Source organism: Marichromatium sp. PS1 (genome assembly GCF_041155115.1).
In the GTDB taxonomy this organism is placed as follows: domain Bacteria; phylum Pseudomonadota; class Gammaproteobacteria; order Chromatiales; family Chromatiaceae; genus Marichromatium; species Marichromatium gracile.
This window is the reverse complement of the sequence record NZ_BAAFHB010000002.1, coordinates 525118-640460: the sequence shown is the minus strand read 5'-3', so window position 1 is coordinate 640460 and position 115343 is coordinate 525118. Positions and strand designations below refer to the sequence as shown.

The window sequence follows — 115343 nt, the reverse complement described above, 5'->3', positions numbered from 1 at the left end:
GCTCGAGTAGAAAGGGACACCCAGTTACCCATGCGCGGATGCTGAAACGACATCACCCCCTTCCCCGGCGAGATCGCACCGCGCACTCGCCCTTGCGTGTCCAACACGCGCCCGAAACAGCGAACAGCACCTCAGGACGACAAGAAATCGTCCACAGTCATTCCCCATCGATCGACATCCGTCATCGGACGTGTTCGACTGGCTCCGGCATTTGCGCCTTTGTGACCGCCCCGATCGACAGGGGTTGGTCGACAGCGGCGTATCGGTCCTCGAGTCCGGACGGCTCGATCTCCTCCCCGACCATCACGGCGGGGAGGATTGTCCCGAACCCCGGTGCGCACGATGACGCGCACGATGGAGAGATCGCAGATGGTTAGGTTTTTCGACGAAGACTTTTACTTGCGCAACAACCCGGATGTCGCGGCGAGCGTACAGGCCGGCACCTTCACCGCTGAGGAACATTTCGAGCAATACGGACGTTTCGAGGGACGCAACCCCAACGCCTTCGTCGATCTCGACTTCTATCTGCAGCAGAACCCGGATGTTGCCGAGGCGGTCGCCAATGGCAGCACCACCGCTTACGACCATTTCGTCACCTACGGCGCGCAGGAACAGCGCCAACCCTCGCCGCTGTTCGATCCAGCCTTCTATCTGGAGCAGAACCCGGATGTCGACAGCGCCGTGACGGCGGGCACGCTGACACCCTTCGCGCACTTCTTCGACCACGGCCAGGGCAACGGCGAGCTTCGCGCCCCCGCCCCCGGCATCGATCTGCAGGCCTATGCCCGGGCCAACCCCGATGTGCTGGCGCAGGCCGAGGCCGGACAGATCGGCATCGCCGAGCACCTGTTCACCTACGGCTTCGCGGAAGGGCGTGATCTCGGCAACGGTCTGAATCTCGCGGACTTCGCCAACGACCCCGAATTCCAGGCCGCGGTGGCCTCCGGCAACGCCGCGGCCGCGCTCGCGCGGGTCAACGAGGTCGCGCCCTTCCTGCCCGCGTTCACCCCGCCCGAGGGCTGGACACCTGCCGCCGACACCCCGATCCCGGTCGACTTCATCCCCACCGAGGGCGTCAGGCTACAGGTCCCCCAGGGCGTCGAGGTCCCGGACGACATCGAGCTGCCCGACACCTTCGAACAACCCAGCTCGCCGGAAACGCCAGACGAGTCGGGCAGCGGTGGCGGCACGCCATCGACCCCGACGTTCAGCGTCACCGAGAGCGGCACCTCGCCCAACATCACCCTGACCTTCGCGGGATCGGCGACCGGTGACATCACCGTCACCGAGAACGCAGGCGCACTGACCTTCACCCGCGATGGTCACGAGGCCAGCACCAAGCCCGACCTCACCGACCTCGCCGCCGCCGGCATCCCGGAGCCGCTGACGATGAGCGCGGCCACCTTCGCCGTGACCGGCCTGGCTGCCAAACTCGCCGCTGGCGCCACCAAGGTCGACGCCAGCGGCGCCACCACGGCGCAGCTCACGGCGCTGTCGGACAATGCTGCCAAGCTCGTCGCCGACGGACTCAGCAACCTGACCCTGACCGACACCCAGAGCGCCACCGAGATCGGCAACCTGCTCGGCAAGGCCACAGACGCGCAGGTCACCGCCACCAACATGGACGGCACCGACCTCGCGGCGGTATCCACCAACATCGCCAAGGTCGCCACCGACGGCATCACCGGCACCCTGGCGCTCTCCACCACCGAGCTCGACGAGACCGACATCGACAACCTGCTCGGCACCCAGACGGCCGACGCCGCCACGGTCAACATTGATGCCACCAGCATGACCGGTGCCGAACTCGATGCGGTCAACACCGGCATCGCCAAGGTCGACGCCATCACCAACCTGACCCTGACCGACACCCAGAGCGCCACCGAGATCGGCAACCTGCTCGGCAAGGCCACGGACGCGCAGGTCACCGCCACCAACATGGACGGCACCGACCTCGCGGCGGTATCCACCAACATCGCCAAGGTCGCCACCGACGGCATCACCGGCACCCTGGCGCTCTCCACCACCGGGCTCGACGAGACTAATATCGACAACCTGCTCGGCACCCAGACGGCCGATGCCGCCACGGTCAACGTCAATGCCACCAGCATGACCGGTGCCGAACTCGGTGCGGTCAACACCGGCATCGCCAAGGTCGACACCATCACCAACCTGACCCTGACCGACACCCAGAGCGCCACCGTGATCGGCAACCTGCTCGGCAAGGCCACGGACGCGCAGGTCACCGCCACCAACATGGACGGCACCGACCTCGCGGCGGTATCCACCAACATCGCCAAGGTCGCCACCAACGGCATCACCGGCACCCTGGCGCTCTCCACCACCGAGCTCGACGAGACCGACATCGGCAACCTGCTCGGCGCCAAGACGGCCGACGCTGCCACGGTCAACGTCAACACCGCCAGCGACAGCGGGATGACATCCGCGGAGCTGACCGCGGTCGCTCAGGGTCTCGCCAAGATCGACGCCCTCACCATCGACACCACACACCAGATGCAGGGGCAGGGGCAGGCGGCCGACATCAGCGGCCGGAGCTTCTCGCTGACCGGCACCGACACCACCACCGACTATCTGCAACTGGCCACGACCTCGGGCGACGACACCATCACGCTGACCAACGTCACCACGACGAACGCGAGCGTGATCGTTGACGCCTCGACCGGCACCGACACCATCGCCTTCGGCACCGGCACCTTCTCCGTGCTGTTCGACCACACCGCCGATGGCGGCAACACCATCACCGGGTTCGATGTCGGTGACGGTGGCGATGTGCTGGCCTTCGATGACAACGCCAATCTCGACCTCAGCGGCACGGACACCGAGACCTTCGCCAAGGGCGACATCAGCAGCGCCGATCAGGTGACGGGCAATGTCATCGTCGCCACCAACACCATCACAGGGATCGCGGATATCGAGACCATGCTGGCCAACCAGAGCGGGGTCACCGGCGGCGCCGTGGTGGTCGCCTACAACACCAGCACCATCCAGACGGAGCTGTACTACGACAGCAATGGCGCCAACGACGGCAGCGGCACCGAGGTCACCCTGCTGGGCGTGGTCGACATCACCCAGGCCGACGTCGCCAACCTGACCACCTACAACTTCCACGTCATCTGACGACAGCCCGCGCCTGCGACGGCGCCCCGAGTTGCGGGGCGTCGCGCACGATCCGGCCACCGAAGACGGCGACCGAGCTACACTCCCGAGATGAACCAGGCGCGAGCGCGCGTGGTCATATCGTCCATTCATCCCCGTAGCGAAGCCCCGCCATGGTCAGCACCGTCACCCGCGCGAACGATTCCACTCATCGAGCCGTCCCCGGCCTCGGCTACGACGGCGTGGTCAAGGTCAGCGCCGGCGGCTATTACGGCACCGGCGTACTGTTATCCGACGGGCAGGCGGTGCTCACCGCCGCGCACCTGTTCGATCCCGGCGTGACCTCGGCCAGCGTCACCTTCGAGACCACCGCCGGCAGCGAGACGCTGACGGCGAGCCGGGTGACGCTCCACCCCGACTACGACCCGGTCAACGGCAACCACGATCTGGCGTTGGTCTGGCTCGACCAGTCGGCCCCGGTCACGGCCGAGCGCTACGGCCTCTATCGCAGCCCCGACGAGATCGGGCAGGTGTTGACCCTGGTCGGCTACGGCACCCCCGGCACCGGCGCGAACGGGACCATCGATTCCTATTCCGGCGAGTCGTTGCGACTGATGGCGTTCAACACCTTCGATGCCGGGATCGAGACCCTGGACGCGCGCTTCGGTCGCATCCTCACTTGGGAGCCGGCCAGCGGCACCCAGCTGATCGCCGACTTCGACGACGGCAGCAGCCGACACGACGCGCTCGGTCAGCTGCTCGATCTCGACCATCTCGGCATCGGCGTGAACGAGGGGCTGATCTCGCCCGGCGACAGCGGCGGACCGGCCTTCGTCGACGGGCGCGTCGCCGGGATCGCCAGCTATACCGCCAGCATCAACACCTGGCTCACCCAGCCCGATGTCGACAACCAGGTCAACAGCAGCTTCGGCGAGATCGCCTCCTGGCAGCGGGTGAGCCACTATCAGCAATGGATCGACCTGAGCCTGCGCGCCAATTACACCGACGCGCCGAGCAACGCGACCGAGGTCTCGCCGCTGGTCCAGGAGGGCGACAGCGGTACCAGTCACGCCTATTTCCTGCTGGAGTTCAACGGCACCCGCAGCGGCCCCGAGGCCTGGCTGAGCGTCGACTACGCCACCCGCGACGGCACCGCGGTCGCCGGCCAGGACTATCTGCCGGTGAGCGAGACCCTGGTGCTCTATCCCGGCGAGGATCAGGCGGTGATCGCCGTCGAGGTGATCGGCGACACCACCCCGGAAGAGGCCGAGACCTTCTTTCTCGATGTCTTCAACCCGGTCGGCGCCGACTTCGGCGCCGGCGTCACCCAGCTGAGCGCCACGCGCATCATCGTCGACGACGACTGGTGGGGCTGAGGCCGCGCCGTCGCGCCGACCTGCAGCGATCGCGCCATCCGCGTTATCATGATCGCCTGACTCGAACGCCCGTGCGCCAGGACCGACGCGCCGGTCGGCGACGCCCGGGATCGGCGCGCCCGATCCCCGCTCCAGCCGCGCCCTCGGCCACGCGCCACCCAGCCCCCATCTTCATCCGAGGTCGAATCCATGCCCAAGATCGCTGCCTTGTCACGCGAGCGCCACGCCGCTCGGCGCTGGAAACGCTATGACTCCTATGCCTTCGCCCGGGGCGCGGCGCTGGTCGATGTGGTGGCCGCCGAGCTGCCCAAGGCGACCATGAGCCTGCCGCTGGCCTTCGTGCGCCAGGGCGAGGGCTTCGCGCTGAGCGCGGTGCTGGGGCTCGCCCCCGGCCGCAACCTGTGCGTGACCCAGGAGGGCCGCTGGGTCGGCGGCGGCTACATCCCGGCGGCGCTGCGCGGCTACCCCTTCCGCCTGGTGCGCACCGAGGGCGACCAGCTGGTGCTGTGCATCGACGAGGACAGCGGCCTGCTCACCGATGACCCCGAGGACGAAGCGCTGTTCGACGACGAGGGCAAGCCCTCGGCGGCGATCACCAAGGTGCTCGAGTTCCTCCAGCAGGTCGAGACCAACCGCCAGACCACCGCACGCGCCTGCGCCGCGCTGGCCGAGGCCGGGGTGATCGCGCCCTGGCCGATCAAGGTCCAGGGCGACGAGGGTGAGCGCGAGATCGAGGGGCTGTTGCGTATCGACGAGGCCGCGCTCAATCAGCTCGACGCCGAGACCCTCGCCGGACTGCGCGCCAGCGGCGCGCTGTCGATGGCCTACTGCCAGCTGCTCTCGATGCAGCACCTGCAACGACTCGGCCTGCTCGCCAAGGCCCACGCCCAACACGACGAGGCCGCGGCCAGGCAGGCGCGGGCGATGCTCGACCAGCCCGAGGAGGAGAGCTTCGAGTTCGACTGGGACGCGCTGACACGCTGATCCCGACACCGCCAACCGCTTGACCCGACAAGAAGATCGCGCGCCGCCCGGCAGGTCCCCGCCGCGGTGGCGCGGACACGGGCGAGGCACGCCCTGTGCTAAAATTGCCCGTTGATCAATCGAGGAATCCCCATGGCCGAACTGCAGCCCGCGAAGACCCTCAAGGAAGCAATGGCGATCTGCCGCAGCTCCTTCTACGGTGCCGGTTTCTTCAGCCTGTTCATTAACTTGCTGATGCTGGTCCCGCCGCTGTACATGCTGCAGATCTACGACCGGGTGCTGGCCTCGTCGAGCGTCTCGACGCTGATGGCGCTGACCGTGCTGGTCGCCTTCCTGATGCTCACCATGGGGCTGCTCGAATGGGTGCGCTCGATGGTGCTGATCCGCGTCGGCGCCCGGCTCGACGGGGTGCTCAGCCAGCGGGTGTTCGACGCCACCATGGATGTCGCCGCGCGCCAGCCCGGCCAGGGCAGCGCCCAGCCGATCAGCGATCTCGGCGGCTTTCGCCAGTTCATGACCGGCAACGGGCTGTTCGGCTTCTTCGATGCGCCCTGGATCCCGGTCTACATGGTGGTCATCTTCATGTTCCACCCGCTGCTCGGGGTGATCGCGCTCGGCGGCGCGCTGATCCTCATCGCGCTGGCCTTCCTCAACGAGTTCCGCACCCGCAAGCCGCTGATGGCCGCCTCCAACCAGGCAATCCGCGAGCAGCACGTGCTCAACGCCAAGCTGCGCAACGTCGAGGTGATCGAGGCGCTGGGCATGCGCCCGCAGATCCAGCAGCGCTGGCACGACCACCACGCCCAGACCATCGGCTGGCAGGCGCGCGCGAGCGAGGAGGCGGCGCTGCTGATGGCCACCAGCAAGTCCTTCCGCATGTTCCTGCAGTCGCTGATCCTCGGCGCCGGCGCCTGGCTGGCGATCCAGCAGTCGATCACCCCCGGCGTGATGATCGCCGCCTCGATCATGATGGGCCGCGCGCTGGCCCCGGTCGATCAGATGATCGGCTCCTGGAAGGGCTTCGTGAACGCCCGCGCCAGCTATGGCCGGCTGCAGAAGCTGCTCACCGAGATCCCGCCGGGCAGCCGTCACATCAGCCTGCCGGCGCCGACCGGCGCGCTCCAGCTCGAGGGCGTGGTGGCCGCGCCCCCCGGCGCGCGCAAGCCGGTGCTGCGCGGTATCTCGCTGGAGATCGCCGCCGGCGACGTGGTCGGCATGATCGGCCCCTCGGCGGCGGGCAAGTCGACCCTGGCGCGGGTGATGCTCGGCATCTGGCCCCTGGCCTCGGGCGCGGTGCGGCTCGACGGCGCCGATCTGGCGCTCTACAACCGTGACGAGCTCGGTCCGCACATCGGCTATCTGCCGCAGGACGTCGAGCTGTTCGACGGCACCGTGGCCGAGAACATCGCCCGCTTCGGCGAGATCGAGGACACCGAGGTGGTGGCCGCGGCGCAACGCGCCGGGGTGCACGAGCTGATCGCGCAACTGCCCAACGGCTACGACACCCGGCTCGGCGGCGGCGGCGTGATGCTCTCCGGCGGTCAGCGCCAGCGCATCGGGCTCGCCCGCGCGCTCTACAAGAACCCCAAGCTGGTGATCCTCGACGAGCCCAACTCCAACCTCGACGACCGCGGCGAGGCGGCGCTGCTCGAGGCGATCGACAACCTGCGCGCCACCCACGCCACCGTGGTACTGATCTCGCATCGCCCGAGCGTGCTCAAGGCGGTCGACAAGGTACTGGTGATCAAGGACGGCCGCATCGAGGCCTATGGTCCGCGCCTGGAGGTGCTCTCGCGCGTGCTCAAGCCACGCTCGGTCCAGCCCGCGTCGCTGGACGCGGCCTCCAGCGCCAGCGCCTGATCCGAGAAACGACCGGCGCGGGCAGCCGCCCGCGCCATGCCCCGCTCTACCCCACCCTCCCACTGACAGGTGACCCGACGTGTCGCAAGCATCCGATTCGACCACCCAGGCCCCGCAGGCCAGCATCCAGGATCAGCGCATACGCTGGTTCGGCATCAGTGTCATTCTCGTGATGTTCGGCGGCTTCGGGAGCTGGTCGGCGATGGCGATGCTCGACAGCGCCGCGGTGGCGCCGGGCGTGGTGACGGTGGAGTCCTACCGTCAGGCGGTGCAGCACCTCGAGGGCGGCATCGTCAGCGAACTGCTGATCACCGAGGGCGATCTGGTCGAGGCCGGCGACCTGCTGGTGCGGCTCGACGACACCCAGTTCTCCTCCCAGCTCGAAGCGGTACGCAGCGAGCTCGGCGCCCTGCTCGCGCTCGAGGCGCGACTGCAGGCCGAGCGCGATCGCAACGAGGCGATCGCCTTCCCCGAAGAGCTGATCGAGCAGGCCGAGCACGACTCCCGGCTGCAGGAGTTCATGGAGACCCAGCATCAGGTCTTCATCGCCCGCCGCGACGACCTCGATGGCCGCGTCGGGGTGATGGAGCAGCGCATCGAGCAGCTGCGTGAGCAGGTCAACGGGTTCTCCGAGCAGGAGCGCAAGTTCGAGAAGCGCATGGCGCTCTACGAGGACGAGCTCAAGGGGCTGCGCGCACTCTACAAGGACGGCATGGGCGACAAGGTGCGGATGCTCGCGCTCGAGCGCGATCAGGCCGAGGTCGAGGGCGATCTCGCCGCGGTGCGCTCGCAGCGCGCCAGCGCCACGCTGCAGATCGACGAGACCCAGCTGCAGATCGACCAGGCGTGGCGCGAGTTCCTGCGCGACGTGGTCACCGAGCTGAGCTCGGCGCAGGAGCGCCTGTTCGACGCCCAGCAGCGCCACCGCGCGCTCGCCGACCGGGTGCGCCGCACCCAGATCCGCGCGCCGGTCTCGGGCAAGGTGGTGGGGCTGCAGGTGCACACCCTCGGCGCGGTGATCTCGCCCGGCGAGCGGGTGATGGACATCGTCCCCGACAATGACCTGCTGGTGATCGACGCCCAGGTCACGCCGCAGGACATCGACAAGGTGTTCCCGGGGCTGGAGGCACAGGTCCGCTTCACCGCCTTCAACTTCCGCACCACCCCGACCCTCACCGGGCAGGTGGTCACGGTCTCGGGCGACCGCCTGATCGACGAGCAGAACGGCCATCCCTACTTCCTCGCCCGCATCGAGATCCCCGAGGACCAGAGCCAGCGTCTCGGCGACCTCAAGCTGCTGCCGGGCATGCCCGCCGAGGCGATGATCGTCACCGGCGAGCGCACCTTCCTCGACTATCTGCTGCGCCCGCTCAAGGATGCCCTGGCGCGTTCGATGCGCGAGGAATAATCATCCGCCACCCCGGGCGCGGTCATCGATCGACGCGCCCGGGGGCCGGCACGACGCCTCCCATCGTTCCGCCAGCCCGCTTGGCAGCACCCCGCATCGCCCCAACCCATGCCATAACCATGGGCATCGCCCATGATGGTCATCCGCACAGATCGCAGGGCACCTAGCCCTCAAGGACAGGCACGATGGAGCATCTCTCACGCATCCTCTATGTCAGCCGCACCAGCCAGGGGGTCGGCGAGGCCGAACTCAAACAGATCCTCGAACAGTCGAATCGGCACAACAAGGAGCAGAGGATCTCCGGCATCCTCTGCGCCGGTGGCGGCCACTTCATCCAGGTGCTGGAAGGACCGCAGGAGGCGGTGTTCCGGCTCTATGGCCGTATCCTCGACGATCGTCGTCACTACGACAGCGTGCTGATCGGCGTCGCCCCGATCAAGCAGCGGATGTTCCAGGGGTGGTCGATGGGCTATCTGTCCAACCCGCCGGAGGTGATGGAGGCCAGGCGCAAGCAGCTGCTGGCGATGTGGGAGAGGCGCGCCGAGGCCGACGAGCTGGTGGTGCTGATGCGCAAGTTCCTCGAACAGCTGCGCGGCTGAGGCCTCAGCCCCCGCCCATGCGTCGGGCACGGGCGGGGAGACGGGGAACGCACACGACCGCGCCCGCTCAGGAGTGCTGGGCGGCGGTCTGGGGAACCACGGCGGGGGCCGACCACAGCCGCTCGAGGCTGTAGAAGTCGCGGACCTTTGGCAGCATGACGTGGAGCACGATGCCGTTGAGGTCGACCAGGGCCCACTCGCCCTCGGCCACGCCCTCGGTGCCGAGCGGCGCCTCGCCGGCGTCCTTGGCGCGGAAGGCAACGGTCTCGGCGATCGCCTTGACGTGACGATCCGATGTGCCGGAGGCGATGATCATGAAGTCGGTGACGGCGGTCTTGCCGCGCACGTCGATGACCTCGATGTCATTGGCCTTCATGTCGTTCAGGGTCTCCACGACCAGTTCCCGAAGTTGCTCGAGCTGCATGCGATCTCCTCTGCTTTGAGAATGTTTGGGGTGCCTGTGCACCGGTCACGACAGGTCGCGATCATCGCGACGCCTGCCCTCCTGGCCCTGGCCGGTCGACGACGTTGCAAGCGTGATCGCCGGCGCCGCGCCATCCCTGGCACGGCCTTGTCGGACGGGGAACGCCCCATCCCGCGGAAAAAGACTGACTCAGGCGGGCAGCTCGCCCATGCCGCAACCGTCATAGACGCCGGTGCGCGCGATATAGGCGCGCACCGGCTCGGGCAGCAGGTAGCGCGGGCTCTGCCCGGTGGCGAGCAACCGCCGGATACGGGTCGCCGAGATATCGATCTGGGTGACCTCCTGGAAGAGGATGCGCCCACCCGGCGCGCGCGCGAGTTCGGCGCGCGTGTCGCTGCCGCGACGCGCGTACAGCGCCTCCAGCTCGGGATCGACCAGCGCCCGGTGACCGGGACGACGCATCACCACCAGGTGCGCCAGCTCCAGGATCTCCTGTGGCCGGTGCCAGCGCAGGAAGGCGGCGAAGGCATCGGCGCCGACCAGCAGACACAACGGCCGCTGCGCGCCGAGCTCGGCGCGCAGCGAGGCCAGGGTGTCGTAGGAGTAGGAGCGTCCGGGACGCTCGAGCTCGCGCGCATCGACCATGAACCTCGGCTCGTCGGCAATGGCCGCCTCCAGCATCGCCAACCGGGCGGCCGGCGAGGCGCAGGGCTGGGGCCGATGCACCGGAACCTTGAGCGGGATGAAGCGCAGCTGCTCCAGATCCAGTCCCTGCAGACACTCCAGTGCGGGTCGAAGATGGCCGAAGTGGACCGGATCGAAGGTACCACCGAAGACGCCGATCATCGCTGCCGCGGTCCTGACGCCAGGGCGACGACGATGACTCGAGGGCGGACGCGACCGACCCCGAGCGGGGCGCGCGCGTGGACCGGGACGGTCACTGACGGACGATGGCGAGCGGCGAAACGGGCCTGTTGCAAGGTCTCCTGTCCAGATCGGTGGGTGATCGATACATGGATCGAACGCTAGCAGAAAGCGCGGCCTTTGTCGCCATCTTCCCCCCGCCAGAGCGCGCACGCCAAGGCACGACTTTTGCCGCCGAGGATCGTTCGGCTACACTCCACCGAGGATCGAGACCACCCGGATGTCGGCAGCCGGCGGCCTGCCGCCTCCCCGACCCGTGTCACCAGGAAGACCATATGTCATGAAAGCCATCCACTCCCTTCTGCTCGCACTCGGCCTGCTGGCGCCGTTGCACGTCGTCGCCGACTCACTCGGCGGCTATCCGGACAACTGCGGCACGGCGAGCGACGAGGCCTACGGCAGCGGCTTCGAGGCCGGCGTCTCGTCCTGCTACTCGGACCCCGGCAGTTGCGGCATCAGCCTCTCCTCCTGCCTGCCCGCACCGAGCTTCGGCGAGACCGAGCCCAACGACAACCTGGTGAGCGCCGACCCGCTCCAGCTCAACGCCAATTTCTGGGGCCAGAGCTACGGCCCGCAGGACCAGGACTGGTACTACACCCAGACCACCAGTCCCAACCAGAACATCATCGTCAACTTCTCCACCCCCGGATCGGCCGATCCCTCGGGCTGGAAGGTGACCATCCGCGATGCCGCCGGCAACATCTTCGCCGAATTCGACACCGGAGTGACCGGCTCCGGCGGCACCGCCGGCGACACCATCGTCTACCGCGCCACCCTCGGGCTGGTCGGCAGCTACTACGTGGTGGTACAGCCCTACGACAGCGCCAAGGTCTACAGCGCCTACCAGCTCGCCGTCTCGCTGCAGGACTCGGGACTCGACACCCCGAACTATGTGGTCGGCTTCCACGACGTCGAGACCGAGCCCAACGACGCCCCGAGCATCTCCGATCCGCTGGCCACCAGCGTCACCATGTACGGCGTGGTCAACCTGACCTTCAACACCGCGCTGCCGCCGGGCGGCGACGACGAGGACGCCAGCTATACCTGGGGCCAGGGCGAGAGCGACTGGTTCGTCTATTACAGTCAGGGCAACGAGCTGATCTCGGTGACCTTCTGCGAGCGCGAGGGCTGCGGCGTCGGCGACTGGCAGATGGAGGTCTACGACATGGCCACCGCCAGCCAGATCGAGGCTGGCGTCCCGCGCACCTCGGTGGTCCCACTGCTGTCGTTCAACACCAAGAACACCAACTCGGACGGCGATACCGTCGACCCCGAGACCTTCCAGCTCGGCTTCGACCAGCCCGGCTATTACTTCATCCTGGTCAGTCACAAGCGGCTGTTCACCGCCCCCTGTCTCGCCTACAACCTGGTTTCCGGCGCCGCCGCCGGTGGCTTTGGCGCAAGCTGTGGTCCCTGTGACCCGAGCAACGGCAACAGCTGCTACGTCCCGGTCGACAGCGCAAGCTGCAGCACTGGCCTGAGTTGTCGCAACGAGACGGTCGACGAGTGTATCCCCGGTATCGAGACCGGCTGCAACGTCTTCGGCACGGCGCCGGACATCGCCTATTACAAGACCACCGCACTCTGCGGCTGCTCGGTCTTCGGCGGCGTGGTCGAGGTCCCCGAAGGGGCCTACACCAGCCCCTACAACTTCACCTGGTTCGCCACCCAGCTGCCGCCGAGCACCATCAACACCGACGCCTATCAGGACTTCATCAACCGGGCCAACCCCTACAACTGAGGCCCTGACGACACGAGGCCGCCCCGGTCCACCGGGGCGGCCTCGTCGTGTCCGCTCAGCCGATCGATCGCCCGGTCGCGCCGTTCAGCCGCGCACCTGGCCGTCGCCGAGCACCACGAACTTGAGCGAGGTCAGGCCCTCCAGCCCGACCGGGCCACGGGCGTGGAACTTGTCGGTGCTGATACCGATCTCGGCGCCGAGCCCGTACTCGAAACCGTCGGCGAAGCGGGTCGAGGCGTTGACCATCACCGAGCTGGAGTCGACCTCGCGAAGGAAGCGACGCGCGCGGGCGTAGTCCTCGGTGACGATCGACTCGGTGTGCGCCGAGCTGTGCCGGGCGATGTGGTCCATCGCCGCGTCGAGACCGTCGACCACCCGGATCGAGAGGATCGGCGCCAGATATTCGGTATCCCAGTCGGCCTCGCTGGCGGGCAGCGCCGCGGGCAGCTGCTCGCGGGTGCGCGCGCAACCGCGCAGCTCCACCCCGTGCTCGGCGAAGGCCGCGCCCAGGCGCGGCAGGATCTGCCCGGCGACGGCGGCGTCGACCAGCAGGGTCTCCATGGTGTTGCAGGTGCCGTAACGCTGGGTCTTGGCGTTGAGCGCGATGGCGAAGGCCTTGTCGAGATCGGCGTGGGCGTCGATGTAGACGTGACAGATGCCGTCGAGGTGCTTGATCACCGGCACCCGCGCCTCGCGGCTGATGCGCTCGATCAGCCCGCGGCCACCGCGCGGGATGATGACGTCGATCGACTCGGGCATGGTGATCATCGCCCCGACCGCGGCGCGGTCGGTGGTGGCGATCACCTGCACCGCGTCGGCCGGCAGCCCGGCCTCCTCCAGCCCGGCGTGGATGCAGCCGGCGATCGCCTGGTTGGAGGCGAAGGCCTCGGAGCCGCCGCGCAACACCGTGGCGTTGCCCGACTTGAGACAGAGCGCGGCGGCGTCGGCGGTGACGTTTGGACGCGACTCGTAGATGATCCCGACCACGCCGAGCGGCACCCGCATGCGCCCGACCTGGATGCCGGAGGGACGATAGTCGAGGTCGCTGATGGCGCCGACCGGGTCGGGCAGCGCGGCGATCTGGCGCAGCCCCTCGATCATCGCGTCGATCCGCGCCGGGGTCAGTTCGAGCCGATCGAGCAGCGCGGCATCGAGCCCCTTGGCGGCACCGGCCTCGAGGTCGCGACGGTTGGCCGCGGCGAGCTGGTCGCGCGCGGCATCGAGCCGCGCAGCGATGGCGAGCAGGGCGCGGTTCTTCTCGGCGGTGGTGGCACGCGCCAGGGCACGGGCGGCGGCGCGGGCGCGCACGCCGAGATCACTCATGTAGGCGTCGATGTCGTGGATGCTGGATTCGCTCATGTCGATGACCTTCGATGGATGGAAAAGGCGTTCAGTGCGCGTCGCCCCGGGCGAGATCGTCGGCGATCGCGGCCAGCCGCTGCCAGGGATCGCCCGGAGCAAGCCCCTTGATCGCCAGATCGGCCTCGGCGCAGCGCCGCAACAGACCGTGGAGCTGACCCGACGAGCGTCCGCGCAACGCGCGCTCGACCACCGGCACCCGCGGCCTGGGCACCCGGTGGGCGGCCAGCACCGTCGCCGGCGACTGGTGCCGGGCGACGGCCTCGGCGGCCTCGGCGAGCATCCGCAGCTCACGCGCCAGTACCCACAGCACCAGGCTCTCGGCGCTGCCCTCGGCGCGCAGCACCGCGATGATCCGCTGCACCCGGGCGCGATCGCCGGCGAGCGCGGCGTCGGTGAGGGCGAAGAGGTCGAAACGGGCGCTGTCGGCAAGGGTGCCGAGCAGGTCGTCGAGCCCGAGCGGGCCCGGCTCGCCGAGCAGGCGCAGCTTCTCGATCTCCTGGGAGGCGGCCAGCAGGTTACCCTCGGCGCGCTCGGCAAGCAGCGCGGCAACGCCGCTCGCGGGTGCGAAACCGGCCGCGCGCAACCGCTGCTCGACCCACTGCTCCAGCTCGCGCCCCTTCAGCGGCCAGACCTGCAGCACCGCACCGCATTCCTCGACCGCACCGACCCAGCGCGCCTTCAGCTCCTTGCGCTCGAGCCCGGGGGCGAGGATCAGCAACAGGTTGTCGGCACAGGGGCGGGCGCAGTACTCACGCACCGCCGCGCCGCCCTCCTTGCCGATGCGCGCGCCACCCAGACGCAGCTCGATGAGCTTGCGGGTGGAGAACAGCGACAGCGCATCGGCCGCCGCGCCGAGCGCGTTCCAGTCGAAGCCGCCGTCCTGGTCGAGCACCTCGCGCTCGGCGAACCCGGCCTTGCGCGCCGCGGCACGGATCAGCCGCGCGGCCTCGTCGAGCTGGAAGGGCTCCTCGCCGCAGAGCAGATAGACCGGCGCGAGTCCGCGCGCGAGCTGGGCCTGGAGTTGATTGAAACGCAGACGCATGATTTACCAGGGGTCCGGGACAAGGGGAGACCGCGCACCGGCTCGGGGCACGGCGCGCGGCGGAGGTCACGCGAGATCAGCGCAGCGCCACCCGCAACCGGGTGAGGATACGATCGGCGGCCTCGATGGCGAAGTCCTCAAAGATCAGGTCCTGCTCGAGCCGCTTGCCGAGGACCTCGACATCGGGGTTGTCGAAGGTGCGCACCAGATCCAGACCCTGCGGCGCGACCAGCTGCACCCCGGCCTCGCCGAGGGCGTCGAACTGCACCATGTAGTGCAGCTCGTAGGCCAGGGTCTTGCCGTTGATATCGACCGCGGCGACCCGCGAGGAGCTGGTCTCGGCAAGGATGCGCAGCACCATCCGCGCCTCGGTGGCGTTGCGGGTCACCTCGACGTCGCTGCCCGCGAGCAGATCGAGCAGGGCGCGCCGCACCGGCGAACCGGCATCGGCCTGGATATAGAGCGGGTTGAGCGTCGGCGGGATCTCGACGCTGCCGCGCAACTGGAAGCCACAGCCGGCGAGCGCCAGCAGCACCGCCGTCAGCAGCACCATCCATGGACCCCGGCCACCGGGCATCGATCGACTCATTCGTTGCTCACTCCGTCTCTCCTCTATCGCGCCGGCCCTCGCCGGAACCCGGCCCCGGCGAGGGCCACGCCTCAGGCGACGATGTTGACCAGCTTCTTCGGTACCACGATCACCTTGCGGATGGTCTTGTCGCCGATGAACTTGCGCGCGTGCTCGTCGGCCAGCGCCGCGGCCTCGATCGTCGCCTTGTCGGCGTCGGCCGCGACCTTGATCTTGGCGCGCACCTTGCCGTTGACCTGCACCACGTACTCGATGCTGTCCTGCACCAGCGCCGACTCGTCGACCTCGGGCCAGGGGGCGGCGAGGATGTCGTCGCCGAAGCCGAGTTCGCGCCACAGATGATGGGTGACGTGCGGCGCGATCGGGCCGAGTAGCCGCAGCACGATGCTCACGCCCTCGCGCAGCACCTGCGCCCGCGCCGCCGACTCCAGCCGGTAGAGGGTGTTGACCATGCTCATGCAGCCCGACACCACGGTGTTGAACTGGTTGCGCTGATAGTCGAACAGGGCCTTCTTGAGTGCGCCGTGGATCTCCAGACGCGCGGCCTTGGCCGCCTCGTCGAGGTCGGCCGGCGCAGCGCCGGCGCGGATCGTCTCGGCCTCGCCGGTGCCCAGGGTCCACAGCCGCTTGATGAAGCGGAAGGCGCCCTCGACGCCCTCGTCGTTCCACTCCAGCGACTGGTCCGGCGGCGAGGTGAACATGGTGTAGAGCCGCACCGTGTCGGCGCCGTAGCGCTCGGTCAGGCTCTGCGGATCGACGCCGTTGTTCTTCGACTTCGACATCTTCTCGATGCCGCCATAGATGACCGGCTCGCCGTCGGCCTCGAGCACCGCCGAGATCACCCGACCCTTGTCGTCGCGCACCGGCACGACCTCGGCGGGATTGAACCACTGCTTGCGCCCGTCGGCGTCCTCGCGATACCAGGTCTCGGCCACCACCATGCCCTGGGTGAGCAGCTTGGTGAAGGGCTCGTCGCAGTCGACCAGGCCCTCGTCGCGCATCAGCTTGTGGAAGAAGCGGGCATAGAGCAGGTGCAGCACCGCGTGCTCGATGCCGCCGATGTACTGATCGACCGGCAGCCAGTACTTGGCGCGCTCGTCGAGCATGGCGGTGTCGCAGTCCGGCGAGCAGTAACGGGCGTAGTACCAGCTCGACTCGAAGAAGGTATCGAAGGTGTCGGTCTCGCGGGTCTCGCCGTTGCCGAGCTCGGAGAACTCGGGCATGCGCTTGAGCGGCGAGCCCGAGCCGTCGACCACCACGTCCTCGGGCAGACGCACCGGCAGCTCGGTCTCGGGACGCGCCTCGCCGTCGGCGCCGTTGACCACCGGCAGCGGACAGCCCCAGTAGCGCTGGCGCGACACGCCCCAGTCGCGCAGACGGAAGTTGACGGTGCGCTCGCCCTTGCCCTGCTCGCTGAGCCAGGTGGCGATGGCGTCGAAGGCCTGCTCGGAGGTCAGTCCGTCGAACGCGCCGGAGTTGAACAGCACGCCCTTGTCGGTGAAGGCCGCGGCGCTGATGTCGCAGCTCTCGGCATCGGCCGGGCGGATCACCGCGCGCTTGGCGATGCCGTAACGCTCGGCGAACTCCCAGTCGCGCTGATCGTGCGCGGGGACGGCCATCACCGCGCCGGTGCCGTAGCCGATGAGCACGAAGTTGGCGGCGTAGATCGGCACCGGCTCGCCGGTGATCGGATGGATGGCGTCGATGCCGAGGGGATATCCCTTCTTCTCCATGGTCTCGATCTCGGCCTCGGAGATCCCGCCCTGGCGACATTCCTCGATGAAGGCGGCGAGCGCCGGATCGGTCTCGGCGGCGCGACGCGCCAGCGGGTGCTCGGCGGCGACGGCGACATAGGTCACGCCCATCACGGTGTCGGGGCGGGTGGTGTAGATGCCCAGCGTCTCGTCGCTGTCGGCCACACCGAAGGTCATGTGCACACCCTCGGAGCGCCCGATCCAGTTGCGCTGCATGGTGCGCACCCGCTCCGGCCAGCCGTCGAGACCGTCGAGCGCGTCGAGCAGCTCCTGGGCGTAGTCGGTGATGCGCACGCACCACTGGGTGATCTCGCGCTTCTCGATCGGCGCGCCGGAGCGCCAGCCGCGCCCGTCGATCACCTGCTCGTTGGCGAGCACGGTCTGGTCGATCGGGTCCCAGTTGACCATCGCCTTGGCGCGATAGGCCAGCCCCTTGTCGATCAGCCGGGTGAACAGCCACTGCTCCCAGCGGTAGTAGTCGGGGTCGCAGGTGGCCAGCTCACGGTCCCAGTCGTAGCCGAAACCGAGCTTCTTGAGCTGGTCCTTCATGTAGGCGATGTTCGAGCGCGTCCACTGCGACGGCGGGATGCCGTGGGTGATCGCGGCGTTCTCCGCCGGCAGGCCGAAGGCGTCCCAGCCCATCGGCTGGAGCACGTTCTTGCCGAGCATGCGCTGGTAGCGCGCGATCACGTCGCCGATGGTGTAGTTGCGCACGTGCCCCATGTGCAGCCGCCCCGAGGGATAGGGGAACATGGACAGGCAGTAGAACTTCTCGCGCGAGCTGTCCTCGACGGCCTTGAAGGACTGGTGCTCTTCCCAATAGCGCTGGGCCGCGGCCTCGACGGCGCACGGATCGTAATCGGTCTGCATGGGTCTTCGGTCTTGTGACAACTGGGGTTGGAATGATGACGAAAGCATAACCCAGCTCGACGATGCACGGCGACCGGGGGGAGGCAGCCGTCGGTGGCCGGCGATCGAGAGATTGAACCGCAAAGACCCAAAGGACGCGAAGAGAGCGACAGCCTTCAGCGAACAGCCTCCAGTATCGGTGTGCGGTCAACCGCGACGCGACGAGACAAGCCAGCCCCCCTCACTGGAGGCTGGCAGCTGGAAGCCTTTCTTCATCTTCGCGCTCTTGGCGCCTTGTATCTTGCCACCCCGTGGTGGTTAGCTCCCACCGCGCGAGATTGAGGCAGCTCGATTGCGACTGAAGGCCTGGACCTTGCCGCAAAGATTCAGCCCTCGATCTCTCTTCTCATGCCAGTCTCGACACTGAACGGTATCCAAGGGGCGAACCCTGCATGGACAAGGCGAGTGGGTATGAGGACTGGCCCAGGATCAAGGAGTGGACGACGATGATGTCTCTCGGAATCGATGTCTCGAAGGCGAAGCTGCACACCGCGCTGGAGCTGAGCGAGCAGGAGCGGGTTAAGCTCAAGACCAAGACGGTGCCCAATACCGCCGCGGGGGTGGAGGCGCTGATCGACTGGCTGGGGCGTCAGGGGGCGAGGCCGGAGGCGGTCCATGTGGTGTTGGAGGCCACCGGCCCTTACCACGAGACGGCCGCCGAGCTGCTCCACGGGCGTGGCCTGACGGTCTCGATCGTCAACCCGGCCCAGGCCCGGGACTTCGCTCGCGGTCTGGCGGTGCGCACCAAGACCGACGCGGTCGATGCCAAGGTGCTGGCGCGCTTCGGCGCGCTCCTCAAGCCCGCGCCCTGGACGCCGCCCTCGCCCGAGGTGCGCTTCCTGCGGGCGCTGCTGGCCCGTCAGCGCGCCCTCATCGAGGACCTGCGCCGCGAGCGCAACCGCCTGGAGAAGGTCGAGGCGACCCACACCCCGGCGCTGGTGCGCGACTCGGTGCGCGAGAGCATCGCCTTCCTCGAGGCTGCCCTCGCCAAGCTCCAGCAACAGATCGACGACCACCTCGACGGCCATCCTCAGCTACGCGAGGACGTCGACCTCCTCACCTCGATCCCCGCCGTCGGCCTCAAGGTCGCTCAGCGCTTCGTGGCGCTGCTGCAAAGCCGTCCCTTCACCTCGGCCCAACAGTTCGCCGCCTACCTCGGGCTCGTGCCCGTCGAGCGACAGTCGGGCACCTCCGTGCAGGGGCGCGCCAGACTCTCCAAGGCCGGGCCTGCGCATGCACGCGCCACCCTCTACATGGCCGCCGTCACCGCCATTCGCTACAACCCTCACGTCAAGGACCTCTACGAACGCCTCCTGGCGCGCGGCAAGCCCAAGATGGTCGCCCTCGGCGCCGCCATGCGGAAACTCGCCCACATCTGCTTCGGCGTGTTCAAGAACCGTCGTCCCTACCAGCCCGATTACGCTTCCGCGGCTTGACGGGAAAGACGGTATCTTTGCGGTTCAAGATCCCGCCCGCCGAGTCCCGCTAGCGCCCTTTTGCTATGCTGGAGTCGACGCGATCCACACCGGGTGTCGCCCGATGCCCGCTGTCTTCGCCCCGGGCCGATGCCGGCCCAAGATGGTCCGGTGGACCACTGGAGAGACAGATCATGAGCGATCAAGACAGGAACCCGAAGGACGACCGGCTGGTGCGCGCCTACGAGCGCATGCTCGAGGACGCCCACGAGGCGATCGAGCAGGCGCAGAACGAGACGGCACCGCGGTTGCGCGAGGTGCTCGACAAGACCCGCGACAACCTGGTCGAACTCGGCGAACTCAGCCGCGAGGAGGCGCAGCGCGTCGCCGACTACATCCGTCGCGACATCGAGGACGCCGCCGGCTTCGTCGCCGAGACCGGCCAGGACATCCGCGACTGGTGGCGCTTCGATCTGGAGCTGATGGAGCGACGGCTGTTCGAGGCCTTCAGCCAGGTCGCCGACCAGACCCGGCTGCAGCTCGCCCAGATCGCCGAGACGGCGCGCCGGATGAGCCTCTACCAGGCCGGCGAGATCACCGGCCCCGGCACCCTGGTGTGCGACAAGTGCGGCGCCGAGACCCACTTCGTCAAGGCCGGTCGCATCCCGCCCTGCGCCGAGTGCGGCGCCACCAGCTTCCGCCGCAACCCGGTCGGACGCGAGGACCAGCAGGGCTGAACCACCAAGGCGCGCGCGGGTGCGAGCCCGCGCGCGGGGCTGGAAATCGACCGGGGGCGCGCTTATAGTGGCCGCTCGTGTCATGTCCCGCGGGAGAGACCGGCAGCTTCGCCGGCGCCGAAGGCGCAACATCGCCCGGAATCGCTCAGGCAAAAGGACTGCGGGAACGAGGACCGACTCTGGAGAGTGGCCGCCACAGGCGCGGCCCACCGACGGGGCAGCGGCGGAACCACCCGGTCACCGTCAGCAAACTCTCAGGTCTAAGACAGAGGGGCGATGCCGTGGGTCGAACTGACCCGCGGCGTCGTTATCATGGCCGCGCGCGCGGCACCCCGAACAGTCTAGCGGAGAGTCGAATGGGATCACGTACCCCCCTGTTTGCAGAGCACGTGCGTCTGGGCGCGCGCATCGTCCCCTTCGGCGGCTGGGACATGCCGCTGCACTACGGCTCCCAGCTCGAGGAGCACCACGCGGTGCGCCGCGCCGCGGGCATGTTCGACGTCTCCCACATGCGTCCGGTCGACATCGAGGGTGTACAGGCGCGCGACTTCCTCCGCCACCTGCTCGCCAATGACGTCGCCCGTCTCACCCAGCCCGGCAAGGCCCTCTACAGCTGCATGCTCAACCCCGAGGGCGGGGTGATCGACGATCTCATCGTCTATCTGCGCGGCCCCGAGCGCTATCGCCTGGTGGTCAACGCCGCCACCGCCGCCAAGGACCTCGACTGGATGGCGCAACAACGCGCCGGCTTCGCGGTCGACATCCGGCCGCGCGAGGACCTGGCGATGATCGCCGTGCAGGGCCCCGAGGCCCGCACCAAGACCCTCCCGCTGCTCGCCGCGCCGCTGGCCGAGCAGGCACAGGCGCTCGCCCCCTTCTTCGCCACCGAACACGAGGACTGGTTCGTCGGGCGCACCGGCTATACCGGCGAGGACGGCTTCGAGATCATGCTCCCGGCCACCGAGGCCGCCACGCTGTGGCAGGCGCTGGAGCAGGCCGGGGTACAGCCCTGCGGCCTGGGCGCGCGCGACACCCTGCGTCTCGAGGCGGGGATGAACCTCTACGGTCAGGACATGGACGAGGAGACCGGCCCGCTCGAGGCCGGGCTCGGCTGGACCGTCGCCTGGGAGCCGACCGAGCGCGATTTCATCGGTCGCGCCGCGCTCAGCGCGCAGCGCGAGCGCGGCGGACTGCGCCGCTTCGTCGGTCTGGTGCTGGAGGGGCGCGGCGTGCTGCGCGGCCACCAGCAGGTGCTGATCGACGGCGAGGTCGCCGGTGAGATCACCTCCGGCGGCTTCGCCCCCACCCTCGGCGGCTCGATCGCGCTGGCGCGCGTCGCCCCGACGATCGGCGAGCGCTGCGCGGTGCTGATCCGCGACAAGGCCGTCCCCGCGCGCGTGGTCAAACCGCCCTTCGCGCGTCACGGCAAGGCATTGATCGACCTCGCCTGAACCCCGACCCCTATCCGAACCTGCCGGGTCTCTCCCGGCAGCCATGACATCGAGCGTCTGCGTGCAGACCGCAACGGAGAACCCCCAATGAGCGACATCCCCGCCGATCTGAAATACACCAAGAGCCACGAGTGGGTGCGCGACAACGGCGACGGCACCGTCACCGTCGGCATCACCGATCACGCCCAGGAGGCGCTCGGCGACATCGTCTTCGTCGAGACCCCCGAGGTCGGACGCCAGGTCGCCGCCGCAGAGGCCTGCGCCGTGGTCGAGTCGGTGAAGGCCGCCTCCGACATCTACGCCCCGCTCGCCGGCGAGGTGGTCGAGGCCAACGAGGCGCTCGGCGACGCCCCCGAGCTGATCAACGCCAGCGCGCACGCCGAGGGCTGGATCTTCCGTCTCGCGCCGAGCGACGCCGCTGCGCTCGACGCCCTGCTCGACGCCGCGGCCTACGCCAAGGTGCTCGAGGAAGAGGACTGAGCCCAGCCACCGGCCCCGATCGGGGCCGGCACCTCGCCCGGCGCGCGCGGCGCGCGCTGGTCCCGTTCAAGGCAGACGCGCCCGCGCCGCGGGCCCCGGAATCCAGATCATGCCCTTCATCCCCCACACCGACGACGACGTCGCCGCGATGCTCCAGGCCATCGGGGCCCCCTCGATCGAGTCGCTGTTCGACGAGATCCCCGCGGCGCTGCGCAGCGGCGAGCGCGCCGAGATCCCGCCCGCGCTCTCGGAGCAGGAGATCACCCGGCTGATGCGCCTGCGCGCCCAGACCGACGAGCAGCCGGCCTGCTTCATCGGCGCCGGCGCCTATGATCACTACATCCCGGCGGCGGTGTGGCAGATCGCCACCCGTGGCGAGTACTACAGCGCCTACACCCCCTACCAGGCCGAGGCCAGCCAGGGCACGCTGCAGGTGCTCTACGAATTCCAGTCGATGATGACCGCGCTCACCGCGCTGGACGCCTCCAACACCTCGCTCTACGACGGCGCCACCGCGCTCGCCGAGGCGCTGCTGATGGCGGTGCGCGCCAACCGTCGCTGCAAGTCCAGGCGCGTGCTGATCCCGCGCGCGCTGCACCCGCTGTACCGGAGCACGGTACGCACCATCGTCGAGCCGCAGGGGCTGGAGCTCGTCGAGGTCGACTTCGACGCCGCCGGCGGCCAGACCCCGGTGGAGCGCTGCACCGCGCTCGCCGGCGACCAGGGCGTGGCGGCGGTGGTGATCAACCAGCCCAACTTCTTCGGCGTGCTCGAGACGGTCGACGCCCTCACCGACTGGGCCCACGAGCAGGGCGCCCTGGCCGTGGCGGTGGTCAACCCGCTGGCCCTGGCGCTGCTCACCCCCCCCGGCGAGTGGGGCGCTGCGGGCGCCGACATCGCCTGCGGCGAGGCCCAGCCGTTCGGCATGCCGCTGTCCTCGGGCGGTCCCTACGCCGGCTTCCTCTGCTGCAAGCAGGCGCTGGTGCGCCAGCTGCCGGGACGGATCGTCGGGCGCACCCTCGATGCCGACGGCAAGCCCGGTTTCACCCTCACCCTGCAGGCGCGCGAGCAACACATCCGCCGCAGCAAGGCGACCTCCAACATCTGCACCAACCAGGGGCTGATGGTGACCGCCGCGACCATCCACCTGGCGCTGCTCGGCGCCGAGGGGCTGGAGCAGGTCGCGCGTGCCTGTCACGCCAACACCCTGGGGCTTGTCGAGCGGCTCTGCGCCCTCCCCGGGGTCGAGCCGGCGTTCACCGGCGCAATCTTCCACGAACAGGCGCTGCGCCTGCCGCGCGCGCCGCGCGAGGTGCTCGGACGGCTCGCCGCCGAGGCCGACCTGCTCGGCGGCTTCGCCCTCGGCGCCGACTATCCCGAACTCGACGACGCGCTGCTGGTGTGCGCCACCGAGCAGCGCAGCGAGGAAGAGATGCGTCGCTACGCCAGCGCCCTCGCCGAGATCCTCGAGGCCGGCTGAACGCCCGGCCACGGCTTCCAACCGCAGCGGAGACATCACCCATGGCACAGACCGCACTGCAAGGCTCGCCCGTCACCCTCACCGGCACCCTGCCCGCCGTCGGGCAGCAGGCCCCCGACTTCACCCTGGTCGACAAGGACCTCAACGATCGCACCCTGGCCGACTTCGCCGGGAAGAAGAAGCTGCTCAACATCGTCCCCAGCCTCGACACCCCGGTGTGCGCGCTCTCCACCCAGCGCTTCAACGCCGCCATGGCCGAGCGTGACGACGCCGTGGCGCTGGTGATCTCGGCCGACCTGCCGTTCGCCATGGGCCGCTTCTGCGGCGCCGAGGGCATCGACAACGTGATCCCGCTGTCGCTGATGCGCTCGCAGGCGTTCGCGCGCGACTACGGGGTGCTGATCGCCGACGGTCCGCTGGCCGGGATCTGTGCCCGCGCAGTGGTGGTGCTCGACGCCGCGGACCGGGTGGTTCATTGCCAGCTGGTCCCCGAGATCACCGAGGAACCCGACTACGCGGCCGCCCTCGCCGCGCTCTGAACCGACCCGTGCCGCGCCGCCGAGACGCGGCGCGGTCCCAGCTCCCGGGCCCGCCCGCGCGGGCCGCACCACCCGACGGACCCTATCGCCATGCTGATCCACGACCAATCCCGCCCCGGACGCCGCGCCAACGTCCTGGCCCCGAGCCACACCCCAGAGCCGAGCGACATCCCGCAGGCGCTGCGCCGCCGCGCGCGTCCGCGGCTGCCCGAGGTCTCCGAGCTGCAGGTGGTGCGTCACTACACCCGGCTGTCGCAGCAGAACTTCTCGATCGACACCCACTTCTACCCGCTCGGCTCCTGCACCATGAAATACAACCCGCGGGTGTGCAACAGCCTGGCCGCGCTGCCCGGCTTCGCCGAGCGTCACCCGCTGGCGCCGGTCGAGCACGGTCAGGGGGTGCTGGCCTGTCTCCACGACCTGCAGGAGATCCTCAAGGCGGTGACCGGGATGAGCGCGGTGTCGCTGGCGCCCGCCGCCGGCGCCCAGGGCGAGCTGACCGGGGTGGCGATGATCCGCGCCTATCACCTCGCGCGCGGCGATCACGCCCGTACCGAGATGCTGATCCCCGATGCCGCCCACGGCACCAACCCGGCCTCGGCGGTGATGTGCGGCTACCAGGCGCGCGAGATCCCCACCGGCCCCGACGGCGACGTCGACGTCGAGGCGCTGCGCGCGGCGGTGGGACCGCAGACGGCGGGCATCATGCTCACCAACCCGAGCACCGTCGGGGTGTTCGATCGCAACATCGAGGAGATCGCCCGCATCGTCCACGACGCCGGCGGCCTGCTCTACTACGACGGCGCCAACCTCAACGCCATCCTCGGTAAGGTGCGTCCGGGCGACATGGGCTTCGACGTCATCCACATGAACCTGCACAAGACCTTCTCCACCCCGCACGGCGGCGGTGGTCCGGGCGCGGGTCCGGTGGGCGTCTCGGCGCGGGTCGCGCCCTATCTGCCGGTGCCGCTGGTCGAGCGCGAGGGCGACGACTACCGCTGGCTGACCGAGGCCGACCGCCCCGAGACCATCGGTCGCATGACCGCCTTCGGCGGCAACATGGGCATCCTGCTGCGCGCCTATGTCTACGCGCGGATGCTCGGGCGCGAGGGCATGGCGCGGGTGGCCGACTTCGCCACCCTCAACGCCAACTATCTGATGGCGCGGCTGCAGCAGGCGGGCTTCGAGCTGGCCTACCCGGAGCGGCGCGCCAGCCACGAGTTCATCGTCACCCTCAAGCGCGAGGCCAAGGAGTACGGCGTCACCGCGATGGACTTCGCCAAACGGCTGCTCGACTACGGCTTCCACGCCCCGACCACCTACTTCCCGCTGCTGGTGCCCGAGTGCCTGCTGATCGAGCCGACCGAGACCGAGACCCAGGAGTCGCTCGACGGCTTCGTCGAGGCGATGATCGCGATCCGCCGCGAGGCCCAGGAGGACCCGGAGAAGCTCAAGGGCGCGCCCTACACCATGCCGCGGCGCCGTCTCGACGACGTGCGCGCGGCGCGCCAACTCGACCTCGCCTGGACCCCGCAGCAGGCCGACGGGGGCGGCGATGGCCAATAACGGCGGCAACCTCGGCTGGCGCCGGGTGGTACGCGCCTTCGGCTACTCGATGAAGGGCTTCCGCGCCTGCTACGAGCTGGAGGAGGCGTTCCGCCAGGAGCTGTTTCTGCTGATCCCGCTGGTCCCGCTCGGGCTGTGGCTCGGCGAGACCCCGGTCGAGCGCGCCCTGCTCGTCGGCAGCCTGCTGGTGGTGCCGATCGTCGAGCTGCTCAACTCGGCGATCGAGGCCAACGTCGACCGCATCGGCACGGAGCGCCACGAACTCTCGGGACGCGCCAAGGACATCGCCTCGGCGGCGGTGTTCTCCAGCATCACCCTGTGCGTGGTGATCTGGGCCCTGCTGCTGGTGCCCAAGCTCTTTTGACCGCAGCGGCCAGAGTGACCTAAGCCGCCAGCGGCCAGATACCAGCCGCCAGCCATCGAGACCGGTGGCTGGGAGCTGACGGCTGGCGGCTGATTCAAGCGACGCTCCCCAGCGGGCGTCCGCGGGTAGCGACCATGAGCGGCAGCGGACCGCCGCGCCTCACTGGCGGCTGGTGGCTGACGACTGGCGGCTGACGGCTGACGGCTGGCGCAAACGACGCTCGATTGCCTGAAGCGGCCACCCAGCCGAAACATCCTTGCTTCGCGCGCTTGGCGTCTTTGCGGTTCGAATCAGCATCCAGCCGCCAGCGCCCAGCCATCAGCCCCGGCGGCTGGCGGCTGGTAGCTGACGGCTGGTAGCTGGCGGCTGGCGGCTGGTAGCTGCCCCCCCCCTTGCCAGCCCCGCAGCGGGCGGCGATGATGGTTCGACGCGTGGCGTGTACACGCCCGTCTCGGATCACTGAGCCCGCAGGGAGTCTTGCCGCATGTCCCAGACGACCGGATCGCCCGAGTTCCTGCCACTGCGCATCGCGCTGATGACCGTCTCCGACAGTCGCGACCTCGCCAGCGACACCTCGGGGGCGCTGCTCGAGGAGGCCGCGCGCACGGCCGGGCACCAGGTGGTGACGCGCTGTGTCGTCGCCGACGACATCTACCGACTGCGCGCCCAGGTCTCGCAGTGGATCGCCGACCCCACCGTCGATGTCGTGATCAGCACCGGCGGCACCGGGGTGACCGGCCGCGACAGCACCCCGGAGGCGCTGCGCCCACTGCTCGACAAGGAGATCGAGGGCTTCGGCGAGCTGTTCCGTCACTACTCGCTCGCCGAGATCGGCCCCTCCACGCTGCAGTCGCGCGCCTTCGCCGGGCTGGCCAACGCCACCTTCCTGTTCTGCCTGCCGGGCTCGACCGGGGCCTGTCGCACCGCCTGGGAGCGCATCCTCGCCCCCCAGCTCGATCGCCGCACCCGCCCCTGCAACTTCGCCCAGCTGCTGCCACGTCTCCACGAACGTTGAGGTCCGCGATGTCCGCCAGTTGTCCCGCCTCTCCCCGCGCCCTGTCACTCGACGCCGCGCTCGCGCGGCTGCTCGAACAGGCGCCGACACCCAGCACCAGCGAGCCGGTGGCGCTCGCCGCCGCGCTCGGTCGGGTGCTCGCCGCACCGCTGCGCAGCCCGCTGGCGGTCCCGCACTGGGACCACAGCGCGATGGACGGCTATGCGCTGCGCCATGCCGACCTCGCCGCCGCCGCAGACGGCTGGCTGCCGATCGGCCAGCGCATCACCGCCGGCACGGTCGGCGCGCCGCTCGCGCCGGGCAGCGCGGCGCGGATCTTCACCGGCGCCCCGGTGCCCGAGGGCGCCGACACCGTGGTGATGCAGGAGCAGTGCGAGCGCGACGGCGAGCGGGTGCGCATCCCGCCCGAGTGCAAGGCGGGCGGCAACATCCGCCGCGCCGGCGAGGATTTCACCGCCGGCACCGAGGTGATCGCCGCCGGCACCCGGCTCGGCCCTCAGCACCTCGGGCTCGCCGCCAGTCTGGGGTTGGCCGAACTCATGGTGCGGCCCCGGCTACGGGTGGCGATCTGCGCCAGCGGCGACGAGCTGGTCGCGCCCGGCGCCCCGCTCGGCCCCGGCCAGATCTACGACTCCAACCGTCTCACCCTGGGGGCGATGCTCACCGCGCTCGGCTGTGAGGTGATCGATCTCGGGCGCATTCCCGATGACCTGGAGGCGACCTGCGCGACGCTCGCCCGCGGCGCCGACGCGGCCGACCTGGTGATCGCCAGCGGCGGGGTCTCGGTCGGCGAGGAGGATCATGTACGCCCGGCCGTCGAGCGCATCGGCACGCTCGCGCTGCACCAGGTGGCGATCCGCCCGGGCAAGCCGGTAGCCTTCGGGCGGATCGGCGACACCCCGTTTTTCGGCAGCCCCGGCAACCCGGTCTCGCTGTTCGTCACCTGTGCGCTGCTGGTGCGCCCGCTGGTGCTGCGGATGCAGGGCGTCGGCGGCGACCTCGCGCCGCGTCGGCGACGCCTGCCCGCCGCCTTCGCCTGGCCGCGCCCGGACAAGCGTCGCGAGTTCCACCGCGCCCGGCTGGTCGAGGACGACAGCGGACAACCCCGGGTCGAGGTCTTCGCCAGCCGCTCCTCGGCCTCGCTGCGCTCGCTGGTGTGGGCCGACGGACTGATCGACCTCGCCCCCGGGGTGGCGATCGCCCCGGGCGACCCGGTCGAGTTCATCCCCTTCACCGAGCTGTTGCACTGAGGGCGCGATGATCCACGTCCGCTACTTCGCCAGCCTGCGCGAGCGCATCGGTCGCGACGAGGAACACATCGAACTCCCCGCCGGGGTCGACACCCTGGGCGCGCTGGTCACGCACCTGAGCGCGCGCGGCAGCCCCTGGCGCGAGGCGCTCGAGGCCACCCCGCGGCTGATGATGGCGCGCAACCACACCCTCGCCCGCGCCGAGACCGAGATCAGCGACGGCGACGAGATCGGGCTCTTCCCGCCGGTAACGGGGGGGTAGCGCGTCGGGGAGATGAACCGCGAAGGGGCCAAGGACGCGAAGGAGAGGAGTGCCTCCAGCCGTCAGCCACCGGAGCTGGCGGCTGGGAGCTGACAACTCAGGTCCGGACGTAGGTTGGGTTGCCATCGGCAACCCAACACCGGACAGCGATAGAGCAATAGACGCACGGGCAACCCAACCGGCAAAACTTTGCGCGCTTGGCGCCTTTGCGGTTCAGTCTTTAGCTGTTCGGTCTTCTGCGCCGACGAGGGTTGGGTTGCCGCCCTGGCAACCCAACCGACGTACCGGCGATTGGCGGGACGATCAGCCGGTGGCGCGGCGGATCCACTCGACGCGCTTGTGCATCACGCCGTAGTAGACCACCGGGATCACCACCAGGGTGAGGACGGTGGAGACGAACAGGCCGAACAGCAGCGACACCCCCAGCCCGGAGAAGATCGGGTCGTCGAGGATGAAGGCCGCGCCGGCCATCGCCGCGACCGCGGTGAGCGCGATCGGTCGGGCACGGACCACCGCCGAGTCGATCACCGCGGTGGCGAACGCCTTGCCCTCGCGCACCTGTTGGTTGATGAAGTCGACCAGCAGGATGGAGTTGCGCACGATGATGCCGGCCAGGGCGATCATGCCGATCATCGAGGTGGCGGTGAACTGGGCGCCGAGCAGGGCGTGCCCGGGCATGATCCCGATGATGGTCAGCGGGATCGGCGCCATGATCACCAGCGGCACCAGATAGCTGCGGAACTGCGCCACCACCAGCAGATAGATCAGGATCAGGCCGACGCCATAGGCCGCGCCCATGTCGCGGAAGGTCTCATAGGTGATCTGCCACTCGCCGTCCCACTTGAGGCTGTACTCGTAGGGGTTGTCCGGCTGCTGCAGGAACCACTGCTCGAGCCCAAGCTCTTCATCGAGGACCGCGGAGATGGCGAACATGCCGTAGAGCGGGCTGTCGGTGGCCCCGGCGACGTCCGAGGTGACATAGACCACGGGCAGCAGATCCTTGTGGTAGATGCTGTGCTCGCGCTCGGTCTCGACCACCTCGACGATCTCCGAGAGCGGCACCAGCGCCCCACTCTCTGCACGCACCCGCAGCGCCAGCACCTGCTCGACGTCGGCCTTGTCGGCCTCGCTGTACTCGACGCGGATCGGCACCGCGTACTTGACCCCGGCGCCGTGCAGATAGCTCATGTCGTCGCCGTCGAGCACGCTCGCCAGCGCCTGGGCGATGCTCGATTGCGCCACCCCGAGCCGCGCGGCCTTGGCGCGATCGACCACCACCACCAGCTTGGTGGCCGGGTACTCGACCGAGTCGTCGACGTCGACGACGCCCGGGGTCGACTCGAACAGCGCCCGCACCGCCCGCGCGGTCTTGATCTGACCGGCATAGTCGAGCCCGTAGACCTCGGCGACCAGCGGCGAGAGCACCGGCGGACCGGGCGGGATCTCGACGATCTTGGCCACTCCGCCGTGACGTTCGGCGATCTCCTGCAGCGGCGGGCGCAACGCCAGCGCGATCTCGTGGCTCTGGCGATCACGATGGTGCACATCGACCAGGTTGACCTGCAGATCACCGAGATGCGCGCCCTCGCGCAGATAGTACTGACGCACCAGACCGTTGAAGTTGATCGGCGCAGCGGTGCCGGCGTAGGACTGGAAGTCGGTGACCTCCTCGACCCCGGAGAGATAGTCGCCCATCTCCGCGAGTACCTGGGCGGTGTGCTCGAGACTGGTACCCTCGGGCATGTCGAGCACCACCTGGAACTCGCTCTTGTTGTCGAAGGGCAGCATCTTGAGGATCACGGTGCGGTTGACCGCGAGGCTCACCGAGGCGGCGATCAGCGCAAAGATGCCGAACAGCAGGAACCAGCGGTTGCGCCAGCCGCGCCGGCCCTCGAGGAAGGGCGTCATGATCCAGGTGAAGAAGCGCGCCAGTCGAGCGCCAGCCGCGCCCTCCTCCTGATGACCGGCCGCGGCCTGCGGGTCGGCGTCGTAATGACGCGCGAGCATGGCGTTGGTCATCCACGGGGTAAAGACGAAGGCCACCACCAGCGAGATCAGCATGCCCATCGAGGCATTGATCGGGATCGGGCTCATGTAGGGGCCCATCAGGCCGCTGACGAAGGCCATCGGCAGCAGCGCCGCGATCACCGTGAAGGTGGCGAGGATGGTCGGTCCGCCGACCTCGTCGACCGCGCCCGGGATCAGCTCGAGCAGGCGTCGGCGCGTGCCGCTGACGTGCAGCGCCATGTGACGGTGGATGTTCTCGACCACCACGATGGCGTCGTCGACGAGGATACCGATCGAGAAGATCAGCGCGAACAGCGACACCCGGTTGAGGGTGAAGCCCCAGGCGAGCGAGGCGAACAGGGTCAGCGCCAGGGTGACGATCACCGCCGCGCCGACGATCACCGCCTCGCGCCAACCGATGGTCAGCCACACCAGCAGGATCACCGAGCTGGTGGCGAAGATCAGCTTGGTGATCAGCTTCTTGGCCTTGTAGTCGGCGGTCTGGCCATAGTCGCGGGTGATGGTGAACTCCACCCCGTCGGGGATGAAGATGCCGCGCAGCTGCTCGAGCCGCTCGGTCACCCGCCCGGCGACGTCGACGGCATTGATGCCGGGGAGCTTGGCCACCGCGATGGTCACCGCCGGCACGCTGCCGGCCAGCTCCAGCCCGGTGTGCGTGGCGCCGAGAGCGGCGCCCATACGCACCGAGGTGGTCGGCTGCTGCGGCCCGAGTTCGACCCGGGCGACATCGCGCAGATAGACCGGACGCCCGGCGTGCAGCCCGACCACCAGATCGGCGATCTCCTGCGGGCTGGTGAGGAAGGTGCCGGCCTGCACCAGCAGCTCGCGGTTGTCGGCGGTCACCGTGAGGTTGTCCCTGGTGGTGTTGCCGGCCTGCAGCGAGCGGCGCAGGTCGTCGAGATCGATGTCGTAGCCGGCCAGCGCCTGCGGGTCGAGCAGCACCCGCACCACCTGATCGGCGGCGCCGACGGTGTAGACGTCGCGGGTGCCGGGGACGCGCTTGATCTCCTGCTCGATGGCATGCGCCACCTGGCCGAGTTCGAAGGCGCCGACGGCGGGGTCGTCCGACCACAGGGTGGCGGTGAGGATGGGCACGTCGTCGATGCCCTTGGGCTTGACGATCGCGCTGCCGACGCCGAGGTTCTGCGGCAGCCAGTCCTGGTTCGACAGCACCTTGCTGAACAACCGCACCACCGCGTCGGTGTTGTCCTCGCCGACCTCGTACTGGACGGTGAGCACCGCCATGCCGGGGCGCGAGACCGAGTAGATGTGCTCGATGCCCTGGATCTCGGCGAGCACCTGCTCGGCCGGACCCGAGACCAGGTGCTCGATCTCGCTGGCCGAGGCACCGGGATAGGGGATGAAGACGTCGGCGAAGGTGACGTCGATCTGCGGTTCTTCCTCGCGCGGGGTCACCAGGATCGCGAACAGCCCGAGCAGCAGCCCGAGCAACGCGAGCAGCGGGGTGATCTCGCTGTTCTGGAAGCGCGCGGCGATGGCGCCCGCGAGCCCCTGTCGCGCCGGCTCAGTCATGGTCGGCCTCCACGGCCGCACGTCGTGCCTCGGCCTGGGCCTTGATCGCAACCCCGGCGGCGATCGGATCGAGGGCGACGCGCTCGCCGGCGTTCAGCCCGGCGAGCACCACCACCACGTCGTCGAGCTCGCGACCGAGCCGGATCTGGCGCAGGATCAGGTGATCGTCGGCGGTCACCACATAGACCCCGGTGACCTCGGAGCGACGCGCCACCGCCGCGCGCGGCACCACCAGCTCGTCCTTCACCCCGACCACGAAACCGGTCTTGACGAACATGCCGGGGAACAGCGACGGCGTGCCCTCGGGCAGCTCGATACGCACCTTGAAGGTATTGGAGCCGAGGTCGGCGAAGGGGAAGACGGTGATGCGATCGGTCTCGACCCGTTCGCCGTCGGGCAGATAGACGCGGGCCTGCGGCTCGCGACGCACCGAGGCGATCGCGCTCTGCGGCACGTCGACGATCACCCGCAGCTGGTCGAGCGAGATGCCGGTCATCACCGGCTGTCCCGGCGACAGGGTCTCGCCGATCTCGACGTGACGGTGGGTGACGATGCCCGAATAGGGGGCGCGGATCTGGGTGTAGTCGAGCTGCTCCTGGGCCTGCTCGAGCCGCGCGGTGGCCGAGTCGAGCTCGGCCTGGGCGGCGGCGAGATCGGCGGTGGCCTTGTCCATCGCCGAGTCGGAGACGTTCTTGCGCGCATAGAGGCCCTGGATGCGCTCGAACTCCTCGCGCGCCTGCAGCAGCCGCGCCGAGGCGGACTTGAGGTCGGCGGCGGCCTGGGCGACCTTGGCGCGATGTTCGGTGTCCTTGATACGGGCGACCACGCTGTTCTGCTCGACATAGTCGTCGACGTCGAAGGTGATCTCCTCGACCCGACCCTGGGTCTGGGCCGAGACCGTGGTGCGGTTGACCGCCTCGACGATGCCGTCGAGACGATACTCGCGCGGCAGCGTGCGGTATTCGGCGACCGCGGTCTCGAGAGAGGGGCTATCGGCGGCCTGGAGCAGGCCGGGGGCGAGTGCGGCGAGCGCCGCAATCAATCGGATGGTACGCATGGGGAGTCGGAATCGTCAAAATATTAGAATTTTATTATATTTGCGGCGCAGTTGACCTTTCAACAACTCCCAACACATGACCTCGCCGCAGCCCGCCCCAAGTATGGCGTAATCAGGCGGCGAGACGAGACGATCAGGGGCGCGGAAAGATTGCAAATCGGTGACGGCCTTTATACCGTAGCCCGGCTCGGGTCGAGCAGCTCCGCCCCAAGGGGCGGCAGCGATGCCGACCGCTCGCACGCACCGATCGGTCCACGGGCTCGAGCGCATCCAGACGGACGGTCGACGCCAGACCGTCCGATCCAGACAGCAACACGGCGGAGAGGGCAGTTTCGTGAGCCGATGGTCCGAGGATTTGATCCCGATCGACCGAGCAAGAACCCTGGACGGGCTCTTCCTGCAACGGGTAGCACGCTCACCACAGCGCGTCGCTTACACCCATTTCGAGCGCGCCAGCGGGTGGAAGGATCTGACCTGGGCCGAGGTCGGTGAGGCGACGGCGCGCTGGCGTCAGGCGCTCGCCGACGAGCAGCTCGAGCCCGGCGACCGGGTCGCGATCCTGCTGCGCAACTGTCCCGAGTGGGTGATGTTCGACCAGGCCGCGCTCGGACTCGGTCTGGTCACGGTCCCGCTCTACACCGACGACCGCGCCGACAACGCCACCTACATCCTCAACGATGCCGCGGTCAAGGTGCTGCTGGTGCAGGATCTCGGTCGCTGGCGTCGTCTGGCCGAGGCCATCGGCGACTCGCCCTGGCCGCTGCGGGTGGTGTTGCTGGAGGCGAGCGAGGCCTCGCGCGCCTGCGCCGCGGCCGACCCCCGCGTGGTGGTCGCCGAGGACTGGCTGCCGGCCACGGCCCCGGCGCCGACCCCGCGCGAGGGGGATCCCGACGCGCTGGCGACCATCGTCTACACCTCGGGCACCACGGGTCGTCCCAAGGGGGTGATGCTCAGCCACCGCAACATCCTCAGCAACGCCCACGGCGCGCTGACCCAGATCGATGTCTACGGCGAGGACGTCTTCCTCTCCTTCCTGCCGCTCTCGCACATGCTCGAACGCACCGGCAGCTACTATCTGCCGATGATGGCCGGCTCACGGGTGGCCTATGCGCGCTCGATCGGCCAGCTCGCCGAGGACCTGCAGACCATCCGCCCGACGGCGATGATCGCCGTGCCGCGGGTGTTCGAGCGCGTCTATCAGCGCATCCTCGATCAGCTCGACAAGCGGCCCAAGCCGGTACGCTGGCTGTTCAATGCCGCGGTGGCCGCCGGTTGGCGCGCCTTCGAGCACGAGCAGGGCCGCGCCGGCTGGCACCCCTGGCTGCTCGTCTGGCCGCTGCTGCGACGCAAGGTCGCGCTCCCGGTCCAGCAGCGACTCGGCGGTCGGCTGCGCGCCACCGTCAGCGGCGGGGCACCGCTGTCGACCGAGGTCGCGCGCACCTTCATCGGTCTCGGCGTGCCGCTGCTGCAGGGCTACGGCCTCACCGAGACCAGCCCGGTGATCAGCTTCAACACCCTGCAGTCGAACATTCCGGCGAGCGTCGGCGTGCCGCTGCGCGGGCTGCAGGTGCGCATCGGCCCGGAGAACGAGCTGCTGGTGCGCGGCGACAACACCATGCTCGGCTACTGGAACAACCACGCCGCCACCGCCAAGATGCTCGCCCAGGACGGCTGGCTGCACACCGGCGACCAGGCGCGCATCGAGGACAACCACATCCATATCACCGGGCGCATCAAGGACATCCTGGTGCTCTCCAACGGCGAGAAGGTGCCGCCCGGCGACATGGAACTGGCCATCGCGCTCGACCCGCTGTTCGATCAGGTGGTGGTACTCGGCGAGGGGCAGTCCTATCTCAGCGCGCTGCTGGTGCTCAACCCCGATCTCTGGCCGGGGCTCGCGCTCGAACTCGGACTCGATCCCGAGGACCCGACGAGCCTCGCCAACGCCAAGCTGCACAAGGAGGCGGTCAAGCGTATCCGCACGGCGCTGCGCGACTTCCCGGGCTACGCCAAGATCCGGCGCGTCACCCTGACCCTGGAGCCCTGGACCATCGAGAACGGGTTGCTCACACCGACCCTCAAGGTCAAGCGCAACAAGGTGATCGAGCGCTACCAGGACGCCATCGAGCACATGTACAAGGACTCGGAGCTTGCCTGAGCGGGGCTGAACGCATACAATCGGGACGAATGCGGGTGTAGTTCAATGGTAGAACCTCAGCTTCCCAAGCTGATGACGTGGGTTCGATTCCCATCACCCGCTCCACTCCCCAGTCCTCTATGCGTCCACTCTATCAAGCAGGCGACCGCATCGAGGCACAGCTCCTCCACGATCTGCTCGATCGCCATCTGATCCGTACCGTCATCCTCGGCGACGCCCTTGCCGGTGCCGCGGGCGAGCTGCCGCTCGACATCCATCCGATCCTCTGGCTCATCGACGACGACGATCGTGAGCGTGCCGAGGCCGTACTCGCGCGTTTCCTGCGCGAGGGACTCGGCGGCCACCCGACCCCGGCCTGGACCTGCCCGCACTGCGGCGAGCAGGTCGAGGCCGGATTCGCCCTGTGTTGGAACTGCGCGACCCCCTACCCCGAATGAGTACACCCGACCTCTTCGCCAGCGAGCCGCCCGCCCCCTGGTCACCCGCCGATTTCGCCGCCGCCGTGCTCGACTGGTTCGACCGGCACGGACGCAAGGACCTGCCCTGGCAGCACGAGCCGACCCGCTACCGGGTGTGGGTCTCGGAGATCATGCTGCAGCAGACCCAGGTGGCGGTGGTGATCCCCTACTTCGCGCGCTTCATGACGCGCTTTCCGGACCTGTCGAGCCTGGCCGCAGCCCCGCTCGACGAGGTGCTGTCGCTGTGGTCCGGGCTCGGCTACTACGCCCGCGCGCGCAACCTGCACCGCGCCGCGCGCACCGTCGTCGAGAGCCACGGCGGGCGCTTCCCCGACACCCTGGCGGCGGTCGAGGCGCTCCCCGGCATCGGTCGCTCCACCGCCGGCGCCATCCTCTCGCTCGCCGACAGCCAGCCCCATCCGATCCTCGACGGCAACGTCAAGCGGGTGCTGGCGCGCTGCTTCGCCGTCGACGGCTGGTCGGGACAGAGCGCGGTGCTCAAGCGGCTGTGGCAACTCAGCGAGCGCTGCACCCCGCACCAGCGCACCGGCGCCTACAACCAGGCGATGATGGACCTCGGCGCCACCCGCTGTACCCGTGCCACCCCGGACTGCGCGCGCTGCCCACTCGCCGCGCGCTGTCAGGCCCTGCACCAGGGGCGCCAGCGCGAGCTGCCGGCCCCGCGCCCGCGGCGCACGCTGCCCGAACGCCGCACCCGGATGCTGGTGGTCCGCGACGACACCGGCGCCGTCCTGCTCGAGCGCCGTCCCGCGAGCGGTATCTGGGGCGGGCTCTGGAGCCTGCCCGAGACCGACCCCGGGCACGACCCGGCAGATTGGTGCCTGGCGCGCTTCAACAGCACCCCCGACACGGTTGAAACCCTGCGTGGACGCCGTCACACCTTTACTCACTTCGTGCTGGAGATCGAGGTCGTGCAGCTCCGGCTGTCGGCCCCGGCCACGACCGTGAACGAGGCCGATCGCCGCTGGGTCGGTCCCGAGGAGCGCGCCACGCTCGGCCTGCCGGCGCCGGTGGCGAGCATCCTCGACCAAGACTGAACGACGCGCCCTCCGGCACCCGCAGCAACAGGAGCCAAGCATGAGCCGTACCGTGCACTGCGTGAGACTCGGCCAGGAGGCCGAGGGACTCGATCGCCAACCCTACCCGGGCCCGCTCGGCGCACGCATCTTCGAACAGGTCTCGAAACAGGCCTGGCAGGAGTGGCTGCGTCACCAGACCATGCTGATCAACGAGAACCGACTGAGCCCGATGGACCCCAAGGCCCGCCGCTTCCTCGAGACCCAGATGGAACACTTCTTCTTCGGCGACGGCGCCGAACTGCCCGAGGGGTACGTGCCGCCAGGCAGTTGAGCGACCAGCGACCAGCGACCAGCGACCAGCGACCAGCGACCAGCGACCAGCGACCAGCGACCAGCGACCAGGAGATTGAACCGCAAAGCCGCGAAGGACGCGAAGTGATTCAAGCTGCCAGCCACCAGCGGCCAGCCGCCAGTGGAGGGACGCCCTCGACGATAGCGCCACGCTCCATTCACTGTCGGCACACTGGGTGGCGTGCCAACACTCGAAGGCAGACAGCCACTGGCAGCTGGAGGCTGATCGCCGGAAGCTCTTTCCTTCTTCGCGTCCTTCGCGGCTTTGCGGTTCAATCCGCTGGCGGCTGGCGGCTGGCGGCTGGCGGCTGAGAGCTTGAAAAAGACTTGACGGACCAAAATTCCGTTGGTTTAATACTGCGCTCAAGCCAAGCAGCATGCTTGCACACGAACTACCTGCCCAGGTAGCTCAGTTGGTAGAGCAGGGGATTGAAAATCCCCGTGTCGGCAGTTCGATTCTGTCCCTGGGCACCATCTTCGAAAGGCCCCGTCGATGTCCGTCGACGGGGCCTTTTTCGTTCTCCCCACCATGAAAAAGGCCCGCACTTGGCGGGCCTCGGTGAGGGCTGCGCGCATCCAGCGCGCCCGGGCTCATCATATCTCCAACTGCAAGCGCAGCTTCTTCATCGCGTTCTTCTCGATCTGGCGGATGCGCTCGGCCGAGACGCCGAACTGTTCGGCCAGCTCGTGCAGGGTCTGCTTGCGCTCGGAGAGCCAGCGCTCGCGCAGGATGGTCTTGCTGCGCTCATCGAGTCCCTGGAGTGCGGCATAGAGACGCTCGCGTTGATTGCGCTCGGAGTCCTCGCGTTCGAGCAACCGGCCCGGCTCCATGCTGTTGTCGGGCAGATAGGTCGAGGGCGCCGAGGGGGCGTCGTCGTCATCGTCGTCGAGACCGTCGAACGACAGGTCCTGGTTGGCCAGACGCGACTCCATCTGCAACACCGTCTCCGGCTTGACCCCGAGATCGGCGGCCACGTCCTCGACCTCCTGACGGGTGAACCAGCCCAGACGCTTCTTGGCACTACGCAGGTTGAAGAACAGCTTGCGCTGAGCCTTGGTGGTGGCGACCTTGACGATGCGCCAGTTGCGCAGGATGTACTCGTGGATCTCGGCGCGGATCCAGTGCACCGCGAAGGAGACCAGACGCACCCCCATGTCGGGCTCGAAGCGACGCACCGCCTTCATCAGGCCCACGGTCCCCTCCTGGATCAGGTCGGGCAACGGCAGACCGTAGCCGAGATAGCCGCGAGCGATGCGGATCACGAAGCGCAGGTGCGAGGTCACCAACCGCTTGGCGGCATGGGCATCCCCATGATCGCGCAGCCGCACGGCCAGGGAGCGCTCTTCCTCTGCGGTCAGGACTGGGATCTGGTACGCGGCGCTGATGTAGGCATCGATGGTGCCAGTAGGCACGAGAGTGAGATCCTTCGCCATAGTCCAATACCTGAGTTGTAAGCTTGGATAATTATCCTAGCAGTACGCTAAGGAATATGCCAGCACTTTTGCCGCGGATTTGGAGACAGGAGCACGACAAAAGTTCAATCAGACTCTAGGCAAGCATCGGCATAGGGACAAGATCCGAGCGGTTAATTAGGGATCGTATCTTTCGATAACAACCATAGGCGAAGCTGATAACTGATTTTTTATTTTTTAAAAACAGTCACTTGAACAAATCAACCAAGGGCAACCCAAGTCGCTCCATCGCGAGATGACAGGGTGCCGAGGAGATTCTCAAAGGTTGGACAAAACCTGAACAGTGGTTCTTCGTCGCTAGGCTGCAAACAGCCTCGGGCGAGCCCTGGGCATTGCGCCGCGAGGACGATACTGAAAAGATAGTCGGTCACATCCAGACCGGAGAAAGGATGCGGATGCCAGACAACGAGAGGCCCCCAACCCATGGCATCGGCGTGGCTGCTTGCTGAAGACATGGACCGATCCGCGCCACCCTGCCCGGTGGTCGCTGGCCACCGCCCGAAGATCGCCGTCCACGCCCACACTCAGCCACCAGACGGCTCGCACCCGGTGGTGATGGCCTGCTCGGCGACGCGTCGACAACGGCCAGCGCCGTCAGGCTCGCCGCAAGCGGATACAGCGACCCGCTCCGGACGCCCAGGCGATCGTCGGTCCGGACGCTGAAGACCTCCTCCGAGCGACCGTCCAGCGGAGACTTGCGATGCGGATTCGACAGCAATGGCTCATCGGCCTGATCCTCGCCACCATCCTCGCCCCGGGGAGCGCCGACACCCTCGACGAGGTCCGCGCACGCGGCGAGCTAAGCTGCGGGGTCAATCAGGATGTACCAGGGCTGTCGTACCGCGACGCCGACGGCCACTGGCACGGACTCGACGTCGACTTCTGTCGCGCGGTGGCCGCCGCCACGCTCGGCGATGCCCGGCGCGTGCGCTTCGTCGCCACCTCGCCGAACGACCGTCTCGCACGCCTGCGCGACGGCGAGTTCGACCTGTTGGCGCGCAACACCACCTGGACCCTGACGCGCGATACCGAGCCCGGCATCACCTTCGTCGGCATCCTTTATCACGACGGTCAGGGCTTCATGGTCCATGACGACAGCCCCGTCCACAGCGCCCTCGAACTCGACGATCAGTCGATCTGCGTGATTGCCGGGGGCACGGGGCCGGGCAATATCAAGGGCTATCTCGCGCGCCACCGGATGCGCGCGCGGCTCGTCATCAGCGCCGATAGCCGCAGCGCCACCCAGGCCTATCAGGATCACCAGTGCGAGGTCTTGAGCACCGACCAGTCGCAGCTGTTCGCGATACGCTCGATGCTGCCACAGGGCAACAGCGGGCATCGCATTCTCCCCGAGGTGATCTCCAAGGAGCCGCTCTCGCCGGCGGTACGCGACGACGATCGACGCTGGTTCGACATCGTGCGCTGGACGCTGTTCGTGCTGATCGATGCCGAGGAGCAAGGCATCGACAGCCACAGCCTCATCACGCCCACGACGGAGCTGCCCCCGACCATGCCGTCACCGGAAGACGATGCCCGGCTCGGCGCCCGACTCGGTCTGACACCGGGCTGGCGCCAGCGCATCATCGTCCAGGTCGGCAACTATGCCGAGCTGTTCGAGCGTAACCTTGGCGCTCACTCGCCGCTCGGGATCAGGCGCGGCCTCAACGCGCTCTGGCGCGACGGCGGCATCCTCTACGCGCCGCCGAGCCGCTGACGAGGCCATCATCCCCCGGACCATCCAACAGCGAGAGCACCCATGCCCCTGATCAAGCCCTTCACCGGCCTGCGTCCGGCACCCGATCGTGCCGAGGCCGTCATCGCCCCGCCCTATGACGTCATCAACGTCGCAGAGGCACGCGAGCTGGTACGCGAGCGCCCCTGGAGCTTCCTGCACATCTCGCGTGCCGAGGTCGACCTGCCGGAGGGCACCGATCCCCATGACCCGAGCGTCTATGCCCAGGCTCGCGCCAACCTCGAGCACATGCTCGCGGCCGGGGTGCTGCGACGCGACCCGAGCCCGAGCTACTACGTCTACCGGCTGACCATGGACGGACACCGCCAGACCGGACTGGTCGCCGCCGCCTCGGTGGCGGCCTATGACGACGGTCGGATCAAGCGCCACGAGTTCACCCGCCCGGCCAAGGAGGACGACCGGGTGCGCCAGATCGAGGCGCTCGACGCCCAGACCGGTCCGGTGTTCCTCGCCTACCGCGCCCAGGCCGCGGTCGACGGCCTGCTCGCCGCGACCACCGAGCAGCCACCCGAGGTCGACGTCACCGCCGCCGACGGCGTGCGCCACGAGCTGTGGCGGCTCGGCGAACCAGCGCAGGTGGCCGCAATCGACGCCGCCTTCGCCGCGATCGACGTGCTCTACGTCGCCGACGGCCATCACCGCTCGGCGGCCGCCTCGCGGGTGGCCGCAGCCCGCCGCGAGGCCGGCACCGCGCCGGGCGGCGCGCACGAGTCCTTCCTCGCGGTGATCTTCCCCCACGATCAGCTGCGCATCCTCGACTACAACCGGGTGGTGCGCGATCTCAACGGCCACAGCCCGGAGACGCTGCTCGCGGCCATCGCCGAGCGCTTCGCCGTCGACCCGGCGGACACCCCGATCGCGCCCGCACGCCCCGGCGAGTTCGGGCTCTATCTCGCCGGACACTGGTATCGGCTGAGACTCGACCCCGGGCTGATCCCTGCCGACGACCCGGTCGCCAGCCTCGATGTCAGCCTGCTCCAGCAACACCTGATCGAGCCACTGCTCGGCATCGACGACCCGCGCCGCGATCCGCGCATCGACTTCGTCGGCGGCATCCGCGGACTCGACGGGCTGCAGCAACGCGTCGACAGCGGCGAGATGGCGCTCGCGCTCGCCCTTCACCCCACTCCCATGGCATCGCTGCTCGCCGTCGCCGACGCCGGCGCGGTGATGCCGCCCAAGTCCACATGGTTCGAACCCAAGCTCGCCGACGGACTGGTGAGCCACGTCCTGGACTGACACTGCAAGACGACGGAAGACGACAACCGAAGACGATGGTCAGACCCACCTACAACCTGCCCGCCGACCGCGGCGACGACGAACACGCGATCCGCCACTGGCTCGAGAGCCTCGAGGGGCGCTATCAGCCCGCCGGCCTCGAGGCCGTCGCCGGCGCCTGCGCGATGCTCACCCGCATCCACGGCGATCAGCGCATCGAGACCGGCGAGACCCGGGTGCGTCACCTGCTCTCCACCGCCGACATCCTGGTCGGCCTGGAGATGGACGACGAGACCCTGGTGGCGGCGCTGCTCAACGGCAGCCTGGAGGCGCAGGCCACCAGCCTCGCCGACATCGAGCAACGCTTCGGCGCCAATGTCGCGCGCATGGTCGACGACCTGTCGCGGATCGGGCAGCTGGCCAATGTCGATGCCATCATCGCCGCCAAGGACCAGTCGCAGCACGAGGAGAACCTGCGCCGCCTGCTGCTCGGCATCGCCGAGGACGTGCGCGTGGTGCTGGTGGTGCTCGCCGAGCGGGTGCATCTGATGCGCGCGATCAAGGACCTCGAGATCCGCCGTCGCACCCGCATTGCGCGCGACACCGAGCGCGTCTATGCACCGCTGGCCAACCGCCTCGGGGTGTGGCAGCTCAAGTGGGAGCTCGAGGACCTCAGCCTGCGCTATCTCCAGCCCGAGGAGTACAAGCGCATCGCCCGGCTGCTGGCCGAGCGGCGCGAGGAGCGCGAGCACTACATCGCCTCGGTGATGGAGGTCCTCAGCGAGAAGTTCGCCAACAGTGGCATCAGCGCCGAGATCACCGGCCGGCCCAAGCACATCTACAGCATCTGGAAGAAGATGCGCCGCAAGGGCGTCGACATCGAGGAGATCTTCGACCTGCGCGCGGTGCGCATCATGGTCGAGACCGTCGCCGACTGCTATGCCGCGCTCGGTATCGTCCACGGGCTCTGGCGCCACATCCCCAAGGAGTTCGACGACTACATCGCCACCCCCAAGGGCAACATGTATCAGTCGTTGCACACCGCGGTGATCGGCCCCGGCGACAAGTCGCTGGAGGTGCAGATCCGCACCTATGAGATGCATCGCCACGCCGAGTTCGGCGTCGCCGCGCACTGGGCCTACAAGGAGGCCAAGGGCCACGACGCGGCCTTCCAGCGTCGCCTGGTATGGATGCGCAACTGGCTCGAACTCAAGGGCGAGCTGGAGGACCCCGGCGAGGTGCTCGAACACTTCCGCCAGGAGTTCGAGCCGGTGCACATCTATGTGCTCACCCCGCACGCCAAGGTCATCGAGCTGCCCAAGGGAGCGACCCCGCTCGACTTCGCCTACGCCATCCACTCCGAGGTCGGCAACCGTTGCCGGGGGGCGCGCGTCAACGGTCGCATCGTGCCGCTGCACCAGCGGCTCGAGAGCGGCGACACCGTCGAGATCCTCACCCAGAAGAACGCCACCCCCAGCCGCGACTGGCTCAGCCCCCACCACGGCTACCTGACCACGGCGCGCGCGCGCAACCGGGTGCGCCAGTGGTTTAAGCAACAGGACCTGGAGCAGCACGCCCACGAGGGCCGGGGCCTGCTCGAGCGCGAGATCGCCCGTCTGGGGATCGTCGAGAAGCCCCAGCTCGAGGCGCTCGCCGAGCGCTTCAACTTCAAGCGCGGCGAGGATCTGCTGGCCGCCATCGGGCGCGGCGACGTGCCGGTCGGCCAGGTCGCGCGCCAGGTCGGCGAGCCACGCGCCGAGCACAGCAAGGAGTCCGAACACAAGCCGCGTCATCACCCCCAGCGCCAGCGCAGCGAGCCGAGCAGCGCGGTGGTGGTCGAGGGCGTCGATGACCTGATGACGCAGATGGCGCAGTGCTGCAAACCGGTCCCGCACGACCCGATCATCGGTTTCGTCACCCGCGGTCGCGGCGTCACCATCCACCGGCGCGACTGCAGCAACGTCCGCCATCTGCCCCCGGACGAGGCCGAACGGCTGATCTCGGTGCGCTGGGCCGATGCCCCGGTCGAGGCCAGCTACCCGGTCGACCTGCTGGTGATCGCCGCCGATCGCAAGGGGCTGTTGCGCGACGTCTCCTCGGTGTTCGTCGACGACGACCTCGACGTGCTCGGTGTCGAGACCCACTCCGAGCGCACCACCGACACCGCCTCGATGCGCTTCACCATCGAGGTCCGCGACCAGGAGCAGCTCGGCCGGGTGCTGGTCAGGCTGCGCCAGCTCCCCGATGTGCTCGAGGTGCGTCGTGCCGACTGAACCGGTGCGGCTGCACGCGCTGCTCGCCGGTTTCGCCCTCGCCGGCGATCCCGACCGCGCCGCGATCACCCCGCTCGGCGGCGGTCTGATCAACGACAGCTTCGCGGTGCGGCTCGATGAGCGGCGTTACGTGCTGCAACGGATCAATGCCCGGGTCTTTCCCGACCCGGCGCGGGTGATCGCCAACCAGGCCGCGCTCGCCGCGGTCTGGGACGCCCCCGGGCTCGACATCCCGGCCCCCCTGCCAACTCGTGACGGCGGCTTCGCCCTCCACGACGACAGCGGCGCGTGCTGGCGACTGACCCGCTTCATCGCCCCCAGCCGCAGTCTTGCCCGACTCGATCATCCCGCCCAGGCCAGGGCGGTGGGCGAGGCGCTCGGGCGCTTCCATCGCACCCTCGCCCGGCACGCCCCACTGCCGCTGCAGACCGCCCTGCCCGGCTTCCACGACACCCCGGCCTACCTCGCCGGGTTACGACGACTCGACACCCCGACGGCGCGACACGATCCGACGCTCGCCGAGTCGCTCGACTTCGTCGCGCAGCGCGCCCCGCTCGCCGCGACGCTCGCCACCGCCCGCGCCGAGGGGCGGATCGGCGAGCACGTCGTCCACGGCGACCCCAAGCTCGACAACCTGCTGTTCTCGACCGATGCGACCCGGGTGGTGGCGCTGATCGACCTCGATACCGTCCAGCCCGGGCTGATCCACCACGACCTCGGCGACTGTCTGCGCTCGTGCTGCAACCGCGCCGGTGAGGGCGGCGCGAGCGCCCGCTTCGACCTCGCCCTCGCCGCCGCCATCCTCGGCGGCTATGCCGCCGCGACCGACGGACTGCTCGATGCCGAGGAGCGCGCACTGATCCCGCAGGCGCTACGGCTGGTCCCCTTCGAGCTGGGGATACGCTTCCTCACCGACCACCTCCAGGGCGACCGCTACTTCCGCGTGCGCCGTCATGGCGACAACCTGCGCAAGGCGCGCGTCCAGTTCGCCCTGGTCGCCGACCTCGAGCGCCAGACCGACGAGATCGAGACGCTGGTCGAACGCTGCTTCGCCGAGGCGACCAGCGTCGCTTGAATCGCCCTCGCGACCGGCTAACCTGAGAGCATCCACCCAAGCCCTCCAGTCATGCGCGAGACGCACCGCCCGCCGTCATCCGGAGGACACGACGAACGCGCGGTGCGCTCCCTCGCCAGGCGATCATCATGCCTCGTCGCCCAGGCCACAGCAGCGAACCAGACAGCACCAACCACGGCCCTGCCGCCACGGACAGCAGCAACAGTCTCGAGGCGCAGTGCATGCAGCCGGCCGGCGCCTGGCTGAGGCTCTCGGTCGACGCCGACGGACGCTGGACGCTCTGCCGGCTCTCGCCACCGGACACCAGCGCCCCGAGCCGGGATGGCGACGCGCGCTGGATCGAGGCGGTCATCACCGAGGATCGCGCCGCCCTGCTGCAGCGGCTCGACGGAGCGGGCGGTGGGCGCCAGCCCTGGCAGCAGGATTGTCGTATCCGCGACAGCGCCGGCGCGCTGCGCTGGATCCGGCTCAACGCCCACCCCGGCGCCAACGGCGAGGACTGGGATCTCATCATCACCGAGATCACCGACCTCAAGACCCGCGAGCAACGCCTCCGGTTGAGCGAGACCCGTTATCGCGCCATCGTCGGATTACAGAGCGACCTGGTCTGTCGCTTCCTCCCGGACAACACCATCACCTTCGCCAACGAGGCCTACTGCACCTTCTTCGGATACAGCCGTGCCGAGTTGATCGGCAGAAGCTTCATGACCCTGGTGCCGCAGGAGGAACACGCCCTCGTCGACTCGATGATGAGCCGCTGCAACGCCGACAATCCGGCGATGATCAGCGAGCACTGGGTGGTGCGCGCCGACGGCGAGCGGCGCTGGGTGCAGTGGGTCGACCAGGCCATCTTCGACGCCGGCGGACAGCTGATCGAGATCCAGTCGGTCGGGCGCGACACCACCGAACAGCGCCGCCTCGAGCAGCGCGAGCGGCTGCGCAACCGGGTGCTCGAGCAACTCGTCGCCGGCGCCCCGCTCAGGGCGGTGCTCGAGGTCATCGTCGAGGGCTTCGAACAGGAGAGTTCCGGGCGCTGCAGCATCCTCGAACTCGACCGTGACAGCAAACGTCTCTATACCGCCGCGGCACCGAGCCTGCCACCCGATTACAACCGGGCGATCGACGGGCTCGCGATCGGCCCAGGCATCGGCTCCTGCGGCAGCGCCGCGGCGACCGGCGAGCGGGTAGTGGTCGAGGACATCGCCACCCACCCCTACTGGCGGCCATTTCGTGCGCTGGCGCGACAGGCGGGGGTCGCCGCCTGCTGGTCGGAGCCGATCCGCGCCTCGGACGGACATATCCTCGGCACCTTCGCCATCTATCACGACCACCCTCAGGGGCCCGACAGAGAGGATCTGGAACGCATCGAGCTGGCCACCAATCTCGCCAGCATCGCCATCGAGCGCACCCGCGCCAGCGAGGCGCTACGCATCAGCGAGGAGCGTCTGTCACTGGTGCTGCGCGGTACCGAGGACGGCTGGTGGGACTGGGATCTGAGCAGCGACCGGGTGTCCTACTCGACGCGTTGGTGGGAGATGCTCGGCTATGACGAGGGGGCGCTGGAGACCAACCGCTATCTGTGGCAGCTGCTGATCCACCCCGAGGACCAGGCACGGGTCCAGCAGGTCTTCGATCAGGCCTTCAACGGCACCACCAACGCCTACTCGGTCGAGTTCCGGCTGCTGCACCGCGACGGTCACTATGTCCCCGTGCTCTCGCGCGGTTTCATCCAGCGCGATGCCGACGAACACCCGATCCGGGTCGCCGGCGCCAATACCGACCTGACCGAGCGCAAGCGTCTCGAGCAACGACTGCGCGAACTCGCCGAGACCGACGACCTCACCGGCCTGCCCAACCGTCGGCGTTTCTTCGCCGAACTGCAGCGCGAACTCGATCGTATCCGCCGTCACGAAACCCCGGCGGCGGTCCTGATGCTCGATCTCGATCACTTCAAGCGGATCAATGACCACCACGGACACGGCGGCGGCGATGCGGTGCTGCGCGCCTTCACCGAGGTGCTGCGCGCCGAGCTGCGCAGCACCGACTGCGCGGGGCGGCTCGGCGGCGAGGAATTCGCCGTGCTGGTGCCGGGCAGTGATCTCACCGCGGCCTGTCATTTCGCCGAGCGGCTCAGACGTCACGTCGCCGCACTGCGGGTGGAGCACAAGGAGGCGCTCATCACCGTGCGGGTGAGCATCGGCTGCACCCAGATCCGCCACGACGACGACGGCCCCGACGGTATCCTCGCGCGCGCCGACGAGGCGCTCTACCGCGCCAAGCGCAACGGGCGCGATCGCGTCGAGCGCGCCTGAGTCAGAGCCGCCGATAGCTGGTGATATAGGGGTTCTCGCGCCCCTGGATGCGCGCGATCCGGCGCGAGCGCTCGCGCTCCCAGGCATCCGGCGGGTCGGCGTTGTTCCAGGCGGTATAGAGCTGCTCGTCCTGACGACTCAGCCGCAACCCGTAGGTATCGCGCATGTAGAACATGGTACGCGCGATATCGCCGCGCACCCGCGTCGGCGGCTCCACCCGGCGGTGCTCGGCGTCGATGCGGATCTCGCAGGCGCCGTAACGCTCCCCGCCACTGACCATCCCCCAGTTGAAGTCCGAACGCTCGCCGTTGATCTGCCCCACCGCCGGGTAGAGGTTGTAGAGATCATTGTGCGCGGCCTCGAACACCGGATCGATGCGCTCGCAGCAGGCCCGCCCGGAGAGCTGGCGGCCACTGCTGGTACGACACTCGGCGAAGCGCTCGGGCTCGCGCCAGCACTGGCGGAAGTTGCCGAACTGCGCCGCCGGGAAGACGTGCTCGGCCTCGACCCGACGTGCCCGGCGACTGCTGGCCAGGGCATCGAGCCCGCAACTGCCGAGCTCGACCTGGGCCTCGGTGTCATAGCGACAGCCGCAGTAGAAGGTCTCGCGATGATCGGCATAGATGTCCTCATAGAGCCAGCGCTTGGCGGTCGAGAAGCTGCCGGCGACCCGCGGCAGGCTGTCGAGCGCCGGCGGCGCGGGCACCGCCGCCGACTCCGGCCACCAGGCCGGCGGCTCTACCGGTAGACGGTCGACGAGAGCGAGCAGCTGATCGGCGGTCGAGCCGGCGACCACCGCCACCAGCCCACCGGCCCAGCTGCCGGCGTCAGCGACCAGGCCGACGGCGAGCTCGCGGATGTCGACGGTGATCGCCACCGCCTCGCGGGCATGTTCGGGCAACCGCTCGACCCAGGACTGGGGCAGCAGCGAGACGGCGAACACCAGAGCCGTGGCGAGCAACAGCGTCCGCGCCCGGCCACTGAGGCGTCTGAACCGGGCGAGGATCGAGGACCAAGGCGTGGATGAGCGGGTACGGGAGCGGGACCTGGATACGCGACGACGGGACATGGTACAGCACGACAAGAATGGGTACGGAACTGTAACAGATCCGTGCAACCCAAGGGCAAGAGCACCCCGGGCGTTGCCATTCGCGCCCGGCGTCGCCATCTGAGGCCAACCAACACAAACGGGGGTCGCCCCCCACTGCGCTCAAGGAGATCAACGATGGAAGGCAGCTCGCTCGCCGCGCTCGAACTGACACTGTTCCTCGGTCTGGTCGGCTGGCTGGTCTATACCCAGTACCGCAGCCGCAACCGCGACGACCGCAACGACGACGACAAACAGGGCTGAGTGTCGCCGCGCGGACCCGCCCCGGGTCGCGCGCACCGCGACTGAGCCTGATCAACCCCGCAACCGGCCCATCGCGTTATCTTCTGGACTCGGATGCCAACCACGGGCCGCACGATGACCGCCTCCATCGGAAACCGCCATTTCGTGCTGCGCCGGCTGCACTCGCTGCTGGGGCTGCTCCCGGTGGGCGCCTTCCTGATCTTCCATCTGTGGGAGAACTCGCAGTCGCGCTTCGGCGCCGAGCACTACAACCGCGAGGTGGTCGAGGCGCTCCAGGGGTTGAACTATCTGGTGCCGATCGAACTCCTGGTGATCGCGCTGCCGCTGCTGCTGCACGCGGTGATCGGGCTGGCGATCACCCGCGAGATGCGCGCCGAGCCCATCCGCTACCGCTATGCGCGCAACTGGGCCTATTGGCTGCAGCGTCTCTCCGGGGTGGTGATCCTCCTCTTCCTCCTCCTCCATGTCGGCATGACCCGCATCCAGGGGCTGTGGACGCCGGCGATCCGCGACGATCTCTATGGCCATATGCAGACCCTGCTCTCCAACCCCGGGTTCTTCGTCCTCTATCTCGTCGGGCTGCTCGCCTCGGTGTTCCACCTCGCCAACGGCCTGTCGACCATGGCCATCGTCTGGGGACTGACCACCTCGGCGGCGGCGCAACGGCGCTTCGCCTGGGCCTGCGCCGGGTTCGGGGTGCTGCTCGCCGCGCTCGGGGTGCACGGCATGCTGGGGTTCCTGTCATGAGCGCACCGGGGGCGATCGTCGTCGGCGGCGGGCTCGGCGGGCTGTGGGCGAGCCTGCGTCTGGCCGAGGCCGGGTTCCCGGTACGGCTGTTCTCGCTGTTCGAGGTCAAGCGCAGCCACTCGGTGTGCGCCCAGGGCGGGATCAACGCGGTGCTCGACACCAAGGGCGAGCGCGACTCGATCGAGCAGCACATCCTCGACACCATCAAGGGCGGCGAGTACCTCGCCAATCAGCCGCCGATCAAGAGTCTGTGCGAGCAGGCCCCGGGGCTGATCGGCACCTTCGCGCGCATGGGCGTGACCTTTTCGCGCACCCCCGAGGGCGGGCTCGACCTGCGTCTGTTCGGCGGCGTCAAGCATCGGCGTACCTGCTTCGCCGGCGCCAGTACCGGCCAGCAACTGCTCTACGGCGTCGACCAGCAGGTGCGCCGGCTCGAGAGTCTGGGACGGGTGGAGAAGTTCGAGTGGTGGGAGTTCCTGTCACTGCTCATCGACGCCGACGGGCGCTGTCGCGGCATCCTCGCGATGGACCTGCGCAGCCTCGAGGTGCGCGCCTTCCCCGCCGAGACCGTGGTGCTCGCCAGCGGCGGCTTCGGCCAGCTCTACGCGCCCAAGACCACCACCTCGACCAACTCCACCGGCGCCGCCGCCAGCCGCGTCTATCAGCAGGGCGCCTGGTTCGCCAACGGCGAGTTCTTCCAGTTCCACCCGACGGCGATGCTCGGGCACGACAAGACCCGGCTGATGAGCGAGGCGGCCCGCGGCGAGGGCGGTCGGGTGTGGGTGCCGCGTACCCCGGGCGACCGCCGTGACCCGACCCGCATCCCCGAGCGCGAACGCTTCTACTTCCTCGAGGAGTTCTTCCCCGCCTACGGCAACACCGTGGCGCGCGACGAGGCCTCACGCGCGATCTGGCGCGTCACCCGCGAACTCGGGCTGGGCATCGGCGGCGGCGACCGGGTCTATCTCGACCTCACCCATCTCGATCGGCGCTTCGTCGCCACCCGCCTCGGCGCCATCCTCGAGATCTATCGCAAGTTCGCCGGCAGCGACCCGCTCGACACCCCGATGGAGATCTTCCCCGCCGCCCACTACGGTATGGGCGGGCTGTGGGTCGACTTCGAGCGCGATGCCGACGGCGGCATGCGCCCGGGCAGCGCACGCAACCATGCCACCAGTATCCCCGGGCTCTATGCCTGCGGCGAGTGCGACTACGCCTATCACGGCGCCAACCGGCTCGGCGCCAACTCGCTGCTCTCGGCGAGCTTCTCCGGGCGGGTCGCGGGCGAGGCGGCGGCCAACTATCTGCGAGGGCTCGACCCGGCGCGACCGGCGCTGGCCGAGACGGTGATCGAAGCCGAGCGGCGCCGCCAGGAGACGATCAACCAGCGCCTGCTGGGCGCCGACGGCGAGGAAAACCCCTACACCCTGCACCAGGCGCTGGGGGCGTTGATGACCGAACGGGTCGGGGTGGTGCGCGACAACGCCGGGCTGGAGCAGGCCCTCGACGAACTCGACCGGCTCGAGGCGCGACTGGCGCGGATCGGTCTCGGCGAGGCCAACCGCTGGGCCAACCAGACCCTGATCTTCACCCGCCAGCTCGCCGACATGATCGTGCTCGCCAAGGCGGTGACGGCCAGCGCCCTGGCCCGCGACGAGTGTCGCGGCGCCCATCACAAACCGGATTTCGAACTCCCCATCCCCGAGGGCAGCTTCCCGGGCGACCCCGAGTTCGAGGACTATCGCGCCCGCTGGCGCGAGAACAACACGCGCTGGCTCAAGACGACCCTGGCCGAGTACGCCGCGCCGCGCCCGCGCATCCACTACCAGGCGGTCGACCTCAGCGTCTGCCCGCCGAGCGAGCCGCGCGACTACCGCTGAGAGTGAGAGTCCCCGTCATGCGCGAAACACCCTCCACCATCGAGCTGCGTATCCGTCGTCAGGACGGCCCCGACACGCCGCCCTATTGGGAGACCTTCGTGCTGCCTCATGCGCCCGATCACAACGTGGTCTCGGTGCTGATGGCACTGCGCGAGCACCCGCTCACCCACGACGGGCGGCGGGTCGATCCGGTGTGCTGGGATCACAACTGCATGGAGGAGGTGTGCGGCTCCTGCGCGATGCTGATCAACGGGGTTCCGCGTCCGGCCTGCTCGGCGCTGATCGACCAGCTCGAACAGCCGATCGTGCTCGAACCGTTGCCCAAGTTCCCGGTGGTACGCGACCTGCTCGTCGATCGCAGCGCCATCGACGCCGGGCTACGCAAGGTCCACGCCTGGATCGAGATCGACGGCGCCTGGGACACCCACGAACCGCCGCCGCGCATCGCCCCGCAACAATGGGCCGCCGACTATCTCTACAGCCGCTGCATGAGTTGCGGCTGCTGCATGGCCGCCTGTCCGCAGTTCGGCGCCGGCGCGGACTTCGTCGGCCCGGCGCCGCTGGCGCAGGTGCGACTGATGAACGCCCATCCCACCGGGCGTCATGACAAGACCGAGCGGCTGCACGCGATCATGGCCGAGGGCGGGCTGAGCGACTGCGGCAACGCCCAGAACTGCGTACGGGTCTGCCCCAAGGCGATCCCGCTGACCACCGCGATCGGCGAACTCGGGCGTCAGACCACGATCCAGGCGCTCAAGGACCTGTTCGGGTCGTCCTGACCCGGTCCGTCATCCGTACCGCGCGCTCACCCCAGCTGGAGATTCCGCGACGGCCTGGGGGCGACCGGGTCGTCACCGCCGCAGAGTTGAAAATAGGCACGGGCGAACTCGCGATCGGCGCCGAGGATGTGCGCCAGCAACCACTCACGCACCGTCTCCTGAATCACCGGGGAGAACACCGTCACCCCCTCGGCACGCCATTCACGCAACAGCGCCGTGTATTCGGCCATCATCAGGGCGTGCTCGCGCTGGTGCTCGGGCAGCTCATCGAAGCCGATCGCCCGCATGAACCGCTCCTCGTGCTGGAAGTGGGCGCGCGCCTGCTCGCCGAGCTCGGCGAGCGCCTCGATCAGGGCATGGGCCTCGCCGCTGCGTGTCGGCGTGGCCTCGGGACAGAACCTCAGGCAGAGGTCGGCGAGGCGCTCGATCAGCGCACGATGCTCCTGATCGATGACGTCGATGTTCAACGACCACTCCTCTCGCCACCTGGGTAGCTTGGACATAAGGGCCTCTCGTCATGATTGCGGACGCACCACCGGCGCCCGAGCGGCACTGTGCGATCGCCATACCCTTGACCCGATGCGCGCCGACGACGGCGCACAGCCCCACGAACTGGACAACGAGACGATTCGAACGGGTCCCTTTGCGAGACTCTTGATTGGCGTGACGGGTCTGGCGTGGCACCCACCTCATGCACCGGGGAAGGGCAGCACGGGACAGCGGGTCGCGTGACCTCTGCCGGTCCCCCCGGCCAGGAGCAGCTTTCCCAGCTCCGCGATCAGACGGTGCTGGGTCTGCGCCATGTCCCTGCAATAATAGATAATTTCATAGCCAACGGGGTCGGTGAGCGAGCATCGGCCGGCCAGCGGCCGCCAGGCGACCCGGATGGGACGACCACCAGTCCCGCCACCCTCGTCGTAGCGGCTCTGGACGTCGACGAAGGCGATCTCGGCACGCTCGATCAGGACGAGATATTGCATGGAGCGGATCGGCAGCAGCACCCGATCCATACCGCTGTGCATGCGGCGCAGCTGCAGGGCGTTGTGCAGCGGCGCGGGCAGGGTCGTCGATTCACGCGCGATCACGGTCCCGGGCCGATAAAAGACGAAACCAGGCCCGGAACTGTCCATGTCTCAATCCTCCTCGAGCTGGTCCGGGTCCCAGCCGGCGGCACGCGCCCGGCTCACCGCGACCTCGTAGATCCGGGCATGACGCTCGCGCAGCTCCGCGGGCAGGTTGGAGACCAGATGCCCATAAGGCGCCCAGGCCGCGCTGACCTTGTCATAGAGGTCATCGATCCCCTGAACCGTCCAGCCCTCGCAGGTCTCCTCCTCGGGGATCAGGCCGAACACCCAGGCGTCGCGGATGATGTTGGCCGTCGGCGTCATCCCGCCCTGGAGTTCATTGTGGATACCGGCATAGCGTTTGACAGACATGGCGTGATCCCTTGCTGGATTGAGAGTCGGTGGTCAGCGACGATTGAACCGCAAAGGGGCGCCAGTCGCCAGCGGCCAGCGGCCAGCGGCCAGCGGCCAGCGGCCAGCGGCCAGGAGATTGAACCGCAAAGACCCGAAGGACGCGAAGAAAGCGACCAGCCTCCAGCAAACAGCCTCCGGTGTCGGCGTACGGTCAACCGCGACGCAACGAGACAACCCTGCCCCCCTCGCTGGAGGCTGGCAGCTGGAAGCCTTTCTTCATCTTCGCGCTCTTGGCGCCTTGCGGCTCAATGAAGATGGAACCGCAAAGAGACAAAGGACGCGAAGAAAGCGACCAACCTCCAGCAAACAGCCTCCGGTGTCGGTGTGCGGTCAACCGCGACGCAACGAGACAACCCTGCCCCCCTCGCTGGAGGCTGGCAGCTGGCGGCTGGCGACTGAAGGCTGGCGACTGAAGGCTGGCGACTGAAGGCTAGGCGCTGGTCGCCAATCCCACGATGGGCACGCTGCGCTTTGCCCATCCTACGTCGATGACGCCTGGTGTTCGCGGCGACGGTGAGGAAAAACGCCCGCTGGCGGCTGGCGGCTGAAGGCTGAAGGCTGGAAGCCTTTCCTCATCTTCTCGCGCTTGACGGCTCAATCGGCTGAGCGCTGTTAGGTGACGAGCTGCCAGCCTTCGCCCCTGATGCCATCGCCATGGAGTCGAGCTAGAATTGAGGGCTTTTCCCGCGCGCCCGTTCACCAGCGGCGCGCCCGTCCGTTCCCGAGGAATCCCCAAGCGTGTCCGCAACTCTCATCGACCTGATCCGCCACGGCGAGCCCGTGGGCGGACGGCGCTACCGTGGCTGTGGCGTCGACGACCCCCTGTCCGAGACCGGCTGGCAGCAGATGCGCCACGCCGTCGGCGACGCCGCGCCCTGGACGCGGGTCCTGAGCTCGCCGCTGCAACGTTGTCAGGCCTTCGCCCGCGAACTCGCCGAGCATCATCGCCTGCCGCTGGAGATCGTCCCCGAGTTTGCCGAGGTCGGCATGGGTGCATGGGAAGGACGCGCCCATCACGAGATCGCCGTCAGCGAGCCCGAGCGTCATCGCGCCTACCGCAACGACCCGGTCGGCTGCCGCCCAGAAGGCGCCGAACCCCTGGAGGCCTTCCTCGACCGGGTCGTCAGCGCCTATCGTGCCCGGCTCGAACGCCACCCCGGCGAGCACCTGCTGATCGTCTGCCATTCGGGGACCACCCGCGCCATCCTCGGCGAGGTACTCGGACTCGGTCCGCACGACTGGTATCGCACCAAGACCGACTACGCCGGGATCACCCGTATCCGCCACGGCGCCAACGGCCCGGTGCTCGAATGCATGAACCGCCCCACCCTGCCCTGAGCCGCCGCGATCCAGCGACCAGCTGGATCACGGATCCGAACCGCAAAGACACAAAGAGCACAAAGGAAGCGATTAGCTTGAATCGGGCAGCCTGCAGTCGGCGCCTGCAACCACCGCGATCGGAGACAAACGACCGTCTCCACAAGAACTGACAAGCCGACTGTTCGTCCCCTTCCTTAGCGATCTTTGTGTCTTGGCGGTTCAAGAACCCTTGAGACCTGACAGCCGCCTCCTAGACCATCTCCTGCGGGTCGACGTCGAGCGACCAGCGCACCCCCTTGACGCGACGCAGGGCACGCAGCGTCGGGGTCCAGTGGGCGAGGAAGTGTTGCAGCGCCGGACGCTGCGCGCACTGGACCAGCAGCTGGGCGCGATGGCGTCCGGCGCGACGCGACAATGGCGCCGGCACCGGACCGAGCAGCTCCACCTCGGACGAGCACAAGGGCTCGGCGTGTGCGCGCGCCGCGGCGAGGAAGGCGAGCGCGGCCTCCTGCTCCGGGGCCTCGGCGCGCAACAGCGCCAGATAGGTGAAGGGCGGCAACTGCGCCGCCTCGCGTTCGGCGAGCGCGGCGCGGGCGAAGCCGCCATAGCCCTCGCGCAGCAGCGACTGCAGCAGCGGGTGCTCGGGGTGGCGGGTCTGCAGCACCACCTCGCCGGCGCGCTCGGCCCGCCCGGCGCGACCGGCGACCTGGACGATCAGCTGGGCGGTGCGCTCCGGGGCACGAAAATCGCTGGCATAGAGGGCGTGGTCGAGATCGATCACCCCGGCCAGGGTCACCCCGGGGAAGTCGTGCCCCTTGGCCAGCATCTGGGTGCCGAGCAGGATCTGCACCTCGCCGCGATGCACCGCGGCGAGCAACCGCGTCAGCTCGCCCTTGCGTCTGGTGCTGTCGCGGTCGATGCGCGCGATCCGCACGCCGGGGAAGAGCTCGGTCAGCCCCTCCTCGAGCCGCTCGGTGCCGCGCCCGAGCATGCGCAGATCCGGCCCCCCGCACTGCGGACAGTCACGCGGTACCGATTCGATCCGACCACAGTGATGACACCACAGCCGCCGCTCGCCCAGATGCAGGGTCATGCGCGCGTCGCAATCCGGGCAGACGCCGACCCAACCACAGCTGTGACAGGTCAGCACCGGGGCATAGCCGCGGCGGTTGAGCAGCAGCAACACCTGACCGCCCGCCGCCAGGGCTGCGTGCATGCGCTCGCGCAGCACCGGCGAGAGCCCGGCGCGCAAGGGCTGGTTGCGGATGTCGAGCAGGTTGATGGTGGGCGGTCGCGCACCGCCGGCGCGGCGCGGCAGCGCCAGACGATGGTAGCGACCGGCGATGACGTTGTGCAGGGTCTCGAGCGCCGGCGTGGCGGTGCCGAGCACCACCGGACAGCCGACGAGCTGGGCGCGGCGCACCGCCAGGTCGCGCGCCGAGTAGCGAAACCCCTCCTGCTGCTTGAGCGAGGGGTCGTGCTCCTCGTCGACCACGATCAGCGCCAGCCGCGGCAGCGGCACGAACACCGCCGAACGGGTACCGAGCACCACCGGCGCCTCGCCGCTGGCCGCCTGGTGCCAGGCGCGCTCGCGCTCGCCGGCGGCGAGCGCCGAGTGCAGCACCGCCAGGGGCCCCGGCAGACGCGTACGGAAGCGTTCGCGCAGCTGCGGCGTGAGTCCGATCTCGGGGACCATCACCAGCGCCTGACCGCCGGCGGCCACCACCTCGGCGATGGCGCGGATATAGACCTCGGTCTTGCCGCTGCCGGTGATGCCGTCGAGCAGGAAGGGGCGGAAACCGCCGAGCGCCTCGCTCACCGCCGCCAGCGCCGCGGCCTGTTCGGGGTTGAGCTCGGGGGCCGCCAGCACCGCAGACGAGTCCGCCGACGCCACCGCACCCGGCTCCAGCCGACAGGACTCGACCAACCCCTTGGCGCGCAGTGCGCGCAGCGCGCTGGTGATGCCGCCGAGTTCCTCCTCCAGGTTGCGCTGCGCGAGGCCCTCGGGTGACTCGAGCAGACGCGCGAGCAGCGCCTGCTGACGCGGCGCCCGTGCCAGCTCGGCGGGTGTCAGGGCCGTACCAGCGGCAGTGAGACGGATACCGGCGACACCACTCGCGAGCAGCGGACCGGACTCACGCAACCGCGCCGGCAGCGCGGTGAACAGGGCATCGCCGAGCGGGTGACGATAATAACGGGCGGCCCAGCGGATCAGCGTCAGATCGGCTGGCCCGAACAGCGGTCGCGGGTCGAGCGCGCGCTCGACGGACTTGAGCCGACTCGGGTCACAGCCACACTCGGCGGCGTACTCGACCAGGATGCCGACCCGACGTGAACGACCGAAGGGCACCAGCACCCGGGTCCCCGGCTCGGGCTGCCCCATCGCGCCGGGCAGATAGTCGAACAGTTCGTCGAGCGGACCGGGCAACGCCACCCGTGCGATCCTCGCCTCGGTCACGACACGACCTCGTCGACCGACTCGTCACCCACATCGATCCGCGTCGCTCCGCAGCCCCGGCACCTGTGGATAAGTCTGGGGACAGACGGCGACGAGCGCCTATCAAACAGCATCACCACGGTGACCCGAGGGTTTTGAACAGATTTTGACCATCAAAAAAACTGTCTTAAAAATCATTGAGTTAAAAATCATTCGTGAATTTTACCGGAAATGAACCCAACCATATCATCAAGACCGACACCAGCCCGCCGCTCTGTGAATGAAGTCTTCTCCCGACGGCGCTAGTGAGCCGCCGCGATGGGTCGGAGAGCATCCCATGACACACTCATTGAGCAACCTCGGTGGCGCCATTCATCCCCAGCACGACAGACGTTTCAATGAGTGCGCACAACGCTCGAGCGCGCCCGAATCATTCGTCCGCCGTGGATCAACGGATGCTTGGCGTCGGCAACCATTCGGTCATCCAGAGGTCATTGAAGATGACCGTCTGTCGGCTCGTCTTCTGGATCCAGCCGGCAATCCACCCAGGAAGAGGTAAAACCTTGCTTGCAGAAAGGATAACGGTCTGCGCGCAATGACTTGCGCAGGACGATCAAGTCTGTATCATGCAGGCAAATTCCGAGCCGCATTCCCGCTATGTTGTCATTGAATCAACAGGTACTGCGAACGGATCTGGCAGGCATGCCACTCGAGTGGATCGACTATCGCGTCGCCGCCCGGCTCTATTATCTCGGGCAGGTCGCCTATGCCTGCGGCCACACCCTGTTCCGGCTCTACGGCGGGGTCAATGCGCATACCCGGTTGCGCAGTCAATTGGTGATCCACTCGATCATCGCCACCTACGGCAATCATCAGGCGATGGTCAAGCAGAAGGACGACTATGTGCCGCCGCTCTCCAATCGCACCCTGTTCCAGCGCGACGACCACATCTGTCTCTACTGCGGCCAGCGCTTCTCGACACGCCATCTCTCGCGCGACCATGTGCGCCCGACCAGCAAGGGCGGCGAGGACCACTGGAACAACGTCGTCACCGCCTGCATGCGCTGCAACAACATCAAGGCCGGGCGCTCGCCCGAGGACGCCGGCATGGAGCTGCTGGCGGTGCCCTTCACCCCCAATCATGCCGAGTACATCTATCTGATGGGCCGTCACGTCCTCGCCGATCAGATGGAGTTCCTGCGCGCCCACTTCCCACGCACCAGCCCGCTGCACCGACGCATCCTCACGCGAGGAACGCAGTGAGCCTGAGCCTGGAGCAGGCGCTGGCCGCGCGCATCGGCGCGGCCAGCGGCCAGCCCTTCCACCCCGAGCGCCGGCGCACCCTGCACGGCGGCTGCATCAATCATGCGCTGGTGCTCGAATCCGGCGCACGCGGTTATTTCGTCAAGCTCAACAGCCCGGAGCGACTGACGATGTTCGAGGCCGAGGCCGAGGGGCTCGAGACCCTGGCCGGAGCCGCGGCGATCCGCGTGCCGCGACCGATCTGCTGCGGTCTGGCCGAGGGGCACAGCTTCCTGGCGATGGAGTACCTCGCGCTCGACGGTCGGCTCGACCCGGTGCGCGCCGCCCACGGGCTGGCGGCGCTGCACCGCACCAGCGCCGAGCGCCACGGCTGGCATCGCGACAACACCATCGGCTCGACCCCGCAGCACAACGCACCCTGCGCCGACTGGGCCGAGTTCTGGCGCGAGCGACGGCTGCGCCCGCAGCTCGAGCTGGCCGCCGCCCAGGGGCACGGCGGCGCCCTGCAGCGCGCCGGCGAGCGCCTGCTGCTCGGGGTCGACGCCCTGCTCGATCACGCACCGACACCCTCGCTGCTGCACGGCGACCTCTGGGGCGGCAACATCGGCGCCACCGCAGACGGCGCCCCGGTGATCTTCGACCCCGCCGTCTATCACGGCGATCGCGAGACCGACCTGGCGATGACCGAGCTGTTCGGCGGCTTCGGTCCGGCGTTCCACGCCGCCTACCGCGAGGCCTGGCCGCTGGCGCCGGGCTATGCGGTACGCAAGACCCTCTACAACCTCTATCACGTGCTCAACCACCTCAACCTGTTCGGCGGCGGTTATCGCCAGCAGGCCCAGGGGATGATCGAGCAGCTGCTCGCCGAGCTGGGCTGAACGGTCGACGCTTGCGCCCACCCTCTGTCGTCGAGATGACGACTGTGTTAAAAGTGCGCCCAAGTCACCGCAGTCTGGCCTGGACCCCGGCTTGAACTATCAAGACGCCTTCCGTACTCCGCGCGAATTGCTGATCCTGCGTCACGCCAAGTCCGACTGGGACGCCGGCGCCGCCACCGACTTCGCCCGCCCCCTGGCCAAGCGCGGACGACGCGACGCGCCGCGGATCGGCGCCTGGCTCTATCGCGAGGGACTGGTCCCCGATCAGGTCCTCAGCTCGCCGGCCGAGCGCGCCCGCCAGACCGCGATCATGGTCTGCAAGCGGCTCGACTTCGACAAGCGTCGCATCCTCTGGCAACCGGGCCTCTACGAGGCCGACCTGCCCGCCCTGCTCGAGATCCTCGCACAGTGTCCGCAAGCGGCCGCTACGGTGCTGCTGGTCGGCCACAACCCCGGCCTCGAGCAGCTGCTCCAGTATCTCGCCGGAGATGATCTCGAGCCGCCGGAACACGGCAAGCTGCTGCCCACCGCGGCACTCGTCCGGCTGGAGATGCCGGCGGATTGGACGCGGCTCGAACCCGGCTGCGCCAATCTGCTCGCGCTCACCCGGCCGCGTCAGCTCGCCGACTGATCTCCGGCCTCCCCGCCCAACGTCGCAGCCCCAGCAACACCGCCACCAGCGCCGTCAGACCGCCGCCGATCCACAGCCCGGCACCGAGCGGATCGCGGGCGAAGGTCGCGGCCTGATAGAAGATCACCGCGACCAGATAGGCGACGCCGGTGGTCCAGGCGGCGACGAAGACTGCCCAGCGCGCCCCGGCCTCGCGCACGATGGCGCCGATGGTGGCGACGCAGGGGAAGTAGAGCAGCACGAACAGCAGATAGGCGAAGGCCCCGGCCTGGCCGTCGAAGCGCTCGATCATGGCCCCGAAGGTCGCATCCCGCACCCCCTGAACGGCGGCCGCCTCGGCGCTGTCGGCCAGCTCGCCGACGTCGAGCCCGAGCGGGTCGAGCACCCGCGCACCGAGCGCGCCGAGGTTGTCGCCGATGCTGGCCACCGCCTCGCCGAGCCGGGCGCCGAGCGCGAAGGTATCATCGTCCGCCGCCGCGGCGCCCTCCTCCTCGGCGAGCCGGCCATAGAGCGAGTCGAGGGTGCCGACGATCACCTCCTTGGCGAGCACCCCGGAGATCACCCCGAGCACCGCCGGCCAGTTGTCCTCCTCGATCCCCAGCGGCGCGAACAACGGGGTGGCGGCGCGGCTGGCGGCGGCGAGCACCGACTGGTCGCTGTCCTCGTTGCCGAGGCTGCCGTCGCTGCCGACGCTCGAGAGCAGGTTGAGCGCCAGCACCATCAGCACGATCACCTTGCCCGCCCCGCGCAGGAACAGCCGCACCCGGTCCCAGGTACGCAGCGCCACGCCACGCAGGGTCGGCAGGTGGTAGGGCGGCAGCTCCATCAGCAGCCCGGCACTCTCGCCGCGCAGCAGGCTGTGCTTCATCGCCAGCCCGCTGAGCACCGCCGCGGCGATACCGACGAGATAGAGCGCGAACACCAGGTTCTGCCCCGAGTGCGGGAAGAAGGCGGCGGCGAACAGCGCATAGACCGGCAGCCGCGCACCGCACGACATGAAGGGGTTCATCAGGATGGTGAGCTTGCGCTCGCGCTCGTGCTCCAGGGTGCGGGTGGCCATCACCGCCGGGACGTTGCAGCCGAAGCCGACGATCAACGGTACGAAGGCCTTGCCGGGCAGCCCGATCGAGCGCATGAAGCGATCCATGACGAAGGCCGCGCGCGCCATGTAGCCCGAGTCCTCGAGGATCGAGAGCACGATGTAGAGACTGGCGATGATGGGGATGAAGGTGCCGACCACCTGCAACCCGCCGCCGATGCCCTGGGCGAGTACCAGTTCGAGCCAGCCCGGGGCGCCGAGCGCGCCGAGCAGCGCGGCGGTACCGTCGACGAAGAGTGCACCGCCGGCGAGATCGAAGAAGTCGATGAAGGCACCACCGACGTTCATGGTGAACATGAACATCAGATAGATCATCAACAGGAACAAAGGGATACCGAAGGCGCGGCTGAGCACCACCCGGTCGATGCGATCGGAGAGGTTGCGTGCCGCCGCGCCGCGCGCGCGCGACACCCGCTGCGCCAGGGCGTGGGCATGGCCGAAGCGGGTGTCGGCGATGTGCAGATCGGCCTCGTCGCCGACGCGTTCGGCGATCTCGGCGCGTGCCTGCGCAGCGAGTGCGCGCGCCTCGGGCGTGGCGGCATGTTCGGCATCGGGGTCGGACTCGAGCAGCTTGAGTGCGAGCCAGCGGGCGTTGGCGCGCGGCTGCGCCGGGTCACAGGTCGCCGCCAGACGCTCGATCGCCTCCTCGACGCAGTCGCCCTGGGCGAGTGCGTGTCCACCCGGTTCACGCCCCTCGGCCACCGCCAGCACCCGCGCCTGCAGCTCGGTGAGCCCCTCGCGGGTGACCGCCACCACCGGCACCACCGGACAGCCGAGCGCGGCGGCGAGCGCGGCGACATCGATCTCCACCCCGCGCTTGCGCGCCACGTCCATCATGTTGAGCGCGACCACCAGGTCGACGCCCATCTCCAGGAGCTGTACGGTGAGATAGAGATGACGCTCGAGGTTGGCGGCATCGATCACGTTGACGATCAGCCCGGCCTCGCGCGCGAGCAGATAGTCGCGGGTGACCCGCTCGTCGAGCGAGCTGGCATCGAGCGAATAGATCCCCGGCAGGTCGATCACCCGCAACCGCCGACCATCGAGTTCGAGCGCACCCTCCTTGCGCTCGACCGTCACCCCGGGCCAGTTGCCGGTGGTCTGGCGGATCCCGGTCAGGGCATTGAACAGCGCCGACTTGCCGCAGTTGGGGTTGCCGGCCAGGGCAAGGGTCAGCGGGGCCGGACGTTGATCATCGAGAGGGGTAAGGGTCGCCGTCATCGCTTCGATCCTGGTGTTGGGGCTCGCGGGGTGTTGATCGCGCGCTCAGTCGAGGTCGTTGTCGTTGCGGGCCTCGGGGTCGACACACACCCGCACCTTCTCGGCCACCCCGAAGCCCATGGCGATCCGACCACCGCCGGTGGCGAGCACCAGTCCCTGCCCGCGGCGCTGTACCACGCTGAGCTGGCTGCCCTGGCGCAGCCCGAGTGCGAGCAGACGGCGGGTCAGGTGACGTCCACCCTGGATATCGACGATACGTGCCGGGGTGTCGTGCTGGAGTTCGGACAGGGGGATGGGCGATGCGGTATGCGACATGGCTGATGGGTCTGGACCGATAACGAGGGGCGGCTGCGACTGCGAATCAATCGAGCCGGGTCGATCATCGAAGCATAACCCGAACCGTGCCTGCGCCGCAGTCACGCCGACGCCACCGCCCTGGGGAACCCGGGGCGCAACGGGCTGATCGGAGGGATCAATCGGCCGGCGACGGGCGCGGCGGACAACGCATGCTCGAAAACCCGCCCCGGACGATCCATGTTGATGAACAGGCGAGCGCCGCGACCGGGCCGGTCGCGCCGGGATGCCGCTTGCGGGAGCAGGCGAACTGGCAGAGGATGCGCCACCCCGGCCCCAGCGAGTCGGGCGTTCAACACTCGATCGAGGTTTCTTTGGGCGGATACAGATGCAGACACAGGTCTTGATGAAACGGGGATTCACCAACGCTCGTCGCACACTGGCGGCCAGTCTCGCCGGCGCCCTGGCGCTGACCATCGCCGGGGCCGGACACGCCGAGACCTATCGGCTCGAACACCCGGGCGACAGCGTCATCGGCTTCCCGTTCTATTTCACCACCCGCGCCGACGACACCCTGCTCGATGTCGCCCGCCAGAACAACCAGGGCTTCGAGGACATGCGCAGCGCCAACCCCGAGGTCGACATGTGGGTCCCGGGCGCGGGCACCGAGGTGATGGTACCGACCTTCTACGTGCTGCCCGATGCGCCGCGCCAGGGCATCGTCATCAACCGCCCCGAGAAGCGGCTCTATTTCTATCCCCCGGACGACCCGGAAGAGGTCCGCTCCTACGCCATCAGCGTCGGTCGCGAGGGCATGGACACACCGCTGGGCGGCTTCACCATCATCGAGAAGAAGCGCGACCCGAGCTGGACTCCGGGCCCCAATGTGCGCGCCGCCCACGCCGCCTATGGCGACATCCTGCCGGCGGTGGTGCCGCCCGGACCGGACAACCCGCTGGGACAGTTCGCGATGCGGCTGAGCAACCCGGAGTACCTGATCCACGGCACCAGCAAGCCCTGGGGGCTGGGGATGGAGGTCAGCGCCGGCTGTATCCGGCTCTACCCGGAGGGGATCGAGGAGCTGTTCTCGCTGACCGAGCTGCGCACCCAGGTCACCATCGTCGACCAGCCCTACAAGTTCGGCTGGCGCGGCGACGATCTCTATCTGGAGGTGCACGTCAATCGCGAGGGCAAGCGGGTCACGGCCCGCGAGGCGGTCCCGACTGCGCTCGCCGAGGCCGAGGGGGTGGAGATCGACTGGCGCGAGGTGCAGCGCGCCATCGACGAGAACACCGGTGTCCCACGGGCCGTGGGACACCGGACGCACTCAGATCAAGCGCCTTACTTGCCCATGATCTTCTGATACATGCGATCCAGGCGCTCGGTGTTGGCGTTGCAGCACGCCTGAGCGCTGTTGGCGGTGTCGAGCGCCTGCTGCGCCATGTCGCGAGCGGTCTGGTCGGTCGCGCAACCGCCGAGCAGCGATGCGCCAAGGAGAGCAGCGAGGGACAGGGAAGCGAGCTTGACGGTCTTGGTCATTGGTAATGTCTCCATTGATCGGCTCAAGGCCTTTGTTGGTATAACACATTTACCCGGGACTGACCTCCGCGCGCGGACCGGCCAGTCCCGAGGCCGGGGCTGGCCGAGTTGGCGAAGTGGTCTCTGACCCTTAAGGTCCAGTGTGCCGGCCCCGGTCCCACCATTCCAGAGAGGCGACCGGACGCCGTGCTCTGAGAGTGCGTCAAGCATGACTCAACATCAAGCCCATCACGGCCAAGTTCTGCTATTTTTCTCCGCCACCGCCGTGGCCGGCGACCACAGACCATCCAACCGATCAAGGCAAGCATCCATGTCCGCATCCCCCCTCCCCCTCACCGCCCGCCCGTGGCGCGCGTGCTGAGGCCCCGTCCATGCACCGCTATTACGGACTCCCCGACCAGGGCCCGGCACAATCGACCTTCCGCTGCGACGGCTTCCTGCGCAACGGTCAGCTGCGCGCGCCGAACGGCGCCAGCCTCGCGCTCGCCGCACTGCCCCCCTTCCTGCGCGCCCTGCTGGTTACCGACGGTACCGTCACCAAGATCCTCGAGGCCTACTTCTGGGAACCGGTGACGGTCGACACCGTCGAGCAACGCTTCGAGCACGCCGCCGCCACGGTCCCCTGGGTCGAGGTCGCCGAGGGCGATCGCTGCCTGTTGCGCGACGCGCGGCTGCGCGGCGACGACAGCGGTCGCAGCTTCGCCGAGGCCTTCTCGCTGATCCGCACCGACCTGATCCCCGCCGACTTCCGCCAGCGCCTGATCGATCGCGAGATCGGTATCGGCGTGCTGATCCGCGACAGTGGACTGGAGAGCTATCGCGAGGTACTCGACGTCGGTCTGGTCCAGGACGGCGCCGAGCCGAGCGCGGTCTACCGCACCTACCGCATCATCATCGAGCGCCACCCGGTGATCCTGATCACCGAGTACTTCCCCCTCGCGCTCTATCGCTGAGCCGATACGCCCACCGCCACATGGCGACGGGCGTCGCGATGATGCGTGCCGCTCACCGGGCGACGTTTGCAAAGCCCTTGAACAAGTGTTTGAATGAATACACGTTCATGATCCTGCCGACGCTACGCAGATGGGGAGGTCAGGGCGTGGTCACGCACCACCCCGCCAACTCGCAAGCAGCCTAGAGCATACAGACATCGCCCCAGATCAATGCGGTCAGCCGCCCGCGCGACACGCGACGCGGTGATGGCTCGCACCCCGGGAAGCACTGGTGTGCTTCTCACGCGCTCCCCCCAGCACACCAGCCCGTGATCGGCGCCCCGAACACCGCCGATACCATCGGTGCCTGACACCGATGCCGTCTCCCGCCCCAGGGTGAGCGGTCGCCCGTGCGCGTCCGCATCATCATCGCCGACCGTCCGTGCGCGACCCGCGCCACCGCAACGCTGACGCCAGCACCCCCATCCGTCGAGCGCGCCCGGAAGGGCCGTGCCCGAGCGCGCCGATACGGCTCGACGACCATATCCAGCGCCCCCGGACAACCGGTGCCGGGGCCGCCTCACCGGCCTCCAGCGCCATCGCGCTGGAGGTCGTCACCGTCAACACCACCGGATCATTGCATGGAGACAGCACCGCGCATCGCTCGCCCCACAGGCTCGCACCCTGACGTGTGCCGCACGGTTCCACACCCGGACCAGACCGGCGCGCGCTTCACCTATCAAACACGCATCATCTTTCTGTTGAGGTCATCATGTCCGCCCAGACTCGGAGAGAACGTCAGATCCTGATCTTCTCGATGTTGTCTACCCTCGCCTTTGCCATCATGGGAGTGATCTGGGGTCTCTGGATCAACTCGATGGTGGTCATCTTCGACGGCCTGTACTCCCTGATCGGCCTGTTCATGACCCTGGTGTCATTGCTCGCCCTCTACTACATCCATCGCCAGTCACGACTGCTCAACACCCAGGCCGCGGCCCGTATCGAGCATCGGGTGATCCTGTTCAAGGGTGCAGTCATCATCCTGCTCTGCACCCTGTCGCTGGTGCTCGCAGTGCGCGCCATCCTCGACGGTGGTCGCGACACCGACGGCGATCTCGCCATCCTCTTCGGCCTGATCAACGTGATCGGCTGTACCCTGAGCTGGTGGTACATCACCAAGCACCGCAAGCAGGGCGGCTCCGGGCTGATCAACGCCGAGGAGAAGCAGTGGCTGATGGACACCGTGATCAGCGGCGCGGTGATGTGCGGCTTCGTCATCGCCAAGCTCACCGAGCTGACCCCGATGGCACACCTCGCCCGCTACGCCGACCCGGTGATGGTGCTGGTCGCCTCGATCTGGTTCTTCGGCATCCCGCTGAAGATGGTCAGGCACTCGCTGCGTCAGCTCGCCGAACTCGAACGCGCGCCACAGCGCATCTGATCACGCACCATCGCCCGCCCCGTGCCGCGCGCCTGCGCGGCGCGGGCACCACCGATCCCACCGGCTTGCCCGCGCCGGGCGAATCCCGCATCTTTGTGCCATGGATGCGCCACGCCGGGACATTGCCACGCCACCACCGCCGCTCGACACCCTGCGCCTGCGCGAGACCCCCGAGGGCATCGACCTCGGGCTGCGTGTCGCCGGAGCGGTACCGCGTGCGCTCGCCCTGGCGCTCGACCTGCTGATCCGTCTCGGGCTCTATCTGCTGCTGCTCCCGCTGCTCGCACTCGCCGACCTCGGGGTCGGGTTGGCGCTGCTCGCGGTGTTCGCCATCGAGTGGTTCTATCCGGTGGTGTTCGAGGTCTGGCGCGGCGCCACCCCCGGCAAGCGGGCACTCGGGCTGCGCGTGGTGCACGAGGACGCCACCCCGGTCGGGCTCCCCGCCTCGACCCTGCGCAACCTGCTGCGGACGGTCGACTTCCTCCCCGCAGGCTATGCCCTGGGGCTGGTGGTGAGCCTCGCCGACCCTGACTTCCGCCGCATCGGCGACCTCGCCGCCGCCACCCTGGTGGTGCACGACGACCGCCCGGCGCCACGCCGGGGCCCGGCATCGACCACCGGCCGGCGACCGCCGCCCGAGTTCGACGCCGCCACCCGGGCGGCGATCCTCGCCTTCGCCGAGCGCGCGCCCGCACTCGCCGAGGCGCGGCGCATCGAACTCGCCGAGGTCCTGACCGCCCCGCGCGGGGTGCGCGGCGGTGCCGCGCCCGCACTGATCACCGCTTGGGCGACCTGGCTCGACCGCGGCGCGCCCGACGGACGTGCGGCATGAGACAGCAGCGCTTCGAGCACCAGCACGCCGCCGACTGGGCGCGCTATCGCACGCTGCTCGAGCAGCTCGAGCAGCGCCGGCGCCGCGGCGCCGAGCTCGCCGAGTTCCCCGGCCTGCATCGCCGAGTGTGCGCGCACTATGCGCTGGCCCGAACCCGCGGCTACACCCCCGGGTTGATCGCCGAACTCGAGCAGCTGGTGCGGCGCGGTCACGCCCAGCTCCACCGCCCCACGCTGCGCCTCGGCGCCCGCGCACTGCAGCTGATGGCACGCGATTTCCCGCGCGCGCTGCGCCGTCACGCCGCGCCGCTGTGGCTCGCCGCCGCGCTGCTGTTCGTACCGATGGCGGCGATGGCGCTCGGCGCCTATCACGACCCCGGGCTGATCCTGACGCTGGTCGACGCCGAGCAGCTCGCCGAACTCGAGGCGCTCTACGACCCGGCCCGGGATCATCCCGGGCAGGTGCGCCCGGCCGACAGCGATCTGGCGATGTTCGGCTTCTATGTCCGCAACAACGTCGGCATCGGCTTTCGCAGCTTCGCCGCCGGGGTGCTGTTCGGCATCGGCAGCGTGGTCATCCTGGTGTTCAACGGGCTGTTCATCGGCGCCGCCGCCGGTCACCTCAGCGCCATCGGTCACGGCATCACCTTCTGGCCCTTCGTCAGCGGTCACGCCCCCTTCGAACTGAGCGCGATCGCCATCTGCGGCGGCGCCGGACTGCTGCTCGGCAAGGCGCTGTTCGCCCCGGGACGGCTGCCGCGGCTCGCGGCGCTGCGCGTCAACGCCCGCGATGCCCTGGTGCTGGTGGCCGGCGCGGCGCTGATGCTCGTTGGCGCGGCGCTGATCGAGGCCTTCTGGTCGGCCGGCGCGGCGCCGGTGGCGGTGAAATACGCCGTCGGCGCCGCCGGCTGGACCCTCCTCGCGCTCTACATCGCCCTGGCCGGACGTGGCGACGATGCGTCTTGAGCGACTCACCGCCCGGCTGCGCCCCTGCCCCGCCTGGCAGGCGATCGATCTCGGCTTCGCCCTCGCCCGCGCCTGGTTCCCGGCGCTCTGGGCGCTGTGGTGGTGCACCGCGCTACCGCTGACCCTGATCGTGCTGGCGCTGGCCTGGCTCCACAGCGACCTCTGGCTGCTGGCGCTGTGGTGGTGCAAGCCGCTCTACGAGGCCCCGCTGCTGTTGTGGGCGAGCCGCGCGCTGTTCGACGAGCGCCCGCGACGCGGCGCCCTCCCGGGGATGCTCGGCGCGGGGCTGCGTCCGCGCCTGTTGCCGCTGCTGTTGTGGCGCCGACTGAGCCCGAGACGCGCGCTCGTGCTCCCGCTGCTGCTGCTCGAAGGGCTGCCGCGACGGGCGCGGCTGCGCACCCTCGCCGGGGGCAGCGCCAGCGGATGGCTGACCCTGGTCTGCTATCACCTCGAGGCGATCCTCTGGGGCGGGATGCTGCTCGGGCTCTATCTGCTGATCCCCGAGGGGCTGCCAGGGATCGACCTGATCGCCGCACTCGAGGACAGCGCCGCGCCGGCCTACTGGATCAGCAGCGCCTGCTATCTGCTCGCCTGCTCGTTGATCGCGCCCTTCTACGTCTGCGCCGGGTTCGCGCTCTATCTCAGCCGCCGCACCGAACTCGAGGGCTGGGACATCGAGCTCGCCTTCCGCCGCGCCCCGCCGCCACCGGCCGCCGTGCTCCCGGCGCTGGCGCTGCTCGCGCCGCTGCTGCTCGCCCCGCCACCGGCCGAGGCCGAGACCTGGCTGGCCCCCGAGGCGGCCCGCGCGCGCATCGCCGAGGTGCTCGACTCGCCCGACTTCGGCACCACCCGCGAGGTCGAACTGTGGCTGCCGGTGGCCGACCCCGCACAGCGCAGCACCGAGGACGCCGAGGCAACCTGGTCGGCGACCCCGCCCCCCTGGCTCGCCGGCACCATCCAATGGGGACTGGTGACGCTCGGTGCGATCGCCCTGCTGATACTCATCCGCGCACTGTGGCGCGAACGCGCGCCACGCCTGCCCAGATCGGCCAGGACGGAGCACGAGGCCGCGCCCGAGCCGCACAGCGCATCGCCCATCGATCACGAGACCGAGATCCGTCGCCTGCTCGCTGCCGGCGAGCGGGGCGCGGCCATCGGCGCGCTCTATCGCGCCAGCCTGGAGAGACTCGACCGGCTCGGTCTCTCGCTCCCCCCGGGGGCCACCGAGGGGAGCTGCGTGCAGCGGGCGAGCGCCCGGCTGCCACGCCGGGTCGGGGTCCCCTTCGCCGCGATCGCCGCGGCGCGCCAGCACGCGGCCTACGGCGATCGGGACCCGAGCGCGGCGCACGTCGAGCGACTGCTGAGCCACTGGCGTCGCTGGCAGGGACGGACCGATGCGCACTGAACAGCGCCTGCTCGCGCTCACCCTCGGCGGCACCGGGCTGGTCCTCGTGGCAGCGCTGGCGAGCTGGTTCCTGACCCACTTCGAGCGCCGGGTCGAACAGGTACCGGTCGGTCCCTCGGCAGCGGCTCGAGCCAACCCGCTGCTCGCCTTCGAGCGCTTCCTCATCGGGCTCGGCATCACCGTCGAGAGTCGCCCCGATCATGGCCTGCTCGCCGCCCCACCGCCCCCCGGCGACACCCTGGTGGTGCGCGCACCCGGCCCGCTGTCGCCACGCCAACGCGACCGGCTACGCGACTGGATCGCCGCCGGCGGACGGCTGGTGACCACGCCGGGGACGGGGCCGCGCCACGCGCTGCTCGAGACCTTCGGGATCCACCCCGAGAGCTGGACCGAGTCGGGCCCACCGACGCCGGTCCGGCTGCGCCCGACGCCCGGGGCGCCGCCACTCGAGGTCGCCCTCGACCCCGGGCGGACCCTGTGCGTCAGCCATGGCGACAAACAGCGGTGCGGACAACCGCTGACGCACCGGGAGATCGGCGCCGGCCGGCTGAGCGTGCTCGCCGACCTCGACATCCTCACACGCCAGCGCATCGGCGAGCGCGACCACGCCCTGTTCGGCGCCCGTCTGGTCGCCCCCGCACCCGGCGGCACGGTATGGCTGCTGTATGCCGAGCCCCCGCCGGGGCTGCTCGCGCGGCTGTGGGCGCGGGCGCCGCTGGCACTGATCGCCGCAGCGCTCACCCTGGCGGTGTGGCTGTGGTCGCTCGGCGCGCGGCTCGGTCCGACGCTCGCCCCGGCTCCGCCACCGGCGCGCGACCGGCTCGTCCATCTCGAGGCCGGGGCGCGCTTTCTGTGGCGCCATCGGCGGATCCGCGCGCTGCTCGCAGCCAGCCGTGCCCGGGTGCTGCGGCTGTGGGCGAGGCGCCTGCCGGGACTCGCGCGCGCACCCCGCCAACAGCGGCTGACCCGACTCGCCGCGGCCAGCGGCGAGTCGCGCGCGCGCCTCGCCCAGGCGCTCGAGGAGACACCCCGCAGCGCCCGCGCGCTCATCACCCTCACCCACACCCTGGCGCGACTGGAGCAGCAGGCCCGATCGCCCGGAGGCAACCGCGAGAGCACCGATCCATGACCCAGACCCCACTGCCGCTGACCGAGGCGGTCATCCAGCTCGACCGGCTCGAACAGGACATCGGCCAGGCCGTCAGCGGCCAGCGCCAGGCCATCCGCGAGCTGCTGGTGGCGCTGGTCGCCGCCGGGCACGCGCTGCTCGAGGGCGTGCCCGGGGTGGGCAAGACGCTGCTGGTGCGCGCGCTCGCCGCCGCGGTACAGGGGCGCTACGCGCGTATCCAGTTCACCCCCGACCTGATGCCGAGCGACGTCACCGGGCACGCGGTGTTCGACCTCAAGCGCGAGGCCTTCCGCATCCGCCGCGGACCGATCTTCTGCAACCTGCTGCTCGCCGACGAGATCAACCGCGCCCCGGCCAAGACCCAGGCGGCGATGCTCGAGGCGATGCAGGAGGGACAGGTGACCATCGAGGGCCAGGCGCTGGCGCTGGCCCCCCCCTTTCTGGTCTTCGCCACCCAGAACCCGATCGAGCAGGAAGGCACCTACCCGCTGCCCCAGGCCCAGCTCGATCGCTTCCTGCTGAAGATCGCGGTGGCGCCGCCGAGCGCCGAGGCCGAGCGCGCGGCGGTACGCGCCGCCACCAGCGGGCGCATCGGCGACCGGCTCGACACCTCGGCGGTGCGTCCGCTGCTCGATACCGAGACCCTGCAACGCCTGCAGCTGAGCGCCACCACGCTTCGACTCGATGAGCGCGTGCTCGACTACGCGGTGGCGCTGGTGCGCGCCGCGCGCGACTGGCCGGGGGTCGACAGCGGTCCCGGGCCGCGTGCCAGCATCGCGCTGGTGCGCGCGGCGCGGGCGCACGCACTCATCGAGGGGCGCGACTTCACCACCCCGGACGACGTGCGCTGCATGCTCCCGGCGGTACTGCGCCACCGGCTGCGGCTCGGCGCCGAGCTGGAGATCGAGGGGGTGAGCGCCGACGCCCTGCTCGGCGAGCTGGTCGAGCGCGTCCCCGCGCCGCGCGACTAGCGACGACGGCGCGGACGGAAGCCGCGCAACAGGGCATCGAGCCGCGCCACGGTCCGGGGGTCGGGCGCAGGACCGAAGCGCGCCGGCAGATAGAGCGCGAGGAAGCGCGAGACCGGGGCGGCGAGGTCGGGACGCGCGGCGATCACCCGTCGGCCATGGTCCTGCGGGCCCTCGCCGGGGTGCGGCGCCAGCCCGATACGCGCCAGCCGGCGACAGAAACGGGCATGACGCGCGACCAGCGGATCGGGCTCGCGCGGCGCGCGTACCAGCCCCAGCAGCACCGCGCCCAGGGTCAGCGAGAAGGTCACGACCATCAGCACCGCCAGCCCGTACTCACCCAGCCCACCGAGCCCGAGCCGCTGCAGCAGGCCGAGCTGGTCCTCGGCCGAGAAGTCGAGCACCCACTGCTGCCAGGCCGCATCGATACTGTCGGCGAACTGGCGTGCACCGCGCGCCAGCCGGGCGAGCCACGCATCCTGGGCCAGCTCGAAGCGCACCGGGTTGCCGGCGCCGAGCAGTCGCGAGGCACTCTGGTTGTCGATCCGCGAGGGGTCCACCGCCGCGGTGGGATCGACCCGCACCCAGCCGCGCCCGGGCAGCAGCACCTCGACCCAGGCATGGGCATCGGACTGCCACACCATGTGATAGCCACCGATGGCGTTGGGCTCGCTGCCGAGATAGCCGAGCACCACCCGCGACGGGATCCCGGCCAGCCGCATCAGCGTCGCGAAACTGCTGGCATAGTGCTCGCAAAAGCCGCGCCGGGTCTCGAACAGGAAGGCATCGACCGGATTCGGCCCGAGCGGCGGCGGCAGCAGGGTGTAGTGGAAGGCCTCGCGGTTGAAGTAGGCGAGCGTGCGTCTCACCACCGTCTGGTCGTCCGCGCCCTCGCCACGCCAGCTCGCCACCAGGGCGCGCATCCGCGGGGTGATGGTGCCGGCCGGCAGGCGCAGGGCATAGTCACGCAGCGCCGCGCTCGGCGCGGGCGTGCGAGCGTCGAGCGCCGAGCGCACCCGATAGCGCAGCGCACTCTCCACCGCGCGGCTGGCACGCAACAGATGATCGGGCGCGAGCACCACCCCCTCGGCCGCGACCGGCAGGTCGAGCGCGAACAGCCAGCGCCGGTCGGTCGGCTCCAGCACCACCTCGTAGTCGAGCCGATCGGCCGCGGCGGCGAGCGCCAGCGAGGCCGGTCCGGTGCGCGGCGGCTCGCCCACCGTCCAGCGCCGCCCATCGGTCTGCCACAACACCAGACCGCGCCAGTAGCGTTGATCGGGCGGCGGCGGGGTGGCATCGAAGCGCACCCGGAAGGCCAGCTCGCCATTGACCACCAGCTCGCTGACCGCACCCGGCTCCATGGTGTCGGAGAAGCCGGTGCGGGCCTGCTCGGCATCGAGCCCGAGGTCCCACAGCGGCGCGCTCAGGCGCGGGAAGAGCAGAAAGAGCACCAGGGTCAGCGGCAGCGCCTGCAGCGCCAGCCGCGTGGTCGTGGTCAGCGCCGGGCGCAGCCGCCCGCCCCCTGTCGTAGCGTTGAGGTCGGCCAGCAGCGTGAGCATGGCCCCGACCACCAGCGCCAGATAGAGCGCGAGGCCGAGCGACTGGTCGAAGAGAAACTGCACCACCACCAGGAAGCCGAGCAGGATGGCCGCGATCTGCAGGTCACGCCGCGCGTGCAGCTCCAGCAGCTTGAGCGCGAGCATGGTGAGAAACAGCGCCGCCCCGCCCTGACGCCCGCTGAGACTGCCGTAGACATGGAGACAGTTGGCGATGCCGACGAGGGTGAGCAGCACCAGCAGCCAGCGCCCGGGCTGCACCCCGTGCCAGCGCAGCGCGAGCAGACGCAACGCGAACAGCGCGCTGGCGAAGGCGCCGATGCGCCAGTCGAGCCGGGGCAGCAACGGCAGGGCGCCGGCGATCACCAGCAGGGTCAACCACAGCCGCTGGAGACGGTCCGGGACGGGCTCGGGCCAGTGTGCGCGCTCAGTGGCCATCGCCGCCCTCCAGGCCGAACAGCGCGAGACGGGTGAGACAGCGCTGCAGCTGCGCCTCGCCGGCGGCCAGCGGCTCCTCCACCCCGGGCAGGCGCAGTCCGAAACGCGCCCCGGCGGCCGCGGCATCGAGCAACTGACGGGCGAGCTCGGCGAGCCGCGTCTCGGGATCGACGGTGGCGAGCGCCGCCCAGTCGATCCACAGCTCATGCCCCTGTTCACCCTCGAACTGCTTGGTCAACAGACCGCGTTCGCGGGCATAGGCCTTCCAGTCGAGATGGCGTGGCGAGTCGCCGTGACGATAGTCGCGCGCGCCGGCATAGTCCTCGAGCCCGGCCCCCGCCCCCCGGGGCAAGGCACGCGCGCCGGCACCGGCGCCGGGCGGCGGCGGCGCGAGGGACGCCGGCGCCGGATAGACCAGCGATGCGGCACGCGGCAGGGTGTGACACCAGGCGCGGAACAGCCCCAGCGGGTGGCAGGTCTCGACCCGCACCTCGCCGAGCGGCTGCCAGCCACGGCGCCTGGTGGTGACGACCAGAGCGCAGCCGCTCTGCTCACCGGCGGGGACGGCGAGCGGCGCGGCGGCATCCTCGGCACCACTCAGACGCAGGTCGGCACGCGTGCGACGACCGCGCCCGCGCACGCTGAGGGTGAAGCGCGCCGACTCGCCGGCGAACACCGCCGCCCCGGGGCGCGCCTGCAGCTCCAGCCCGAGCAGATTGAACCAGGCGTGGTGCATCGCCAGCAGCGCCACCGCGGCGAGGAAGAAGGTGAACAGCAGCCCGAGGTTGTTCTGGTAGTTGAGCGAGCCGAGCAGCATCACCAGCAGCACGGCGCCGAACACCAGCCCGAAGCGGGTGGGCAGGATATAGATCTGGCGCGCGCCGATGCGCACCACGCCGTCGGGATCGCTGCGGGCGCGGCGCAGCATGGCGTCGAAGCGCGCGGCGAGCCAGCCGCGCCAGCGCACGCGTTCAGGGGACCGGGACATGGGCGAGGATCTCGGCGTCGACCCGGCAGGCGTCGAGCACAGCGCCCTCGCCACTGCCGACCAGACGATGGGCGCAACAGGCCGGCAACACCGCCTGCACGTCCTCGGGGAGCACATAGTCGCGCCCGCCGAGCAGCGCCCAGGCCTTGGCCGCACGCACCAGCCCCAGCCCGGCGCGCGGCGAGAGCCCGTAGGCGAAGCGCCCCGAGGCGCGGGTGAAGGCGAGGAGGTCGTGGACGTAGTCGATCACCGCCGGGGCGGCATGCACCGCCACCACCAGCTCCTGCAGGGCGGCGAGCTCGGCGGGGACGAGCACCGGCGCCTGGCGCGCCACCAGCGCGCGACGGTCCTCGCCGGCGAGCAGCCGCTTCTCCTGGTGCGCGGCCGGATAGCCGAGCTCGATACGCATCAGGAAGCGGTCGAGCTGCGACTCGGGCAACGGGAAGGTGCCGATCTGGTGGAGCGGGTTCTGGGTGGCGATGACGAAGAAGGGCTCGGGCAGCGCGCGGGTCTCGCCCTCGACGGTGACCTGACGCTCCTCCATCGCCTCGAGCAGCGCGCTCTGCGCCTTGGGGGTGGCGCGGTTGATCTCGTCGGCGAGCACCAGCTGGGAGAACACCGGACCCGGGTGGAAGCGGAAGGACTCGCTGGCGCGGTCATAGACCGCCACCCCGATGACGTCGGCCGGGAGCAGGTCGCTGGTGAACTGGATGCGCGCGTAGTCCAGCCCGAGCAGTCGCGCCAACAGGTGCGCGAGCGTGGTCTTGCCGACCCCGGGCAGATCCTCGATCAGCAGATGGCCGCGAGCGAGCAGGCAGGTCAGCGCCAGGCGCAACTCGTGCTCCTTGCCGAGGATCACCGCGGCGGCGGCCTCGAGCACCGCGCCGCAGCGATCGACCGGCGACGCGGGGACGGGGCGGGGTTCGGGTCGGTTCATGGCGAGGCTCCCGGCGCCGCCGCGCGCGCGTGGATATGGGTTAAACTGAAGGGCTTCATCGGATCGGGTTCCCTGACATGTTTGCGAGCGATCAGTACGACGTCATCGTGGTTGGAGGCGGTCACGCGGGCACCGAGGCGGCGCTCGCGGCGGCGCGCGCGGGTGCACGCACCCTGCTGCTGACGCAGAACATCGACACCCTCGGCAACATGAGCTGCAACCCCGCCATCGGCGGTATCGGCAAGGGCCATCTGGTGCGCGAGATCGATGCCCTCGGCGGGCTGATGGCACGCGCCACCGACCGCGCCGGGATCCAGTTCCGCACCCTCAACGCCAGCAAGGGTCCGGCAGTGCGCGCCACCCGCGCCCAGGCCGACCGCATCCGCTATCGCACCGTGGTGCGCGCGGCGCTCGAGTCCCAGCCCGGACTGCGGGTGTTCCAGCAGACCGTCGACGACCTCATCGTCGAGGGCGAGCGGGTGGCCGGGGTCAGCACCCAGATGGGGCTGCGCTTTCGCGCCCGGGCGGTGGTGCTCACCGTCGGCACCTTTCTCGGCGGGCGCATCCATATCGGTCTCAGCAACTATGAGGGCGGGCGCGCCGGGGATCCACCGTCCAACGCCCTGGCCGCGCGACTGCGTGAACTGATGCCGCGAATCGAGCGGCTCAAGACCGGCACCCCGCCGCGCATCGACGCGCGCAGCATCGACTACGCGCGGCTCGCCGAGCAGCCCGGCGACGACCCGGTGCCGGTGTTCTCCTTCCTCGGCAGCGCCGCCGAACACCCGCCGCAGGTGAGCTGTCACATCGCCCACACCAATGACCGCACTCACGAGATCATCCGCGCCGGGCTGTCGCGCTCGCCGCTCTACACCGGGGTGATCGACAGCATCGGCCCGCGCTACTGTCCCTCGATCGAGGACAAGATCGTGCGCTTCGCCGACAAGGACTCGCACCAGGTGTTTCTCGAGCCCGAGGGGCTCGACACCCACGAGGTCTATCCCAACGGCATCTCCACCAGCCTGCCCTACGACGTGCAGGAGGCGCTGGTGCGCTCGATCCCGGGGCTGGAGCAGGCCCACATCACCCGCCCCGGCTATGCCATCGAGTACGACTTCTTCGATCCGCGCGACCTCGCCCCGGGGCTGGAGACGCGCCAGCTCCAGGGGCTGTTCCTCGCCGGTCAGATCAACGGCACCACCGGCTACGAGGAGGCCGCCGCCCAGGGGCTGCTCGCCGGCATCAACGCGGTGCGCCGGCTGCGCGAAGAGTCGCCCTGGGTGCCGCGTCGCGACGAGGCCTACATCGGGGTGATGGTCGATGATCTGGTCACCCGCGGCACCAACGAGCCCTATCGCATGTTCACCAGCCGCGCCGAGTACCGGCTGATGCTGCGCGAGGACAACGCCGATCTGCGCCTGACCGAGACCGGGCGCGCGCTCGGGTTGGTCGACGACGAACGCTGGGCGCGCTTCGCGGCCAAGCGCGAGGCGATCGAGCGCGAACGCGAGCGCCTCGCCGCAGCCATCGTCCGTCCCGACCGGGTCGACCCGGCGGCCATGCAGGCGGTGCTCGGCGAGCCGCTGCGGCGCGAGACGCGCGCGCTCGACCTGCTCGCCCGTCCCGGCGTCGATCACGCCGGGGTCAACGTCCTGATCGATACCGCGGATCACCCGGTCGCTCCCGAGGTCGCCGAGCAGGTCGAGATCCAGACCCGCTATGCCGGCTACATCGCTCGCCAGCGCGACGAGATCGCCCGTCAGCGCGCCCAGGAGGACAAGCCCTTGCCCGAGACCTTCGACTTCGCCGCGGTGCGCGGTCTCTCCGCCGAGGTGCGCGAGAAGCTCTGCCGCACCCGCCCCACCACCGTCGGCCAGGCCGCGCGCATCCCCGGGGTGACCCCGGCGGCGGTGTCGCTGCTGCTGATCCACCTCAAGCGACACCCGGCATGAACACCGCGACCACCGAACTCACCCCGGACCAGCGCACCCATCTCGGCGAGCGGCTGCAGGCCGGCTGCGCGGCGCTGGGGATCGAGCCGACGGCGGCCCAGCACCAGCAACTGATCGACTACCTGCAGCTGCTGCTGCGCTGGAACCGCGCCTACAACCTCACCGCGGTGCGCGACCCCGACGAGATGGTGGTGCGTCACCTGCTCGACAGCCTGGCAATCCGCCCCTTCCTGTTCGGCGACACCCTGCTCGACATCGGCACCGGAGCTGGTCTACCGGGGATACCACTGGCGATCATGGAGCCCAGGCGCCGTTTCTGGCTGCTCGACAGCAACGGCAAGAAGGTGCGCTTCGTGCGTCAGGCGGTGCTCGAGCTCGGACTCACCAACGTCGAACCGGTTCAGGCCCGCAGCGACGACTATCGGCCCGGCCACGGCTTCAAAACGATCGTGAGCCGCGCGGTGACGGCTGCAGACGTACTGCTCGCCACGGAGAGATGCCTGCTCGAACAACCCGGACGGATGCTGCTGATGCGCGGACGCCACCCCGAAGAGGCCCCACTCCCGGCCACGCACGCGACCGGAGACAGCCACGTGCATGTCTTGCGCGTCCCCTTCCTCGATGAACCGCGTCACTTGGTCGAGATCCGTAACGATTAATTGAGCGTCCCAGCCAAGACGGCGACCCGCCGCAGACACCGCACAAACAGGCAACGACGCTCGACGATCAACCCACCATCATTCGCCCGCGCCGCCACAAGCCGCAACGCGAGATGCGACGACATGTGCCATGCTGATCTGAGATCAGACGACACGTCGCAGCATGCTCCGCGTCTCGTCACCAAGGAACGCCGATCGACATAACGCGACCGATCCCTTCGATCGAGTACTCCGCCCAATCGGCCACCAAGGACCGATGATGAACATACCCCCCGCAGGAGCACCCCAGACGGCGGACGATCCAGCCGCCCAGTCACCACAACCCGAGGCGGAACAGTCCGCATCGCCCGCGGAGTTGAGCTTTCCGGTCGTCGGCATCGGCGCATCGGCTGGGGGACTGGCGGCATTCGAGGCATTTTTCTCCGCCATTCCACCGGACACACAGACCGGTATGGCCTTCGTACTCGTTCAGCACCTGGACCCCAACCACAAGAGCATCCTCGCCGAACTAATCAAGCGCCACACCTGCATGCAGGTGCATGAAATCGTTGACGGCTTGCGCATCAAGCCCGATTGCGTCTACATCATCCCACCCAATGTCGACATGGCTCTGTTCAATGGCCTCCTCCATTTACTGGAGCCAGCGGCGCCACGCGGACAGCGACTACCGATCGACTTCTTCTTCCGCTCACTGGCGCAGGATCAACACGAGCGGGCTTTGTGTGTGGTGCTCTCTGGCACCGGCAGTGACGGCACGCTCGGTGCCAGAGCGATCAAGGGCGAGGGCGGGATGGTCATGGCCCAGGCGCCCAAGACCGCCGCTTACGACGGCATGCCACGTAGTGCCATCGCCACCGGATTGGTCGATTTCGTGCTCCCACCCGCGGAAATGCCGGCACAGCTCATGGCCTATGTGACCCATGCCTTCGGCAGGGAAGCGCATACCTCTGAGCCTTCATCCAAAAGCGTGGATACGCTGACGAAGATCTGCCTGCTGCTGCGAGACAAGAGCAGCCACGATTTCTCGCAATACAAGCAGAGTACGCTAATACGGCGCATCGAACGGCGCATGGCGTTACACCAGATCGAGCAACAACGCGATTACGTACGATATCTCCAACACAATCCGCTGGAGATCGATGCGCTATTCCATGACCTGCTGATCGGGGTCACCAGCTTCTTCCGTGACCCCGAGGCTTTCGCCATCTTAGAGCGCGAGGTTATCCCTCGGCTGTTCCATGAGAAACCGGCCGGGTCACCAGTCAGGGTATGGATCTGCGGCTGTTCCACCGGCGAAGAGGCCTACTCCATCGCAATCCTGCTCAAGGAGCATCTGGAGACCCTGAAGCAAGACTATCGGCTCCAGATCTTCGCCACCGACATCGACGCCAATGCGATCGAGCGGGCACGTTCCGGTATCTACCCCGCTAATATTGCGACCGATATCTCTCCCGAACGGCTAGCACGCTTCTTTGTCATGAGCCAAGAGCAAGGCTGCTACCGCATCAACAAGGAAATCCGCGATCTACTGGTATTCTCCGAGCAGGATCTGATCAAGGACCCCCCCTTCTCCAGGCTTGACCTGATCAGCTGCAGAAACCTGCTGATTTATCTAAACGGAGATCTACAGCGACGCCTGATACCTCTCTTTCACTATGCACTGAAAAGCAGCGGCTTCCTGTTCCTGGGAAATTCTGAAACCATCGGTGACGCTCATCCACTGTTCACGCCGGTCGACCGCAAATGGAAGCTCTTCGCCATCAAGGAACAGCAAGACGTTACCCTGACGCCCCTGTTGCCTCAGAGGCACATGCTTTCCATCTCCAGCCCCCATACACCCTCCTCCGATCCTGAAAGCATGTCACGCAGCAAAGGCAAGTCCGATCTACGGAAACGAACCGAGCAGGCGCTGCTTCGTCACTATGACCCAACGGCCCTGTTGGTCACCGGGCGCGGCGACATCCGCTATATCTACGGTCGCACAGGGCAATTCCTCGAGCCGGCACCGGGGGATCCAACAATGAATGTCTTCAGCATGGCTCGAGAAGGGTTATGTCATGCCATGAGGAACGCCCTACAGCGCGTCGTCACGACCGGGGATTCAGTACGGTTGAAGGGACTGAGAGTCAAGACAAACGGCGACTTCACCCTGGCCGATCTGAGCGTGCATCCCGAGCAACGGACAGGCCACGTTGATACAGAACCGTTGTATCTTGCGATCCTGGAGATTACAGGCTCCGTCGAGGACGGACCCGGCCAAAACATTGAAAAAAGGTCGAAAACAGGAGAATCCGATTCGCGAATCGCCGAGTTGGAGCAAGAGTTGCGGACCAAGGAGGAATACCTCCAGACCACGCTGGAGGAGATGGAGACATCAAACGAGGAATTGAAGTCGACCAACGAAGAGATGCAGTCGGTCAACGAGGAGTTGCAATCGACCAATGAGGAACTGGAGACGTCAAAAGAAGAGCTGCAATCGGTCAACGAGGAACTGGCAACGGTCAACACGGAGCTTCAAGCCAAGGTGGCCGACCTTTCCCGGGTCAACAACGACATGAACAATCTGCTCGCCGGCACGGGTGTTGCCACCCTGTTCGTCGATCATCAGCTCAGGATCACCCGCTTCACACCGGCAACAACCAGGCTGATCAACCTGATCCAGTCCGATGTTGGGCGACCGGTGGGGGATATTGTCTCCAATCTGACAAACTACGATGATTTGACAGAGGATTTAGCACAGGTCCTCAATACCCTGCAGCCTGCGGAAAAAGAGGTCCGCACCAGGCAGGGAGACTGGTATGTCCTAAGGATCGGTCCATATCGCACTCTTAACAATGTCATCGAGGGGGCAGTTATCACCTTCATGGACATCTCCGCACGCAGAAAAATGGAGGAGAGTCTGAAGGAGGCACGCGCCTTTGCCGAAGGGATCGTAGACGCCGTGCGCGAACCATTACTGGTATTGAGCGGAGACCTTCACGTGATCTCGGCCAATCATGCGTTTCAGCAATTCTTCCAACTGCCCCAGTCCGAGATCATCGATCAACCACTAAGCGACCTTGACGAGCACCGCTGGAACGATCCTGAATTGCGTCGGCAACTCTTGGAGACTATCGCTAAAGGAAAGGCACTAGAAGACCATGTGATTGGTTATGAGTCGGCGGCAACCGGGTCGTGCTCTCTCAGCCTCAACGCTAGACGGATCGTCCATCCAGACGCCGATCACGACAACGTCTTGATCACCATCAAGGACACCTCGCCCCGAGTGGACACGCCCAAATCGCCATAGACAGGAAAGAGTCCGAACGCAGCGACGACAGCTCTCTCGGTCGTGTGTTGAGGGCAGAAGTCAGGCCCGTCTCCATCAAGACCTGGCGCCAACTCACCGCACCATCAAGCACAACCTTATATTTCTAAGCATCAAACACGTAGATAAAAGAGGATTCCAGTCTTTTGCTTAATTCGAGGGAGTTGCATCCATGCCTGATCGAACAGATCGAGAACAGCCGGCGCGCCCTCCACCAGGGGTACCGATTCCCCTCAAAGAGCTGCGTCAACGCGCCGAAGCGCAGCTCTGCGCCATCCGTGACGCAGCACTTGTAACCGACAATCAAAGCAATCACGAGTTACGGGTCCATCAGATCGAACTCGAGCTGCAGAACGAAGAACTGCGACGGACGCAAGAAGCCCTAGAGTTGTCCCGCGCCCGCTACTTCGACCTCTACGACCTCGCCCCCGTCGGCTATCTCACCCTGAGTGAGACAGGTATTATCCAGCAGGCAAACCTTGCCGCAGAAACCCTGCTGGGACTATCACGCGCCGGCTTGGTCGGAAAACCCTTGTCGCAATTCATCCTCCCCGAAGACCAAGACATCCACTACCAGCACCGGCGTGCGCTGTGGTCGACAGGAAGGACTCAGCACTACGAGCTTCGCCTTCGCCCATCAACAGCCACACCGATCATCTGGGTCAGCCTGGATGCGTGCTTGGTGCCAGAGACGACCACCGACACGGCTCATCACGACTGGCGCCTGATCATGACGGACATCACCATCCGCAAGCGTGATGAACAAAAGATCATCGATAGCCAGGCACGGCTGCACTTGGTAGCAACACTCGCCGAGCTGGCGTTCTGGGAATGGACGCCGCACACCAACCAAGTGATATTTCCTTTAGAGTGGCAGCGGCAGATGGGGTACGACCAGGGCGCCTTGCCGAAGAACTTCGACGACTGGGCCGAACTGCTACACCCTGATGATCGCGAGCCCAGCCTTGCAAAGCTGCGTGGCTTCGCTGCCAACCGAGAATCGTGCGAAATACAATATCGGCTACGCTGCAAGGATGGTGCCTACCGCTGGCTCCAGGCCAGACCCGAGGTCATCCAGGACGCCAACAACACATATCAGCGTATCCTGTTGGCGCAGCAGGACATCACCCGCCGCAAGGAGGCTGAGCTACACGCACTCCGCCTGGCCCAGCACGATCCACTGACCGGCCTGCCGACACGTCGACTACTCGACCAATTGGCCAATCAAATGCTAGTGAGCGCAAGGCGCAGCAAGCGCCAACTGGCGGTACTGTTCTTCGACCTAGACGATTTCAAAGCGGTTAACGACATGTACGGTCACGCGGTCGGCGACCTGTTGCTGCAAGCGGTGGCCCAGAGACTGCTGACACTGTTCCGAGCAGAGGATATCGTCGCCCGCCTGGGGGGCGATGAGTTCGTCGCCGTACTAAGCAAGATCGACGACGCCACGGACGTCGCTCGCACAGCGGGCAAGGCCATCGCGACCCTGGCGCCTCCGTATACTATCGGTCAGCTGCAACTACACTGCGCACCCAGCCTCGGTATCAGCCTATATCCACAAGATGGCGAGACGATCGAGCAGCTCATGCAAAGCGCCGATTTGGCCATGTACCACGCAAAACAAATCCGCCCGGGACACTATCAATTCGTCACTGCTGCGCTCAACGAGCAGGTAATGAGCAGTGCCACGCTGGAAAGACAGCTGCGTCAAGGAATCGCCAAGGAAGAGTTTCGTGTCGTCTATCAACCGGTCCTGGACTTGAAGCAAGGGTGTCTGCATGGGGCTGAAGCGCTACTGCGATGGCCGCAGCACGACCAGGAACCAATCCCACCCTCAACCTTTCTACCTGTAGCCGAATCACTCCACCTCACCCATGAGATCGGACTTTGGGTCATCCGGGAAGTGTGCCGACAACATCAGTCATGGCGAGTTGCGGGGTTACCCCCGATACCAATCTCAGTAAATGTTTCGACACGAGAGTTTCTTCATCCGCACTTCATTCAAGGACTATGCGACGCTTGCCAAGACGCGGGGACAGAGCCCTCCGCGCTAGTGCTACACCTAAGTGAATCTACCTTGTTCGATTACCCAGACGGCAGCGCAGATCAACTCGCCGCTCTCAGGGCTCTCGGTGTCAAGCTAGTGATTGACGACTTCGGCCTGGGCTGCTCAAGCCTCAGCAAGCTCGATCAACTACCCTTGACCGGACTCCAGATCAACCAAGCGCTGGTACGACAGCTACACACGGCGCGCGGCATGCCAGCCATCATCGACACCATCATCCAGTTCGGGCGGGCCCTAGGACTCGACGTTACCGTCGTCGGCATCGAGAGCGAGGCCGATCAGCGGTTCTTCCACGCGATGGGTTGCGACCATCTTCAGGGCTTCCGCCTCGGCAAGCCGATGACCGGAGGCGCCTTCGCTGAGTGGTATCGCCAGCATCCCGCCACGGCACCACACTAGGCCGGGCGCCGACACACGAACTCCTAGCCCTCCCCCCTCGGCCAGGCGGCGGAGGTGGCGATGACTTGAAGTGCGTTCCAAGCCCGGATACCGGGCGAGCTGAAAATTCAGTACCATTGCCTCGCATCTACCGCAAACGCGGCACGAGCCTTGATCCGACCGCCACCATGGGGCGCGCACTCATCGCAACGGCTGGCTAACGGATCGAAATTTCGGAGCGACTGAGTCGAGCATGGTCAACATCATCGCCATCGCCAATCAGAAGGGCGGAGTCGGCAAGACGACGACCGCGGTCAACCTCGCCGCCTGTCTGGCGGCGATGAAGCGACGCGTGCTGCTGGTCGATCTCGACCCCCAGGGCAACGCCACCATGGGCTGTGGCGTCGACAAGCACGCGCTCGAGCACTCGAGCTGCGACCTGCTGCTCAGCGACATCCCCATCGCCGACTGTCTGCAGCGCATCACCGAGCCCTCGCCCGGTTTCGACCTGCTGCCGGCCAACGCCGATCTCACCGCCGCCGAGGTCGGGCTGATCGACTCGCCCGACCGCGAGCACCGTCTGGCGCGGGTGCTCGAGCGCGCCGCCCAGGCCTATGAGCTGGTGATCGTCGACTGCCCGCCCTCGCTCAACATGCTCACCGTCAACGCCTTGGTCGCCGCGCGCGGGGTGCTGATCCCGATCCAGTGCGAGTACTACGCCCTCGAGGGGCTCTCGGCGCTGCTCGACACCATCGAGCAGATCCGTGCCAACCGCAACGAGACGCTGCGTGTCGAGGGCATCCTGCGCACCATGCACGACCCGCGCAACAACCTCGCCAACCAGGTCTCGACCCAGCTCATCGCGCACTTCAAGGACAAGGTCTACCGCACCATCATCCCGCGCAACGTGCGCCTCGCCGAGGCCCCCAGCCACGGCATGCCGGCCCAGCTCTATGATCCGTCCTCCAAGGGCGCGATCGCCTACATGGCGCTGGCCAGCGAGGTGCTGCGCCGCCAGCAGAAGGGCCGCAACGCCGCCTGACATGGACCAGGAAACCACCCGACCGAACAAGAAGAAGGGGCTGGGGCGCGGACTCGACGCCCTGCTCGGCGCCACCCGTGGCGGTGCCGAGACCGCCTCCCAGTCCGGGGCCGTCGCCACCGCTCAGCCCGGCGATCGCATCGTGCGCCTGCCGCTCGAGCAGCTGCAGCGCGGGCGCTATCAGCCACGCCGCGACTTCGACCCCGAGGCGCTGCGCGAGCTGGCCGAGTCGATCCGCGCCCAGGGCGTGCTGCAGCCGATCCTGGCGCGACCGCTGGCCGAGGGGCGCTACGAGATCGTCGCCGGCGAGCGGCGCTGGCGCGCCTGTCAACAGGCCGGCCTCAGCGAGATCCCGGCACTGGTGCGCGAACTCGACGCCACCAGCGCGCTGGCCATCGCGCTGATCGAGAACATCCAGCGCGCCGATCTCAATCCGCTGGAAGAGGCCACCGCGCTGCACCGTCTGGTCGAGGAGTTCGAGCTCACCCATCAAGAGGTGGCCGAGGCGGTCGGCAAGTCGCGCACCACCATCTCCAACCTGCTGCGCCTGCTCGAACTCGAGCCCGAGGTCAAGGACCAGCTCGATCATGGCCGCTTGGAGATGGGCCACGCCCGCGCCCTGCTCGGGGTCAAGGGCCAGATGCAGTGCGCGCTCGCCCGACAGGTGGTCGCCGGCGGTCTCTCGGTGCGCGACACCGAGCGACTGGTGCGACGGCAACAGCAGGGCGAGAGCCCGGTGGCGGCAGCGGATCGGAAGGGAGTGACCGACCCCGACATCCGCCGACTGCAGAACGATCTCACCGACCGGCTCGGCGCCGAGGTGCGGATCCAGCACGGCAGCCGCGGCAGCGGCAAGCTGGTGATCAGCTACACCAGCCTCGACGAGCTCGACGGCATCCTCGGCCATATCCGTTGAGCAGTGTGCCGGGCGAGGCCGCCCCCCCGAGAAGGATGCTGAAACACCGGCTCGATCAAAGGGATCCAGCCCCGGGAACGGGTTCGTCGAGACCTTCGTCATCGGCCCGAAACCCGCGCCGCGCAAGGCTCCGGGCACCCCGCGGTTACATTGACCCGATATTAGCGATCCCCTATACTTCGCGTCCGGTGAGCGACGCGCTCAACCAAACCACGATGATCTGATGCAACAGCCGGATGCGCTTCAGGCCGGGAACGTCCTGAAAATACAGACGATCCTCAGCCTGGTGTCGGTGCTACTCGCCCTGCCGTTCGGTCGCTCCGTTGCACTATCGGTCCTCATAGGTTCTGGATCCTGCCTGCTGGCCAACGCCATGCTCGCGGCCTGGGTCTTTCGCGCCTATCGCGCCCAGGCGCCTGAGCGTTTGGTCATGCGTTTTTATCGTGCCGAAGTCGCAAAGATCGCGTTGGTCCTGGGTTTGTTCGTCGTTGCCTTCGCAACATTCGACGACCTGAACATACCGGCATTGCTGGGGGCCTACTTCCTCATGCAAGTGATGCCGATCCTGATCGCGGCCCAACAGGCCAAACGAAACACGAAGTGAGAATGATCGATGGCTGCTACCGAAACGCTCACCGCTGAACAATACATTCAACACCATCTGACCAACCTCACCTTCGGTCTACACCCCGAGCACGGCTTGGGGCTCGCGCACAACAGCGCGGAGGCCGCGGAGATGGGCTTCTGGGCGATCAATCTGGACACCATGTTCTTTTCGATCCTGCTCGGCGGCCTGTTCCTCTGGTTCTTCAAGGGTGTGGCCGAACGCGTCAGCGCCGGCGTGCCGGGTGCGGCGCAGAACTTCGTCGAGTGGATCGTCGACTTCGTCGAGGACAACGTCCGCGGTTCCTTCAGTGGCAAGAACCCGATGGTCGCCCCGCTGGCGCTGACCATCTTCGCCTGGGTCTTCCTGATGAACCTGATGGACCTGCTGCCGGTCGATCTGGTGCCCTATCTGTTCGGCCAGTTCATGGCCCTGTTCGGCGCCGATCCGCACCATGTCTATCTCAAGATCGTGCCGACCACCGATCCCAACGCCACCTTCGGCATGGCCCTGATGGTCTTCATCATGGTGCTCTACTACAGCGTCAAGATGAAAGGCGTCGGTGGCTTCCTCGGCGAGCTGACCCTGCAGCCGTTCGGCAAGTGGGGCATGCCCGCGAACCTGGTGCTCGAAGGGATCAGTCTGATCTCCAAGCCGATCTCGCTCGCCCTGCGACTGTTCGGCAACATGTACGCCGGCGAGATGATCTTCATCCTGATCGCCTTGCTCTACGGTGGCAGCTTCGTGCTCAACGCCACCGGCGGCGTTCTGCAGTTCGTGTGGGCCGTGTTCCACATCCTGATCATCACGCTGCAGGCGTTCATCTTCATGGTGCTGACCATCGTCTATCTCGACATGGCACACCAGGAGCATCACTAAACCCCGTTTTTCAAGGCTCTGACCTTCAATCAAGGCTCTGACCTTCAATCCTGGAGAGAACTATGGAACTCGAAGTCGCACAAGCATTCGCAGAGGTCATCAAGTACATCGGCGCTGGCCTGATGCTGGGTCTGGGCGCAGTCGGCGCCGGCGTCGGCATCGGCGTCCTCGGCGGTCGCTTCCTGGAGGGCGCTGCCCGTCAGCCCGAGCTCATCCCGATGCTGCGCACCCAGTTCTTCATCGTCATGGGCCTGGTCGACGCACTGCCCGTCATCGCGATCGCCATGGGTCTGTTCCTGATGTTCGCTGCCTAGCGCGCATCCTGCTCCCTCCCGCGGGCCGAGAAGACTCCTCGCCCACATGAGGCTCAGGCAAGAGGCATAGGTATGAATATCAATCTGACTCTGTTTGCCCAGATGATCACCTTCGCGGTGTTCGTCGGGTTCTGTATGAAGTATGTGTGGCCGCCCATCGTCAACGCGTTGGCGGAGCGCAAGGCCAAGATCGCCGAAGGCCTCGCCGCCGCCGAACGTGGCCATCAGGAGCAGGCCCTCGGGGAGCAACGCGCACTCGAGCTGATGAAGGAGGCCAAGGTCTCCGCCGCCGAGATCGTCGGTCAGGCCCAGAAGCGGGCCACCGACATCGTCGAGGAGGCCAAGAGCGACGCCCGGACCGAGGGCGATCGGCTGCTCGCCGCGGCGCGCGCCGAGATCGATCAGGAGACCAACCGCGCACGCGAAGAGCTGCGTGAGCGCGTCTCCACGCTCGCCGTCGCGGCAGCGGAGAAGATCCTCCAGAAGGAGATCAACGTCGACGCCCACAAGTCGATCGTCGACTCGTTCGCAAAGCAGCTCTAGGGAATACCCATGGCCGGAGACATCACCACCATCGCACGGCCTTATGCCGAAGCGGCCTTCGAGCGCGCGAAGGAAACCGGACAGGTCGAGGCATGGTCCGACGCACTCGGGCGGTTGGCCGCGGTGGCCGGCGACCCGCAGATGGTCGCGCTGATCGCCAACCCCAACGTGTCCCGCGAGACCATCCGCGACATCACCCTCGAAGTCTGTGGCGAGGACCTGCCGGAGGAGGTTGCCAACCTGCTCCGGTTGCTCGCCGACAACGCACGCCTGGCGGCCGTCCCCGAGATCGCCCGACTGTTCGAAGTCAGCCGCAGCGCCGACGAGGGCATGCGGCGCGTGACCGTACGCAGTGCGTTCGAGATCGACGAGGCGCAACGCGCGGCGCTCGCCACTGCACTGTCCTCGCGTCTTGGCGGGCAGGTGGAGCTCACGGTCGAGACCGACAGCGCGCTGATTGGTGGGCTGGAGATCCGTGCCGGGGACCTGGTGATCGACGACACGGTCCGCGGCAAGATCGACCGACTCGCCAACGCATTGCAATTCTGAACGGGACACCGCCATGCAACTGAATCCATCCGAGATCAGTGATCTCATCAAGCAGAAGATCGAGAAATACGATCTTCAAACCGAGGCCCGGACCGAGGGCACCATCGTCAGCCTGACCGACGGCATCGTGCGTATCCACGGCCTGTCCGACGCTCAGTACTACGAGATGCTGGAGTTCCCCGGCAACACCTACGGCCTGGCGCTGAACCTCGAGCGCGACTCGGTCGGCGCGGTGGTGCTCGGCGACTACACCAACCTCTCCGAGGGCGACTGGGTGCGCTGCACCGGGCGCGTGCTCGAGGTGCCGGTCGGTGAAGGCCTGCTCGGCCGCGTGGTCGACGCGCTCGGCAACCCGATCGACGGCAAGGGCCCGATCGAGGCCGCAGCCACCTCGCCGATCGAGAAGCAGGCCCCCGGCGTCATCGCCCGTCAGTCGGTCGATGAGCCGATGCAGACCGGTCTCAAGGCGATCGACGCCATGGTGCCGGTCGGTCGTGGCCAGCGTGAGCTGATCATCGGCGACCGCCAGACCGGTAAGACCGCGGTGGCGCTCGACGCGATCATCAACCAGAAGGACACCGGCGTTAAGTGCATCTACGTCGCGGTCGGTCAGAAGAACTCGACCATCGCGGCCCTGGTGCGCAAGCTCGAAGAGCACGGCGCGATGGATCACACCATCATCGTCTCCGCCAGCGCCTCCGACTCGGCCGCGATGCAGTTCATCGCGCCCTATGCCGGCTGCTCGATGGGTGAGTACTTCCGTGACAAGGGCGAGGACGCGCTGATCGTCTACGACGACCTCACCAAGCAGGCCTGGGCCTACCGTCAGGTGTCGCTGCTGCTGCGTCGTCCGCCGGGTCGCGAAGCCTACCCCGGTGACGTCTTCTACCTGCACTCGCGTCTGCTCGAGCGCGCCGCGCGCGTCAATCCCGACTACGTGGAGAAGGCGACCAACGGTGCGGTCAAGGGCAAGACCGGCTCGCTCACCGCGCTGCCGATCATCGAGACCCAGGCCGGTGACGTCTCGGCATTCGTTCCGACCAACGTGATCTCGATCACCGACGGTCAGATCTTCCTCGAGACCGACCTCTTCAACTCGGGTATCCGTCCGGCCATCAACGCCGGTCTATCGGTGTCGCGAGTCGGTGGCGCGGCCCAGACCAAGGCGATCAAGAAGCTCGGCGGTGGTATCCGTCTGGCACTCGCGCAGTATCGTGAGCTGGCAGCCTTCTCGCAGTTCGCCTCCGACCTCGACGAGACCACCCGCAAGCAGCTCGAGCGCGGTGAGCGCGTCACCGAGCTGATGAAGCAGGCGCAGTACTCGCCGATGAGCGTCGGCCAGATGGCCGTCTCGCTGTTCGCCGCCAATGAGGGCTACCTCGACGACGTCGACGTCAAGAAGGTCGTCGACTTCGAGGCGGCGCTGCAGGGCTACATGAAGTCCCAGCAGGCCGAGCTGCTCAGCAAGATCGACTCGACCGGCGGCTTCAACGACGAGATCCAGCAGGGTCTGCACGCGGCGCTCAAGGATTTCAAGGCGAACAATACTTGGTAAGCGCCCGCATCCACATGCGCCCAACCGCCGCCCCGCGGCGGTTGGGCGTTGTCGAGACCTTACAACCGACCCGAATCAAACAGGCGCCGCGACCGACCTTCGAGTCGGGGATCGGGCGCTGGAAGCTGGGAGCTTGATCAAATGGCAGGCGCCAAAGAAATCCGCACCAAGATTGCGAGCATCAAGAGCACGCAGAAGATCACTTCCGCCATGGAGATGGTTGCAGCATCGAAGATGCGCAAGGCGCAGGATCGCATGTCTGCCTCCCGGCCCTACGCGGACAAGATGCTCCAGGTGATCCACCATCTGGCGCAAGCGACGCCCGAGTACCGTCATTCCTTCATGGCCACGGAACGCCCGCGCAAGCGCGTCGGTTATATCGTGGTTTCCTCCGATCGCGGCCTGTGCGGCGGCCTCAACAGCAATCTGTTCCGCCGTCTGAGTGCCGAGATCAAGGAGCAGCAGGCCGCTGGCATCGAGCCGGTCTTCTGCGCCATCGGCAGCAAGGCGCTGGGGTTCTTCAAGCGCTTCGGCGGCAAGGTGCTGGCGCAGGCGACCCATCTTGGTGACACCCCGCACATCGAGGATCTGATCGGCACCGTCAAGGTGATGCTCGACGCCTTCGAGGCTGGCGAGATCGACGCGATCCATGTCGCCAGCAACGAGTTCGTCAACACCATGACGCAGCGCCCGGAGATCCGCCAGCTGGTGCCCATCGCCCCCGCCGAGAAGCAGGAGGAGGCGTTGCCCTACCACTGGGACTATATCTACGAGCCGGATGCGCACACCGTCCTCGACGCCCTGCTCACCCGCTACATCGAGTCGCTGGTCTATCAGAGCGTGGTCGAGAACGTCGCCTGCGAGCAGGCCGCGCGAATGGTCGCGATGAAGGCCGCCTCGGACAACGCCGGCAACCTGATCGACGAACTCCAGCTCGTCTACAACAAGGCGCGCCAGGCCGCTATCACCCAGGAAATCTCCGAGATCGTGAGCGGCGCCGCGGCGGTTTGACCCACCGCCGGCTGACCCCGGCGACCCCGGCCAGGATCAGACCCAGACAGAATCGCTAGACGCCGCAAGGCAGAAGAGGAAAAGACTATGAGTTCCGGTAACGTGGTGGAAATCATCGGCGCGGTGGTGGACGTACAGTTCCCGCGCGGCGAGATGCCCAAGGTCTATGAAGCACTGAAGATCGAGTCCGTCGGCCTCACCCTCGAGGTGCAGCAGCAGCTCGGCGACGGCGTCGTCCGCACCATCGCCATGGGCTCGACCGACGGCCTGCAGCGTGGCCTCGAGGTCGCCGCCACCGGCGCCCCGATCCAGGTCCCGGTGGGCCAGAAGACCCTCGGTCGCATCATGGACGTGCTCGGCAACGCCATCGACGAGCAGGGCGACATCGGCGCCGAGGAAAGCTGGTCGATCCACCGTCCCGCGCCCAAGCTCGAGGACCAGTCGACCACCACCGAGATCCTCGAGACCGGCATCAAGGTCGTCGACCTGATCATGCCGATCGCCAAGGGCGGCAAGGTCGGCCTGTTCGGCGGCGCCGGCGTCGGCAAGACCGTCACCCTGATGGAGCTCATCCGTAACATCGCCGCCGAGCACTCCGGCTTCTCGGTGTTCGCTGGTGTCGGCGAGCGTACCCGTGAGGGTAACGACTTCTATCACGAGATGAAGGAGTCGAACGTCCTCGACAAGGTGGCCCTGGTCTACGGCCAGATGAACGAGCCGCCCGGCAACCGTCTGCGCGTCGCCCTGACCGGCCTGACCATGGCCGAGTACTTCCGCGACGAAGGCCGTGACGTGCTGCTGTTCGTCGACAACATCTACCGTTACACCCTCGCCGGTACCGAGGTCTCGGCACTGCTCGGGCGCATGCCCTCGGCGGTGGGTTATCAGCCGACCCTGGCCTCGGAGATGGGCGCCCTGCAGGAGCGCATCACCTCCACCAAGACCGGCTCGATCACCTCCTTCCAGGCCGTCTACGTGCCTGCCGACGACCTCACCGACCCGTCGCCGGCGACCACCTTCGCGCACCTCGACGCCACCCTGGTGCTGTCGCGTCAGATCGCCGAGCTGGGCATCTACCCCGCCGTCGACCCGCTCGACTCGACCAGCCGTATCCTCGACCCCAACGTCGTCGGCCAGGAGCACTACGAGACCGCGCGTGCGGTGCAGGGCACCCTGCAGCGCTACAAGGAGCTCAAGGACATCATCGCCATCCTCGGCATGGACGAGCTCTCCGACGAGGACAAGCTGACCGTGGCCCGCGCCCGTAAGATCCAGCGCTTCCTGTCGCAGCCGTTCTTCGTCGCCGAGGTCTTCACCGGCGCGCCCGGCAAGTTCGTCTCGGTCAAGGACACCATCGCCGGCTTCAAGGCCATCGTCAACGGCGAGTACGACCACCTGCCCGAGCAGGCCTTCTACATGGTCGGCAGCATCGAGGAAGCGGTGGCCAAGGCCGAAAAGATGGCCAACTAACGGAGACCACCCATGGCAATGACGATCCACGTCGATATCGTGAGCGCAGAGGGCGCCATCCACTCCGGGCAGGCGACCATGGTGTACGCCAGCGCGGAAGTGGGTGAGGTGGGCATCGCGCCCCGCCACACCGCCTTCATCAGCCGTCTCAAGCCCGGCGACGTCCGAGTGGAGAACGAGCAGGGCGAGCAGGAGCACTTCTACGTCTCCGGCGGCATGCTCGAGGTCCAGCCGAACGTGGTCACGGTCCTTGCCGACACCGCGGTCCGGGCCGCGAACCTCGACGAGGCGGCGGCCCAGGACGCCAAGCGTCGCGCCGAGGAGGCACTGGCCGGACAACAGGCCGGGTTCGAGTACGCCAAGGCCCAGGCCGAGCTGGCCGAGGCGATCGCCCAGCTGCGTGCGATCGAGAAGCTGCGCAAGACCAAGCGCGGCTGATTCGCTCGCGCCACGTCCGGCGCGCTGCACGAGGAAAACGCCCCGTCCGCAAGGTCGGGGCGTTTTTTTATCGGCCAAGGGGCCTTATTCTCGCCAACGGTGCGCTTGACGCTGACGAAACGCCCGGCGCATGCTCCCTGCGAGCCATATGGCGATGACACCCAAAGACGACGCGCACACAGCAGTGCTCGCGACACGTGCCCCAGACGGCTAGGATAGCCACCGAGCGCGATGCCCGTGACCGCTCCCGGCGGAGCATCCTCTCCAGGGATGATGGGCGTCTCTCCCTATCGACAACTCCAGCAAGGATCACTCAGGCATGAAGTTAGGCGTCGTGATACTGGCCGCCGGGCTCGGCAAGCGGATGCGTTCGAGACTCCCCAAGGTCCTCCATCCACTGGCCGGCAAGCCACTGCTCGCGCACGTCCTCGAGGCGGCGGAGACGATCGAGCCGACACGAATCGTGGTCGTCCACGGCCATGCCGGCGATCAGGTGCGTGCGGCCCTCGATGGCCATTCCTGCACCTGGGTCGAGCAGACCGAGCAGCGCGGCACCGCGCACGCAGTGATGCAGGCGATGCCCGCACTCGCCGATCTCGACCGCGTGCTGGTGCTCTATGGCGATGTGCCGCTGATCTCGCCGGCCACCCTCGAGCGACTGATCGCCGCGGCCGACGGCAGCCCGCTGGCGCTGCTCACCGCCGAACTCCCCGACCCCACCGGCTATGGCCGAATCCTGCGCGATGCCGAGGGACGCATCGAGCGCATCGTCGAGGAGCGCGACGCCGACGAACAGCAGCGCCGCATCCGCGAGTCGAACACCGGCTTCCTGATCGCCGATCGCGCCCGTCTCGACGACTGGCTCTCGCGCATCGACGACGACAACGCCCAGGGCGAGTACTACCTCACCGACGTCACCGCACTGGCCGCGGCCGACGGCGTGGACGTGGCCAGTGCCCGTCCCGACAGCCTCACCGAGGTCTCCGGGGTCAACGACCGCGTCCAGCTCGCCGCGCTCGAACGCGCCTGGCAGCGCCAGCAGGCCGAGCGACTGATGCGCGCCGGCGTCACCCTGCAGGACCCGGCGCGCTTCGACCTGCGCGGCCGGCTCACCGCCGCGAGCGACTGCACCATCGACGTCAATGTCGTCATCGAGGGTGAGGTCGAGATCGCCGCGGGGGTCCACATCGGCCCCAACTGCGTGCTGCGCGACTGCACCATCGGCGCCAACACCGAGATCCTCGCCAACTGCGTGATCGAGGGCGCCCGGGTCGGCGCCGACGCCCGCATCGGTCCCTTCGCGCGGCTGCGTCCGGGCAGCGAACTGGGCGATGCCACCCATGTCGGCAACTTCGTCGAGACCAAGAACACCCGCCTCGGCGCCGGCAGCAAGGCCAATCATCTGACCTATCTGGGGGACGCCACCATCGGCGCCGGGGTCAACATCGGCGCCGGCACCATCACCTGCAACTACGACGGCGCCAACAAGTCGCGTACCGAGATCGGTGACCGCGCCTTCATCGGCTCGAACAGCGCGCTGGTGGCGCCGGTGAGCATCGGCGAGGGGGCCACCATCGGCGCCGGATCGGTGATCACCCGTACCGCGCCGGCCGAGCAGCTCACCCTCTCGCGTGCCCGCCAGCACAGCGTCAACGGCTGGCAGCGCCCCCAGAAACAGCCGAAACCCTAAGGAGTTCCAGTCTATGTGCGGCATCGTCGGCGCCATCGCCCAACGCCCGGTCGCGGCCATCCTGCTCGAGGGGCTGAAGCGACTCGAATACCGCGGCTACGACTCCGCGGGTATCGCCATCCTCGAGGGCCCGGGGCAGCTCAACCGCTCCCGCACCCTCGGCAAGGTCGCGCGTCTCGCCGAGGAGGTCGACGCACACCCACTGCCCGGGCTGCTCGGCATCGCCCACACCCGCTGGGCGACCCACGGCGAACCGGCCGCCCACAACGCCCACCCGCACGTCTGTCGCGACCGCTGCGCGATCGTGCACAACGGCATCATCGAGAACCACGAGCAGCTGCGCGCCGCCCAGCGCGAGGCCGGTCACCGCTTCACCTCCGAGACCGACACCGAGGTGGTGGTGCATGCGATCTATGACCAGCTCGCCGCCGGTCACGGACTGCTCGAAGCGGTGCGCAACACCACCGCCGAGCTGCAGGGCGCCTATGCCCTGGGGGTGATCGACACCCAGGACCCCGAGCGCCTGATCGCCGCGCGCGAGGGCAGCCCGCTGGTGATCGGGATCGGCTTCGGCGAGCACTTCATCGCCTCGGACGTGTTCGCCCTGCTGCCGGTCACCCACCGCTTCATCTTCCTCGAGGAAGGGGATATCGCCGAGCTCACCCGCGAGCGGGTGCGCATCTGGGACCGCGACGGGCGCGAGGTCGAGCGTCCGATCAAGACCTCCAGCCTGGCGCTCGACGCCGCCGAGCGCGGCGAGTACCGCCACTACATGCTCAAGGAGATCTTCGAGCAACCACAGGCGATCGCCGATACCCTCGACGACCGTCTCAGCGGCAACCGACTGCGCCCCGAGTGCTTCGGCAACGAGGCCGAGGCGCTGTTCACCGAGATCAAGGCGGTCACCATCGTCGCCTGCGGCACCAGCTATCATGCCGCGCAGGTCGCCCGCTACTGGATCGAGGCCCTCGCCGGGCTGCCGTGCAGCGTCGAGGTCGCCAGCGAGTACCGCTACCGCCAGCATGTGGTCCCCGAACAGGCGCTGTTCGTCACCCTCTCGCAGTCGGGCGAGACCGCCGATACCCTGGCCGCGCTGCGCCAGGCCAGGCAGAGCGGCTATCGCGCCACCCTGGCGATCTGCAACGTCCCCGAGAGTTCGCTGGTGCGCGAGTCCGATCTGGTGCTGCTCACCCATGCCGGTCCAGAGATCGGGGTGGCCTCGACCAAGGCCTTCACCACCCAGCTCGTCGCCCTGCTGTTGCTGACCCTGGCGCTCGGGCGCGGACGTGGCATCGACGAGGCCGAGGAGGCACGGCTGGTCGGGCTGTTGCGCTCGCTGCCGCTCAAGATCGAGGAGGTGCTGCGACTCGACGAGCAGATCGCGATGCTCGCCGAGTCCTTCGTCGACAAGCACCACACCCTCTTCCTCGGGCGCGGCGAACAGTACCCGATCGCCATGGAGGGCGCGCTCAAGCTCAAGGAGATCTCCTATATCCATGCCGAGGCCTACCCCGCTGGCGAACTCAAGCACGGCCCACTGGCGCTGATCGACGAGCAGATGCCGGTGGTCGCGGTGGCGCCCAACAACGCCCTGCTCGAGAAGCTCAAGTCCAACCTCGAGGAGGTCCGGGCGCGCGGCGGCCAACTCTATGTCTTCGCCGACTTCCAGGTCCCGCTCGACGAGACCGATGGGGTTAATGTCATCCGTCTGCCCGAGACCGACGACCTGCTCGACCCGCTGGTCTTCACCATCCCGCTGCAGTTGCTCGCCTATCATGTCGCCGTGCTCAAGGGCACCGACGTCGATCAACCGCGCAACCTGGCCAAGTCGGTGACCGTCGAGTAGACATATCCCCTTCGCCGCTGTGATCGAGTTGACAGCGGCAAGATCACGTCGGCATATACTCTGCGTAAGAAGGAACAGACCCGGGAGGAGGGGACCGGGTCTGCAGGCCGCGAACTTGAGCCACAGCCGACCGCCTTATCGTCCCCGTCGCTCGGGCGCGCGCGACCGGACGCGCTGCGCCGTCCCTGCCTTCTGGAACCAACCATGGCCGACAGATCCTCATCGAACGTCGTCCCGCTCGCCGGTCGCGGCCTCCCGCCAGAGGCCCCGGCATCGGCCGATCCAGCCACCCTGCTCGCGGCCTGTCGCGACCGCCTCGCGCACGGTCTCGCCACCGTCTTCGCCCAGCATCTCGACAGCGCCAACGACGACTTCCTCGGCATGGCCGATCGCGCCACCAGCCTCGAGCAGCAACAACTCTATTTCGCCGCCATGGACTTCCTCACCGGCCATGGCCAGCTGCTGCTGCAACAGTTCCGCAGCACCTATGTCGCGCAGTTCGAAGCGGCGGTCGCGGCCCTGCGCGGCACCACCGTGGAAGGCGGGCGCGCGAACCAGGAGCCGCGCGAGCTGAGCCTGATCGACACCGACGACTTCGAGCGCGACCTGGCAATCGCCAAGCTCTCGGCCCGCGCCGCGTGCAACTGCGCGCAGCAGCTCACCGCGCTCGATCGACGCTTTGCCGCACTGCTGCAACTCTCGCGTATCGCTCAGGACGACAACCCGCTGCACCCGCGCGCGCTCTTCACCACGATGCTCGACGCGCTCGGCGCACTCGACGTCGGCGAACAGCTCGGACTGATCCTGCTGCAGGAGTTCGAGCGCCAGACCTCGGCCGAGCTGCCGGGCATCTATGCCGACCTCAACCGCTTTCTCGCCGAGGCCGGCATCCTCCCCAACATCCCGCTCGCCGGCCCCCAGCGCGCACTACGCAGCCAACCACTCGACGCCGCTGACGCTCACCCACCGCTCGATGAGCACCGGCAGACTGCCGCATCGGCGCCGCACCAGGGCGAGCACGGCAACAGCGACGTCTTCGAACAGCTCGCCCAGGCGCTGCAGGCAGCCGCCACCCAGCGCCCAGCGGCCACCGGCCAGTTCCACCAGGGCATGCCACCGACGCCCCGGGCGGCACCATCACAACCGCGCCAGCAGACGCTCGACATCGCCGAGCTGATCCAGGCCCTCACCGGGCTGCAACGCGGCGGCGGCGACGTCCGTCAGCTGCCGGGACTCGGCGCATCCCCCATCGACCCGGCGCAGAACGACGCACTGCAACGAATCCGCGCCACCCCAATGGCCGACTGGTCGCACCCGGTCGACGCGCTCACCATCGACATCGTCTCGATGCTGTTCGACGCCATGTTCAAGGACCCCGAACTCTCGGCGGCGATCCGCGCCGAGCTGGCCAAGCTGCAGATCCCGGTGCTCAAGGTCGCGCTGATCGACAAGCACTTCTTCTCCGAGCGACGCCACCCCGCACGCCGACTGCTCGATCTCATCGCCAGCTCCGGCCTCGGCCGCAGCGAGGAGGACGAACCGCGTCTGATCGAGCGGATCCGTGCCATCGTCGATGGCGTGGTCGATGGCTTCGATGACGACGTCGAGGTCTTCGCCCGCCAGCTCCAGGCGTTCGAGCAATTCCTCGACGAGGAAGAGACGCGGGCCCGTGGCAAGGCGAGCAAGGTGCTCGGCGAGCTGGCCCGACGCGATCGGCGCGAGGTCGCCGAGCGACGTGTCGAGGCCGTCATCACCGAGCACGCCCACCCGGAGGCCCCGGCACTGATCAGCGGCTTCGTCGGCGAGCATTGGCGACAGGTGTTGGTCGACGTGTTCATCGACACCGGCGAGGACGGCGAGGACTGGCGGGAAGCGGTGCAGCTGATGGACGACCTGCTGTGGTCGGTCGAGCCCAAGCTCACCCAGGAGGAGCGCGACCGTCTGCTCACCCTGCTCCCGGACCTCATCACCCGGCTGCGCAAGGGGCTCGAGCGTATCGACCAGGAGACCTCCTGGGACAGCTTCTTCGGTCAGCTGATCCGGCTGCACATGGCGGCCCTGCATCGCGAGGGCGTGAACGACTCGCCGCCAGCGCAGGACAACGTCGAGGACACGACCACCGCCCCGGCATCGGCATCGGCATCGGCATCGGCATCGGCATCGGCATCGGCATCGGCATCGGCATCCGATGATGCCGACGACGCAGAGACCGATCACCATCTGCGTCTCGCGCGCGCCCTCGAGGTCGGCGCCTGGGTCGAGTTCAAGAGCGTGCGCGGGACCCGCAAGACGCTGCGACTGAGTTGGGTCAGTGAGTATCGTGGCGTCTATCTGTTCACCAACCGTCAGGGTGACAACGCCCTCACGCTCGCCACCACCAGCCTCGCCAATCATCTGCGCCAGGGCAGCGCCCGACTGCTCAGCCAGGACCCGCTCACCGAGCGTGCGGTCAGTCAGGTCCTGGAGCGCCGTACCGACCCCGAAACCTGACCCGGACCACGACGCCGTCGTCGCGCCTCACCGACGACGGCACGGCCGCCGCTACCGCCAGTCGCACCCGATCAGACGACCGACGAGTCGGGGGGGCGAGGCCCCTCCCGATCCCCGCCCCGAACCATCCGCACCAACCCCTCGATCTCCTCATCGAGCCGGAGCCGGGCACGGAACCCCAGCTCGCGCTCGAGCGTGGCCGAGGAGAACCAGGCATCGCCGACGAGCTTGTCGAGCCCTTCCAGGGTCAGGGGCATGCGCCGACCGAGCAGACGCTCGCCGAGCGTGCCGACCCCGGCGGCGGCGCGCAGCGCCCACAGCGGCACCGTCCAGCGCGGCACCGGACGGTCGAGCGCGCGACAGATGCGCTCGTAGATCCAGCGCGTGGAATAGGCGCCGCCATCGGTCACGCAATAGGTGCGCCCGGCGCTCGCCGGGTGGGCGACGGCGAGCAGCACCGCAGCCACCGCATCCTCGACGTGCACCGCCGAGCGGTGGTTGTCGATCCGTGGCCAGGGCGGGAAGCGATGGGCGGCGACGGCGGCGATCATCCGCGCCAGATTGCCCTCCCCCGCCAACCCGTAGACCATCGGCAGGCGCAACACGCAGCCGGGGATGCCGAGCGCCGCGGCGCTCGCCAGCAACTCGCCCTCGGCGACCAGCTTGGCGCGACCATAGCCGGTCTCGGGCGCGGGTTCGACCTCGTCGGGGCCGGCCGGATGGCCGCGCGCCCCGGTCGCATCCCCCATCGCCTTGACCGTGCTGAGATAGAGCATCCGCCGCAGCGACCCGGCGCTGCGCGCCTCGGCCATCAGTGCGCGCGTGCCCTCGGCGGTCACCGTCCAGTGTCCCGGGGCCTCGTAGATGTCGGGCTCGTCGGCGGCCGGGGCATAGCTGGCGAGATGGATCAGGGTCTCGACCCCGGCACAGACCCCGGCGAGGGTCTCGGGACGGGCGAGATCGGCGCGACGCGTCTCCACCCCCCGCCCCGGCCACAGCCGCTCGACCACCGCCGGTGCGCGGCTGACCACCGCCACCCGCTGACCGTGCGCGAGCAGCGCCTCGACCAGCACCCGACCGACCCGGCCGGTAGCCCCGGTGACCAGCACCAGTCCGAGTGCATCCGCGCGCAGACTCATGTCGCCCGCCCCCGTCGCAGCCACTGACGCGCGACCAGCAGCCCCAGGTGCAGACGGATACCGAGGATCACCAGCCAGCTGAACGGACGCGGATAGCGCCGGTACTGGAACTTGCGATAGAAGCGCTCCATGCCGCGATGCTTGTGGCGCTCGACGGCCAGCGGATCACCACCGCTGCAGGCGCCCTTGTGATGCACCACCTCGACCCCGGGCACCAGCAGCACCCGCCAGCCGGCCTCAGCAAAGCGCACGAACCAGTCGAGGTCCTCGCAGTGCAGGAAATAGCCCTCGTCGAGCGGGCCGACCTGCTCGAGCGCGGCGCGGCGCACGAACATGAACGAGCCCGAGGTCGCCTCGACCGTCACCGGCTCGCGCGGCGGCGGCAGATGACGCTGATCGAGTCCGGCGCCACCGAGCCGCTCCAGTCCGAGCAGACGGCGCAGCGCGATCCAGGGATCGGGGATGGCGCGCCGACAGGCGACCTGCTCGGCGCCGTCCGGATCGCGCACCATGCACCCGGCGATCCCCGCCTCGGGATGGGCCTCGAGCGCCTCGACCATACGCCCGAGGGTATCGGGGGCGACGATGCAGTCGGGGTTGAGGAACAGCAGCCAGGGCGCGCCGGCCAGCGGCAGCGCGCGGTTGTTGCCCGCAGCGAAGCCGAGGTTGGCGCCGTTCTCGACGATCCGCAGCCGCGCATCGGCACCGACCCGCGCGCGCAACCGGGTGAGGCTGTCGTCGACCGAGCCGTTGTCGCTGACGATCACCTCGACGGCGAGCGTCGAGCCGAGCACCGCCGTCACGCACTCGGCGAGCAACGCCCCGGCGTTGTAGTTGACGACGATGACGCTGACCAGCGGCATGGCGCTCATCGGCTCACCTCCTCGTCGAGCGCGACCCGCACCGCGCGCTCGGCGGCGGCGAAACCGAAGTGGCGCTCCATCACCGCCAGCCCGCCGTCGGAAAGGCGCTGCCAGAGCGCGTCGTCGACACAGACCCGGGCGATGGCGTCAGCCAGCGCGCGGGCGTCCTCGCCGAGCAGCACCGACTCGCCGTCGACCAGATGCATGCCCTCGGCGGCCACCGCGGTGGCCACCACCGGCAGCCCGTGGGCGAGGCTCTGATTGATCTTGCCCTTGACCCCGGCGCCGTAGCGCAGCGGCGCCACCGACGCCCGCGAGCTGGCGAACAGTGGCGCGACATCGGGGACATAGCCGAGGATCTCGATGTCCGGCGCGGCGAGTGCGCGCACCTCCGGCGGCGGCTCGGCGCCGACCACCCGCAGCACCACCCCGGGCAGGCGCTCGCGCAGCAGCGGCATCAGCTCGCGACCGAGGAAGAGCACCGCATCGGTGTTCGGCGGATGGGCGAAGGCGCCGATGAACAGCAGACCGTGACGCTCGGCGGCGGGACGCGCCGAGCCGAAGATGCGATGGATGTTGGAGACCAGATGCACCTCGACATCGGGCGCCTCGGTGGCAAGCAGCGCGCGCTCGGCCTCGCTCACCACCCAGGTCTGGTCGGCGCGACGCATCAGCGCCAGCTCCTGATCGCGACGCCGCGCGGCGATCCGGCGGGTGGCCGCGTCGCCGCGCAACTCGGCGAGCCGGCGCTCGCGCAGGAAGTGCAGATCGACGGTGTCGAAGACGATCCGCGCCCGCGCGCAGTGACGCCGCGCGGCCTCCATCAGCGCCGCGGCGGCATCGGCGCGGCTGAGCACCACCAGATCGTAGCGCGCGCCTTGGGTGGCCAGATGACGCGCGACCGAGGGCACGTGCGGACGATAGAGCACCTCCACCCCGCGCTGCTGGAGCGCGCCGACATAGGGCTCGGGCGCCTCCAGGTTGGCCGCGGCAAAGGTCACCTGATAGCCGAGCCCGCGCAGGATGGCGAACAGGTTGACCATGCGCAGCGAGCCCGACTCGCGGTCCGGCGTCACCATGTAGTTGTCGACCACCAGGGCACGGCGCGCCAGGGCGCGGTCCTTGACCCGGTCGAGCGCCGCGTCGCGCGCGCCGAACCCGGCGAGCGTCTCGCCCCAGCGCGCGCGGAAGGTCTCGGCGTGGATGCGCTGATAGCGCTTGAGCCCGGTGCTCGCCTCGGGGTCGCGCCCGGCGCTCACCCCCTCGAAGTGCACCACCCAGGCCGCCGGCTGGTAGTAGACCCGGAGCCCGGCGGCGCGCACCCGCATCGCCAGATCGGTGTCCTCGTAATAGGCCGGGGCGAAGGTGCGGTCGAAACCGTCGAGACGCTCGAACAGCGCGCGCGGGATCGCCAGCGCCGCGCCCGAGCAGTAGTCGACGGGGCGCACATAGCCGTACTCGGGACGATGCGGATCGTCGAGATGACCATGGTTCCACGCCGAGCCGTCGGCGAAGAGGATGCCGCCGGCCTCCTGCTGACGACCGTCGGGATAGACCAGCCGGGCACCGACCATGCCCGCGTCCGGATAGTCATCGAAGGTCGCCAGCAGGGCGTCGAGCCAGCCCGGCTGCACCTGGGTGTCGTTGTTGAGGAACACCAGCAGCTCGCCGCGCGCGGCCTCGGCGCCACGGTTGCAGGTACCGACGAAACCGAGGTTCTCGGGGTTGCGGATCAGCCGCACCCCGGGATAGGCGGCGAGCCGCGCGGCGCTGTCGTCGGGCGAGCAATCGTCGACCACCACCACCTCGAAGCGCGCCGTGTCGCCACAGCGCGCGAGCGCGGCCAGACAATGATGGGTGTAGCCGAACTGACCGTGGATCGGAATCACCACCGACACCCGTGGGTGCTCGGGCGCGGGCAGCGCGATCGGCTCGAAGGGTTCGTCGAAGGCGAGCAGGACGGGTGGATCGGGGATGCGCAGCGGCGTGGTGCGCAGCCGCCGCGCGAGCTTGCGCGCGAGCACCCGGGGGCCTTCGGTACGCAGCACGTGCAGCGCGCGCGGACCGTAGCGACGAACCAGATCGAGCAGGCGGATAAGCCCCTGCGGCATCGCCATGGTCGCCATCACCAAGCCAGCGCCGCGCGGGCGAGCGCGTCGAGCAACTCGGCGACCTCGCGCATCACCAGGCTTGCGGCCTGCAGCTCGGCGGGGACCGCGCGATAGGCGGCATGGACGGTGGCGGGGTCGCCCGGCAGGGTATAGAGACTGACCACGAAGGGGCAGTTGACGATCCGCGTCGGGTCCTCGCGCATCATCTCGCGCGAGAGCACGGCGCTGCAGAACTCGACCGAGCGCGCCTCACCGTAGACCGGCTCGGTGAAACCGAGGTCCGCGCCAGTGCGGGCGAACATCTCGCCCAGATCGAGGACGTTGTTGATATAGAGACCGCGTTCGAGGATCGCCGCCTGCAGCCCGTCGAGCGCGGCCTCGAGGCTGGTCTCGGCCTGGTGGACGACGGCGCCGCCCGCGGCCAGCGGCGAAGACAGTGGGGCGCAGAGCAGCGCCAGCGCGCAGAGCGCGCGAGTGATCCGTGACATCGGACGCGACCTCCGGTCGATGAAGCCCAGTTGACGAGCCGCATCTTAGCAGCCGCGCCCACCGGGCACAGCGCCGGCCCCGCGGCGACGGGGCCGGTCGCGTCCGACGACCGGGATCAGTACTGGTTCATCGGGCGGAAGCCGGGCGGCGAGGGCCAGTCACCAGGGGACGGGGTCTGCCGCGGCGGCTGGGCGCCGCGCTGACGCGCCTCGAGCTCCTCGACCCGACGCTTGAGCGCCTCGATCTCCTCGGCGGTGGCATCGGGCGCACCAGCCGCCGCAGGCGCGACCGGTGACGCCGGCGTGGTCCCCGGCACGCCGGGATAGGCCGGGGGCGGCGCATAGGGCATGCCGTAACCACCATAGGGCGCGCCATATCCCGGACCGCCATAGGGACCATAGGGCGGAGCATAGGGGCCGTAGGGACCGTCGTAATAGTCATCGTCGTAGCGGTCACCGCCCATCCAGCGGCTGGGGTTCATCATGTCGCCGAAGTTGAACGCCGACACCGCCGGCACCTGCGCCAGCAGGGCGAGCAACGCGATCGCGCGCGCGGAACGTCTGGTGAACATTGGGACTGACACGGAGGTTCCTCCTCGTGGCTTGACGGGGTCCGGGACCGGGCAAGGTGTCGACGGGATCAGCCGTGACTCTGCGCGGCTTGATGGAAGTGACCGTGGCCGTGGTGCTCGCCCTCCTGGGCGTCGCCGTGCAACAAGGCGCCGTCGGGCTGGATCAGCGGGTGGATGGTGCGCCCGAGCGCACGTCTGGTGTCCTGCGCCTGCAGCTCGTCGCGCAGCCAGAGCAGCCAGGGTTCGAGCTCGCCGGGTCGACGGGTCGAGACCACGTCGAAGGGCGCCACGCTTGCCAGCGCGCGCAGATGACGCTCGGCGCGCTCGGGGTCGAAGTCCTCGAGCACCGGCAGCAGATCGCCCTTGGTGCAGAGCACCAGATCGGCGGCGCGGAAGATCACCGGGTACTTGGCCGGCTTGTCGTCGCCCTCGGGCACCGACAGCAGGGTGACGTTGCGGTGCTGGCCGAGGTCGAAGCTCGCCGGGCAGACCAGGTTGCCGACGTTCTCGATGAACAGCAGGTCGATGCCGTCGAGATCGATCTGATGCAGCGCCTGATGGACCATGTGGGCATCGAGATGACAGGCGCTGCCGGTGGCGATCTGTACCGCCTGCACGCCCTTGGCGCGGATGCGCTCGGCATCGTTCTCGGTCTCGAGATCGCCCTCGATCACCGCGATCCGGCAACTCGGCCCGAGCACCTCGATGGTCGCCTCGAGCAGGCGGGTCTTGCCCGCGCCCGGCGAGGACATCAGGTTGATCGCCAGCACGCCGTGACGGTCGAAGTGCTCACGGTTGTGACGGGCCTGATGATCGTTCTCCGTGAGCAGGTTGCGCAGCACGCTGACCGCCGCGCGACCGTCCTCGGTCCGGGCGTGACGTCCGCCATCGCGCACCAGGTGCTCGTTGCCGGGGGTGATGTTGCAGCCACAGGTATCGCACATGACGAGATCTCCGCTAGGGATGCGCTGTTGGGACGATGGCGCGACGTCTTGGCAGCGGTCGCGCGAACCCTGTCCGGGTCATCCATCCACCGGATGCTGGCGCCAACGTCTCCTGAATCCAAGCCTTGGCGTGAGTGTATGTCATCGCGACCGTCACCGGTTAGTCAGAATCCGGTCATGACGCCGGGGCGTCGGGGATCGACAGTTCCAGGTTGGCCAGCAACATCTCGTCGCCGCTGATCAGACGGGTGCGATAACCGTCGCACGCCGCACACAGCAACCGGTTGGGCTCGACCGTGCTCTCCGCGCCACAGTCGAGACAGCGCACCCGCACCGGCGCGGACTCGATCGCCAGGGTCGCGCACTCGGCGCGGGTCCCGGCGGCGGCCAGCGGATAGGCGCGCTCGAGCAAGTCGGGCTCGACCCCGGAGAGCGGCCCGATACGCAACAGGATGCGCTCGACCCGGGTGGCGCCGTGCTCGTCGGCGATCCGCTCGACCTGATCGAGCAGCGCCTGACAGATGGAGAGTTCATGCATCCCGCAACCTCCGCGCGTCGCGGCGGGATCAGCCCCCGCCCTCGAAATAGGTGTAGCCGTAGAGCCCGGCCTTGAGCTCGACGAACAGCCGCTCGCGGGTATCGCGATCGAGTCCGGCGGCATCGAGCTTGCGCCGGTAGTGGGCGAGCAGGGTCCGCGGCTCGAAGTGCACGTAGCTCAACAGCTCGTCGGTGGAGTCGCCACGCTCGGCCTCGCACAGCCGATAGCCAGACGGGGCCTCGGGGTCGAGCTCGACGTTGACCGCATCGGTGTCGCCGAACAGGTTGTGGATGTCGCCGAGGATCTCCTGATAGGCGCCGACCATGAAGAACCCGAGCAGATAGGGCGCGCCCTCGGCGGCGTCGGCATGGATCGGCAGACTGGTCTCCACCCCGCCCTCGTCGACATAGTGCTCGATACAGCCGTCGGAGTCGCAGGTGAGATCGTGGACCAGGGCGCGCGCCTCGGGCAACTCGTCGAGACGCTGGATCGGGGCGATGGGGAAGAGCTGATCGAGCGCCCAGACGTCGGGCATCGACTGGAACAGCGAGAAGTTGCAGAACAGCTTGTCGGCGAGCAGCGCGTTGACGGTATCGGCCAACTCGCGGTGACGCCGCACCGCCGGATCGAGCCGCGCCGCCAGGCGTCGACAGACGGCGAAGAACAGCTCCTCGGCACGGGCACGGGTGGCGAGATCGACGGCATCGTCGGCAAAGCCCGCGCGCAGCGCCTCGAGCAGCTCGCGCGACTCGGCATAGATCTCCTGGGGGGCACCGCGCCCGGCCTCGCGCAGCTGCTCGGCGAGCGCATCGAGCAGCGGCTGGCCCTCCTCGGCGCGCGGCTCGACGCCGAGCCCGGCGGCGCGCTCGCGATCGATGACGTTGGTGATCAGCACCGCATGGTGGGCGGTCAGCGCCCGTCCCGACTCGCTCAGCAGGTCGGGCTCGGGCTGGGAGGCGCGACGACACTCGGCGGCCACCGTCTCCACCACCGCGCGGGCATAGCCGGCGAAGCCGTAGTTGACCGAGCAGTAGTTGCGGGTGCGGGTGCCCTCGTAGTCGACCCCCAGCCCGCCGCCGACATCGAGACAGCCGACCGGCGCGCCCAATCGACGCAGCTCGACATAGAAGCGCGTCAGCTCGGCGACGCCGGCGCGGATGTCCTGGACGCTGGGGATCTGCGAGCCGAGATGGGCATGCAGCAGCCGCAGCCAGTCGAGCCGACCGGCCTCGCGCAACGCCTCGACCAGCGCCAGCACCTGATTGGCCGAGAGCCCGAACTTGGCCTTCTCGCCACCGCTGCTCTGCCAGTTGCCGGCGGCCGCCGCGGCCAACCGCACCCGCACCCCGAGCAGCGGCTCGACGCCGAGGCGCTCGGCCTCGTCGAGGATCAGCGCCAGCTCCGAGGGTTTCTCGATCACCAGGTGCACGCGCAGCCCGAGCCGCTGCCCGATCAACGCCAGACGGATGTACTCGCGATCCTTGTAGCCGTTGCAGACCACCAGCCCGCCGGGGGGCGAGAGCGCCAGCACCGCCATCAGCTCGGGCTTGCTGCCGGCCTCAAGCCCTGCCTGGCCGGAGCGCAGGATCTCGCGCACCACCCCGGCCTGCTGATTGACCTTGATCGGATAGACCGGCTGGTAGCCGCCCCGGTAACCGCAGGCGGCACCGGCCGCGGCGAAGGCCGCGGCGAGCGCGGCGACACGATGGCGGAGGATATCGGTGAAGCGCACCAGCACCGGCAGCGACAGCCCCTCGGCGTCGAGCTGCGCGGCGAGCGCGGCGAGATCGATCTCGACCGCGCCCTCGGGATCGGGACGGGCACACAGGTGCCCCGCCCCGTTGATGGTGAAATAGCCCTCGCCCCAACGGTCGATGGCATAGATCTCGTTGCAGCGTCGGGCCGCTTGATCCACCGCGCCTGTCTCCTCGCTCCAGAATGATGATGGCCGACCGCCGGGCCGGAGCCCGGCGGTCGCGGCCCCGATCAGGGCCAGATGCCGCGCTGCAGGGTCGCCCTGGCGAGTCGATCGAGCGCCTCGACCAGGGCGGCGGTGCGCAGATCGCCGCACAGCCCCTGCTCGGCGCAATCCTGGGGGAAGCCGCGCCAGCGCGCAACCACCCGGTCGGTGGCATCGAACATGCGGGTACGCAGCCGGTTGTTGACCTCCTCGAGCGACCAGCTGTGATGCTCGATGTTCTGCACCCACTCGTAATAGCTCACGGTCACGCCACCGGCGTTGGCGAGGATGTCGGGCAGCACCACGATGCCGCGCGCGGCGAGCACGTCATCGGCCTCCGGGGTGATCGGGCGATTGGCGCCCTCGACCACCAGCCGCGCCGCCACTCGCTCGGCGTTGCCGCTGTGGATCTGACCGCCGAGCGCCGCCGGCACCAGGATGTCGCACTCGAGCGCGAGCAGATCGTCGTTGGTGATGGTGCGACTACCGGGCAGACCGACCACGGTGCCGTGGGTATCCTTGTGGGTGTCGAGCAGATCGAGGTCGAGCGCGGCACCGTTCTCGGCGAGGATCGCGCCGCCGGAGTCGCTCACCGCGCAGACCTGCGCGCCCATCTCCTGGAACAACCGTGCGGCGATGCGACCGACGTTACCGAAGCCCTGGATCACCACCCGCGCGCCCTGCAGGCTGTCGAGCCCGGGCACGCCGCCGAGCGCGATCAGCCGCTCGGCGGTGTAGACGCAGCCGCGGCTGGTCGCCTCGGTGCGACCGGCCGAGCCGCCGAGCTCACGCGGCTTGCCGGTGACCACCGGCAGGTTGTTCTCGCCGGGGTGGAGCTGGTCGTAGGTGTCGTAGATCCAGGCCATGGTCTGGGCGTCGGTATAGACGTCCGGGGCCGGGACATCGGTATAGGGGCCGATGTTGTCGCCGAGCTCGGAGATGAAGCGCCGGGTGATGCGTCGGAGTTCACCCTCGCTGAGTTCCTTGGGATCGCAGGCCACACCGCCCTTGGCACCACCGAAGGGCAGGTGCAGCAGCGCGCACTTCCAGCTCATCAGCGCCGCGAGCACCTTCACCTCGCCCGGACTCACCGCCGGGTGATAGCGGATGCCCCCCTTGCCGGGGCCGAACATGCGGCTGTGCAGCACCCGGTAGCCCTCGAAGTGGCGGATGTGTCCGTCGTCCATCTCCACCGGGACGCTGACGTTGATGGTGCGCCGCGGCAGGCGCAGATAGTCCACCAGCCCCGGCGGCACCTCACTGAGGTGGGTGCGGGCACGATGAAACTGCTCGGTGAGGATGCGCTCGGGATCGAGTTCATCGGCGAGCGGGGTGGACTGCGAGGATTGGGTGTCGGTCATGACGGCTCCAGCGATAACCGCCGAGCCCTACCACAGGGGCGTGCTCGGCACGGGGACAGGACCGCCCCGGACACCCGACCAGCCCCCCGAGGGGGCTGGTCGACGGTGGCCGTGGGGTCGGCCACCGACAAGGTTCCTCGGAAATATCCCCGCTTGCAACACGGAAAACGGCCAGGCCGCTCAGTCGCGCGGCGTGATCGTCTGCAGTCGCCAGATGTCGTGATTGTAATCGCCGATGGTGCGATCGGAAGAAAAGCGGCCACTGTGTGCACTGTTGAGGATACTCATCCGCCACCACCGCTCGGGATCGCGATAGGCCGCCGCGGCCTGCTCCTGGGTGTCGACATAGCTGCGGAAGTCAGCCGCGGTCATCCAGGGGTCGTGCGGGTTGCGGATCGACAGGGTGATGGCGTCGAAGATCCCCGGTTCGAAGCGGTTGAAGTAACCCGATTCGATCAGCGCCATCACCTCGCGCAGCGCCGGATCGGCGGCGATGATGCCGTTGGGATCGTAATGGGCGCGGGCCGCGACGACCTCCTCGGCGGTGAGTCCGAAGAGGAAGAAGTTGTCGGCACCGACCTGCTCGCGGATCTCGATGTTGGCGCCATCGAGGGTGCCGATGGTCACCGCGCCGTTCATCATGAACTTCATGTTGCCGGTGCCCGAGGCCTCCTTGCCCGCCGTCGAGATCTGCTCGGAGAGATCGGTGCCCGGGGCGATCACCTCCATCAGCGAGACCCGGTAGTCGGGCACGAAGGCCACCCGCAACAGGCCGGCGGTATCGGGATCGGCGTTGACCACGGCGGCGACGTTGTTGATGAACTTGATGATCTGCTTGGCCATCACGTAGCCGGGCGCGGCCTTGCCGCCGAGCAGCACGCAGCGCGGGGTCCAGTCCTGGGTGTCGCCCTGCTTGATGCGGTTGTAGAGATGGACGACGTGCAGCACGTTGAGCAACTGGCGCTTGTACTCGTGGATGCGCTTGACCTGGACGTCGAACATCGCCTCGAGCGGGAAGTCGACGTGACAGATCTGCGCCACCACCTCGGCCAGACGACGCTTGTTCTCCTGCTTGATCTCGCGCCAGCGCGCGCGGAAGGCGGCATCCTCGGCCAGCGGTGCGAGCCCCTCGAGACGCTCCAGATCGCACATCCAGTCACCGCCGAGCTCGGCGTCGAGCAACCGTGCCAGCCCCGGGTTGCACATCGCCAGCCAGCGGCGCGGCGTGACGCCGTTGGTCTTGTTGTTGAACTTGTCCGGCCAGAGCTCGTAGAAGTCGTGGAACAGCCCCTGTCTGAGCAGTTCGGAGTGCAGCGCCGCCACCCCGTTGACCGAGAAGCTGCCGACGATCGCCAGATAGGCCATGCGCACCTGCGGCTCGTGCCCCTCCTCGATCAGCGACATCCGCCGCAGCCGCTCGTTGTCGCCCGGCCAGTGCCGCTCGACCTCCATCAGGAAACGGGCGTTGATCTCGTAGATGATCTCGAGGATGCGCGGCAGCAGCTGCTCGAACAGTCGTACCGGCCACCGCTCCAGCGCCTCCGGCAGCAGGGTGTGGTTGGTGTAGGCCATGGTCTCGCGGGTGATGCCCCAGGCGGTGTCCCAGGAGAGCTGGTGCTCGTCGACCAGCTGGCGCATCAGCTCGGCGACCGAGACCGCCGGATGGGTGTCGTTGAGCTGGAAGCAATTGAACTCGGCAAAGCGCGAGAAGTCCTCGCCGTGCAGCCGCACCCAATCGCGCAACACGTCCTTGATGCTGGCGCTGGCGAGGAAGAACTGCTGGCGCAGGCGCAGTTCCTTGCCGTTCTCGCTGGCATCGTTGGGATAGAGCACCATGGTGATGTGCTCGGCCTGGTTCTTCTGCGCCACCGCCTCGGTGTAGCTGCCGGCGTTGAACTCGTCGAGATTGAAGTCGTCGGTGGCCGCCGCCTTCCACAACCGCAGGGTGTTGACCGTATCGTTGCGATAACCGGGCACCGGGAGGTCATAGGGCACGGCGAGCACGTCGCAGGTATCGACCCAGCGCACCGCCTCGCGACCTTGATGATCGAGATAGCGCTCGGTGCGCCCGCCGAACTGTACCCGCTGGGTGAACTCGGGGCGCTCCAGCTCCCAGGGGTTGCCGTCGCGCAGCCAGTGATCGGGCTCCTCGACCTGGGCGCCGTGCTCGATCACCTGACGGAACATGCCGTATTCGTAGCGCAGCCCGTAGCCGCGCACCGGCAGCTGCAGAGTGGCGCAGGAGTCGAGGAAGCAGGCCGCCAACCGCCCCAGACCACCGTTGCCGAGCCCGGGGTCGGGCTCGTTCTCGGCCAGCTCCTCGAGCTGGACGCCGAGATCGTGCAGTCCCTTGGTGAGCGCATCCTCGAGCCCGAGGTTGAGCATGGCGTTGGACAGCGCCCGCCCCATCAGGAACTCCAGCGAGAGATAGTAGACGCGGCGGCACTTGTCGCCGTCATAGGCCTGGCGGGTACGCTTCCAGCGCTCCATCAGCCGGTCGCGCAGGGTGATGGCGAGCGCCGCGTAGGGGTAGTAGGCCGCCAGCGAGTCACTGTCGCGTCCCAGGGTATAGCCGTAATAGCGTTGGAAGTCCCGGGCGAGCCCCGCGGCATCCATCGGCAGAGAGGGCAGGTCGAAGAGGTGCTCGCTGAGCGGGTTCTGCAAGAGTGTCTTGTAGGGGGACATGGCGCACATGGGTCCTCAGTCGTGTTTGAAGATCGGCCGTCGGGCAGACCGCGACGCGGCGGCTACCGAACACGACCCGGATCGCGATCGGATCCTCTGAGCAATAGCGTCAGCAAGGCGCGGGCCAGAATGCACGGTCCCACACGCGACTCACCGCAGATCATCATAGCCGCCGGTCGGGTCTGGTTGATGAAGTCGCGACCCGCAGCGCGGCGACCGGCACTCAGTAATACAGTGTGACCAGCCGCCAGCCCGGGCGCTGCAGGCGCAGTCGGAGGTACACCGTCTCGGCGCCGGCGGACACGAGACGCGCGCCGAACTCACGGGGCGCGACGAACCAGGCCCCGGCGAGCTGATCGGTCAGCGCCTCGCCCGGCGGCGTCGCGGCCTGCAACCGCTCGCACACCCAGTCGCGGGTCACCAGCTCGTCGAGCGCGCCGGGACCGTTGCGCCGAATCCCCGCCTCCAGCCACTGGATGAAGGCGTCGGAGAGCTCGCCGATCACGCTCTCGTGCTCCTTGTTGAGCCGGTGGGCGATCTCGGCGCGGATCGCCGGCAGATCGACCAATCCGTCGAGTGCCGAGCAATCGCCTTCGGCCAGGGCGCGATCGATCCGCCACAGGGTCGCATAGGGCCAGACGCAATAGAGCGACAGCAAGGCCAGCAGCGCCAGCAGCAGCGGTCTCAGGGCCGCCCCCAGGCGGCGCCAGCGGGCGGCCGACCAGTGGGCGCGAAAACGGAAGGGATCGGGAAACAGCGGCATCATCGCGCGAGTCCGGCGCTCAACAGGTCTCCTGGAACTGCTCGAGTGCCTCGCAGACATCGAGCCACTCACTCTCGGTCGCCACCAGCTCGGCCTCGAGCCGGCGGTGTTCCTCCATCAGCTCGAGCAACCGCGGCTTGGCCGACTCCTCGTAGAGCGCGGGGTCGGCGAGCGTCTGGTCGAGCGTCTCGCGCCGCGTCGCCAGCTGCTCGAGCGCGGCCTCGAGACGCCGCTCGCGCTGGCGCAGCGGCGCCATCGCCTTGCGCTGCTCGGCGGCCTGACGGCGCTGCTCGCGCCGCTCGTTGCCGGCACGCGCCTGGGCCGACTCATCGGCGCCGGTGCCAGCGGCCACCCGTCCGGCGAGCCAGGCGGGATAGTCGTCGAGATCGCCGGCGAAGGGCGCAACCTGGCCGTCGTCGACCAGCAGCAGGGTATCGGTGGTCACCCGCAGCAGGTGACGATCGTGCGAGACCACCACCAGCGCGCCCTCGAAGCCCTGCAGCGCCTCGCTCAGGGCGTGGCGCATCTCCAGGTCGAGATGGTTGGTCGGCTCGTCGAGCAGCAACAGATTGGGACGCTGGTAGATGATCAGCGCCAGCGCCAGGCGCGCCTTCTCGCCGCCGGAGAAGGGCGCCACCGGATCGAGCGCGCGATCGCCCGAAAAACCGAAGCCGCCGAGAAAATCGCGCAACTGCTGCTCGGTGGCCTCGGGGTCGAGTCGGCGCAGGTGCGCGAGCGGGCTGTCCTCGGCCTGCAGCGCCTCGAGCTGGTGCTGGGCGAAATAGCCGACACGCAGCTCCTGGGCGCACTCGCAACGCCCGGCGAGCGGCGCCAGCTCGCCGGCGAGCACCTTGATCAGGGTCGACTTGCCGGCACCGTTGCGCCCGAGCAGGCCGATGCGGTCGCCCGGCTCGAACCCCAGCCCGACCCCGTCGAGGATCACCCGATCGGCATAACCCGCGCGCAGCGCATCGAGCCGCAACAGCGGGCGCGGCAGGTGTTCCGGGACGGCGAAGGCGAAGCGGAAGGGCGAGTCGACATGGGCCGGGGCGATCAGCTCCATGCGCTCGAGCGCCTTCAGCCGGCTCTGCGCCTGACGTGCCTTGGTGGCCTTGGCGCGGAAGCGATCGACGAAGCCGCGCATGTGCGCGATCTCGCGCTGCTGGCGCTCGTGGGCGGCCTGCTGCTGGGCGAGACGCTCGGCGCGCTGACGCTCGTAGGCCGAGTAGTTGCCGGTATAGAGGGTCAGGCGGCGCTGTTCGAGGGCGAGCACCTGACCGACCACCGCATCGAGGAAATCGCGATCGTGCGAGATCAGCACCAGGGTGCCGGGATAGGCCCGCAGCCAGCCCTCCAGCCAGATCACCGCATCGAGGTCGAGATGGTTGGTCGGCTCGTCGAGCAGCAGCAGGTCGGAGCGACACATCAGGGTGCGCGCCAACGCCAGGCGCATGCGCCAGCCGCCGGAGTAGCTGTTGACCGGGCGGCGCTCGTCGCCGGGGGCGAAGCCCAGACCGTGGAGCAACCGCGCCGCGCGGCTCTCGGCGCCATAGCCGTCGATCGCCTCCAGCCGCCCCAGCCACTCGGCGTGGCGCAGCCCGTCGCCGTCGGCCTCGGCGCGGGCCAGCTCGCGCTCGATCTCGCGCAGCTCGCGGTCGCCGTCGAGGACGAATTCGATCGCCGCGCGCTCGGTGTCCGGGGTGTGCTGGGCGACATGGGCGATCACCCAGTCGGGCGGCAGCGAGACGGCGCCGGCATCGGCGCCGAGTTCGCCGAGCAACAGCGCGAACAGGCTCGACTTGCCACAGCCGTTGGCGCCGACCAGCCCCACCCGCTGACCGGGATAGACGGTGACGTCGGCGCCCTCCAGCAACAGGTTGGGGCCACGGCGCAGGCTGAGCTCTTGAAGTTGCAGCATGATGATCCGGTATCGGTTGCGAACACTGTGGTGCGCGGGCGAGAGACCCGCGCGATGCGTCTTCAGGGCCGCTCGGCGGCGCGATCGAGACGGCGATAGCCGATCGCCTCGCCGAGATGGGCCGGGGCGATCCGCGTCGCGCCCTCCAGGTCGGCGATGGTGCGCGCCACCTTGAGCACCCGGTGATAGGCGCGCGCCGAGAGCCCCAGCCTGGCCATCGCCTGCTCCATCATCCGTATCCCCGCGGCCTCGAGCGCGCAGTCGCGCTCGAGGCCAGCAGGGTCGAGCGCGGCGTTGGCGCACCCGGCGCGGTGCTGCTGGCGCTCACGCGCCGCGCACACCCGCGCGCGCACCGTCGCCGAGTCCTCGGCCTGCGGGGCCGAGGGCGCGAGCAACGCGCCGAGTTCG

General features: G+C 68.4%; 94 protein-coding genes, 2 tRNA genes and 1 riboswitch (1 of these 97 running past the window's edge). Of the genes, 63 read left to right on the top strand and 33 right to left on the bottom strand.

Going from position 1 to position 115343, the window contains the following annotated elements:
- Positions 1-369 precede the first annotated feature (369 nt).
- The 6 genes from ACAM26_RS04120 (at position 370) to ACAM26_RS04095 (ending at position 9344) form a co-directional block, all read left to right on the top strand.
- Positions 370-3138, top strand: coding sequence for a beta strand repeat-containing protein (locus tag ACAM26_RS04120; RefSeq protein WP_369613166.1), 2769 nt, complete (start codon positions 370-372; stop codon positions 3136-3138).
- A 152-nt stretch (positions 3139-3290) separates the two neighbouring features.
- A complete protein-coding gene (locus ACAM26_RS04115) occupies positions 3291-4493 on the top strand; it encodes a trypsin-like serine protease (protein WP_123142875.1) in 1203 nt (400 codons plus the stop codon).
- A gap of 189 nt (positions 4494-4682) precedes the next feature.
- Positions 4683-5477 (top strand): SapC family protein, encoded by a 795-nt coding sequence (locus ACAM26_RS04110; RefSeq protein ID WP_369613165.1) that lies wholly within the window; start codon positions 4683-4685, stop codon positions 5475-5477.
- A 132-nt stretch (positions 5478-5609) separates the two neighbouring features.
- The gene (locus tag ACAM26_RS04105) at positions 5610-7337 is read left to right on the top strand and encodes a type I secretion system permease/ATPase (RefSeq protein WP_369613164.1); all 1728 of its coding nucleotides are present in this window, start codon (positions 5610-5612) and stop codon (positions 7335-7337) included.
- 79 nt (positions 7338-7416) lie between these two features.
- Positions 7417-8745 (top strand): HlyD family type I secretion periplasmic adaptor subunit, encoded by a 1329-nt coding sequence (locus ACAM26_RS04100; RefSeq protein WP_123142325.1) that lies wholly within the window; start codon positions 7417-7419, stop codon positions 8743-8745.
- A gap of 185 nt (positions 8746-8930) precedes the next feature.
- The gene (locus tag ACAM26_RS04095) at positions 8931-9344 is read left to right on the top strand and encodes a BLUF domain-containing protein (protein WP_123139249.1); all 414 of its coding nucleotides are present in this window, start codon (positions 8931-8933) and stop codon (positions 9342-9344) included.
- Between the two features lie 67 nt (positions 9345-9411).
- On the opposite strand, the gene rsfS is transcribed toward ACAM26_RS04095, so the two are convergent.
- Both rsfS and nadD read right to left on the bottom strand, forming a co-directional pair.
- Positions 9412-9768: a ribosome silencing factor gene (gene rsfS, locus ACAM26_RS04090; protein WP_005221898.1), complete on the bottom strand. Its 357-nt coding sequence runs from the start codon at positions 9766-9768 to the stop codon at positions 9412-9414.
- A 189-nt stretch (positions 9769-9957) separates the two neighbouring features.
- The gene (gene nadD / locus ACAM26_RS04085; protein ID WP_123139248.1) at positions 9958-10614 is read right to left on the bottom strand and encodes a nicotinate-nucleotide adenylyltransferase; all 657 of its coding nucleotides are present in this window, start codon (positions 10612-10614) and stop codon (positions 9958-9960) included.
- Between the two features lie 358 nt (positions 10615-10972).
- On the opposite strand from nadD, the gene ACAM26_RS04080 reads away from it, so the two are divergent.
- Complete coding sequence (locus ACAM26_RS04080; protein WP_369613163.1) at positions 10973-12433, top strand: hypothetical protein; 1461 nt, start codon at positions 10973-10975, stop codon at positions 12431-12433.
- Positions 12434-12517: 84 nt separating this feature from the next.
- Here ACAM26_RS04080 and ACAM26_RS04075 read toward each other — a convergent pair whose 3' ends face one another.
- The 4 genes from ACAM26_RS04075 to leuS all read right to left on the bottom strand — a co-directional run bounded on the left by ACAM26_RS04075 (position 12518) and on the right by leuS (position 18050).
- Positions 12518-13792, bottom strand: coding sequence for a glutamate-5-semialdehyde dehydrogenase (locus ACAM26_RS04075; RefSeq protein ID WP_132228131.1), 1275 nt, complete (start codon positions 13790-13792; stop codon positions 12518-12520).
- A 31-nt stretch (positions 13793-13823) separates the two neighbouring features.
- Positions 13824-14837 (bottom strand): DNA polymerase III subunit delta, encoded by a 1014-nt coding sequence (gene holA, locus ACAM26_RS04070; RefSeq protein WP_369613162.1) that lies wholly within the window; start codon positions 14835-14837, stop codon positions 13824-13826.
- 76 nt (positions 14838-14913) lie between these two features.
- The gene (gene lptE, locus ACAM26_RS04065; protein ID WP_123139244.1) at positions 14914-15426 is read right to left on the bottom strand and encodes an LPS assembly lipoprotein LptE; all 513 of its coding nucleotides are present in this window, start codon (positions 15424-15426) and stop codon (positions 14914-14916) included.
- A gap of 71 nt (positions 15427-15497) precedes the next feature.
- Entirely contained in the window at positions 15498-18050 is a 2553-nt protein-coding gene (leuS, locus tag ACAM26_RS04060) for a leucine--tRNA ligase (RefSeq protein ID WP_132228135.1), read from the bottom strand.
- Positions 18051-18535: 485 nt separating this feature from the next.
- Between leuS and ACAM26_RS04055 the strand changes: the two genes are divergently transcribed.
- The 11 genes from ACAM26_RS04055 to moaD all read left to right on the top strand — a co-directional run bounded on the left by ACAM26_RS04055 (position 18536) and on the right by moaD (position 28648).
- Entirely contained in the window at positions 18536-19525 is a 990-nt protein-coding gene (locus ACAM26_RS04055) for an IS110 family transposase (RefSeq protein WP_369612990.1), read from the top strand.
- 173 nt (positions 19526-19698) lie between these two features.
- Positions 19699-20241 carry a zinc ribbon-containing protein gene (locus tag ACAM26_RS04050; RefSeq protein ID WP_005221914.1) on the top strand — a complete coding sequence of 181 codons (543 nt, stop codon included), beginning with the start codon at positions 19699-19701 and terminating at the stop codon, positions 20239-20241.
- A gap of 80 nt (positions 20242-20321) precedes the next feature.
- A riboswitch (glycine riboswitch) is annotated at positions 20322-20412 on the top strand.
- Positions 20413-20597: 185 nt separating this feature from the next.
- Entirely contained in the window at positions 20598-21692 is a 1095-nt protein-coding gene (gene gcvT / locus ACAM26_RS04045) for a glycine cleavage system aminomethyltransferase GcvT (protein ID WP_123142316.1), read from the top strand.
- An 87-nt stretch (positions 21693-21779) separates the two neighbouring features.
- Complete coding sequence (gene gcvH / locus ACAM26_RS04040; protein WP_123139241.1) at positions 21780-22172, top strand: glycine cleavage system protein GcvH; 393 nt, start codon at positions 21780-21782, stop codon at positions 22170-22172.
- A 109-nt stretch (positions 22173-22281) separates the two neighbouring features.
- Positions 22282-23652 carry an aminomethyl-transferring glycine dehydrogenase subunit GcvPA gene (gene gcvPA, locus ACAM26_RS04035; RefSeq protein WP_369613161.1) on the top strand — a complete coding sequence of 457 codons (1371 nt, stop codon included), beginning with the start codon at positions 22282-22284 and terminating at the stop codon, positions 23650-23652.
- Positions 23653-23693: 41 nt separating this feature from the next.
- Entirely contained in the window at positions 23694-24191 is a 498-nt protein-coding gene (tpx, locus tag ACAM26_RS04030; protein ID WP_369613160.1) for a thiol peroxidase, read from the top strand.
- 90 nt (positions 24192-24281) lie between these two features.
- Complete coding sequence (gene gcvPB, locus ACAM26_RS04025) at positions 24282-25757, top strand: aminomethyl-transferring glycine dehydrogenase subunit GcvPB (protein ID WP_123142313.1); 1476 nt, start codon at positions 24282-24284, stop codon at positions 25755-25757.
- Positions 25747-26121 carry a diacylglycerol kinase gene (locus ACAM26_RS04020; RefSeq protein ID WP_123139237.1) on the top strand — a complete coding sequence of 125 codons (375 nt, stop codon included), beginning with the start codon at positions 25747-25749 and terminating at the stop codon, positions 26119-26121. Before gcvPB ends, ACAM26_RS04020 begins: the two co-directional genes overlap by 11 nt.
- 484 nt (positions 26122-26605) lie before the next feature.
- Positions 26606-27136, top strand: coding sequence for a molybdenum cofactor biosynthesis protein B (gene moaB, locus ACAM26_RS04015; protein ID WP_369613159.1), 531 nt, complete (start codon positions 26606-26608; stop codon positions 27134-27136).
- Positions 27137-27144: 8 nt separating this feature from the next.
- Positions 27145-28386, top strand: a complete 1242-nt coding sequence (gene glp / locus ACAM26_RS04010; RefSeq protein ID WP_369613158.1) for a gephyrin-like molybdotransferase Glp — start codon at positions 27145-27147, stop codon at positions 28384-28386.
- Between the two features lie 7 nt (positions 28387-28393).
- The gene (moaD, locus tag ACAM26_RS04005) at positions 28394-28648 is read left to right on the top strand and encodes a molybdopterin converting factor subunit 1 (protein WP_369613157.1); all 255 of its coding nucleotides are present in this window, start codon (positions 28394-28396) and stop codon (positions 28646-28648) included.
- 303 nt (positions 28649-28951) lie between these two features.
- On the opposite strand, the gene ACAM26_RS04000 is transcribed toward moaD, so the two are convergent.
- Both ACAM26_RS04000 and ACAM26_RS03995 read right to left on the bottom strand, forming a co-directional pair.
- Entirely contained in the window at positions 28952-32209 is a 3258-nt protein-coding gene (locus ACAM26_RS04000; protein ID WP_369613156.1) for an efflux RND transporter permease subunit, read from the bottom strand.
- The gene (locus ACAM26_RS03995; protein ID WP_123139233.1) at positions 32202-33266 is read right to left on the bottom strand and encodes an efflux RND transporter periplasmic adaptor subunit; all 1065 of its coding nucleotides are present in this window, start codon (positions 33264-33266) and stop codon (positions 32202-32204) included. The genes ACAM26_RS04000 and ACAM26_RS03995 overlap by 8 nt, the downstream gene beginning before the upstream one ends.
- Before the next feature lie 334 nt (positions 33267-33600).
- On the opposite strand from ACAM26_RS03995, the gene ACAM26_RS03990 reads away from it, so the two are divergent.
- The 6 genes from ACAM26_RS03990 (at position 33601) to ACAM26_RS03965 (ending at position 37747) form a co-directional block, all read left to right on the top strand.
- Positions 33601-35424 (top strand): long-chain fatty acid--CoA ligase, encoded by a 1824-nt coding sequence (locus ACAM26_RS03990; protein ID WP_369613155.1) that lies wholly within the window; start codon positions 33601-33603, stop codon positions 35422-35424.
- Positions 35425-35455: 31 nt separating this feature from the next.
- A tRNA-Gly gene (locus ACAM26_RS03985) sits at positions 35456-35529 on the top strand.
- Between the two features lie 14 nt (positions 35530-35543).
- Positions 35544-35861, top strand: coding sequence for a DUF2007 domain-containing protein (locus tag ACAM26_RS03980; protein WP_369613154.1), 318 nt, complete (start codon positions 35544-35546; stop codon positions 35859-35861).
- A complete protein-coding gene (mutY, locus tag ACAM26_RS03975; RefSeq protein ID WP_369613153.1) occupies positions 35858-36940 on the top strand; it encodes an A/G-specific adenine glycosylase in 1083 nt (360 codons plus the stop codon). The genes ACAM26_RS03980 and mutY overlap by 4 nt, the downstream gene beginning before the upstream one ends.
- Positions 36941-36980: 40 nt before the next feature.
- Positions 36981-37253 carry an oxidative damage protection protein gene (locus ACAM26_RS03970; RefSeq protein ID WP_123139229.1) on the top strand — a complete coding sequence of 91 codons (273 nt, stop codon included), beginning with the start codon at positions 36981-36983 and terminating at the stop codon, positions 37251-37253.
- A gap of 418 nt (positions 37254-37671) precedes the next feature.
- Positions 37672-37747 (top strand) — tRNA-Phe (locus ACAM26_RS03965).
- A gap of 120 nt (positions 37748-37867) precedes the next feature.
- Here ACAM26_RS03965 and rpoH read toward each other — a convergent pair.
- The gene (rpoH, locus tag ACAM26_RS03960) at positions 37868-38707 is read right to left on the bottom strand and encodes an RNA polymerase sigma factor RpoH (RefSeq protein ID WP_123139228.1); all 840 of its coding nucleotides are present in this window, start codon (positions 38705-38707) and stop codon (positions 37868-37870) included.
- 739 nt (positions 38708-39446) lie between these two features.
- On the opposite strand from rpoH, the gene ACAM26_RS03955 reads away from it, so the two are divergent.
- The 5 genes from ACAM26_RS03955 to ACAM26_RS03935 all read left to right on the top strand — a co-directional run bounded on the left by ACAM26_RS03955 (position 39447) and on the right by ACAM26_RS03935 (position 47377).
- A complete protein-coding gene (locus tag ACAM26_RS03955) occupies positions 39447-40460 on the top strand; it encodes an amino acid ABC transporter substrate-binding protein (protein ID WP_369613152.1) in 1014 nt (337 codons plus the stop codon).
- 42 nt (positions 40461-40502) lie between these two features.
- Positions 40503-41738: a DUF1015 domain-containing protein gene (locus ACAM26_RS03950; protein WP_369613151.1), complete on the top strand. Its 1236-nt coding sequence runs from the start codon at positions 40503-40505 to the stop codon at positions 41736-41738.
- A 35-nt stretch (positions 41739-41773) separates the two neighbouring features.
- Complete coding sequence (locus ACAM26_RS03945; protein ID WP_369613150.1) at positions 41774-43990, top strand: bifunctional (p)ppGpp synthetase/guanosine-3',5'-bis(diphosphate) 3'-pyrophosphohydrolase; 2217 nt, start codon at positions 41774-41776, stop codon at positions 43988-43990.
- Positions 43980-45065 carry a phosphotransferase enzyme family protein gene (locus ACAM26_RS03940; RefSeq protein WP_369613149.1) on the top strand — a complete coding sequence of 362 codons (1086 nt, stop codon included), beginning with the start codon at positions 43980-43982 and terminating at the stop codon, positions 45063-45065. Before ACAM26_RS03945 ends, ACAM26_RS03940 begins: the two co-directional genes overlap by 11 nt.
- A gap of 128 nt (positions 45066-45193) precedes the next feature.
- Entirely contained in the window at positions 45194-47377 is a 2184-nt protein-coding gene (locus tag ACAM26_RS03935; RefSeq protein WP_123139223.1) for a diguanylate cyclase, read from the top strand.
- 1 nt (position 47378) lies between these two features.
- Here ACAM26_RS03935 and ACAM26_RS03930 read toward each other — a convergent pair whose 3' ends face one another.
- Complete coding sequence (locus ACAM26_RS03930; protein ID WP_369613148.1) at positions 47379-48338, bottom strand: endonuclease; 960 nt, start codon at positions 48336-48338, stop codon at positions 47379-47381.
- A gap of 264 nt (positions 48339-48602) precedes the next feature.
- On the opposite strand from ACAM26_RS03930, the gene ACAM26_RS03925 reads away from it, so the two are divergent.
- From ACAM26_RS03925 to sdhB, 4 genes are all read left to right on the top strand, one after another.
- Entirely contained in the window at positions 48603-48728 is a 126-nt protein-coding gene (locus ACAM26_RS03925; protein WP_255419372.1) for a hypothetical protein, read from the top strand.
- A 114-nt stretch (positions 48729-48842) separates the two neighbouring features.
- On the top strand, positions 48843-49475 hold the full coding sequence (locus ACAM26_RS03920; protein WP_369613147.1) for a succinate dehydrogenase: 633 nt from the start codon (positions 48843-48845) through the stop codon (positions 49473-49475).
- The gene (sdhA, locus tag ACAM26_RS03915) at positions 49472-51355 is read left to right on the top strand and encodes a succinate dehydrogenase (quinone) flavoprotein subunit (RefSeq protein ID WP_369613146.1); all 1884 of its coding nucleotides are present in this window, start codon (positions 49472-49474) and stop codon (positions 51353-51355) included. Before ACAM26_RS03920 ends, sdhA begins: the two co-directional genes overlap by 4 nt.
- 17 nt (positions 51356-51372) lie before the next feature.
- Positions 51373-52134: a succinate dehydrogenase iron-sulfur subunit gene (gene sdhB / locus ACAM26_RS03910; protein ID WP_123139220.1), complete on the top strand. Its 762-nt coding sequence runs from the start codon at positions 51373-51375 to the stop codon at positions 52132-52134.
- Positions 52135-52160: 26 nt separating this feature from the next.
- On the opposite strand, the gene ACAM26_RS03905 is transcribed toward sdhB, so the two are convergent.
- The 3 genes from ACAM26_RS03905 to ACAM26_RS03895 all read right to left on the bottom strand — a co-directional run bounded on the left by ACAM26_RS03905 (position 52161) and on the right by ACAM26_RS03895 (position 53570).
- Positions 52161-52637, bottom strand: a complete 477-nt coding sequence (locus tag ACAM26_RS03905) for a bacteriohemerythrin (RefSeq protein ID WP_123139219.1) — start codon at positions 52635-52637, stop codon at positions 52161-52163.
- 186 nt (positions 52638-52823) lie between these two features.
- The gene (locus ACAM26_RS03900; protein WP_123139218.1) at positions 52824-53264 is read right to left on the bottom strand and encodes a hypothetical protein; all 441 of its coding nucleotides are present in this window, start codon (positions 53262-53264) and stop codon (positions 52824-52826) included.
- Between the two features lie 3 nt (positions 53265-53267).
- The gene (locus ACAM26_RS03895) at positions 53268-53570 is read right to left on the bottom strand and encodes a hypothetical protein (protein ID WP_123139217.1); all 303 of its coding nucleotides are present in this window, start codon (positions 53568-53570) and stop codon (positions 53268-53270) included.
- 780 nt (positions 53571-54350) lie between these two features.
- Here ACAM26_RS03895 and ACAM26_RS03890 point away from each other — a divergent pair.
- A complete protein-coding gene (locus ACAM26_RS03890) occupies positions 54351-54950 on the top strand; it encodes a histidine phosphatase family protein (RefSeq protein ID WP_123142298.1) in 600 nt (199 codons plus the stop codon).
- A gap of 232 nt (positions 54951-55182) precedes the next feature.
- Here the strand turns inward: ACAM26_RS03890 and ACAM26_RS03885 are convergent, their stop codons facing one another.
- Positions 55183-57390: a primosomal protein N' gene (locus ACAM26_RS03885; protein WP_369613145.1), complete on the bottom strand. Its 2208-nt coding sequence runs from the start codon at positions 57388-57390 to the stop codon at positions 55183-55185.
- A gap of 636 nt (positions 57391-58026) precedes the next feature.
- On the opposite strand from ACAM26_RS03885, the gene ACAM26_RS03880 reads away from it, so the two are divergent.
- The 3 genes from ACAM26_RS03880 (at position 58027) to ACAM26_RS03870 (ending at position 60141) form a co-directional block, all read left to right on the top strand.
- Positions 58027-58632: an HNH endonuclease gene (locus tag ACAM26_RS03880; RefSeq protein ID WP_123139214.1), complete on the top strand. Its 606-nt coding sequence runs from the start codon at positions 58027-58029 to the stop codon at positions 58630-58632.
- Positions 58629-59510 carry a fructosamine kinase family protein gene (locus ACAM26_RS03875; RefSeq protein ID WP_123139213.1) on the top strand — a complete coding sequence of 294 codons (882 nt, stop codon included), beginning with the start codon at positions 58629-58631 and terminating at the stop codon, positions 59508-59510. Before ACAM26_RS03880 ends, ACAM26_RS03875 begins: the two co-directional genes overlap by 4 nt.
- A 91-nt stretch (positions 59511-59601) precedes the next feature.
- Entirely contained in the window at positions 59602-60141 is a 540-nt protein-coding gene (locus ACAM26_RS03870) for a histidine phosphatase family protein (protein WP_123139212.1), read from the top strand.
- Here the strand turns inward: ACAM26_RS03870 and feoB are convergent.
- The gene (feoB, locus tag ACAM26_RS03865) at positions 60113-62461 is read right to left on the bottom strand and encodes a Fe(2+) transporter permease subunit FeoB (protein ID WP_369613144.1); all 2349 of its coding nucleotides are present in this window, start codon (positions 62459-62461) and stop codon (positions 60113-60115) included. The two genes, ACAM26_RS03870 and feoB, sit on opposite strands and share 29 nt — an antisense overlap.
- Before the next feature lie 45 nt (positions 62462-62506).
- Positions 62507-62776 carry a ferrous iron transport protein A gene (locus ACAM26_RS03860; RefSeq protein WP_369613143.1) on the bottom strand — a complete coding sequence of 90 codons (270 nt, stop codon included), beginning with the start codon at positions 62774-62776 and terminating at the stop codon, positions 62507-62509.
- A 367-nt stretch (positions 62777-63143) separates the two neighbouring features.
- Between ACAM26_RS03860 and ACAM26_RS03855 the strand changes: the two genes are divergently transcribed.
- Positions 63144-64118, top strand: coding sequence for a L,D-transpeptidase family protein (locus ACAM26_RS03855; RefSeq protein WP_123139209.1), 975 nt, complete (start codon positions 63144-63146; stop codon positions 64116-64118).
- On the opposite strand, the gene ACAM26_RS03850 is transcribed toward ACAM26_RS03855, so the two are convergent.
- The gene (locus ACAM26_RS03850; protein ID WP_005221977.1) at positions 64097-64294 is read right to left on the bottom strand and encodes an alanine-zipper protein; all 198 of its coding nucleotides are present in this window, start codon (positions 64292-64294) and stop codon (positions 64097-64099) included. The two genes, ACAM26_RS03855 and ACAM26_RS03850, sit on opposite strands and share 22 nt — an antisense overlap.
- 371 nt (positions 64295-64665) lie before the next feature.
- On the opposite strand from ACAM26_RS03850, the gene ACAM26_RS03845 reads away from it, so the two are divergent.
- The 7 genes from ACAM26_RS03845 (at position 64666) to ACAM26_RS03815 (ending at position 71969) form a co-directional block, all read left to right on the top strand.
- A complete protein-coding gene (locus tag ACAM26_RS03845) occupies positions 64666-65247 on the top strand; it encodes a chorismate pyruvate-lyase family protein (RefSeq protein WP_123139208.1) in 582 nt (193 codons plus the stop codon).
- Positions 65248-65998: 751 nt separating this feature from the next.
- Entirely contained in the window at positions 65999-66667 is a 669-nt protein-coding gene (locus tag ACAM26_RS03840; protein WP_123139207.1) for a cation transporter, read from the top strand.
- Between the two features lie 100 nt (positions 66668-66767).
- Entirely contained in the window at positions 66768-67499 is a 732-nt protein-coding gene (locus ACAM26_RS03835) for an RDD family protein (protein WP_369613142.1), read from the top strand.
- Positions 67496-68464, top strand: coding sequence for a stage II sporulation protein M (locus ACAM26_RS03830; RefSeq protein WP_123139205.1), 969 nt, complete (start codon positions 67496-67498; stop codon positions 68462-68464). The genes ACAM26_RS03835 and ACAM26_RS03830 overlap by 4 nt, the downstream gene beginning before the upstream one ends.
- Positions 68454-69869, top strand: a complete 1416-nt coding sequence (locus ACAM26_RS03825; RefSeq protein ID WP_123142292.1) for a DUF4129 domain-containing protein — start codon at positions 68454-68456, stop codon at positions 69867-69869. The genes ACAM26_RS03830 and ACAM26_RS03825 overlap by 11 nt, the downstream gene beginning before the upstream one ends.
- A complete protein-coding gene (locus ACAM26_RS03820; protein ID WP_369613141.1) occupies positions 69859-70998 on the top strand; it encodes a DUF4350 domain-containing protein in 1140 nt (379 codons plus the stop codon). The genes ACAM26_RS03825 and ACAM26_RS03820 overlap by 11 nt, the downstream gene beginning before the upstream one ends.
- Positions 70995-71969 carry an AAA family ATPase gene (locus ACAM26_RS03815; RefSeq protein ID WP_369613140.1) on the top strand — a complete coding sequence of 325 codons (975 nt, stop codon included), beginning with the start codon at positions 70995-70997 and terminating at the stop codon, positions 71967-71969. The genes ACAM26_RS03820 and ACAM26_RS03815 overlap by 4 nt, the downstream gene beginning before the upstream one ends.
- Here ACAM26_RS03815 and ACAM26_RS03810 read toward each other — a convergent pair.
- Genes ACAM26_RS03810 through ACAM26_RS03800 form a run of 3 tightly spaced genes read right to left on the bottom strand, consistent with a single transcriptional unit; the run spans position 71966 to position 75885 of the window.
- Positions 71966-73960: a DUF3488 and DUF4129 domain-containing transglutaminase family protein gene (locus ACAM26_RS03810; RefSeq protein WP_369613139.1), complete on the bottom strand. Its 1995-nt coding sequence runs from the start codon at positions 73958-73960 to the stop codon at positions 71966-71968. The two genes, ACAM26_RS03815 and ACAM26_RS03810, sit on opposite strands and share 4 nt — an antisense overlap.
- Positions 73950-74948: a DUF58 domain-containing protein gene (locus ACAM26_RS03805; protein WP_123139200.1), complete on the bottom strand. Its 999-nt coding sequence runs from the start codon at positions 74946-74948 to the stop codon at positions 73950-73952. The genes ACAM26_RS03810 and ACAM26_RS03805 overlap by 11 nt, the downstream gene beginning before the upstream one ends.
- Positions 74932-75885, bottom strand: coding sequence for a MoxR family ATPase (locus ACAM26_RS03800; RefSeq protein WP_132228174.1), 954 nt, complete (start codon positions 75883-75885; stop codon positions 74932-74934). Before ACAM26_RS03800 ends, ACAM26_RS03805 begins: the two co-directional genes overlap by 17 nt.
- Positions 75886-75962: 77 nt before the next feature.
- Here ACAM26_RS03800 and mnmG point away from each other — a divergent pair, with 77 nt between their 5' ends.
- From mnmG to ACAM26_RS03710, 18 genes are all read left to right on the top strand, one after another.
- Positions 75963-77837, top strand: coding sequence for a tRNA uridine-5-carboxymethylaminomethyl(34) synthesis enzyme MnmG (mnmG, locus tag ACAM26_RS03795; RefSeq protein ID WP_369613138.1), 1875 nt, complete (start codon positions 75963-75965; stop codon positions 77835-77837).
- Positions 77834-78496, top strand: coding sequence for a 16S rRNA (guanine(527)-N(7))-methyltransferase RsmG (gene rsmG / locus ACAM26_RS03790; protein WP_369613137.1), 663 nt, complete (start codon positions 77834-77836; stop codon positions 78494-78496). The genes mnmG and rsmG overlap by 4 nt, the downstream gene beginning before the upstream one ends.
- A gap of 259 nt (positions 78497-78755) precedes the next feature.
- Positions 78756-81785: a chemotaxis protein CheB gene (locus tag ACAM26_RS03785; RefSeq protein ID WP_369613136.1), complete on the top strand. Its 3030-nt coding sequence runs from the start codon at positions 78756-78758 to the stop codon at positions 81783-81785.
- Positions 81786-81975: 190 nt separating this feature from the next.
- On the top strand, positions 81976-84267 hold the full coding sequence (locus tag ACAM26_RS03780; RefSeq protein WP_369613135.1) for a putative bifunctional diguanylate cyclase/phosphodiesterase: 2292 nt from the start codon (positions 81976-81978) through the stop codon (positions 84265-84267).
- Between the two features lie 232 nt (positions 84268-84499).
- Positions 84500-85288, top strand: a complete 789-nt coding sequence (locus ACAM26_RS03775; RefSeq protein WP_123139194.1) for a ParA family protein — start codon at positions 84500-84502, stop codon at positions 85286-85288.
- Position 85289: 1 nt separating this feature from the next.
- Positions 85290-86204, top strand: coding sequence for a ParB/RepB/Spo0J family partition protein (locus ACAM26_RS03770; RefSeq protein WP_123139193.1), 915 nt, complete (start codon positions 85290-85292; stop codon positions 86202-86204).
- 223 nt (positions 86205-86427) lie between these two features.
- Positions 86428-86808 carry an ATP synthase subunit I gene (locus tag ACAM26_RS03765; RefSeq protein WP_123139192.1) on the top strand — a complete coding sequence of 127 codons (381 nt, stop codon included), beginning with the start codon at positions 86428-86430 and terminating at the stop codon, positions 86806-86808.
- A gap of 9 nt (positions 86809-86817) precedes the next feature.
- A complete protein-coding gene (atpB, locus tag ACAM26_RS03760; protein WP_062272106.1) occupies positions 86818-87687 on the top strand; it encodes a F0F1 ATP synthase subunit A in 870 nt (289 codons plus the stop codon).
- A 62-nt stretch (positions 87688-87749) separates the two neighbouring features.
- A complete protein-coding gene (atpE, locus tag ACAM26_RS03755; RefSeq protein WP_005222005.1) occupies positions 87750-88001 on the top strand; it encodes a F0F1 ATP synthase subunit C in 252 nt (83 codons plus the stop codon).
- A 72-nt stretch (positions 88002-88073) separates the two neighbouring features.
- Positions 88074-88544: a F0F1 ATP synthase subunit B gene (locus ACAM26_RS03750; protein ID WP_005222006.1), complete on the top strand. Its 471-nt coding sequence runs from the start codon at positions 88074-88076 to the stop codon at positions 88542-88544.
- Positions 88545-88553: 9 nt separating this feature from the next.
- A complete protein-coding gene (locus ACAM26_RS03745) occupies positions 88554-89093 on the top strand; it encodes a F0F1 ATP synthase subunit delta (RefSeq protein WP_062272110.1) in 540 nt (179 codons plus the stop codon).
- Positions 89094-89106: 13 nt separating this feature from the next.
- A complete protein-coding gene (atpA, locus tag ACAM26_RS03740; RefSeq protein WP_123139191.1) occupies positions 89107-90648 on the top strand; it encodes a F0F1 ATP synthase subunit alpha in 1542 nt (513 codons plus the stop codon).
- Positions 90649-90789: 141 nt separating this feature from the next.
- Positions 90790-91659, top strand: a complete 870-nt coding sequence (gene atpG / locus ACAM26_RS03735; protein ID WP_123139190.1) for a F0F1 ATP synthase subunit gamma — start codon at positions 90790-90792, stop codon at positions 91657-91659.
- Positions 91660-91746: 87 nt separating this feature from the next.
- Positions 91747-93129, top strand: coding sequence for a F0F1 ATP synthase subunit beta (gene atpD, locus ACAM26_RS03730; protein WP_062272116.1), 1383 nt, complete (start codon positions 91747-91749; stop codon positions 93127-93129).
- Positions 93130-93141: 12 nt separating this feature from the next.
- The gene (locus tag ACAM26_RS03725) at positions 93142-93567 is read left to right on the top strand and encodes a F0F1 ATP synthase subunit epsilon (protein ID WP_123139189.1); all 426 of its coding nucleotides are present in this window, start codon (positions 93142-93144) and stop codon (positions 93565-93567) included.
- A gap of 319 nt (positions 93568-93886) precedes the next feature.
- A complete protein-coding gene (gene glmU, locus ACAM26_RS03720; protein ID WP_123139188.1) occupies positions 93887-95257 on the top strand; it encodes a bifunctional UDP-N-acetylglucosamine diphosphorylase/glucosamine-1-phosphate N-acetyltransferase GlmU in 1371 nt (456 codons plus the stop codon).
- Between the two features lie 13 nt (positions 95258-95270).
- A complete protein-coding gene (glmS, locus tag ACAM26_RS03715) occupies positions 95271-97103 on the top strand; it encodes a glutamine--fructose-6-phosphate transaminase (isomerizing) (protein ID WP_132228181.1) in 1833 nt (610 codons plus the stop codon).
- A 204-nt stretch (positions 97104-97307) separates the two neighbouring features.
- Positions 97308-99593: a DUF1631 domain-containing protein gene (locus ACAM26_RS03710; RefSeq protein WP_369613134.1), complete on the top strand. Its 2286-nt coding sequence runs from the start codon at positions 97308-97310 to the stop codon at positions 99591-99593.
- Between the two features lie 71 nt (positions 99594-99664).
- On the opposite strand, the gene ACAM26_RS03705 is transcribed toward ACAM26_RS03710, so the two are convergent.
- The 13 genes from ACAM26_RS03705 to ACAM26_RS03645 all read right to left on the bottom strand — a co-directional run.
- Positions 99665-100732, bottom strand: coding sequence for an NAD-dependent epimerase/dehydratase family protein (locus ACAM26_RS03705; protein WP_123142713.1), 1068 nt, complete (start codon positions 100730-100732; stop codon positions 99665-99667).
- A complete protein-coding gene (locus tag ACAM26_RS03700) occupies positions 100729-101604 on the bottom strand; it encodes a glycosyltransferase family 2 protein (protein ID WP_369613133.1) in 876 nt (291 codons plus the stop codon). The genes ACAM26_RS03705 and ACAM26_RS03700 overlap by 4 nt, the downstream gene beginning before the upstream one ends.
- Positions 101601-103712 carry a glycosyltransferase gene (locus ACAM26_RS03695; RefSeq protein ID WP_369613132.1) on the bottom strand — a complete coding sequence of 704 codons (2112 nt, stop codon included), beginning with the start codon at positions 103710-103712 and terminating at the stop codon, positions 101601-101603. Before ACAM26_RS03695 ends, ACAM26_RS03700 begins: the two co-directional genes overlap by 4 nt.
- Positions 103713-103720: 8 nt before the next feature.
- The gene (locus tag ACAM26_RS03690) at positions 103721-104194 is read right to left on the bottom strand and encodes a DUF302 domain-containing protein (RefSeq protein WP_369613131.1); all 474 of its coding nucleotides are present in this window, start codon (positions 104192-104194) and stop codon (positions 103721-103723) included.
- Positions 104195-104310: 116 nt separating this feature from the next.
- On the bottom strand, positions 104311-104778 hold the full coding sequence (locus tag ACAM26_RS03685) for a hypothetical protein (RefSeq protein WP_123142709.1): 468 nt from the start codon (positions 104776-104778) through the stop codon (positions 104311-104313).
- Between the two features lie 56 nt (positions 104779-104834).
- Positions 104835-105710: a hydrogenase nickel incorporation protein HypB gene (gene hypB, locus ACAM26_RS03680; protein ID WP_123139179.1), complete on the bottom strand. Its 876-nt coding sequence runs from the start codon at positions 105708-105710 to the stop codon at positions 104835-104837.
- Positions 105711-105885: 175 nt separating this feature from the next.
- Positions 105886-106248: a hydrogenase maturation nickel metallochaperone HypA gene (locus ACAM26_RS03675; RefSeq protein WP_123139178.1), complete on the bottom strand. Its 363-nt coding sequence runs from the start codon at positions 106246-106248 to the stop codon at positions 105886-105888.
- Positions 106249-106276: 28 nt separating this feature from the next.
- A complete protein-coding gene (gene speA / locus ACAM26_RS03670; protein WP_123142708.1) occupies positions 106277-108163 on the bottom strand; it encodes a biosynthetic arginine decarboxylase in 1887 nt (628 codons plus the stop codon).
- A 71-nt stretch (positions 108164-108234) separates the two neighbouring features.
- A complete protein-coding gene (locus ACAM26_RS03665) occupies positions 108235-109569 on the bottom strand; it encodes a Glu/Leu/Phe/Val dehydrogenase (protein WP_123139176.1) in 1335 nt (444 codons plus the stop codon).
- Positions 109570-109749: 180 nt separating this feature from the next.
- Complete coding sequence (locus ACAM26_RS03660; RefSeq protein WP_123142707.1) at positions 109750-112254, bottom strand: glycogen/starch/alpha-glucan phosphorylase; 2505 nt, start codon at positions 112252-112254, stop codon at positions 109750-109752.
- 223 nt (positions 112255-112477) lie between these two features.
- A complete protein-coding gene (locus ACAM26_RS03655) occupies positions 112478-113020 on the bottom strand; it encodes a DUF2939 domain-containing protein (RefSeq protein ID WP_165913403.1) in 543 nt (180 codons plus the stop codon).
- A gap of 16 nt (positions 113021-113036) precedes the next feature.
- Positions 113037-114935, bottom strand: a complete 1899-nt coding sequence (locus ACAM26_RS03650) for an ATP-binding cassette domain-containing protein (RefSeq protein WP_123139174.1) — start codon at positions 114933-114935, stop codon at positions 113037-113039.
- 62 nt (positions 114936-114997) lie between these two features.
- Positions 114998-115343, bottom strand: partial view of a YifB family Mg chelatase-like AAA ATPase gene (locus tag ACAM26_RS03645; protein ID WP_369613130.1) — the end only. 1175 nt of this gene lie beyond the right edge of the window; only the last 346 of its 1521 coding nucleotides appear in the window; the start codon falls outside the window, past its right edge — the gene reads right to left on this strand; its stop codon occupies positions 114998-115000.

Coding starts and splice junctions, on each gene's coding strand:
- ACAM26_RS03710 (WP_369613134.1), top strand. CDS start 97,308: ATGGCCGACAGATCCTCATCGAACGTCGTCCCGCTCGCCGGTCGCGGC.
- glp (WP_369613158.1), top strand. CDS start 27,145: ATGTCCGCCAGTTGTCCCGCCTCTCCCCGCGCCCTGTCACTCGACGCC.
- hypB (WP_123139179.1), bottom strand. CDS start 105,710: ATGTGCGATACCTGTGGCTGCAACATCACCCCCGGCAACGAGCACCTG.
- ACAM26_RS04120 (WP_369613166.1), top strand. CDS start 370: ATGGTTAGGTTTTTCGACGAAGACTTTTACTTGCGCAACAACCCGGAT.
- ACAM26_RS03800 (WP_132228174.1), bottom strand. CDS start 75,885: ATGAACCGACCCGAACCCCGCCCCGTCCCCGCGTCGCCGGTCGATCGC.
- ACAM26_RS03745 (WP_062272110.1), top strand. CDS start 88,554: ATGGCCGGAGACATCACCACCATCGCACGGCCTTATGCCGAAGCGGCC.
- ACAM26_RS04115 (WP_123142875.1), top strand. CDS start 3,291: ATGGTCAGCACCGTCACCCGCGCGAACGATTCCACTCATCGAGCCGTC.
- ACAM26_RS03860 (WP_369613143.1), bottom strand. CDS start 62,776: ATGTCGCATACCGCATCGCCCATCCCCCTGTCCGAACTCCAGCACGAC.
- ACAM26_RS03970 (WP_123139229.1), top strand. CDS start 36,981: ATGAGCCGTACCGTGCACTGCGTGAGACTCGGCCAGGAGGCCGAGGGA.
- ACAM26_RS04110 (WP_369613165.1), top strand. CDS start 4,683: ATGCCCAAGATCGCTGCCTTGTCACGCGAGCGCCACGCCGCTCGGCGC.
- ACAM26_RS03785 (WP_369613136.1), top strand. CDS start 78,756: ATGAACATACCCCCCGCAGGAGCACCCCAGACGGCGGACGATCCAGCC.
- ACAM26_RS04000 (WP_369613156.1), bottom strand. CDS start 32,209: ATGACTGAGCCGGCGCGACAGGGGCTCGCGGGCGCCATCGCCGCGCGC.
- ACAM26_RS03725 (WP_123139189.1), top strand. CDS start 93,142: ATGGCAATGACGATCCACGTCGATATCGTGAGCGCAGAGGGCGCCATC.
- rpoH (WP_123139228.1), bottom strand. CDS start 38,707: ATGGCGAAGGATCTCACTCTCGTGCCTACTGGCACCATCGATGCCTAC.
- ACAM26_RS03770 (WP_123139193.1), top strand. CDS start 85,290: ATGGACCAGGAAACCACCCGACCGAACAAGAAGAAGGGGCTGGGGCGC.
- atpG (WP_123139190.1), top strand. CDS start 90,790: ATGGCAGGCGCCAAAGAAATCCGCACCAAGATTGCGAGCATCAAGAGC.
- ACAM26_RS03695 (WP_369613132.1), bottom strand. CDS start 103,712: ATGGCGATGCCGCAGGGGCTTATCCGCCTGCTCGATCTGGTTCGTCGC.
- ACAM26_RS03980 (WP_369613154.1), top strand. CDS start 35,544: ATGCGTCCACTCTATCAAGCAGGCGACCGCATCGAGGCACAGCTCCTC.
- ACAM26_RS03895 (WP_123139217.1), bottom strand. CDS start 53,570: ATGTCTGTCAAACGCTATGCCGGTATCCACAATGAACTCCAGGGCGGG.
- ACAM26_RS03660 (WP_123142707.1), bottom strand. CDS start 112,254: ATGTCCCCCTACAAGACACTCTTGCAGAACCCGCTCAGCGAGCACCTC.
- ACAM26_RS03750 (WP_005222006.1), top strand. CDS start 88,074: ATGAATATCAATCTGACTCTGTTTGCCCAGATGATCACCTTCGCGGTG.
- ACAM26_RS03850 (WP_005221977.1), bottom strand. CDS start 64,294: ATGACCAAGACCGTCAAGCTCGCTTCCCTGTCCCTCGCTGCTCTCCTT.
- mutY (WP_369613153.1), top strand. CDS start 35,858: ATGAGTACACCCGACCTCTTCGCCAGCGAGCCGCCCGCCCCCTGGTCA.
- ACAM26_RS04020 (WP_123139237.1), top strand. CDS start 25,747: ATGGCCAATAACGGCGGCAACCTCGGCTGGCGCCGGGTGGTACGCGCC.
- ACAM26_RS04105 (WP_369613164.1), top strand. CDS start 5,610: ATGGCCGAACTGCAGCCCGCGAAGACCCTCAAGGAAGCAATGGCGATC.
- atpA (WP_123139191.1), top strand. CDS start 89,107: ATGCAACTGAATCCATCCGAGATCAGTGATCTCATCAAGCAGAAGATC.
- ACAM26_RS03690 (WP_369613131.1), bottom strand. CDS start 104,194: ATGTCACGGATCACTCGCGCGCTCTGCGCGCTGGCGCTGCTCTGCGCC.
- ACAM26_RS03905 (WP_123139219.1), bottom strand. CDS start 52,637: ATGTCCAAGCTACCCAGGTGGCGAGAGGAGTGGTCGTTGAACATCGAC.
- ACAM26_RS03820 (WP_369613141.1), top strand. CDS start 69,859: ATGCGCACTGAACAGCGCCTGCTCGCGCTCACCCTCGGCGGCACCGGG.
- ACAM26_RS03925 (WP_255419372.1), top strand. CDS start 48,603: ATGGAAGGCAGCTCGCTCGCCGCGCTCGAACTGACACTGTTCCTCGGT.
- ACAM26_RS03650 (WP_123139174.1), bottom strand. CDS start 114,935: ATGCTGCAACTTCAAGAGCTCAGCCTGCGCCGTGGCCCCAACCTGTTG.
- ACAM26_RS03855 (WP_123139209.1), top strand. CDS start 63,144: ATGCAGACACAGGTCTTGATGAAACGGGGATTCACCAACGCTCGTCGC.
- lptE (WP_123139244.1), bottom strand. CDS start 15,426: ATGAGTCGATCGATGCCCGGTGGCCGGGGTCCATGGATGGTGCTGCTG.
- ACAM26_RS03810 (WP_369613139.1), bottom strand. CDS start 73,960: ATGGCCACTGAGCGCGCACACTGGCCCGAGCCCGTCCCGGACCGTCTC.
- ACAM26_RS03665 (WP_123139176.1), bottom strand. CDS start 109,569: ATGACCGACACCCAATCCTCGCAGTCCACCCCGCTCGCCGATGAACTC.
- moaB (WP_369613159.1), top strand. CDS start 26,606: ATGTCCCAGACGACCGGATCGCCCGAGTTCCTGCCACTGCGCATCGCG.
- moaD (WP_369613157.1), top strand. CDS start 28,394: ATGATCCACGTCCGCTACTTCGCCAGCCTGCGCGAGCGCATCGGTCGC.
- glmU (WP_123139188.1), top strand. CDS start 93,887: ATGAAGTTAGGCGTCGTGATACTGGCCGCCGGGCTCGGCAAGCGGATG.
- ACAM26_RS03920 (WP_369613147.1), top strand. CDS start 48,843: ATGACCGCCTCCATCGGAAACCGCCATTTCGTGCTGCGCCGGCTGCAC.
- ACAM26_RS03700 (WP_369613133.1), bottom strand. CDS start 101,604: ATGAGCGCCATGCCGCTGGTCAGCGTCATCGTCGTCAACTACAACGCC.
- ACAM26_RS03935 (WP_123139223.1), top strand. CDS start 45,194: ATGCCTCGTCGCCCAGGCCACAGCAGCGAACCAGACAGCACCAACCAC.
- holA (WP_369613162.1), bottom strand. CDS start 14,837: ATGCGTCTGCGTTTCAATCAACTCCAGGCCCAGCTCGCGCGCGGACTC.
- gcvPA (WP_369613161.1), top strand. CDS start 22,282: ATGCCCTTCATCCCCCACACCGACGACGACGTCGCCGCGATGCTCCAG.
- atpB (WP_062272106.1), top strand. CDS start 86,818: ATGGCTGCTACCGAAACGCTCACCGCTGAACAATACATTCAACACCAT.
- gcvH (WP_123139241.1), top strand. CDS start 21,780: ATGAGCGACATCCCCGCCGATCTGAAATACACCAAGAGCCACGAGTGG.
- ACAM26_RS03955 (WP_369613152.1), top strand. CDS start 39,447: ATGCGGATTCGACAGCAATGGCTCATCGGCCTGATCCTCGCCACCATC.
- ACAM26_RS03830 (WP_123139205.1), top strand. CDS start 67,496: ATGAGACAGCAGCGCTTCGAGCACCAGCACGCCGCCGACTGGGCGCGC.
- feoB (WP_369613144.1), bottom strand. CDS start 62,461: ATGACGGCGACCCTTACCCCTCTCGATGATCAACGTCCGGCCCCGCTG.
- ACAM26_RS04095 (WP_123139249.1), top strand. CDS start 8,931: ATGGAGCATCTCTCACGCATCCTCTATGTCAGCCGCACCAGCCAGGGG.
- gcvT (WP_123142316.1), top strand. CDS start 20,598: ATGGGATCACGTACCCCCCTGTTTGCAGAGCACGTGCGTCTGGGCGCG.
- ACAM26_RS03775 (WP_123139194.1), top strand. CDS start 84,500: ATGGTCAACATCATCGCCATCGCCAATCAGAAGGGCGGAGTCGGCAAG.
- ACAM26_RS04050 (WP_005221914.1), top strand. CDS start 19,699: ATGAGCGATCAAGACAGGAACCCGAAGGACGACCGGCTGGTGCGCGCC.
- ACAM26_RS03815 (WP_369613140.1), top strand. CDS start 70,995: ATGACCCAGACCCCACTGCCGCTGACCGAGGCGGTCATCCAGCTCGAC.
- glmS (WP_132228181.1), top strand. CDS start 95,271: ATGTGCGGCATCGTCGGCGCCATCGCCCAACGCCCGGTCGCGGCCATC.
- ACAM26_RS04075 (WP_132228131.1), bottom strand. CDS start 13,792: ATGAGCGAATCCAGCATCCACGACATCGACGCCTACATGAGTGATCTC.
- mnmG (WP_369613138.1), top strand. CDS start 75,963: ATGTTTGCGAGCGATCAGTACGACGTCATCGTGGTTGGAGGCGGTCAC.
- ACAM26_RS03675 (WP_123139178.1), bottom strand. CDS start 106,248: ATGCATGAACTCTCCATCTGTCAGGCGCTGCTCGATCAGGTCGAGCGG.
- sdhB (WP_123139220.1), top strand. CDS start 51,373: ATGCGCGAAACACCCTCCACCATCGAGCTGCGTATCCGTCGTCAGGAC.
- ACAM26_RS03880 (WP_123139214.1), top strand. CDS start 58,027: ATGTTGTCATTGAATCAACAGGTACTGCGAACGGATCTGGCAGGCATG.
- tpx (WP_369613160.1), top strand. CDS start 23,694: ATGGCACAGACCGCACTGCAAGGCTCGCCCGTCACCCTCACCGGCACC.
- ACAM26_RS03945 (WP_369613150.1), top strand. CDS start 41,774: ATGGTCAGACCCACCTACAACCTGCCCGCCGACCGCGGCGACGACGAA.
- ACAM26_RS03825 (WP_123142292.1), top strand. CDS start 68,454: ATGCGTCTTGAGCGACTCACCGCCCGGCTGCGCCCCTGCCCCGCCTGG.
- ACAM26_RS03705 (WP_123142713.1), bottom strand. CDS start 100,732: ATGAGTCTGCGCGCGGATGCACTCGGACTGGTGCTGGTCACCGGGGCT.
- ACAM26_RS03950 (WP_369613151.1), top strand. CDS start 40,503: ATGCCCCTGATCAAGCCCTTCACCGGCCTGCGTCCGGCACCCGATCGT.
- atpE (WP_005222005.1), top strand. CDS start 87,750: ATGGAACTCGAAGTCGCACAAGCATTCGCAGAGGTCATCAAGTACATC.
- rsmG (WP_369613137.1), top strand. CDS start 77,834: ATGAACACCGCGACCACCGAACTCACCCCGGACCAGCGCACCCATCTC.
- leuS (WP_132228135.1), bottom strand. CDS start 18,050: ATGCAGACCGATTACGATCCGTGCGCCGTCGAGGCCGCGGCCCAGCGC.
- ACAM26_RS03780 (WP_369613135.1), top strand. CDS start 81,976: ATGCCTGATCGAACAGATCGAGAACAGCCGGCGCGCCCTCCACCAGGG.
- ACAM26_RS03845 (WP_123139208.1), top strand. CDS start 64,666: ATGCACCGCTATTACGGACTCCCCGACCAGGGCCCGGCACAATCGACC.
- ACAM26_RS04080 (WP_369613163.1), top strand. CDS start 10,973: ATGAAAGCCATCCACTCCCTTCTGCTCGCACTCGGCCTGCTGGCGCCG.
- rsfS (WP_005221898.1), bottom strand. CDS start 9,768: ATGCAGCTCGAGCAACTTCGGGAACTGGTCGTGGAGACCCTGAACGAC.
- sdhA (WP_369613146.1), top strand. CDS start 49,472: ATGAGCGCACCGGGGGCGATCGTCGTCGGCGGCGGGCTCGGCGGGCTG.
- ACAM26_RS03835 (WP_369613142.1), top strand. CDS start 66,768: ATGGATGCGCCACGCCGGGACATTGCCACGCCACCACCGCCGCTCGAC.
- nadD (WP_123139248.1), bottom strand. CDS start 10,614: ATGATCGGCGTCTTCGGTGGTACCTTCGATCCGGTCCACTTCGGCCAT.
- ACAM26_RS03900 (WP_123139218.1), bottom strand. CDS start 53,264: ATGGACAGTTCCGGGCCTGGTTTCGTCTTTTATCGGCCCGGGACCGTG.
- ACAM26_RS03995 (WP_123139233.1), bottom strand. CDS start 33,266: ATGCGTACCATCCGATTGATTGCGGCGCTCGCCGCACTCGCCCCCGGC.
- ACAM26_RS03805 (WP_123139200.1), bottom strand. CDS start 74,948: ATGTCCCGGTCCCCTGAACGCGTGCGCTGGCGCGGCTGGCTCGCCGCG.
- ACAM26_RS04055 (WP_369612990.1), top strand. CDS start 18,536: ATGATGTCTCTCGGAATCGATGTCTCGAAGGCGAAGCTGCACACCGCG.
- ACAM26_RS03765 (WP_123139192.1), top strand. CDS start 86,428: ATGCAACAGCCGGATGCGCTTCAGGCCGGGAACGTCCTGAAAATACAG.
- ACAM26_RS03840 (WP_123139207.1), top strand. CDS start 65,999: ATGTCCGCCCAGACTCGGAGAGAACGTCAGATCCTGATCTTCTCGATG.
- gcvPB (WP_123142313.1), top strand. CDS start 24,282: ATGCTGATCCACGACCAATCCCGCCCCGGACGCCGCGCCAACGTCCTG.
- atpD (WP_062272116.1), top strand. CDS start 91,747: ATGAGTTCCGGTAACGTGGTGGAAATCATCGGCGCGGTGGTGGACGTA.
- ACAM26_RS03655 (WP_165913403.1), bottom strand. CDS start 113,020: ATGATGCCGCTGTTTCCCGATCCCTTCCGTTTTCGCGCCCACTGGTCG.